104 protein-coding genes and 4 pseudogenes (2 of these 108 running past the window's edge) are annotated in these 110,955 nt (G+C 72.4%); 42 read left to right on the top strand and 66 right to left on the bottom strand.

The window, feature by feature from the left end; all coding sequences use genetic code 11:
* Positions 1–499 carry the 5' portion of a hypothetical protein gene (locus OCT49_RS20405; protein WP_283853294.1) on the bottom strand. The gene continues 44 nt to the left of window position 1, outside the view, so 499 of the gene's 543 nt are visible here — the first part of the coding sequence; it begins with the start codon at positions 497–499; the stop codon falls past the left edge of the window.
* A gap of 159 nt (positions 500–658) precedes the next feature.
* Between OCT49_RS20405 and OCT49_RS20400 the strand changes: the two genes are divergently transcribed.
* A complete protein-coding gene (locus OCT49_RS20400) occupies positions 659–1,102 on the top strand; it encodes a hypothetical protein (RefSeq protein WP_283853293.1) in 444 nt (147 codons plus the stop codon).
* Positions 1,103–1,143: 41 nt separating this feature from the next.
* Here OCT49_RS20400 and afsK read toward each other — a convergent pair.
* Positions 1,144–3,539, bottom strand: a pseudogene (afsK, locus tag OCT49_RS20395) (protein serine/threonine kinase AfsK).
* Positions 3,540–4,209: 670 nt separating this feature from the next.
* Between afsK and OCT49_RS20390 the strand changes: the two are divergent.
* Positions 4,210–4,857: a TetR family transcriptional regulator gene (locus OCT49_RS20390; RefSeq protein ID WP_283853292.1), complete on the top strand. Its 648-nt coding sequence runs from the start codon at positions 4,210–4,212 to the stop codon at positions 4,855–4,857.
* A gap of 322 nt (positions 4,858–5,179) precedes the next feature.
* Here OCT49_RS20390 and OCT49_RS20385 read toward each other — a convergent pair whose 3' ends face one another.
* Positions 5,180–5,722 (bottom strand): nitroreductase family deazaflavin-dependent oxidoreductase, encoded by a 543-nt coding sequence (locus OCT49_RS20385; RefSeq protein WP_283853291.1) that lies wholly within the window; start codon positions 5,720–5,722, stop codon positions 5,180–5,182.
* Positions 5,719–6,987 carry an acyl-CoA dehydrogenase family protein gene (locus tag OCT49_RS20380; protein WP_283853290.1) on the bottom strand — a complete coding sequence of 423 codons (1,269 nt, stop codon included), beginning with the start codon at positions 6,985–6,987 and terminating at the stop codon, positions 5,719–5,721. Before OCT49_RS20380 ends, OCT49_RS20385 begins: the two co-directional genes overlap by 4 nt.
* A gap of 217 nt (positions 6,988–7,204) precedes the next feature.
* Between OCT49_RS20380 and OCT49_RS20375 the strand changes: the two genes are divergently transcribed.
* Entirely contained in the window at positions 7,205–8,374 is a 1,170-nt protein-coding gene (locus OCT49_RS20375) for a thiolase C-terminal domain-containing protein (protein WP_283853289.1), read from the top strand.
* Between the two features lie 33 nt (positions 8,375–8,407).
* Here OCT49_RS20375 and OCT49_RS20370 read toward each other — a convergent pair whose 3' ends face one another.
* Together OCT49_RS20370 and OCT49_RS20365 are read right to left on the bottom strand one after the other, a co-directional pair.
* Positions 8,408–8,812: a PIN domain-containing protein gene (locus tag OCT49_RS20370; RefSeq protein ID WP_283853288.1), complete on the bottom strand. Its 405-nt coding sequence runs from the start codon at positions 8,810–8,812 to the stop codon at positions 8,408–8,410.
* On the bottom strand, positions 8,805–9,083 hold the full coding sequence (locus OCT49_RS20365; RefSeq protein WP_283853287.1) for a type II toxin-antitoxin system Phd/YefM family antitoxin: 279 nt from the start codon (positions 9,081–9,083) through the stop codon (positions 8,805–8,807). Before OCT49_RS20365 ends, OCT49_RS20370 begins: the two co-directional genes overlap by 8 nt.
* Before the next feature lie 84 nt (positions 9,084–9,167).
* Here OCT49_RS20365 and OCT49_RS20360 point away from each other — a divergent pair, with 84 nt between their 5' ends.
* Entirely contained in the window at positions 9,168–9,860 is a 693-nt protein-coding gene (locus OCT49_RS20360) for a pyridoxine/pyridoxamine 5'-phosphate oxidase (protein ID WP_283853286.1), read from the top strand.
* Positions 9,861–9,926: 66 nt separating this feature from the next.
* On the opposite strand, the gene OCT49_RS20355 is transcribed toward OCT49_RS20360, so the two are convergent.
* Both OCT49_RS20355 and OCT49_RS20350 read right to left on the bottom strand, forming a co-directional pair.
* On the bottom strand, positions 9,927–10,115 hold the full coding sequence (locus OCT49_RS20355) for a ferredoxin (protein WP_283853285.1): 189 nt from the start codon (positions 10,113–10,115) through the stop codon (positions 9,927–9,929).
* 86 nt (positions 10,116–10,201) lie between these two features.
* The gene (locus OCT49_RS20350; RefSeq protein WP_283853284.1) at positions 10,202–11,398 is read right to left on the bottom strand and encodes a cytochrome P450; all 1,197 of its coding nucleotides are present in this window, start codon (positions 11,396–11,398) and stop codon (positions 10,202–10,204) included.
* A 251-nt stretch (positions 11,399–11,649) separates the two neighbouring features.
* On the opposite strand from OCT49_RS20350, the gene htpX reads away from it, so the two are divergent.
* The 3 genes from htpX to OCT49_RS20335 all read left to right on the top strand — a co-directional run bounded on the left by htpX (position 11,650) and on the right by OCT49_RS20335 (position 13,892).
* The gene (gene htpX / locus OCT49_RS20345; protein WP_283853283.1) at positions 11,650–12,561 is read left to right on the top strand and encodes a zinc metalloprotease HtpX; all 912 of its coding nucleotides are present in this window, start codon (positions 11,650–11,652) and stop codon (positions 12,559–12,561) included.
* A gap of 65 nt (positions 12,562–12,626) precedes the next feature.
* Positions 12,627–13,211 carry a PspA-associated protein PspAB gene (pspAB, locus tag OCT49_RS20340; RefSeq protein ID WP_283853282.1) on the top strand — a complete coding sequence of 195 codons (585 nt, stop codon included), beginning with the start codon at positions 12,627–12,629 and terminating at the stop codon, positions 13,209–13,211.
* Positions 13,212–13,313: 102 nt separating this feature from the next.
* Positions 13,314–13,892: a DUF1707 SHOCT-like domain-containing protein gene (locus OCT49_RS20335; protein WP_283853281.1), complete on the top strand. Its 579-nt coding sequence runs from the start codon at positions 13,314–13,316 to the stop codon at positions 13,890–13,892.
* A gap of 126 nt (positions 13,893–14,018) precedes the next feature.
* On the opposite strand, the gene OCT49_RS20330 is transcribed toward OCT49_RS20335, so the two are convergent.
* Together OCT49_RS20330 and OCT49_RS20325 are read right to left on the bottom strand one after the other, a co-directional pair.
* A complete protein-coding gene (locus OCT49_RS20330) occupies positions 14,019–14,432 on the bottom strand; it encodes a Zn-ribbon domain-containing OB-fold protein (RefSeq protein ID WP_283853280.1) in 414 nt (137 codons plus the stop codon).
* Positions 14,429–14,881: a DoxX family protein gene (locus tag OCT49_RS20325; protein ID WP_283853279.1), complete on the bottom strand. Its 453-nt coding sequence runs from the start codon at positions 14,879–14,881 to the stop codon at positions 14,429–14,431. Before OCT49_RS20325 ends, OCT49_RS20330 begins: the two co-directional genes overlap by 4 nt.
* Positions 14,882–15,065: 184 nt before the next feature.
* Between OCT49_RS20325 and OCT49_RS20320 the strand changes: the two genes are divergently transcribed.
* Positions 15,066–16,253: a flavin-containing monooxygenase gene (locus OCT49_RS20320; protein ID WP_283853278.1), complete on the top strand. Its 1,188-nt coding sequence runs from the start codon at positions 15,066–15,068 to the stop codon at positions 16,251–16,253.
* An 83-nt stretch (positions 16,254–16,336) separates the two neighbouring features.
* Here OCT49_RS20320 and helR read toward each other — a convergent pair whose 3' ends face one another.
* Positions 16,337–18,505 (bottom strand): RNA polymerase recycling motor ATPase HelR, encoded by a 2,169-nt coding sequence (gene helR / locus OCT49_RS20315; RefSeq protein ID WP_283853277.1) that lies wholly within the window; start codon positions 18,503–18,505, stop codon positions 16,337–16,339.
* A gap of 441 nt (positions 18,506–18,946) precedes the next feature.
* Here helR and OCT49_RS20310 point away from each other — a divergent pair, with 441 nt between their 5' ends.
* Positions 18,947–19,396: a hypothetical protein gene (locus OCT49_RS20310; protein WP_283853276.1), complete on the top strand. Its 450-nt coding sequence runs from the start codon at positions 18,947–18,949 to the stop codon at positions 19,394–19,396.
* Between the two features lie 494 nt (positions 19,397–19,890).
* Positions 19,891–20,112, top strand: coding sequence for a hypothetical protein (locus OCT49_RS20305; RefSeq protein WP_283853275.1), 222 nt, complete (start codon positions 19,891–19,893; stop codon positions 20,110–20,112).
* Positions 20,113–20,338: 226 nt separating this feature from the next.
* Here OCT49_RS20305 and OCT49_RS20300 read toward each other — a convergent pair whose 3' ends face one another.
* Both OCT49_RS20300 and OCT49_RS20295 read right to left on the bottom strand, forming a co-directional pair.
* Complete coding sequence (locus tag OCT49_RS20300) at positions 20,339–20,545, bottom strand: DUF397 domain-containing protein (protein ID WP_283853274.1); 207 nt, start codon at positions 20,543–20,545, stop codon at positions 20,339–20,341.
* Positions 20,546–20,557: 12 nt separating this feature from the next.
* Positions 20,558–21,382: a helix-turn-helix domain-containing protein gene (locus OCT49_RS20295; protein ID WP_283853273.1), complete on the bottom strand. Its 825-nt coding sequence runs from the start codon at positions 21,380–21,382 to the stop codon at positions 20,558–20,560.
* A 106-nt stretch (positions 21,383–21,488) separates the two neighbouring features.
* Between OCT49_RS20295 and OCT49_RS20290 the strand changes: the two genes are divergently transcribed.
* Positions 21,489–21,749, top strand: coding sequence for a hypothetical protein (locus OCT49_RS20290; protein WP_283853272.1), 261 nt, complete (start codon positions 21,489–21,491; stop codon positions 21,747–21,749).
* On the top strand, positions 21,746–22,192 hold the full coding sequence (locus OCT49_RS20285; RefSeq protein ID WP_283853271.1) for a hypothetical protein: 447 nt from the start codon (positions 21,746–21,748) through the stop codon (positions 22,190–22,192). Before OCT49_RS20290 ends, OCT49_RS20285 begins: the two co-directional genes overlap by 4 nt.
* On the opposite strand, the gene OCT49_RS20280 is transcribed toward OCT49_RS20285, so the two are convergent.
* The 4 genes from OCT49_RS20280 to OCT49_RS20265 all read right to left on the bottom strand — a co-directional run bounded on the left by OCT49_RS20280 (position 22,155) and on the right by OCT49_RS20265 (position 26,395).
* Positions 22,155–22,745 carry a GNAT family N-acetyltransferase gene (locus tag OCT49_RS20280; RefSeq protein ID WP_283853270.1) on the bottom strand — a complete coding sequence of 197 codons (591 nt, stop codon included), beginning with the start codon at positions 22,743–22,745 and terminating at the stop codon, positions 22,155–22,157. The genes OCT49_RS20285 and OCT49_RS20280 overlap by 38 nt on opposite strands.
* Before the next feature lie 272 nt (positions 22,746–23,017).
* On the bottom strand, positions 23,018–23,407 hold the full coding sequence (locus OCT49_RS20275) for a VOC family protein (protein ID WP_283853269.1): 390 nt from the start codon (positions 23,405–23,407) through the stop codon (positions 23,018–23,020).
* Between the two features lie 198 nt (positions 23,408–23,605).
* Positions 23,606–25,903, bottom strand: coding sequence for an outer membrane protein assembly factor BamB family protein (locus OCT49_RS20270; protein WP_283853268.1), 2,298 nt, complete (start codon positions 25,901–25,903; stop codon positions 23,606–23,608).
* A gap of 183 nt (positions 25,904–26,086) precedes the next feature.
* A complete protein-coding gene (locus OCT49_RS20265; protein ID WP_502963398.1) occupies positions 26,087–26,395 on the bottom strand; it encodes a DUF7677 family protein in 309 nt (102 codons plus the stop codon).
* Positions 26,396–26,679: 284 nt separating this feature from the next.
* On the opposite strand from OCT49_RS20265, the gene OCT49_RS20260 reads away from it, so the two are divergent.
* The 4 genes from OCT49_RS20260 to OCT49_RS20245 all read left to right on the top strand — a co-directional run bounded on the left by OCT49_RS20260 (position 26,680) and on the right by OCT49_RS20245 (position 29,198).
* Positions 26,680–27,117 (top strand): hypothetical protein, encoded by a 438-nt coding sequence (locus tag OCT49_RS20260; protein ID WP_283853266.1) that lies wholly within the window; start codon positions 26,680–26,682, stop codon positions 27,115–27,117.
* Positions 27,114–27,755, top strand: coding sequence for a hypothetical protein (locus OCT49_RS20255; protein ID WP_283853265.1), 642 nt, complete (start codon positions 27,114–27,116; stop codon positions 27,753–27,755). The genes OCT49_RS20260 and OCT49_RS20255 overlap by 4 nt, the downstream gene beginning before the upstream one ends.
* A 70-nt stretch (positions 27,756–27,825) precedes the next feature.
* A complete protein-coding gene (locus tag OCT49_RS20250) occupies positions 27,826–28,494 on the top strand; it encodes a hypothetical protein (protein WP_283853264.1) in 669 nt (222 codons plus the stop codon).
* A gap of 182 nt (positions 28,495–28,676) precedes the next feature.
* A complete protein-coding gene (locus OCT49_RS20245; RefSeq protein WP_283853263.1) occupies positions 28,677–29,198 on the top strand; it encodes an SMI1/KNR4 family protein in 522 nt (173 codons plus the stop codon).
* 89 nt (positions 29,199–29,287) lie between these two features.
* Here the strand turns inward: OCT49_RS20245 and OCT49_RS20240 are convergent, their stop codons facing one another.
* Entirely contained in the window at positions 29,288–30,646 is a 1,359-nt protein-coding gene (locus OCT49_RS20240; RefSeq protein WP_283853262.1) for a COG1361 family protein, read from the bottom strand.
* 262 nt (positions 30,647–30,908) lie between these two features.
* Here OCT49_RS20240 and OCT49_RS20235 point away from each other — a divergent pair, with 262 nt between their 5' ends.
* Entirely contained in the window at positions 30,909–33,137 is a 2,229-nt protein-coding gene (locus OCT49_RS20235) for an acetate--CoA ligase family protein (RefSeq protein ID WP_283853261.1), read from the top strand.
* Positions 33,138–33,222: 85 nt separating this feature from the next.
* A complete protein-coding gene (locus OCT49_RS20230) occupies positions 33,223–34,068 on the top strand; it encodes an enoyl-CoA hydratase/isomerase family protein (protein WP_283853260.1) in 846 nt (281 codons plus the stop codon).
* Positions 34,069–34,118: 50 nt separating this feature from the next.
* On the opposite strand, the gene OCT49_RS20225 is transcribed toward OCT49_RS20230, so the two are convergent.
* Both OCT49_RS20225 and OCT49_RS20220 read right to left on the bottom strand, forming a co-directional pair.
* Entirely contained in the window at positions 34,119–34,682 is a 564-nt protein-coding gene (locus OCT49_RS20225) for a Uma2 family endonuclease (protein WP_283853259.1), read from the bottom strand.
* A 79-nt stretch (positions 34,683–34,761) separates the two neighbouring features.
* Complete coding sequence (locus tag OCT49_RS20220) at positions 34,762–35,583, bottom strand: SDR family NAD(P)-dependent oxidoreductase (RefSeq protein ID WP_283853258.1); 822 nt, start codon at positions 35,581–35,583, stop codon at positions 34,762–34,764.
* A 200-nt stretch (positions 35,584–35,783) separates the two neighbouring features.
* Here OCT49_RS20220 and OCT49_RS20215 point away from each other — a divergent pair, with 200 nt between their 5' ends.
* Positions 35,784–37,220, top strand: a complete 1,437-nt coding sequence (locus OCT49_RS20215) for a sensor histidine kinase (RefSeq protein WP_349632795.1) — start codon at positions 35,784–35,786, stop codon at positions 37,218–37,220.
* 28 nt (positions 37,221–37,248) lie between these two features.
* Complete coding sequence (locus OCT49_RS20210; RefSeq protein ID WP_283853257.1) at positions 37,249–37,935, top strand: response regulator; 687 nt, start codon at positions 37,249–37,251, stop codon at positions 37,933–37,935.
* On the opposite strand, the pseudogene OCT49_RS20205 reads toward OCT49_RS20210, so the two are convergent.
* A pseudogene (locus tag OCT49_RS20205) lies at positions 37,915–38,646 on the bottom strand (phosphatase PAP2 family protein); the annotation flags it as partial. The gene OCT49_RS20210 and the pseudogene OCT49_RS20205 sit on opposite strands and share 21 nt — an antisense overlap.
* Before the next feature lie 116 nt (positions 38,647–38,762).
* The gene (locus OCT49_RS20200; RefSeq protein ID WP_283853256.1) at positions 38,763–39,647 is read right to left on the bottom strand and encodes a hypothetical protein; all 885 of its coding nucleotides are present in this window, start codon (positions 39,645–39,647) and stop codon (positions 38,763–38,765) included.
* Between the two features lie 319 nt (positions 39,648–39,966).
* On the opposite strand from OCT49_RS20200, the gene OCT49_RS20195 reads away from it, so the two are divergent.
* Positions 39,967–40,605, top strand: a complete 639-nt coding sequence (locus tag OCT49_RS20195) for a flavin reductase family protein (protein WP_283855877.1) — start codon at positions 39,967–39,969, stop codon at positions 40,603–40,605.
* A gap of 84 nt (positions 40,606–40,689) precedes the next feature.
* On the opposite strand, the gene OCT49_RS20190 is transcribed toward OCT49_RS20195, so the two are convergent.
* Positions 40,690–41,577: a LysR family transcriptional regulator gene (locus tag OCT49_RS20190; protein WP_283855876.1), complete on the bottom strand. Its 888-nt coding sequence runs from the start codon at positions 41,575–41,577 to the stop codon at positions 40,690–40,692.
* Between the two features lie 144 nt (positions 41,578–41,721).
* Here OCT49_RS20190 and OCT49_RS20185 point away from each other — a divergent pair, with 144 nt between their 5' ends.
* Positions 41,722–42,501 carry a DUF6585 family protein gene (locus OCT49_RS20185; protein WP_283853255.1) on the top strand — a complete coding sequence of 260 codons (780 nt, stop codon included), beginning with the start codon at positions 41,722–41,724 and terminating at the stop codon, positions 42,499–42,501.
* Positions 42,502–42,549: 48 nt separating this feature from the next.
* On the opposite strand, the gene OCT49_RS20180 is transcribed toward OCT49_RS20185, so the two are convergent.
* Positions 42,550–43,938 (bottom strand): MFS transporter, encoded by a 1,389-nt coding sequence (locus tag OCT49_RS20180; protein ID WP_283853254.1) that lies wholly within the window; start codon positions 43,936–43,938, stop codon positions 42,550–42,552.
* 185 nt (positions 43,939–44,123) lie between these two features.
* Here OCT49_RS20180 and OCT49_RS20175 point away from each other — a divergent pair, with 185 nt between their 5' ends.
* On the top strand, positions 44,124–44,462 hold the full coding sequence (locus OCT49_RS20175; protein ID WP_283853253.1) for a hypothetical protein: 339 nt from the start codon (positions 44,124–44,126) through the stop codon (positions 44,460–44,462).
* On the opposite strand, the gene OCT49_RS20170 is transcribed toward OCT49_RS20175, so the two are convergent.
* Entirely contained in the window at positions 44,410–44,871 is a 462-nt protein-coding gene (locus OCT49_RS20170) for a ribosomal maturation YjgA family protein (protein WP_283853252.1), read from the bottom strand. The two genes, OCT49_RS20175 and OCT49_RS20170, sit on opposite strands and share 53 nt — an antisense overlap.
* A 249-nt stretch (positions 44,872–45,120) precedes the next feature.
* Here OCT49_RS20170 and OCT49_RS20165 point away from each other — a divergent pair, with 249 nt between their 5' ends.
* On the top strand, positions 45,121–46,104 hold the full coding sequence (locus tag OCT49_RS20165; protein ID WP_283855875.1) for a GlxA family transcriptional regulator: 984 nt from the start codon (positions 45,121–45,123) through the stop codon (positions 46,102–46,104).
* A gap of 58 nt (positions 46,105–46,162) precedes the next feature.
* On the opposite strand, the gene OCT49_RS20160 is transcribed toward OCT49_RS20165, so the two are convergent.
* From OCT49_RS20160 to OCT49_RS20150, 3 genes are all read right to left on the bottom strand, one after another.
* Positions 46,163–47,212, bottom strand: a complete 1,050-nt coding sequence (locus tag OCT49_RS20160; protein WP_283853251.1) for a Zn-dependent alcohol dehydrogenase — start codon at positions 47,210–47,212, stop codon at positions 46,163–46,165.
* A complete protein-coding gene (locus OCT49_RS20155) occupies positions 47,209–48,402 on the bottom strand; it encodes an acyl-CoA dehydrogenase family protein (protein ID WP_283853250.1) in 1,194 nt (397 codons plus the stop codon). Before OCT49_RS20155 ends, OCT49_RS20160 begins: the two co-directional genes overlap by 4 nt.
* A gap of 103 nt (positions 48,403–48,505) precedes the next feature.
* Positions 48,506–49,420, bottom strand: coding sequence for an SDR family oxidoreductase (locus OCT49_RS20150; RefSeq protein WP_283853249.1), 915 nt, complete (start codon positions 49,418–49,420; stop codon positions 48,506–48,508).
* Positions 49,421–49,503: 83 nt separating this feature from the next.
* Here OCT49_RS20150 and OCT49_RS20145 point away from each other — a divergent pair, with 83 nt between their 5' ends.
* Positions 49,504–50,430: a cyclase family protein gene (locus OCT49_RS20145; protein ID WP_283853248.1), complete on the top strand. Its 927-nt coding sequence runs from the start codon at positions 49,504–49,506 to the stop codon at positions 50,428–50,430.
* 48 nt (positions 50,431–50,478) lie between these two features.
* On the opposite strand, the gene OCT49_RS20140 is transcribed toward OCT49_RS20145, so the two are convergent.
* From OCT49_RS20140 to OCT49_RS20110, 7 genes are all read right to left on the bottom strand, one after another.
* Positions 50,479–51,138, bottom strand: a complete 660-nt coding sequence (locus OCT49_RS20140; protein WP_283853247.1) for a response regulator — start codon at positions 51,136–51,138, stop codon at positions 50,479–50,481.
* Positions 51,113–52,384 (bottom strand): sensor histidine kinase, encoded by a 1,272-nt coding sequence (locus OCT49_RS20135; protein WP_283853246.1) that lies wholly within the window; start codon positions 52,382–52,384, stop codon positions 51,113–51,115. The genes OCT49_RS20140 and OCT49_RS20135 overlap by 26 nt, the downstream gene beginning before the upstream one ends.
* Positions 52,385–52,450: 66 nt before the next feature.
* Complete coding sequence (locus OCT49_RS20130) at positions 52,451–52,636, bottom strand: DUF5708 family protein (RefSeq protein ID WP_283853245.1); 186 nt, start codon at positions 52,634–52,636, stop codon at positions 52,451–52,453.
* A gap of 538 nt (positions 52,637–53,174) precedes the next feature.
* The gene (locus OCT49_RS20125; RefSeq protein WP_283853244.1) at positions 53,175–53,765 is read right to left on the bottom strand and encodes an ATP-binding protein; all 591 of its coding nucleotides are present in this window, start codon (positions 53,763–53,765) and stop codon (positions 53,175–53,177) included.
* Between the two features lie 507 nt (positions 53,766–54,272).
* A complete protein-coding gene (locus OCT49_RS20120) occupies positions 54,273–55,211 on the bottom strand; it encodes an acyl-CoA dehydrogenase family protein (RefSeq protein WP_283853243.1) in 939 nt (312 codons plus the stop codon).
* 6 nt (positions 55,212–55,217) lie between these two features.
* Positions 55,218–56,369 (bottom strand): acyl-CoA dehydrogenase, encoded by a 1,152-nt coding sequence (locus OCT49_RS20115; RefSeq protein ID WP_283853242.1) that lies wholly within the window; start codon positions 56,367–56,369, stop codon positions 55,218–55,220.
* 6 nt (positions 56,370–56,375) lie between these two features.
* A complete protein-coding gene (locus OCT49_RS20110) occupies positions 56,376–57,569 on the bottom strand; it encodes an amidohydrolase family protein (RefSeq protein WP_283853241.1) in 1,194 nt (397 codons plus the stop codon).
* Positions 57,570–57,716: 147 nt separating this feature from the next.
* Here OCT49_RS20110 and OCT49_RS20105 point away from each other — a divergent pair, with 147 nt between their 5' ends.
* Entirely contained in the window at positions 57,717–59,255 is a 1,539-nt protein-coding gene (locus tag OCT49_RS20105; protein ID WP_502963397.1) for a class I adenylate-forming enzyme family protein, read from the top strand.
* 97 nt (positions 59,256–59,352) lie between these two features.
* Here the strand turns inward: OCT49_RS20105 and OCT49_RS20100 are convergent, their stop codons facing one another.
* Entirely contained in the window at positions 59,353–59,874 is a 522-nt protein-coding gene (locus tag OCT49_RS20100; protein WP_283853240.1) for an EF-hand domain-containing protein, read from the bottom strand.
* Positions 59,875–59,969: 95 nt separating this feature from the next.
* Positions 59,970–60,338, bottom strand: a complete 369-nt coding sequence (locus OCT49_RS20095) for an STAS domain-containing protein (RefSeq protein ID WP_283855873.1) — start codon at positions 60,336–60,338, stop codon at positions 59,970–59,972.
* 368 nt (positions 60,339–60,706) lie between these two features.
* On the opposite strand from OCT49_RS20095, the gene OCT49_RS20090 reads away from it, so the two are divergent.
* A complete protein-coding gene (locus OCT49_RS20090) occupies positions 60,707–61,291 on the top strand; it encodes an RNA polymerase sigma factor (RefSeq protein ID WP_283853239.1) in 585 nt (194 codons plus the stop codon).
* A gap of 43 nt (positions 61,292–61,334) precedes the next feature.
* Positions 61,335–62,633, top strand: coding sequence for a zf-HC2 domain-containing protein (locus OCT49_RS20085; protein ID WP_283855872.1), 1,299 nt, complete (start codon positions 61,335–61,337; stop codon positions 62,631–62,633).
* Positions 62,634–62,783: 150 nt separating this feature from the next.
* On the opposite strand, the pseudogene tnpA reads toward OCT49_RS20085, so the two are convergent.
* Positions 62,784–63,194 (bottom strand): annotated as a pseudogene (tnpA, locus tag OCT49_RS20080) (IS200/IS605 family transposase); the annotation flags it as partial.
* Positions 63,195–63,220: 26 nt separating this feature from the next.
* Between tnpA and OCT49_RS20075 the strand changes: the two are divergent.
* Positions 63,221–64,438, top strand: a complete 1,218-nt coding sequence (locus OCT49_RS20075; RefSeq protein WP_283853237.1) for an RNA-guided endonuclease InsQ/TnpB family protein — start codon at positions 63,221–63,223, stop codon at positions 64,436–64,438.
* Positions 64,439–64,453: 15 nt separating this feature from the next.
* Here OCT49_RS20075 and purU read toward each other — a convergent pair whose 3' ends face one another.
* Together purU and OCT49_RS20065 are read right to left on the bottom strand one after the other, a co-directional pair.
* Complete coding sequence (gene purU / locus OCT49_RS20070; protein ID WP_283853236.1) at positions 64,454–65,332, bottom strand: formyltetrahydrofolate deformylase; 879 nt, start codon at positions 65,330–65,332, stop codon at positions 64,454–64,456.
* A gap of 28 nt (positions 65,333–65,360) precedes the next feature.
* Entirely contained in the window at positions 65,361–65,807 is a 447-nt protein-coding gene (locus OCT49_RS20065) for an SCO4402 family protein (RefSeq protein ID WP_283855871.1), read from the bottom strand.
* A gap of 174 nt (positions 65,808–65,981) precedes the next feature.
* On the opposite strand from OCT49_RS20065, the gene OCT49_RS20060 reads away from it, so the two are divergent.
* Entirely contained in the window at positions 65,982–67,259 is a 1,278-nt protein-coding gene (locus OCT49_RS20060) for an ABC transporter substrate-binding protein (protein ID WP_283853235.1), read from the top strand.
* Between the two features lie 145 nt (positions 67,260–67,404).
* Here the strand turns inward: OCT49_RS20060 and OCT49_RS20055 are convergent, their stop codons facing one another.
* Both OCT49_RS20055 and OCT49_RS20050 read right to left on the bottom strand, forming a co-directional pair.
* Positions 67,405–69,045: a hypothetical protein gene (locus OCT49_RS20055; RefSeq protein ID WP_283853234.1), complete on the bottom strand. Its 1,641-nt coding sequence runs from the start codon at positions 69,043–69,045 to the stop codon at positions 67,405–67,407.
* A 280-nt stretch (positions 69,046–69,325) separates the two neighbouring features.
* Complete coding sequence (locus tag OCT49_RS20050) at positions 69,326–70,708, bottom strand: NsdA family TPR-like regulatory protein (RefSeq protein ID WP_283853233.1); 1,383 nt, start codon at positions 70,706–70,708, stop codon at positions 69,326–69,328.
* 364 nt (positions 70,709–71,072) lie between these two features.
* Between OCT49_RS20050 and OCT49_RS20045 the strand changes: the two genes are divergently transcribed.
* The 3 genes from OCT49_RS20045 to OCT49_RS20035 all read left to right on the top strand — a co-directional run bounded on the left by OCT49_RS20045 (position 71,073) and on the right by OCT49_RS20035 (position 74,323).
* Entirely contained in the window at positions 71,073–71,738 is a 666-nt protein-coding gene (locus tag OCT49_RS20045; RefSeq protein WP_283855870.1) for a bifunctional DNA primase/polymerase, read from the top strand.
* Positions 71,739–71,828: 90 nt separating this feature from the next.
* Entirely contained in the window at positions 71,829–72,686 is an 858-nt protein-coding gene (locus OCT49_RS20040) for an ABC transporter ATP-binding protein (RefSeq protein WP_283853232.1), read from the top strand.
* Complete coding sequence (locus OCT49_RS20035) at positions 72,683–74,323, top strand: transporter (RefSeq protein WP_283853231.1); 1,641 nt, start codon at positions 72,683–72,685, stop codon at positions 74,321–74,323. Before OCT49_RS20040 ends, OCT49_RS20035 begins: the two co-directional genes overlap by 4 nt.
* 141 nt (positions 74,324–74,464) lie before the next feature.
* On the opposite strand, the gene OCT49_RS20030 is transcribed toward OCT49_RS20035, so the two are convergent.
* Both OCT49_RS20030 and OCT49_RS20025 read right to left on the bottom strand, forming a co-directional pair.
* Positions 74,465–75,358, bottom strand: coding sequence for an alpha/beta fold hydrolase (locus OCT49_RS20030; protein ID WP_283853230.1), 894 nt, complete (start codon positions 75,356–75,358; stop codon positions 74,465–74,467).
* Positions 75,359–76,124: 766 nt separating this feature from the next.
* Positions 76,125–76,817 carry an iron-dependent transcriptional repressor DtxR gene (locus OCT49_RS20025; protein ID WP_283853229.1) on the bottom strand — a complete coding sequence of 231 codons (693 nt, stop codon included), beginning with the start codon at positions 76,815–76,817 and terminating at the stop codon, positions 76,125–76,127.
* 216 nt (positions 76,818–77,033) lie between these two features.
* Between OCT49_RS20025 and OCT49_RS20020 the strand changes: the two genes are divergently transcribed.
* On the top strand, positions 77,034–77,789 hold the full coding sequence (locus OCT49_RS20020) for an SIS domain-containing protein (protein ID WP_283855869.1): 756 nt from the start codon (positions 77,034–77,036) through the stop codon (positions 77,787–77,789).
* A 54-nt stretch (positions 77,790–77,843) separates the two neighbouring features.
* Here the strand turns inward: OCT49_RS20020 and OCT49_RS20015 are convergent, their stop codons facing one another.
* A complete protein-coding gene (locus OCT49_RS20015; RefSeq protein ID WP_283853228.1) occupies positions 77,844–79,202 on the bottom strand; it encodes a PAS domain-containing protein in 1,359 nt (452 codons plus the stop codon).
* A gap of 470 nt (positions 79,203–79,672) precedes the next feature.
* Entirely contained in the window at positions 79,673–80,299 is a 627-nt protein-coding gene (gene pdxH, locus OCT49_RS20010; RefSeq protein ID WP_283855868.1) for a pyridoxamine 5'-phosphate oxidase, read from the bottom strand.
* Positions 80,300–80,546: 247 nt separating this feature from the next.
* Here pdxH and OCT49_RS20005 point away from each other — a divergent pair, with 247 nt between their 5' ends.
* Positions 80,547–81,656 carry a citrate synthase 2 gene (locus tag OCT49_RS20005; RefSeq protein ID WP_283853227.1) on the top strand — a complete coding sequence of 370 codons (1,110 nt, stop codon included), beginning with the start codon at positions 80,547–80,549 and terminating at the stop codon, positions 81,654–81,656.
* A 113-nt stretch (positions 81,657–81,769) separates the two neighbouring features.
* Here OCT49_RS20005 and OCT49_RS20000 read toward each other — a convergent pair whose 3' ends face one another.
* The 3 genes from OCT49_RS20000 to OCT49_RS19990 all read right to left on the bottom strand — a co-directional run bounded on the left by OCT49_RS20000 (position 81,770) and on the right by OCT49_RS19990 (position 85,066).
* Positions 81,770–83,362 (bottom strand): alpha/beta hydrolase, encoded by a 1,593-nt coding sequence (locus OCT49_RS20000; RefSeq protein WP_283855867.1) that lies wholly within the window; start codon positions 83,360–83,362, stop codon positions 81,770–81,772.
* 376 nt (positions 83,363–83,738) lie between these two features.
* A complete protein-coding gene (locus OCT49_RS19995) occupies positions 83,739–84,332 on the bottom strand; it encodes a TetR/AcrR family transcriptional regulator (protein WP_283853226.1) in 594 nt (197 codons plus the stop codon).
* Positions 84,320–85,066 (bottom strand): enoyl-CoA hydratase family protein, encoded by a 747-nt coding sequence (locus OCT49_RS19990; RefSeq protein ID WP_283853225.1) that lies wholly within the window; start codon positions 85,064–85,066, stop codon positions 84,320–84,322. The genes OCT49_RS19995 and OCT49_RS19990 overlap by 13 nt, the downstream gene beginning before the upstream one ends.
* 221 nt (positions 85,067–85,287) lie before the next feature.
* Here OCT49_RS19990 and OCT49_RS19985 point away from each other — a divergent pair, with 221 nt between their 5' ends.
* Together OCT49_RS19985 and OCT49_RS19980 are read left to right on the top strand one after the other, a co-directional pair.
* On the top strand, positions 85,288–85,815 hold the full coding sequence (locus tag OCT49_RS19985) for a GNAT family N-acetyltransferase (RefSeq protein WP_283853224.1): 528 nt from the start codon (positions 85,288–85,290) through the stop codon (positions 85,813–85,815).
* A 75-nt stretch (positions 85,816–85,890) separates the two neighbouring features.
* Positions 85,891–86,550 carry a class I SAM-dependent methyltransferase gene (locus tag OCT49_RS19980; RefSeq protein ID WP_283853223.1) on the top strand — a complete coding sequence of 220 codons (660 nt, stop codon included), beginning with the start codon at positions 85,891–85,893 and terminating at the stop codon, positions 86,548–86,550.
* Here OCT49_RS19980 and OCT49_RS40135 read toward each other — a convergent pair.
* Positions 86,465–86,941, bottom strand: a complete 477-nt coding sequence (locus tag OCT49_RS40135) for a DUF4158 domain-containing protein (RefSeq protein WP_502963483.1) — start codon at positions 86,939–86,941, stop codon at positions 86,465–86,467. The genes OCT49_RS19980 and OCT49_RS40135 overlap by 86 nt on opposite strands.
* 67 nt (positions 86,942–87,008) lie before the next feature.
* Here OCT49_RS40135 and OCT49_RS19975 point away from each other — a divergent pair, with 67 nt between their 5' ends.
* Positions 87,009–87,995 carry a phosphotransferase family protein gene (locus OCT49_RS19975; RefSeq protein WP_283853222.1) on the top strand — a complete coding sequence of 329 codons (987 nt, stop codon included), beginning with the start codon at positions 87,009–87,011 and terminating at the stop codon, positions 87,993–87,995.
* Between the two features lie 16 nt (positions 87,996–88,011).
* On the opposite strand, the gene OCT49_RS19970 is transcribed toward OCT49_RS19975, so the two are convergent.
* The 6 genes from OCT49_RS19970 to OCT49_RS19945 form a co-directional block, all read right to left on the bottom strand.
* Positions 88,012–89,016 (bottom strand): hypothetical protein, encoded by a 1,005-nt coding sequence (locus tag OCT49_RS19970; RefSeq protein WP_283853221.1) that lies wholly within the window; start codon positions 89,014–89,016, stop codon positions 88,012–88,014.
* Positions 89,013–90,305 carry an ATP-grasp domain-containing protein gene (locus OCT49_RS19965; protein WP_283853220.1) on the bottom strand — a complete coding sequence of 431 codons (1,293 nt, stop codon included), beginning with the start codon at positions 90,303–90,305 and terminating at the stop codon, positions 89,013–89,015. The genes OCT49_RS19970 and OCT49_RS19965 overlap by 4 nt, the downstream gene beginning before the upstream one ends.
* Positions 90,302–91,453, bottom strand: a complete 1,152-nt coding sequence (locus OCT49_RS19960; RefSeq protein WP_283853219.1) for a glycine amidinotransferase — start codon at positions 91,451–91,453, stop codon at positions 90,302–90,304. Before OCT49_RS19960 ends, OCT49_RS19965 begins: the two co-directional genes overlap by 4 nt.
* Before the next feature lie 31 nt (positions 91,454–91,484).
* Positions 91,485–92,459 (bottom strand): aspartyl/asparaginyl beta-hydroxylase domain-containing protein, encoded by a 975-nt coding sequence (locus tag OCT49_RS19955; protein WP_283853218.1) that lies wholly within the window; start codon positions 92,457–92,459, stop codon positions 91,485–91,487.
* A gap of 15 nt (positions 92,460–92,474) precedes the next feature.
* Entirely contained in the window at positions 92,475–93,881 is a 1,407-nt protein-coding gene (locus OCT49_RS19950) for a preATP grasp domain-containing protein (RefSeq protein ID WP_283853217.1), read from the bottom strand.
* 65 nt (positions 93,882–93,946) lie between these two features.
* Positions 93,947–95,116 (bottom strand): cytochrome P450, encoded by a 1,170-nt coding sequence (locus OCT49_RS19945; protein WP_283853216.1) that lies wholly within the window; start codon positions 95,114–95,116, stop codon positions 93,947–93,949.
* Between the two features lie 369 nt (positions 95,117–95,485).
* On the opposite strand from OCT49_RS19945, the gene OCT49_RS19940 reads away from it, so the two are divergent.
* From OCT49_RS19940 to OCT49_RS19935, 3 genes and pseudogenes are all read left to right on the top strand, one after another.
* On the top strand, positions 95,486–96,805 hold the full coding sequence (locus OCT49_RS19940; protein ID WP_283853215.1) for a helix-turn-helix transcriptional regulator: 1,320 nt from the start codon (positions 95,486–95,488) through the stop codon (positions 96,803–96,805).
* 327 nt (positions 96,806–97,132) lie between these two features.
* Positions 97,133–97,255, top strand: a pseudogene (locus tag OCT49_RS40130) (zinc finger domain-containing protein); the annotation flags it as partial.
* A gap of 72 nt (positions 97,256–97,327) precedes the next feature.
* Positions 97,328–97,867: a CYTH domain-containing protein gene (locus tag OCT49_RS19935; RefSeq protein WP_283853214.1), complete on the top strand. Its 540-nt coding sequence runs from the start codon at positions 97,328–97,330 to the stop codon at positions 97,865–97,867.
* 40 nt (positions 97,868–97,907) lie between these two features.
* Here OCT49_RS19935 and OCT49_RS19930 read toward each other — a convergent pair whose 3' ends face one another.
* The 6 genes from OCT49_RS19930 to OCT49_RS19905 all read right to left on the bottom strand — a co-directional run bounded on the left by OCT49_RS19930 (position 97,908) and on the right by OCT49_RS19905 (position 107,187).
* A complete protein-coding gene (locus OCT49_RS19930) occupies positions 97,908–99,476 on the bottom strand; it encodes a 4-coumarate--CoA ligase family protein (protein ID WP_283853213.1) in 1,569 nt (522 codons plus the stop codon).
* Positions 99,477–99,593: 117 nt separating this feature from the next.
* Complete coding sequence (locus OCT49_RS19925) at positions 99,594–100,784, bottom strand: acyl-CoA dehydrogenase family protein (RefSeq protein ID WP_283853212.1); 1,191 nt, start codon at positions 100,782–100,784, stop codon at positions 99,594–99,596.
* On the bottom strand, positions 100,781–102,850 hold the full coding sequence (locus tag OCT49_RS19920) for an ATP-binding protein (protein WP_283855866.1): 2,070 nt from the start codon (positions 102,848–102,850) through the stop codon (positions 100,781–100,783). The genes OCT49_RS19925 and OCT49_RS19920 overlap by 4 nt, the downstream gene beginning before the upstream one ends.
* A 17-nt stretch (positions 102,851–102,867) precedes the next feature.
* Complete coding sequence (locus OCT49_RS19915; protein ID WP_283853211.1) at positions 102,868–104,466, bottom strand: acyl-CoA carboxylase subunit beta; 1,599 nt, start codon at positions 104,464–104,466, stop codon at positions 102,868–102,870.
* Positions 104,467–104,527: 61 nt separating this feature from the next.
* Complete coding sequence (locus OCT49_RS19910; protein WP_283855865.1) at positions 104,528–106,231, bottom strand: acyclic terpene utilization AtuA family protein; 1,704 nt, start codon at positions 106,229–106,231, stop codon at positions 104,528–104,530.
* 128 nt (positions 106,232–106,359) lie between these two features.
* Entirely contained in the window at positions 106,360–107,187 is an 828-nt protein-coding gene (locus tag OCT49_RS19905) for a TIGR03084 family metal-binding protein (protein WP_283853210.1), read from the bottom strand.
* A gap of 202 nt (positions 107,188–107,389) precedes the next feature.
* Between OCT49_RS19905 and OCT49_RS19900 the strand changes: the two genes are divergently transcribed.
* On the top strand, positions 107,390–107,917 hold the full coding sequence (locus OCT49_RS19900; protein WP_283853209.1) for a hypothetical protein: 528 nt from the start codon (positions 107,390–107,392) through the stop codon (positions 107,915–107,917).
* A 70-nt stretch (positions 107,918–107,987) separates the two neighbouring features.
* Here the strand turns inward: OCT49_RS19900 and OCT49_RS19895 are convergent, their stop codons facing one another.
* The 4 genes from OCT49_RS19895 to OCT49_RS19880 all read right to left on the bottom strand — a co-directional run.
* Positions 107,988–108,422, bottom strand: coding sequence for a DUF3592 domain-containing protein (locus OCT49_RS19895; protein ID WP_283853208.1), 435 nt, complete (start codon positions 108,420–108,422; stop codon positions 107,988–107,990).
* A gap of 198 nt (positions 108,423–108,620) precedes the next feature.
* Entirely contained in the window at positions 108,621–109,283 is a 663-nt protein-coding gene (locus tag OCT49_RS19890) for a response regulator transcription factor (protein ID WP_283853207.1), read from the bottom strand.
* 13 nt (positions 109,284–109,296) lie between these two features.
* Positions 109,297–110,418, bottom strand: coding sequence for a sensor histidine kinase (locus tag OCT49_RS19885; protein ID WP_283853206.1), 1,122 nt, complete (start codon positions 110,416–110,418; stop codon positions 109,297–109,299).
* Positions 110,419–110,546: 128 nt separating this feature from the next.
* On the bottom strand, positions 110,547–110,955 hold the 3' portion of the coding sequence (locus OCT49_RS19880; RefSeq protein WP_283853205.1) for a DUF998 domain-containing protein. The gene runs 275 nt beyond the window's last position; the window shows 409 of its 684 coding nt (coding positions 276–684); its start codon lies off the right edge, out of view — the gene reads right to left on this strand; its stop codon occupies positions 110,547–110,549.

Here is a 110,955-nt window from a genome sequence, read left to right as displayed (position 1 = left end):
AGACCTTGCGCGGGTTGTCCATCCGCACGCTGACGGTCTCGGTCTCGCCGCCCTCGGCGGTCACGCTCGCCTCACCGGTGTCGACGGTGTCGCCCCGCGCGTCGAGGAAGGTGACGTCGACCTCGTAGGTGTGCGAGCCGGTGGCGTTGGCCGTGAGCCGGACGGTGGAGGTGGTGACGGCCTTGCGCTTGCCCTTGCGGGGCTGGGCGCAGCGGAGGACGTAAGCCTGGGGCTCGTCCGAGGCGGTGGGGGTGGGGGTGACGTAGTCGGTGCCGCCGGAGGAGGAAGAGGAGCTCGACGAGTCGTCGTAGACGTAGTCGTCGTTGTCGTAGTCGCTGCTGCTGCCGTTGCTCTTCTTGGAGTTGGAGCAGCCCCCGCCGCTGCTGCTCGATCCCTTGCTCTTGCCGCTGCGACCGCCGGAGGAGGAGGTGGAGAAACCGGTGAGGGCGAGTACCACCACGACCAGTACCGCGGAAAGCTTGATGTGCTGCCGCATCATCGATGCAGCCCCCCTTGTGTTGTTGTCCGTTTCTTCTGTTCTCGAACGACCGCGCGACACGCTAGCGCACGGTGGCGGGGGTGCGGGGGCGGGCGTAGCGTCGGGGCCGAGAGCGGTGCAGAGCTGTGACACCTGCCCGTACCCCGCAGGAGGCCGGTGATGATCCGCAACGTCCTCGGCCCGGTCCTCGGCTCGGTCCTCGCTCTCGCCGGAGCGACAGCCGTCGTGCTGAGTCCCTTCCGTGCCTGGTACGACGGCCGTCCCGGCCTGGGGTGGGGCGTGGCCCAGGCGGTCGCGGGCGGGGTGCTGCTGCTGGCGGGCCTGGTGGTGATGTCGGGGTGGCCCGGCCGCAGGACGCGTGAGCGGCCGTACGCGGCACCCGGTTCGGAACATCCGGACACCTGGCCGCCGACGCAGGAGCCGGGGCCGTCCGTCCAGACGAGCACGCTGCCGGAGCCCGAACCGGAGCTGTACACGGGGCCGCCCCCGGAGCATCGCCCGGCACACCACGAGAAAGCGGCCGAGGACGAAGACGGGGGCGAGGGCAGGGACGAAGACGGTAACGAGGGGCCGGGCACCGGTCGCCCGCCGCCGCGCCGCTGAGGCCCGCGTGCGGGTGCACGGGCCCCGGGGCGCGGGCGCGGTCACGCCCGGGCCCGGCCGCCTCCCGTGCCCGTGCCCTTCAGCGCGTCCAGCGCGTACACGCAGCGGTCCTTGCTGCACGCGTACACGACGCCGCCCTGCGCCACCGGCGAGCCCGTGATCTCGCCACCCGTCGCCAGCTTCCAGCGGAGCTGCCCGCCCGCCGCGTCCAGGGTGTACAGGACGTGGTCGGCGGAGCCGAAGTGGACCCGCCCGTCGGCCACCACCGGCGAACCCACCACCTCGCCGCCGGCCGCGAACCGCCACTTCGGGGTGCCGGTGACCGCGTCGAGCGTGTACAGGGCGCTGCCGCTGCCGACGTGCACGTTCCCGCCCGTGACCAGGACCGGTTCGATCGACTGACGGGCCTCCGTGGCGATGCGCCAGCGGTCCTTGCCGGTCGAGGCGTCGATCGCGTAGACCGTGCCGAGGTAGTCGGCGAGGTACACGCCGCCGCCGGTGACGGCGGGGCCCGGGGCGAAGGCGGGCGGGGAGAGGAAGACCGAGGGCGACTCGAAGTGCCAGCGGACGTGGCCGGACATGGCCTCGACGGCCAGGACCCGGGCCCCCGCGCTGACGTAGACGTAGCCGTCCGGGGCGGCCGTCACCCGGACCGGCACACCGCCGCAGGAGGCCGCGTCGCCGATGGGGTAGGACCAGCGCTCGATGCCGGTGCGGGCGTCCACGGCGCGCAGCCGGGCGTCCTGCCAGAGGTAGACCGTGCCGTCGTGGATCACGGGCCCGGCCTCGGCCGTCTCGAAGTCGGTCTGCAGGCCGCTGCTCTCCCACAGCTTCTCGCCCGAGGACGCCTCCCACGCCTGGACGCCGCCGCCCCGGGTGCCGGTGACGACGGTGCCGCGCCCGGCCTTGAGGGAGTACACCCAGGCGTCCGTCTGCAGCCGCCACTGATCGGCGCCGGTCGCCGCGTCCAGGGCGTAGAGGGACGGGCCGTCGGAGGCGTGGATCCTGCCGCCCTCGACGGCCATCACCCAAGCCACGTCGCGGGTCTTGAACTGGCGCCGCCCGTTGCCGACGTCCAGGGCGTGCACCTCGAACGACGTGACGTAGAGCAGGTCCCCGGCGACGACGGGCGTCCCCCAGACGTCGTTGGACATCCGGAACCGCCAGGGCCGCCAGCGGTCCGGCTCGGGCGGGGGGTCGGCGGGCTGCGCGGGGCCGGGCACGGGGGCAGAGGCGGGGGCGGGGGTGGTGCGGGTGGAGCCGCCCACCCCGGCGGGCGGGCGCACCCAGCCGGTCGCGGGGCCCGCGTCCGCGGCGGCCGGGACGGCCGAGCGCACGTCCTGGGCCCGCGGGCCGGGGCCGATCGGCACCTTCGCCCCGGGCAGCCGCACCGGGCCCCCGGGTCGGGGGCGGGCGCCGTCAGGGAGGCCGAGGAGCGCGGATCGGGGCCGGCGTGCCGTCCGCCGTCGGGGCCGCCGGGCGGCGGCCCGGGCGGCGGGGGCGGCGGGGGCGGCGGGGTGACCGGCGGGGCGGGCGCGGGCCGCCGGCCGCCGCGGCGCTGCTCGATCATCGTGGTGGCGGAGGCCGGCAGCCACGCCGAGGCCGTACCGCTGTCGTCGCCGCCGGAGGCGAACAGGTGCGGGGCGAGCTGGGCCTGGAGGTCGGCGGGGGTGGGCCGCAGCGCGGCGTCCATCTGCATGCAGGACTCGATCAGCGGGCGCAGCTCGCCGGGCAGGCCCTCCAGGTCCGGTCCCTCGCGCAGCAGCATGAAGACGGTCTCGACGGGGTTGGCGCCGTGGAACGGGGCGTGGCCGGTGGCGGCGAAGACCAGGGTGGAGCCGAGCGAGAAGATGTCGCTGGCGCCGGTGACGCTGCGCGAGTCCCTGGCCTGCTCGGGCGACATGTAGGCGGGGGTGCCGACGGCGACGTTCGTCATGGTCAGCCGGGTGTTGGAGACCCCGGACGCGATGCCGAAGTCGATCACCCGGGGGCCGTCCTCGACGACGAGCACGTTCGACGGCTTCATGTCGCGGTGGACGAGCCCGGCGCCGTGGATGGACTGCAGCGCCTCGGCGATCCCGGCGGCCAGCCAGCGCACCGCCTGGACGGGCATGGGCCCGCACTCGGTCACTATCTCTTCCAGCGAGGGGGCCGGTACGTAGGCGGTGGCCAGCCACGGCACGGCCGCCCGCGGGTCGGCGTCCACCACCGCGGCGGTGTAGAAGCCGCTGACGGCCCTGGCCGCCTCCACCTCGCGCGTGAAGCGGACCCGGAACAGCTGATCCTCGGCGAGCTCCGTGCGCACGGTCTTGATCGCCACCCGCCGGCCCGAAGCCGAACGGGCGAGGTAGACGAGCCCCATGCCGCCGGCACCGAGCCGGCCCAGCACCTCGAACGGGCCGATCCGCCTCGGGTCGTGCTGCGTCAGCTGCTCCACCACTTGCCCTGCCACCTCCCCGTACGGGCCTCAGGAACAGAAGCCCGCGAAAACCCGCCCTGTACGGCGTCTCACCACTGGGCACCACCCGGCGGTGCGCACCCCCGATTCTTCCTGGCTGAGGCCCCGGTTGCGAACCCGGGGGCGGATCGGGGTGTCACAGCTCACTCCATCCCCATCCCGGACACAGGGGGACGGAACGCATCGAACGCGACGCCGCGACCGCCCCGCCGGAGCGGCCTCCCGACCGTCGCACCAGGGTTCGCAATAGCACTTTTGCCGCACTCCCGCCGCATCCCGGACACGAAACGATCGCGCCATGTCCGCACTCCGACCGCGACCGCCCACCACCGCACCGGAAACGGCACACATCCCGCCCACCCGCGACCCACAACCCATTTCGGTGACGCTCCTCACAGTCGGGGCGGCAACGGGGCGCCCGGGACACCCGGCAACCCAACAAAAGCGAACAAATTTTCGACGGAAAAGTTCCATACTCACAGCGTCACGGAAAGTTATCCACGGAAGTTATCCACAGGCTGTTGATACGACTTACCGCCGAGCGGTGCGCATCCGTCGAAATCCGGCCACTCCCCCCACCGTTCCTGCGGGGCTCCCCATTTGCACTCGGCCGAATCGCGCTCCGATCACCCCTCGGTAAGCTGACGGCATGACAGGACAAGTACGCACCGTCGACGGCCGCGTGGCCGGTCGACGCGGACAGGCGACGCGGCAGAAGCTGCTCGACTGCCTCAGCGAGATGCTCAGCTCCTCGCCGTACCGGGACGTCAAAGTCATCGACGTCGCCCGGAAGGCGGGGACTTCCCCCGCGACCTTCTACCAATACTTCCCCGACGTCGAGGGCGCCGTCCTCGAAATCGCCGAGGAAATGGCGAAGGAGGGCGCCGGATTGACCGAACTGGCCGCCGGCCGCTCCTGGGTCGGCAAGGCCGGCTGGCAGACGGCCGAGGAGCTCGTCGAGGGCTTCCTCGACTTCTGGCGGCACCACGACGCGATCCTGCGCGTGGTCGACCTCGGTGCGGCAGAGGGCGACAAACGCTTCTACAAGATCCGTATGAAGATCCTGAACTCGGTCACCAACTCCCTCACCGATTCGGTGAAGGAGCTCCAGGCCAGGGGCAAGGTCGACAAGGACGTCAGTGCCGCCGCGATGGCGGGCTCGCTGGTCGCGATGCTGGCCGCAGTCGCCTCGCACCAGAAGGGCTTCACGACCTGGGGCGTGAAACAGGCCGAACTCAAGCCGAACCTCGCCCTGTTGGTACATCTGGGCATCACCGGCAGGAAACCGACGAAGTAGCACCGGCGCCAACGCCCCATCCCCCACTGGGCATCGCGCGGCAGTTCCGGGCGCCCCAGGTCCTGTCTCACGGACGGCGGACCACTCAGGTGGTCCGCCGTCGGTGTACCCGGACCGTTTTCACGCACATGGCGCACATTCCCGTGCGCGTCCACGTGCCCCCGGGCACGTCCGCACACCCCGTACGAGTCGATGCACTCCCGTACGCGTCCGCACGCCGCCGCGCGCCCCGTACACCCTCACGCGCCCCGCACGCCCCGAGCGCTCCCGTATGCCCGAGTGCCCCCGCGTCCGCGTCCGGGGCCTCGCGTTCGCGTCCGGCTCAGGACGTCGGGTCGTCCCGCCGTTCCAGCCTGAACAGCCTGATCTCCCGCTCGACCCGCGCCTGGTAGGCCGCGTACGGCGGCCAGAACTCCAGCGCCCTGCGCCACACCGCCTCCCGTTCCGCCCCCTCCAGCAGCACGGCCCGTACCGGAACGTCCCGGCCCCTGCGGTTGACGACGGCCTTGTCGGGGCCGGCCAGCAGGTTCGCGGTCCAGGCCGGATGCCCCGGACGGCCGAAGTTGCTGCCGATCAGGATCCAGCCCGTCTCCGCCCCGCCCCCGCCTCTGTTCCCGCCCTTGCTCCCGTTCTTGCCGCCGTCCTCGTACTCCGGCATGCAGGCCAGCGGGGTGACCCTGGGCCGCCCGCTCCGTGCCCCCGGCACCGTCAGGACCAGCCCCGGCAACATCTGCGCGCTGAGCAGCACCCTGCCGCGCGTGAGCCGGTGCACCGTACGGTCCATGGCGGGGACGACGTGCGGGGCGATCCGCGCGAACGTGCGGGTGGCGGAGACCTTCCGGACCAGCCGGACGCCGGGGGTCATCGGACCGTCACCCGTTCGGCCGCTCCCGGACCGGCGGCCTGGGAGCCGGCGCCGGGTGGGTCGAACAGTGCGGCCTGCCGGGCCGCGTGGTCGCGGAGCGCGTGCACCGGGCCGAGGAGCAGTTCGGCGGCCGCGGCCCGCTTGAAGTACAGGTGCGCCTCGTGTTCCCAGGTGAAGCCGATCCCGCCGTGCAGCTGGACGGCCTCGGCGGCGGTCAGCCGCAGCGCCTCCAGGGCCTGGGCGAGGGCGAGCCCGCCGGACGCCGGGTCCCAGGCCGCGTAGTACGCGGCGGAACGGGCCGCCCGCACCTGTACGTACAGGTCCGCCAGGCGGTGCTTCACGGCCTGGAACGAGCCGATCGGCCGACCGAACTGTTCGCGCGTCTTCACGTGTTCGACGGTACGTTCCAGGGCGCCCGCCGCCGACCCCACCGCCTCTGCGGCGAACAACGCGGCGGCCGGTCCGCCCACCTCGGCGAGTGCGGCGGTGACGTCCTTCGTGTCGTCGGCGCCGAGGAGTTCGGCCCCGGTGTCGCGGAGTTCGACGCGGGCCGAGGGGCGGGTGCCGTCCAGGGTGGTGTGCCGGCTGCGGACGAGACCGTTCGCGGTATCGGGGCGGACCAGGAAGAGGAGCGTACGGCTGCGCGGGAAGCCGCCGGTGTGGGCCGCGACCAGGAGGAGGTCCGCGCTGTGCCCGTCGAGGACCTGGTCCACCTCCCCGTACAGCCGCCGCACCGTCGGGCCGGTGAGGGCCGTGGTGCCGGTGGTGACCGTCGTGCCGGTGGGGGCCGAGGCCGCCTGCACGCCGCCCGCCCGGCCGCCGCCCGCCCAGGTGCCGCCGGTGGAATCGGCGACGAGGCCGAGCGCGGCGGTGAGCGCACCGCCGGGGACGGCCAGGGTCGCGGTCAGTTCACCGGCCGCGATGCGCGGCAGCAGGTCGGCGCGCTGGGCGTCGGTGCCGAGCGCGGCGATCAGGGGTGCGGCGAGGGCGGCGGTGGCGATCAGCGGGGAGGGCAGCAGGGCCCGGCCGGTCTCCTCGCAGGCGACGGCCAGCTCGGCGAGGCCGCAGCCGACGCCCCCGTACTCCTCCGGCAGGGCGAGTCCGGGCAGCCCCAGGTCGCGGGCGAGCCGCCGCCACAGGGAGGTGTCGTACCCGTCGGCGGTCAGCGCGGCGCCCCTGACGTCGTCGGGCGTGCCGTGCCTGGTCAGCAGTGTGCGCAGGGTGCGTCGGATCTCGTCCTGTTCCGCGCTGAAGGCGGCGTCCATCGGCGGGCTCCTTCCCCCGGGGCTTCCGTTTTCCCCGCGGGGGCCTTCCGCCCCCGATCTGACGGGGCGTCATGTTAGGGGTGAATCCGCGAGATGCCCAGAGCCGCGCACCACCCCGCCCTCACCACCGGCACACCCCTCGCACCCACCCCGGCGCCCGAAGCGCCACCCCGCCGGGGAGGTTCCCCCGACCCATATCTGATGTACCGTCAGATCCATGCCTTCTTCCCACCGCAAGGTCGCTGTCGTCGGCATATCCCTCGCCGACTGCGGGCGCGCCGGGACGGCCACGCCGTACACCCTGCACGCCCGGGCCGCCCGCCGGGCACTGGCCGATTCGGGACTGGACCGGTCCGTGGTCGACGGTTTCGCCTCCGCCGGACTCGGCACGCTCGCCCCGGTCGAGGTCGCCGAGTACCTGGGGTTGAAACCCACCTGGGTGGACTCCACCTCGGTCGGCGGCTCGACCTGGGAGGTGATGGCGGCCCACGCGGCGGACGCCGTCGCTGCGGGCCACGCCAATGCCGTACTGCTGGTGTACGGGTCGACGGCCCGCTCGGACGTGAAGGCGGGCCGCCGCACCTCCAACCTCTCCTTCGGCGCGCGCGGCCCGCTCCAGTTCGAGGTGCCGTACGGGCACTCGCTGATCGCCAAGTACGCGATGGCCGCCCGCCGTCACATGCACGAGTACGGGACGACCCCGGAGCAGCTCGCCGAGGTGGCGGTCCGGGCGCGGGCGAACGCGGCGGCCAACCCGGACGCCATGTTCCGGGACCCGATCACCGTGGACGACGTGCTGTCGGGGCCGATGATCGCGGACCCGTTCACCAAGCTGCACTGCTGCATCCGCAGCGACGGCGGCTGCGCGGTGCTGCTGGCCGCCGAGGAGTACGTGGCCGACACCGCGAAGGCCCCGGTGTGGGTGCTCGGCACGGGGGAGCACGTCTCGCACTCCGCCATGTCCGAGTGGGCGGACTTCACGGTCTCCCCGGCGGCGGTCTCGGGCCGCCTGGCGTTCGAACGGGCCGGGGTGCGGCCCGCGGACGTCGACCTCGCCGAGATCTACGACGCGTTCACCTACATGACGCTGGTGACGCTGGAGGACCTGGGTTTCTGCGCGAAGGGCGAGGGCGGCCCGTTCGTGGAGAAGGGCCGGACGGGGCTGACCGGCGAGCTGCCGGTGAACACCGACGGCGGCGGCCTGTCCGCCTGCCACCCCGGGATGCGCGGGCTGTTCCTGCTGGTGGAGGCGGTACGGCAACTGCGCGGCGAGGCGGGCGACCGCCAGGTGCGCCGGCCCGGCGGGCGGCTGCCGGAACTGGCGGTGGCCTCGGGCACGGGCGGCTGGTTCTGCTCGTCGGGCACGGTGGTGCTGGGGCGGGGGTGAGGAACGGGCGGCGGCCCGCGCCCGGCCGGCCGGTCACACCGGGACGACGGTGAGTGCCCCCTCCAGTCCCTTGAAGTCGTCCGCGTTGCGCGTGTAGAGCGGCAGGCCCCTGACCGATGCGATGGCCGCGATCATCAGGTCCATGCGGCGGGGCCGGGGATCGCGCCGGGCGGCGATCACCAGGGCCACCAGGGTCCCGTAACGGGCGGCGGCGTCCGTATCGAAGGGCAGCGGCTCGAAGTCGGCCACGGCCGCACCGAGCTTCTCCATCCGGGCCGCCCGCACACCGGGGTCCTTGGCCATCGCCACTCCCTGCTGGAGCTCGGCCATCGTCACGGCCGTGAGCACCGGGAGGACCGGCAGGTCCTCCGCCCCCAGCAGATCGAGGTCGATGTATGCGCAGGTGTCGAGCACCCCCGCCTCATGCCGCTCAGCCACGCCCGCGCTCCCACGGGTCGTCGTCCCCGACCCGGTCCTCGGCTCCGAAGAATTCGTCGGCCTCGCGGCGCATCTGCGCGCCGTCCACACGGGGCAGCCGACGGTGCCTGGCCACCAGCTCCTCCGCGCTCAACCGCCTCTTCCGGGCGAGCGGGCGCAGTTCGGCGACCTCTATGCCGTTGCGGGTGATGTGAAAGACCTCGCCCGCCTCCACGGCGTTCATGACTTCGGCAGAGTTGTTCCGGAACTCGCGCTGGGTGATGGTCTTCATGCGGACAAGCGTAGCTCCACGTGTCCCGCAGTGCTACGGCAGTTGTCCCGCCCGCCTCTTTCCCCATGCGCTGCAATTGGGGGCATGAGCGACGTACAGAAGAAGACCGACGCACACCGGGAGTTCCTGGAGCTGCTGCACGCCCAGCGGGTCTGGGACGTCGGGCTTCCCGCCTTCGATCCGGCCGCCGCGCCCGCCGCCCCGTTGTCCCTGTTCCACGCCTGGTTCGCCGAGGCCGTGGCCGCCGGGCAGGTCGAGCCGCACACGATGTCGCTGGCCACCGCGGACGGGGCGGGCCGGCCCGACGTGCGGACGGTGATGCTGCACGACGCGGACGAGCGCGGCTGGCACTTCGCCACGCACCGCACCAGCGCGAAGGGCCGCCAGCTCACCGCCCGGCCGTACGCGGCGCTCGGCTTCTACTGGCCCGCGCAGGGGCGGCAGGTGCGGGTACGGGGCCGGGTCACGCCCTGCACACCCGCCGAGAGCAGCGCCGACCTGCACGCCCGCTCGACCGGGGCACTGGCGTCGGCGCTGGTCGGACGGCAGAGCGAGGTGCTCGGCTCGTACGAGGAGCTGGGCCGCGCCTCGGACGCGGCCTGGCAGCGGGCGCAGGAGGAACCGGACGCGGAGGTCGCGAGCTGGACCAGGTACGTGGTCGAGCCGCAGGAGGTCGAGTTCTTCCAGGGCGACGCCGCACGCCGGCACGTCCGGCTGCGCTACCGCCGAGGGACGGAGGGTGCGGGCGGCTGGGAGCGGGAGTTGCTCTGGCCCTGACGGAGCGGGGCGCGCCGGGCCGATGCCGTCCCGGCGCGCCCCGTCCCATCGATGCCCCGCTCCCCGTCAGTCGACGGTGATCGCCTGTACGGGGCAGGCGCGGGCCGCCTCCTTGACGAGGGGGCCTTCGAGGGCGTCCTCGTAATCGGGCAGCAGCTCGCTGAATCCGTCGTCGTCCTGGGTGAACACCTTCGGTGCGGTGAGCGCGCACTGCCCCGCGCCGATGCACCGGTCCCTGTCGATGCCGATACGCATCCCGGTAATCCTTTCCGATCCGGTTCCGGTCACCGCGGTCATCGTTTCCACCGCTTCCGCCGTTTCCACCGCGTGACGGGAATTGTTCACCACGTCACAGGCATTTCGATCAGCCCCTGAATGGTGTCCCCGGGTTTGAACGGGACTTCCTCCGCCGGCACCGCGAGCCGCAGCCCCGGAAGGCGCCGGCAGAGCGTGCGCAGCGCGATCTCCATCTCGGCGCGGGCCAGGTTCTGGCCCAGGCACTGGTGGATCCCGAAGCCGAAGGCGACGTGGTTCCGGGCGTTCCGGCCGAGGTCCAGCTCGTCCGGCGACTCGTACGCGGTCTCGTCCCGGTTGATCGCCGACGTGGACAGGATGACGCCGTCGCCCTTCCTGATGGTCACGCCGCCCGTCTCGATGTCCTCGACGGCCACCCGGGAGATCCCGTCGGCGATGGACAGGAAGCGCAGCAGCTCCTCCACCGCGGAGGGCATCAGGTCGTCCGATTCCCGCATCCGGGCCAGCTGGTCGGGGTGCTGGAGCAGCGTGAACGTGCCGAGCGAGATCATGTTCGCGGTGGTCTCGTGGCCGGCCACGAGCAGGATCTCCGCCAGCCGCACGAGCTGCTCGCGGTCCACGGCCCCGGTCTCCAGCTGCTTCTCGACGAGTTCGTCGAGCAGTCCCTCGCCGGGGGCGGCCCGCTTCCGTTCGATCAGTACCCGGAAGTAGTCGTCCAGGGCCTCCCGCGCGGCCTCGACGTCGGCGGCGGCCGGGCCGCGGAGCAGCTTGCGCGACTGCGCCTCGAAGAACTCGTGGTCGGCGTAGGGCACCCCGAGGAGCGCGCAGATGACCATGGAGGGCACCGGCAGCGCGAAGGCGCCGACCAGGTCGACCGGCGGCCCCTGCTCGATCATCCGGTCCAGCAGCTCGTCCACCGTCCGCTGGATCTGCGGACGCAGGGCCGCGGTCCGCTTCACCGTGAAGCTCGGGATCAGCATCCGGCGCTGGACGTTGTGCTCGGGGTCGTCCACGCCGAGCAGTTCCACGCGCCGCAGGCTCGACGCGGCCACCCGTTCGGCGAACAGCGGGAAGTCCGGGTTCTCCCGGTCGGACGACAGCCTGGGGTCCACCAGGAGGGAGCGCGCCTCGGCGTGTCCGGTGACCAGCCACACCACGCGGCCGTCGTAGAGCCGGGCGGACGACACCGGCCGCCGGTCGCCGGGAGTGCCCCGGTACTGCGCCGGCGGGTGGTAGGGGCAGGTGCGGTTCTGCGGGAACGGGATGGTGTCGGCGTCTGTCATGTCGGAGCCTCGCAATGGGGGAGGAAGTCCTACCGATCTCCGCCCACTAGATGCCTGAGGCACCTAACGGGTCCAGGTGATGTTCGGCCAAATATCCTTCGGCGTCCGATCGGGCACCTCCCTGATCCTTTTCACCTCTGTGTGCCATATTCCCGCAGCATCTCCGGGCACGCTTTCGAGCCAGCTCCAAAAATCCGATTTCCCCTGCGAAAGGGGCAATATGGAAGGCACCGGGAGGACTGGAGGCGACAATGAGCCGAACCCGTTCCCGCTACGCCCCGGACCGCGGGCTGAGCACGCGCATGGTCGGCACCATGTTCCTGATCGGCCTGCTGTACGTGGTCCTGGTCGGAGTGCTGCTCGCCGTGCTGCGGGGTGCCTGGCCGATCATCCTGCTCCTCGTCGGCGGCATGTTCGTCGCGCAGTTCTGGTTCAGCGACCGCATCGCCGCGTTCGGCATGGGGGCCCGCGAGGTCACTCCGGAGGAGGCCCCCGAGCTGCACGGCGCCGTCGACCGGATCTGCGCTCTTGCCGACATGCCGAAACCGCGCGTGGCGATCGCGCGGAGCGACGTGCCGAACGCCTTCGCGACCGGCCGGAACGAGCGGACCGCCCTCGTCTGCGCCACCACCGGGCTGCTGCGCAGACTGGATCCCCCGGAGCTGGAGGGGGTGCTCGCGCACGAGATGTCGCACGTCGCCCACCGCGACGTGGCCGTCATGACGATCGCCTCGTTCCTCGGTGTGCTCGCCGGCATCATGACCCGGGTCGCGCTGTGGGGCGGGCTCTCCCGCAACAGCCGCGGCAACGACCCCGTGGGCATCGCGATCCTGCTGATCCCGCTGGTCAGCGCGGTCGTGTACGTCCTGGGCTTCCTGCTGACCCGGCTGCTCTCGCGCTACCGCGAACTCTCCGCCGACCGCGCCGCCGCCCTGCTCACCGGCCGCCCCTCCGCGCTCGCCTCCGCCCTCACGAAGGTGAGCGGCCAGATGGCCCGCATCCCGACCGAGGACCTGCGCAAGGCGGAGCCGTACAACGCCTTCTACTTCGTCCCCGCGTTCTCGTCCAAGGAGAGCCTGGGCCGGCTGCTCTCCTCGCACCCGACCCTCGAACAGCGCCTCGACCAGCTGGCCCGCATCTCCGCCGACCTCGCCCGCCCGTGAAGCCCGCGCGTGAACCGGCGCCCTTGAACCCGGCAAGCCCCTTCCCCCCGTCCGGAGGTACGTCCATGGGCCTTCTCGACACCATCCTCGGCCGCAGCAAGCCGGTCCGCCCCGACCTCGACCAGCTCTTCGCCGTGCCGTCGGCGGCCCTCACCCTCGAAGCGGGCGCCGGGTTCGCCCCGACCGGCCTCGGGTCGGTCTGTTTCGCGGGCGTCGAGGGCGGCGCCTTCCTCCGCCTCCAGCAGGACGTACGCGAACTGCTCGACGCCGACACCGGCCGCGGCGGCGTCCCCGTGCGGTTCGGCCAGGACGGCTACGGCTACACCTGGCTGCTGGCCGAGCACTCCCCCGACGACACGGCCGGCCTGGTCAACGACCTGCACGCGGTCAACACCCTGCTCCAGGACGGCGGGTTCGGCCCGCATCTGCTCTGCTCGCTGGTCGGCTTCCGGGACGAGCGGGGCCGTTCGCTGGCCCTGGTCTACCTCTACAAGCGCGGCACGTTCTACCCGTTCGCTCCCCTGCCCGGCGGGACGGAGCGGCGCGACAACCAGCTGGAGCTGGAGGTCAGAGCGGTGCTCGGGGACGACCTCCGCATCGAACGGGACCTGGCCCGGTGGTTCCCGGTGTGGGGTGCGCCGGGGCTGTGACCCGAAGGCGCCGTGCGGGCTCCGTACGGGAGCCGTGCGAGCGCCGTACGGGGCCTTCGGTGCGGCGCGTGCGGCGCGCACATATCTACGTATCATCGCCCCATGACTGCCGATCCCTCGCGTTCCGCCGGCCGTATGCGCGCTTCCGACGCCGATCGGGAGGCGGTGGTCGAGCAGCTGCGGGAGGCGGCGGCCGACGGCCGCATCGACATGGAGGAGCTGGACACCCGGCTCGGGCAGGCCCTGTCCGCCAGGACCCATGGGGAGCTGGCGCCCCTCACCGAGGACCTCGGCCCCGTCGTACCGGCCGAACCGCTGGTTCTCAAGGGGGGCATGCACGGGGCGACCCGTTCGGGCCGCTGGAAGGTGCCCCCGGTGATCCGCGCCCACGCGGGGATGGGGAGCGTCAAGCTCGACTTCACCCTCGCCGAGTGCCGGCTGCGCGAGGTCGAGCTGGAGGTGCACGGCGACATGGGCGGGATCTCGATCGTGGTGCCGCAGGGCTGGACCGTGCGGGCCGACGAGCTGGAGACCGCCATGGGCGGCCTGAAGAACCGGACCGAGGGCCCGGGCACCCCCGGCTCCCCGGTGCTCCGGCTGACGGGCTCCTGCGGCATGGGCGGCGTCGTCGTCCGCCACCCCAACTTCCGCGAACGCCGCAAGCTGCGCGACGCCGAGTAGCGCGCCGGGAGCCCCGCCTCGCGCACCGGGGCCCCTCGTCGTGCACCGGGCCCCGCCTCGTACACCGGGCCCCACGTCGCGCACCAGGGCCCCGCCTCGTACGCCGTCCACCGCATCGGCCCCCGCTCAGGGCCGGAAGACCGGTACGGCCTCCTGCCCCTCCTCCCGTCTGAAGGTCACCCGCAGCGCCATGCCGATGGCGAGGGCGGACTCCGGGCACTCCACGATCTCCGTCATCATCCGCGGCCCCTCGGCCAGATCGACCACGGCGGCGACGTACGGGACCCGGGAACCGAACGGCGGCAGATCGTTGCGGTGGACGACGGACCAGGTGTAGAGCATGGCCCGCCCGCTCGCCGGCTGCCAGACGACGTCCTCGCTCCAGCAGTGCGGGCAGAACTCGCGGGGGTAGTGGTGGTTCCGCCCGCAGGTGCGGCAGCGGCGCAGCAGCAACTGCCCCCGGGCCGCGGCGTCCCAGTAGGGCCGGGTGAAGGCGTCGGGCTCGGGCAGGTCGAAACGGGCCGCCGCCGCCCCGGTCACCGGAAGAGTCCGATCGCCGCGTCGAGGGACCAGGTCTGCCAGGCCATCGCGAACAGCGCGACGAGCGAGATCAGCGCCATCATCGCGTTCTGCCCCTGTTCCGCCCAGTCGTGGATCATCAGCACCAGGTAGAGCAGGTTGAGCAGCAGCCCGGCGACCAGGGCGACGGGGGTCAGGAATCCCGTCACCAGGCCCAGCCCCAGGGCGAGTTCGGCGTACACGACGACATGGGCCATGACCTTGGGGCGCGGCGCGACGACCCGGTCGAAGCCCTTCCGCACCACCGGCCACCGGTGTTTGCCCGCCACGTCGGCGGCCCAGGCGATGCCCGTACCGCGTTCGAACCAGCCCTTCTTGTCCTTGTGCCGCCAGCTCTCCAGCCACCACAGGCCGAGCCCCACCCGGAGGACGGCCAGCCATTCCGCTCCGCTGAGCCAGATCGTCTGCACGGTGCCTCCACCTCAAGAAATCTGACGATACGTCAGATAACCCGATGAAGGCCGTCGTGCGCAAGAGGCGTGCCACGTACGGGTATTGGGCGGTCCGGGGCCGGGCTGCAGGCGTGACCAATTCGCAATCGATTCCGGTCTTGACCGAGACCCATCAACCGGGTGCGCGATTACGCTCCGGTTCATGTCCGACAGCGCGCGTACCGCCGGTGGTTCCGTCCCGGCCCTCCTCGGTCTCACCGAGGACCGGCCCGTCTACGTCGTCGGCGGCGGTCCGGGCGGTCTCGCCGTCGCCGCGTCCCTGCGCGAGCGGGGCGTACGGGCGGTGGTGCTGGAGAAGTCCGGGGACGTGGGCGCCTCCTGGCGCCGCCACTACGACCGGCTGCACCTGCACACCATCCGCCGCTGGTCCGCGCTGCCGGGCCTGGCGATGCCGCGCCGGTTCGGGCGCTGGGTGGCCAGGGACGACATGGTGCGCTACCTGGAGAAGTACGCCGAGCACCACGAGCTGGAGGTGGTGACGGGCGTCGAGGTGTCCCGGATCGACCGCGCCCCCGACGGCACGGGCTGGCAGCTGACCGCGAGCGGCGGCCGGGTGCTGACCGGCCGGGCCGTCGTCGTCGCCACCGGCTTCAACCACACCCCGCGCCTGCCCGACTGGTCCGGCCGCGACGGCTTCACCGGCGATCTGGTGCACGCCGCCGAGTACCGCGACGCCGCCCCCTACGCGGGCAGGGACGTCCTCGTCGTCGGCATCGGCAACACGGGGGCGGAGATCGCCGTCGACCTGGTGGAGGGCGGGGCGTCCCGGGTACGGATCGCGGTGCGCACCGCGCCGCACATCGTGCGCCGTTCGACGGCGGGCTGGCCCGCCCAGGCGAACGGCGTCCTGGCCCGCCGGCTGCCGGTCCGGCTGGTGGACCGGGCCGCGGGCGCCATGACCCGGTTCGCCGTGCCCGACCTCACCGCGCACGGTCTGCCGCGCCCGGACACCGGCCTGTACACCCGGGCCGGGCAGGGCGCCATCCCGGTGCAGGACGTGGGCCTGATCGACGCGGTGAAGCGCGGCCGGGTGGTGCCGGTCGCGGCCGTCGAGTCGTTCGACGGGGACGCGGTGGTGCTGGCCGACGGGGAACGGATCACCCCGGACGCGGTGATCGCGGCGACCGGCTACCGGCAGGCCCTGGAGGGGCTGGTCGGCCACCTCGACGTACTGGACGCCCGGGGCCGCCCGGTGGTGCACGGCGCCCGCACCCCCCGGCAGGCCCCCGGCCTGTACTTCACCGGCTTCACCAACCCGATCAGCGGCATGCTGCGCGAACTGGCCCTGGACGCCGGGAAGATAGCGAAGAAGCTGGCACGCACGGGCTGAGACGCCCCGAGCCGAGGGGCCCCCGAGCCGAGGGGCCCCGGCCCGACCGGAAGCCCTCGGGGGCCGGGCCTGCCCGGGGCTCCTCAGGAGCTCGTGAGGACGACGAGCTGCCGGGTCGCGCGGGTCATCGCCACGTAGCGGTCGACCGCCCCTTCGATGCCCTTGCCGCCCTTGCCGAACGACTCCGGGTCGACGAGGACGACCAGGTCGAATTCGAGCCCCTTGGAAAGCTCCGGGGTCAGCGACCGGACCCGGGGCGTCGCCCGGAACGTCGCCCGGAACGCGGCATCGCCGATGACGCAGGCGGTGCCCTCGTCGTGGGCGGCGAGCCAGGCGTCGAGGACCGGGCCCAGCTCCGAAACCGGTCCGTACGCGACGGGAATGCCACTGGCGCGGATGGAGGTCGGCACATTGGCGTCCGGGAGCGCGGCCCGGATCACCGGCTCGGCCTCCGTCATGATCTCCTCCGGCGTCCGGTAGTTGATGCTCAGGGAGGCCAGGTCGATCCGGTCGATCCCGACCCGCTCCAGCCGCTCCTGCCACGACTCCGTGAACCCGTGCCGGGCCTGGGCGCGGTCCCCGACGACGGTGAAGCTCCGGGACGGGCAGCGCAGCAGCAGCATCTGCCACTCCGCGTCGGTCAGTTCCTGGGCCTCGTCCACGACGACGTGCGCGAACGGTCCGGCGAGCAGGTCCGGTTCGGTTCCGGACACCTCGCTCCCGTCGACCAGGGTGTCCTTCATGTCCTGGCCGTGCAGCATCGTCATCACGCCCTCCCCGTCCGGGTCGGCCGCGATCAGGGAATCGACGACCTTGGCCATCTGCTCGCGCTCGGCGGCCACGGACGCCTTGTGCCGCCGCTTGCGCCGGGCCGCCTCCGGGTCGCCGATCCGCTGTCGCGCCGCGTCCAGGAACGGCAGGTCGGACACCGTCCAGGCCCGCACGTCCGCCCGCTGCAGCAGCCGTACCTCGTCGGGGCCGAGCCAGGGCGCGCACCTGCGCAGATACGCGGGGACCGTCCACAGGTCCCCGACGACGTCGGCCGCCTCCAGCAGCGGCCACGCGCGGTTGAAGGCCGTGAGCAGTTCCCGGTTCCGCGTCAGCGACCTGCGCAGCAGCTGGTCCGGGGCGTCGCCGTCGTGCTTGTCCCTCAGGATCGTGAGCAGTTCCTCCCAGACCTGCTCGCGCGCCTCGTTGTGCGGAGTGCCGGGGTCCGCCGCCTCGAAGGCCACGGCCCAGTCCTCGGCGGTCAGCTCGATGTCGGACCAGTGGGTGGTGACCGTCATGCCCCGGGCGGGCGGCTCCTCGTAGAACCGGACGGCCGCCTCGACCGCCCGCACCAGCCGCGCGGACGACTTCAGCCGGGCCACGTCCGGGTCGGTCTCGGCCGTCGCCGCGGCCCCCTCGGCGACGAGGTCCCGCAGGGTGCAGGTCTGTACGCCCTCCTCGCCGAGGCTGGGCAGGACGTCGGCGACGTACCCCAGGTAGGGCTCGTGCGGGCCGACGAACAGCACCCCGCCCCGCCGGTGCCCGAGGCGGGGGTCGGAGTGCAGGAGGTAGGCGGAACGGTGCAGGGCGACGACGGTCTTGCCCGTACCCGGCCCGCCGTCGACGACGAGGGCCCTGCGGGACCCCGCCCGGATGATGGCGTCCTGGTCGGCCTGGATGGTGCCGAGCACGTCCCGCATCCGCTCCGAACGATTGCCGCCGAGACTGGCGATGAAGGCGGACTGGTCGTCGAGCGCGGCGTGCCCGGCGAACGCGTCCGGGGTGAACACCTCGTCCCAGTAGTCGCTGATCCTGCCCCGGGTCCAGCGGTACCTGCGGCGGCTCGCCAGGCCCATCGGGTTGGCGTGGGTGGCCCCGAAGAACGGCTCGGCGGCGGGGGAACGCCAGTCGATCAGCAGCCGGCGCCCCGTGCTGTCGGTGAGGCCGAGCCGCCCCACGTACAGGGGCTCGGAACCGTCCGCGCCGACCATGTGCCCCAGGCACAGGTCCAGGCCGAAACGGCGCAGCGCGCGCAGCCGGGAGGACAGCCGGTGGATCTCCGTGTCCCGGTCCATCGCCTGCCGCCCCGCACCGCCGGGCGCCCGGCGCTCGGCGTCGAGCCGGTCGGACAGCTCGGCGATCGTCTCGTCGAGACACCGCGCGATGGCCGCGAAGTGTTCCTCGTCGCGGGCGGTCAGCGCCGGGTCGGCCTTGGCCGCGAGACGCTCGGGAAGGTCGAAAGCACTGGTGGCGAGGGGGTTCACGAGGTCGTCTCCGATTCCGGGTCCACTGCGGGACCGCTTGAGAACGGAGATTCTGCGCCATCCCGGGGGCCTTGCCGCAAGCCCCCCGGTGCGCTATAGCTTGAGAGTGGCGGGGAGTGGGTTCTCCTCCCGCCCTTCTCCGGCAACAGGTCCCGGACCGCAGCCCACCCCGTACTCCCGCTCCACCGGCACGCCCCGGACTGGTACGAGGGCGACCCCCGCCTTGCGGTACCAGCCGCGCAGGGACTCGGAGCCGATGCCGGGCTCCCGGGCGACGCCGTGACCGTCCTGCCCGAGGACCCGGCGCGGGCGGCACCTCCCGAACCGCCGGAGAAGTGCTGCTCCTCGTCATCGACAGAGCCAATCCGCCCGTGCGGCGCCATGCTCTACGGTTTCCTATTGCACCAGCACCGATCAGTTCAGCAACGGGGAAGTACGCACATGCGCAAGACAGCAACCCTCACCATCAGTCTGCTCGCGGCGGCGGTCCTGGTGACCGGATGCGGCAGTGAGAAGAAGGACACCGGCCCGGCCAGGACGAGCGAGACCTCGGCAAGCGGCGAGGCGAAGGGCTCGTCCTCGGGGAAGAAGGGTGTTCCGCATCAGGTGGTCTTCGAGGTGGGCGGCACGGGCGCGACCCAGGTCATGTGGAACGGGAGCAGCAACCACTTCGAACAGGTGACGCTGCCCTGGACCAAGACGGAGTCCATGCAACTGGAGGACGCCGAGCTGAAGGTCGGCGTCACGGTGTCGGTGGTGCCCGGCTCGGTCAAGGGCCCGGACGGGATGCTCAAGCCGGCCCCGTGCACGATCAAGGTCGACGGCAAGCAGGTCGCCGACAATCAGGACGGCAAGTCGGCCAAGCCCTGCGAATACAAGCTCAAGGACTGACGGCCGGCGCGCACTTCGTCTCGTTCCGGCGAGGCGTCCACGTATGCTCCGGCGCACCGCGTGAGGTTCAGCAGGCCCCCTTTCGCAGCCGGCCTGGGCGGCGGCCTCCAGCCGGGATCGGCCCGGGACGATTCAGGGGCCGAGACGACCACCGCGAAGACCTCGTGCCCGGCAGTATCAGTGCCCGGCCGCACGCCGGGCGCCCCCGGCGCCCTCTGCCGGCGAAGCTTCCCGAACCGGGATCCGATTCACCGCAATGATCCTTCCACGGCGAAGACGTGGTTGTAACGTCAGCCGCGAGCCCTCGCAGGAAGGGCCGTCAAAGTAGGGGGAGGACCGTGCCAGACATTTCCCGGCGAGCACTCCTGGGTGCCACCGGCACAGTTGCCGCATCGACACTTCTCACGGCAACCGGAACAGCCCAGGCCGCCGATACCGCGGGTGGCAAGGACGGACACACACCGCACAGCACCTCGAAGGAGGCCGAGGCAACCATGGCCAGTGGCAGTCAGACCCTCAAGTACGTGGCATACATCTCGAGTCCCGACATGGAGGTGCTGAACGACGCGACGTTCGGCGTCGGTGCAGACCCCGCCGACATGTGGGCGTATCTCGACGATGCCACGGCACGTCTTCGGGAGAGACATCCCTCGTATTCCTTCACCCCCCGTCTCGTCCGGTACGACCAGGTCACCACCGAGATACCGCGCCCGTAACGCCCACTGCGCCGGCCCCGTCCCCCAGCTGGGCCGGCACATTCGCGGAGTTGTCGAGCCACGTTCCGAGCTCGACCCCCACGCCCCCTCGGCGCCGTCCTGACGGCCACCCGGGCCATCCTCCGTCTACCGGCGCGGGCCCCGGTCCACGGCAACAAGAAGCCCCGCCATGCGCTCGAACTCGCACAGCGGGGCCCTGGGATCACACGCGCTGAACCTGCCGGTGTCAGACGACGCCGAACTCTCCGGCCTTGACGCCTGCCACGAAGGACGCGAACGAAGCGGCAGAAGTGTTCAGCACCGGACCGTTCGGATTCTTCGAGTCACGGACCGGAACCACGCCGAACGGGGCGACGAGATTGGCAGCGGCCTCGACGCAGTCGCCGCCGTTGGAGCTGTACGAAGACTTGAACCAGCGGGGCTCATTAGTCACGGGGCTTCCCTTTCATACCTGCTTGATCATCGCCACGGATGCCGCTTGGGACAGCGATTCGGCCTGTAGTTGATGGTAGGCCGTCAGCAGGGGCAGAACGGAAGTGCTCTCACGGTCCACATGCCCCTGCGAGTGGGATTCGGCGTACGAGACCATGGACCGGTCCGGAAGCGTGAGCAAGTTGACCGGCAGGTTGAAGGGGCGACGCTCCCCTATGTCGAAAGGTGCCACCTGGAGAACGGTGTTGGGGAGCGCAGCGAACTCGATCAGCTTTTGGATCTGGGCGTTCATGACTGCGGGGCCGCCGACCGGGCGGCGGATACAGCTCTCGTCCATCACAACGATCACCATCGGCGGCCGGGCTCGCGCCAACTCAACCTGTCGCTGGGCCAGGAACGAGACGCGCTCATCTGCCTGTTCGGGCGTAATCGAGCCGCGCCACACATCGCCGTTCGCCAACGCCCTTGCGTAATCCAAGGTCTGCAACAGCCCGGGAATGATCCCGATCTGGAACAGCCTGATCTCCACCGCTCGCCCCTCGTACCCGACGTACTCCGGGAAGCCCTCCAACAGCACCCCGTGCCGAATCTCGCGCCATTCCCGCTCGAACGAGTCAGCAGAACCAGAAGTGCCGAAGGCGACATCGAGCTTGGACGAGAACGGAAGGGTTGGTGACTTCCGAGCAGTTTCAACGGCCGAAATATGCTGGCTGGAACAGCCCACCCGTCCGGACAGGCCCTCCTGGCTCCAGCCACGACCTTCCCTCAACCTGCGCATACGAGCCCCGTAGGCCGCTTCCGGGCTTGCTTCGGGGTCCAACTGCTTGCGATTGACCATGCCCCCCACACGTCCCTTCCTTCAGTTTTGGTTACTTGAAGGGTCCCTGACTCCAGGCCACGCTGATTCCCCTTGGTAGCGAAACAGCTACGGAGAGGAGTCGACGATGCCCGAAGAGGATACCGCCGCGAGTCAGCAGGAACCCTCACAAGTACCGCTTCTCGGGACGCTGTTGGTGGATACCGGCCATCGGAACCGGGTGGGTGAGTTCCGTGGGGTGTCCGGTCCGTACTGGTCGTTGCGGCCGGTCTGCGGCGGGACGGAGTGGGAGGCCGAGCCGGCGCACGTACGGCTCCCGGAGCCCATGGAGCGGCTGCGGGCCGAGACCGCCCGGTGCAACGCCCGGAGCGCGGGGCGGATCCTGTGAACGCGACCTGGCAGCCCGGCAGTTACGGGTGCGAGGCCGTCGCCGAGGGGCTCGTGTACGGCACTGGCCAGACCGCGCGGTACGTCCTCGGCACCTTCCGGACCGTCTCCCCCGTCCTCGCCCTGCGCTGGCTCGGCGGACAGGCGCTGTGGATCGTGAACCGGCTCGATCCCGACCCCGAACGCTCCCCCTGGGTCCAGCCCTCCATGCGCCTCCCCGGCACCCCCGGCCCCGACCACCCCACCGAGCTGCGTGCCTGGTACCAGGACCGCCACGGCCGGCGCGCCGCCCACGCCCACCTCAAGAACGGCAACCCGCTCCTCGTCGTCGTCCCCGACGGCAACTGCACCTACACCCTCTCCGTACGGCCCGAACGGAGACGCAACGAACAGCTCCGGTCGCCTTTTACAGCTGCGACGGAGCTTCCTGCGCACGGGACTTGAGCCACTCGCGCGCGAGGAGGCCGTGGATGACGTCGTCGTCGCGTTCTCCGTTGGGGAAGATCACCGCTTCGCGCAGCAAGCCCTCCTCGGTGAATCCCAGGCGGCGGGCCACGCTGCGGCTGCGCACGTTGTCGGTGCCGGTCCGCAGTTCGACACGGTCCAGGCCCATGGGGCCGAACGCCTGGTCCAGGACCTCCGTGGCGGATCTGGTGACCAGTCCCCGGCCTTCGAACGCGGCGTCGATCCAATAGCCGATCTCGCCGGTCTTCATGGCCAGGTCGCAGTTCAGGGTGACCGCCCCGACCAGTTGCCAGTCCCGGCCCGCCCGCACCGCGATGTCGAGGGGGAGCTGCGTTCCCTCCACCCATGCACGGCCTTGGCGCTCCAGGCGCGAGCGCGTCTCTTCGAGCGTCGTCGGGTTCTCGATGTCGAAGTCCGGGTCCCCCTGCGCGAGGCGCTCGTAGTTGGCCATCAACAGGGCCTGGTGGGCCTCCGCGATCGCGGCCGTTCGCGGAATCAGCGCCGCGTCGTCGCCGAGCGGACACGTGAACATGGCAGAGACAACCGTCGACACTCGTTCTCCCGGGCTGCTGGTGGTGACGCACAAGCCTCGACAGCCGTCTCGGGCCGGTCAACCGGTTTTCGAATCAGGGTGGTTACCCGTCTGCCGCTTGTGCTCGCCATCGTCCGGCGGATGAGGACGTCGCCGGATGCGTCCATGTGCCGGGGCCGGTACCGCAGGGCGTCGGGCGGCGATCACATGGGGCGCGAACAGCGGTCGAGGGCCGCACTCCATGCTGGGAGTGCGGCCCTCGGTGCATGTGGTTACGAGGGCCGGCCACCGTACGGAACGGTGATGAGTTCCATGGCGTGGCCCGCCGGATCCATGAAGTACACGCCGCGACCACCGTCGTTGTGGTTGATCGCGCCGGGCTGCTTCCGATGGGGGTCGGCGTAGTGCTCGATGCCGCGTCGGCCGATCTGCTCGTACGCCGCGTCGAACTCCTCCTCGGAGACCAGGAAGGCGTAGTGCTGGGGGGTGATGGTGTCCACGGAGACAGTGGCGAAGTCCAGTGTGACGCCATTGCTCAGGTCGACCGCGATGAACGGACCCCACTCCGCGGTGATCTCAAGGCTGAGCAGATTCGCGAAGAATTCTGCGGACTCCCGGTTGTTCCGGGCGTGGACGATCGTGTGGTTCAACTCAACTGACAAGGAATGCCTCCGACGGCATGTCCCGACACCTCCATGTCTCACCCAGCCGGTGACCGACACGCGATGCTGCCGTGGAACCTACCATGGGGAACCACCCAGCTCCACGCGTCCCGCCCCATGAACGGTCCAACGAGCAATCAACGCACAGGACTTCGCCCAGGACCGCCCACAGATTCCAGCCGGCAGGGGCTGGTGGCGTCATGTCCGGACGGCGTACAGAGTGCGGTCCTTGCTGCCGACGTAGACCACATCGCCCACCACTGTCGGGGAAGCCCCCAGGCCGGCGCCTGTGTGGAAGGCCCAGCGCTTCTTCCCTGTCCGCGCGTCCACCGCGTACAGGTTGCCGTCCTCGCTGCCCACGTAGACCACCCCGTCCGCCACAGCCGCGGCGTGGAAGACACTGTTCTCGGTTTCGAAAGCCCAGCGCTTCTTGCCTGTCGCGGCGTCCAGCGCGAACAGGTACTCGATGCTGTCGCCGGCGTACACCACGCCGTCGGCCACAGTCGGCGCCGAGAAAGAACGGTGGCCGGCCAGCATCTTGTATTTGATGCCGGTGCGGGACCATCGCTGCTTCCCCGTTGCGGCATTCACCGCGTACAGGCGGCTGCTGGAGATGTGGACCAGGCCGTTGGCCACGACCGGGGCGGAGTTCACGCCGTCGAGCATGGGGAAGGCCCAACGTCGTTTTCCCGTCCCGGCGTCCAGCGCGTAGAGATGGTTGTCGTCGCTGCCGAAGTACACGACACCGTTCGCCACGACCGGCTGCTCCGTCACCGAGCCGTTCTTGCGACAGCGAAAGCTCCATATCTTTTTGCCCGTCACCGCGTCCACCGCGTAGAAGTGCTCGTCACCGCTTCCGACGTAGACGACGCCGTCGACCACGACCGGTGACGCACATTCCGATCCGCCGGGGGCGAAGACCCAGCGTTTCTTGCCGGTTTCGGCGTCCACCGCGTACAAGCCGTTGTCGTAAGTGCCCACATAGACAAGATCGCCCACGACGACGGACGTCGAGTAGAGCACGCTGCCGGTGTCGAGAGACCAGCGCTCCTTGCCCGTGGCAGCGTCCAGCGCGTACAGGTTACGGTCGTTGCTGCCGAAGTAGACGACGCCGTTCGCAACGGTCGGCTTCGTCTTCACCTCGTCGCCGACGTAGCAGGCCCAGATTTTCTGGCCCGGCTTGCGGGGAGCCGGTGGAGCGGTGGTACGGGTGGGCTTTCGCGCGGATGGCTGGAGGGCGGAGGGGGAGCCGGTGGCCCCGGAATCCCTGTCGGAGGTCTTCCAGACCGCGACGGCGAGTCCGGCGGCGGCTGCCGTACCCGTCACGGCGAGCAGGACGCCGCGCCGGGAGAGGGGCGGAGCCGGGTCGCCGGGGCTTTGCGCGGCATGGTCGGCGCTCTGGGTGAGGGCATCGTGCAGGGCCGGGGCGGCGGCCGGGGAAGTGTCGGTTGCGGCGGGTGTCGCGGGCGCGGCAGGCGTCCGCACCGGTTCGGGCGTGGCTCCGTGCAGTGCGGCGGGCGCGTCCGGCGCGGTCGGGGTCGGTACTGCGGCGGGCGTCGGCGTCGGCGTAGACGTCGGGGCAGGGTTGCGGGGCAGCGGGGTGGCGGCCTTCGCCCGTACCAGCCGGTCGACCTCGTCGGGCATCCAGCCGGGCTCCGTGAGCAGGGGCGCCGCTTCGGCCGTATCCTCCTCGCCCGAGGTGGTCAGCCGGTGCAGCAGGTCGGCCACGGTCGGCCGCCGATCGGGCTCCTTGGCCAGGCAGGCCGCCACGATCCGGCGCAGTTTCGGCGGAAGAGCATCGAGGTCGGGCTCCTCGTACACGGCGCGGAAGTGCAGGGCGTGAGGGGTGCCGGTGCCGAACGGGCCGATGCCGACAGCGGTGTGGGCGAGTACCGCGCCGAGTGCGAAGACGTCGCTGGCGGGCCCGACGGACCGGCCGGTGAGTTGTTCCGGGGACATGAAGCCGGGCGTGCCGATCGTCATGCCGGTGTGGGTCAGCGCGCTGGCCTCGCTCGCTGTCGAAATGCCGAAGTCGATCACTCGGGGACCGTCGGGGGCCAGCAGGACGTTGGAGGGTTTCAGATCGCGGTGCACGACGCCGGCGGCGTGGATCGCCTCCAGGGCCTCCGCCAGACCGGCACCGAGTGCCAGCACGTGCTCGGCCCGCCACGGCCCGTGCCGGGCAACCGCCTCGCCCAGCGGCACACCGGATACGTAGACGGTTGCCAGCCAGGCCGGTGAACCGTCGGGTTCGGCGTCGACGACCCCGGCGGTGAAAGCCCCGTTCACCCTGCGGGCCGCCGTCACTTCGCGAACGAAGCGGCGCCGGAAATCCAGGTCCCGGGCCAGCTCCGGACGCACCACCTTCAGCGCGACCGGACGGCCACCGGGCGAACGCCCCAGATACACCTGCCCCATGCCGCCCGCGCCGATCCGCGCCACGATCCGGTACCGCCCCACCTGCCGCGGGTCCTCCGGCTCCAGCCCGTCGAACACGGCCCCTCCTCTGCGAACGGCACAGCCCTCCCAGGCACTGACAGCGCATCATGCCAGAACGGGTCGGGGCGGGAGAGCGAAGCATCAACGGGGCCCATGGGACTCAACTGCCCAGTCGGTGTCCCGGCGTTGGGCCGTCCGGGCCCGGCGGATCGGGCCGTGCACGGCGCCGCACGGCAGCAGTCAATGAAGCCGGCACTCCCAGGGCTCGATGTCCGGCTCCCCCGGAGGCAGCTCCCCGGTGCAGTACCGATGGAGCCAGACCGCGGCCCGGCGCTCCGCATGCTTCTCATTGACCGGTTCACCCCACTCGTCCAGTTCGAGGACGTTGGCGAAGATCGCGAAGCAGATCTCCATCTGGGAGGGCGACTCGCGCAGCTCTTCCCAGTAATCGATCCCTTTCAGCATCGGATGGCCCACCGACCCTCGGGCAAGCCATCCGGCGAAGCGTCGCAGAGCCCCCGAAGCGTCATGACTGAGGTGCGAAGACATGCGAAGAATCCAGTCCCGGCCTTCCCGGATCGTTCCTTGGCCTCCCGCCCCGGGAGGGGCGCCGAGCTCCAGGACCGACGGCCTGTCCACGCCGCACGCGGCCGGCCTTCCGGTCGGCCCGTTCCGGGAGGGCCGCCAAGGTGCCCCCGCCCACGCGAAACCTGGCGGATCGCCCGTGACGAGTACGCCCGGCCGGGCCTTCACGCACACATCCGAGTCATCCGTCCGGGGACTCCGACAGCGAAAAGACTGCATACCAGGGCAAGATATGACACGTTCCGTTCATGAAACTGATCAGCGCCATCGTGGTAACAGCCGCGGGTGCCGCACTCGTGGCCGGGCCGGTGCCGGACGCGTCGGCACAGCGGTACTGGAACAAGAAGGTGCGGTGCGAGCAGACCGATCCCGACGGACGGGTGATCCCCACGCGGTACGGGAATGGCGAACTCGGCTGGAACCACTTCTCCGGCAAGCACAACATCAAGAGGTGCCGGGTCGTCGAGGCGGCTCTGGCCGGGAAGGTGGACAAGAAGAACGGGGGACGCCTGGAGTACCACGGGGTCGCCCGCAACGGCACCCGACTGGTCAATATCGTGGTCATCGTGCAGTACGCCCGCCGTACGGCCGACGGCGAATACGACGCGGGCAAGGGCAAGAAGATCGGCGTGATCACGGCCTACTGCAAAGGCGTCAACAAATGCCCTGCCTGGATCAACCAGTGAACGGACCGTACGGAGAGACGGTCGAACAGCAGGCGTATCTCACGCAGTTCCTCCTGGACCACACGGCGGTGCCTCTTGTCGGCGGGACCTTCCTGCGCGGGGTGCTGCCGACACGGGATGCGGTCCGGGTCGTGACCGGCACCGACCTCAGCACCGACGCCGTGGAACCGGATGCACCGGTCGTCTACGAGGTGCCGCTGGTGGACGACGACGACGAGGCGGTCACCGCCCCACTGGTGCTGGGGTGGGTGCGGACACTCGTGGCCGACGGCCCCCCGCGTCCGGATGCGTCCGTGATGGGCATGGGTCTGGTCCGGGTGGACGCCTCCGCCGTCGAACCCGCTCCGCCGACGCGCACGGACCGCGTGCTGCGCCTGCTCCGAACCCTGACCCGGCCGTTCGCCGAGACACCGCCGGACCCCCCGCTGTGCGGCTTCCTGATCACCGGACAGGACAGGATGCGGCTCTACCTCGCGGTCGAGGAGGCCAACGGCCCGGTCGCGGTCGATGTGCGCCTCACCGGTGCGCTGACCGCGCTGCTCGCCGCGCTCCCCGCCCTCGTGCGCGAGGAGGAGCGCTGGACGACCGACGAAACCGATCCGCACTGCGTCCGCGCGGTCGACCTCACCGCCTGGTGAGAAGAGGTGCCCGGCGGCGTGGCCCCGCCGCCTGCGGATCCGGCCCCGGGCAGTCCCTGGAGTGACCGGCATGCCGATACCCGTACACGCCCTCGCCCACAGCACGTTGACCGCCGACGCCCTCGACGAGTTCCTCGCGCTGCCGACCGCGCCGCACGTCCCCGACAACTTCGACGCCCTCGACCTGGAGGTCCGGAGGCGTGGATGGGCCTGGGAGGACCTGGTGCAGGACTCCTTCCGCACCGGGTACGGGCATGTGCTGTGCACCGACGGCCTCACCCCGTTCGGGGTCCCGGACGCCCGGAGCTTCCTGGTCTTCGGCGAGGTGTATCCCGTCGACCCGGAGGACGAGGAGATGGACAACGGGACGTGGCTGTACGGCGTCGTGGACGACTGGCAGAAACTGCCCGGCTGGAGCGGTCGCAGGCCGTGCACCGACCAGGACTGCGAGGCGGTCCTCGAACAGGCGGCGCGGACCATGACCGATCGCCTCGGCCGGGGGCCCGAGCGGACGGCGCCGTCGTCCGCGGCCGTCGTCACCGGGCCCGCGCCGACCCACCGCGTCTGGCGCACCCCCACCCACGCCCTGGTCCTCGGCCCGGCGTCCGACAACGGCCCCTACGGCTACCTCACCCATCTGCAACTGTCGTGCACGCCCCTGAGCTGCGCCCCCGACCTGCCGCCCGCGGACGACGCCGACGGCCTGGACCGGTGGATCAACGCCCACGTCGACTGGTGATCCGGGAGCACGGACGACGGTGCCCGGGTGGCCCGGGAGCACGGCCGGCGGCATCCGGGGACTGTCGGTGCCACGGGCGAGGATGACCATGTACGGCCCCGGCGGTCGAGGAGGCTGCCCCTCCCGTACCGCGCCCGGCCCCAGGATGGGCATCGCCCCGACGTCCCCGAAGGAAACCCGTGATGGCAACGCTTCCGGAGATCACCGCCCTGCTGGGCGAGCCCCGCTTCAACTGGACCGACCCGGCCCCGTGGACCGCGCTGGAGCAGGAACTCGGGGCCACGTTCCCTGCGGACTTCCGCGAGATCGTGGACGCCTACGGTTCGGTCCAGGTCAACGACCAGCTGTATCTGGCGCACCCCGCCGGTCATCTCCTGCACAGCCTGGGGAAGAACATCAGGGACGACCTGGAGCTCTGGCGCGACGAGGACATGGTGGAGTTCCTGCCGAGTCCGGTGGGGTCAAAGCCCGGGGAGCTGATACCGGTGGCGACGGCCACGACCGGCGAGGCGGTCTTCCTCCGGATTCCCGACGGGCCCTCGGCACCCTGGCGCGTGGTGGTCCAGGAGTTCGACAGCCCGGCCTGGACCCGCTACGAGATGACGTTCGGCGAGTGGCTGCTGGCCTACCTCAAGGGCCGGGACGTGACGCTGTGTTCCCGCAACTTCGCGCCCGACGGGCCGTTCTACGAGTTCCTGCCCTGAGTCACGGGGGCGGGGAGCCGGTACGGCGCACGGCGCGGGGCGCGGCCGGGAGGTCCGGGCGCGCCCCGCTTCGGGTCAGGGAGAGGGGATCAGGCGGTGGGCGTGGCGTTCACCACGAGCTGTGCGGTGTTGTTGCCGCTCTGCGGGTCGAACGGGAAGGTCGCGGGGTTGGAGCCGCCGGTGGTGAGCATGACCCGGCCGGTCGCGTCGGGGATCACCTGGTCGATGCGCAGCTTGAAGGGAAGGGCCCGCGTGGTGTCGGGCAGTGCCCAGTACGGCATCTCGCAGCTGTAGCGCGGGGCGCCGGTCGCCTGCGGGTGGTAGCCGCCGCTCAGGGTGCGCGGTTCGCAGCCCTCGGGGGCGGAGGTGACGGTGACGCCACTGGGGACGGTGAAGTCGACGGACGCGACCGAGTCGCCGGAGCCGAGGTTGCCGATCCAGGCCGGGCCGTTGTTGCGGAAGCCGAGTTCGGCGGTGACGGTCTCGCCCGCGGCGCCGGCGACGTTCGCGCCCCGGGCCTCGAAGTCCGCCGTGTTGGCCGCGGTGAAGCGGGCCATGCCGTAGTTGTCCTCGTCCGAGAGGTCCGTGGCGCCGTTGCCGGGCTCGACGGTGATGTCCATCCGCTCGACGTACGCGTGCGCGGAAAGGGCCATCTGGAGCGGGGCGGGCAGCGCGAAGGAGCCGCCCGGCTCGATCACCTGGTCGAAGGAGCAGGTGGCCTCGGTCATCGGGACGTATTCGGCGTCGCCGATCGTCGCGTACGTGCACTCGGCGTACTGGTTGAGGAACTCCAGGCCGTACGAGGCGGTGAACCTGGCGGTGAGGCCCTCGGAGCGCTCGCCGCCCTTGTTCGTCACCGCGAACGGAACGGTCCGGACGTCGCCCGGCTGGAGTCCGCTCACCGGGCTGATCGGCCCGAGGGACAGGTCGGGGCCCGAGCCGACCGTGATCGTGGTGTCGAACGAGTCGAGCGGGGCCTCCAGCGTGCCGTCGGGGCCGCCGGTGGCCGTGGCGGCGTAGGTGATCCGGCCCTGGGCGCCGAGTTCGGCACCGTCGGCGGCGCTGACCGTGAGGTGGACCTGCGGGCTGTAGGTGTCGCCGATGACGGGCACCTCGGGGACGGTGCACACGGCCGTGGTCCCGGTCGGCGCGCAGTTGTCGGGCCAGGTCACCTCGGCGACTCCGGCGACACCGGAGATGTCGACCGTGAGCAGGCCGTCGGTGACGGTGAAGTTGTCGTTGTCGTGGTACAGCCCGATGTCCAGCGGGCTGCCCTGCGAGGGGTCACTGACGGAGGTCACCTTCTGCTCGCCGGGCGCCTGTATCCAGAGCTGGTCGGACTGTTCCTCCGCGAACGCGGGAGCCGCGAGCCCTGCGGTCAGAAGTCCGGCGGCTGCGGCGGCACAGAAGCCGAGACGCAGGGTGCGTCGGGTGGAGACGGGTCTCATCTTTCTCCCCATGAGGATGCGCCACGGGTGGCGGACGACGGCCGGTGAGTCCGGCCCGTTCATTGGACAACCAAGATCACCGCGAGGTTGTACCGATCCGGCCAACCGACTTCGGCCACTCCGGCTCCACCCGCCCTTCCTCCAGCCTTTGCCTGCACACCCATTCCTGACGAGGCGTCAGTTCAGTAACCTGACAGAGTGTCAGCTATGGGCCGGCCGGACACGGTCACCCGACGGACCCCGAGCAGAAGTGGGCGGAACGATGCTTGGATCGACTCACGGCACCCTCACCACCGACTTCCGCGCCCGGGTGGTGGCCTGTGGCGAGGAACCACATGCTGCTGTCCACAGCACGACGGCCGCCGCCGCGGAGGGCGTCCTCGACGTCAGCGGCCGGCCGTTGCACGCGGCCGTGCCGGACCTGGACCGGTTCTTCCGGCCCGGGTCCGTGGCCGTCGTCGGCGCGTCCGACGCCGAGGGGCGGCCCAACACCGGAATCACCCGGCAGCTGATCGGCTGGGCCGAGCGGGTCGGGGCGCGGCTGTATCCCGTGCACCCCACGCGGGAGTCCGTGTTCGGGCGGCCCTGTTCTCCTTCCGTCGCGAAGCTGCCGGAACGGGTCGATCTGGCGGTGCTGCTGGTCGGTGACCCGCTCCCGGTGATCGAGGAACTCGCGCAGGCCGAGGTGCGGTTCGCCGTCGCCTTCGCCTCCGGGTTCGCCGAGACCGGCGAGGAGGGCGCCGCCGCCCAGGAGCGGCTGGCCGAGGCGGTGGCCCGGTCCGGGCTGCGGCTGCTCGGGCCGAACACCAACCTCAACGCCTTCGAGCGGTTCCGGGACGACCTCGACGGACCGGCGATCGCACTGATCACCCAGTCCGGCCACCAGGGCCGCCCCGTCTTCACCCTCCAGGAGCTGGGCGTGCGGCTCTCGCACTGGGCGCCCACGGGCAACGAGGCGGATCTGGAGACCGCCGACTTCATCTCGTACTTCTCGCAGCGCCCCGAGGTCGGGGCCATCGCCTGTTACGTGGAGGGGCTCAAGGACGGGCGCTCCTTCCTGCTGGCCGCGGACCGGGCGGCACGGGCCGGGGTCCCGGTCGTGGCGGTCAAGGTGGGGCGTACGGAGGCGGGGGCCAGGACCGCCGCGTCACACACCGGCAAGCTGACCGGCGCCGACCAGGTGGTGGACGCGGCGATGCGGCAGTTCGGCGTGATCCGGGTGGACGGGCTCGACGAGCTCCAGGACACCTCGGCCCTGCTCGCCCGGGCGCGCAGGCCGCAGGCCGAGGGGGTCGTGGTGTATTCGATCTCGGGCGGCACGGGCGCGCACTTCGCGGACCTGGCGACCGGGGCCGGGCTGAGCCTGCCCACCCTGTCCGAGGCCAAGCAGCGCGAGCTGCACGAGTGGATCCCCGGCTACCTGAACGTGGCGAACCCGGTCGACAACGGCGGCCACCCGGTGGGCGACTGGCGCGGCCGGAAGATCATCGACGCGATCCTCGCCGACCCCGATGTCGGGGTGCTGATCTGTCCGATCACCGGCCCCTTCCCGCCGATGAGCGACCGGCTCGCGCAGGACCTGGTGGATGCCGCGGAGAGCACGGACAAACTCGTGTGCGTGGTGTGGGGGTCGCCCGTCGGCACGGAGGAGGCGTACCGCACGACGCTGCTCGGCTCCTCCCGCGTCGCCACCTTCCGCACCTTCGGCAACTGCATCACCGCCGTGCGGGCCTATCTGGAGCACCACCGCTTCGTAACCTCCTACCGGTCCCCCTTCGACGAGGCGCCCCGCACGCCCTCGCCCTCGTTCCGCAAGGCGCAGGCGCTGATGCGGCCGGGCCGCCAGCTGAGCGAGCACGCGGCGAAGCAGCTGTTGCGGGCGTACGGGATACGGGTGCCGCGCGAGCAGTTGGTGACCAGCGCCGCGGCGTCCGTCCGGGCCGCGGCACTGGTCGGCTACCCGGTCGTCATGAAGGCGTCCGGCGCCCGGCTCGCCCACAAGACCGAGCTGGGCCTGGTCAAGGTCGGGCTCACCTCCGCGAGCCAGGTCCGCGACGCGTACCGCGAACTGACCGACATCGCGCGCTTCGAGAACATCGAGCTGGACGGAATCCTGGTCTGCCAGATGGTCGAGCGGGGCGTCGAGATGATGGTCGGCGTCACGCACGACGCGCTCTTCGGGCCGACGGTGACGGTCGGGCTCGGCGGCGTACTGGTCGAGGTGCTGCACGACACGGCGGTGCGGGTGCCGCCGTTCGGCGAGGACCAGGCGCGGTCGATGCCGGCCGAACTGCGCGGCCGGGCCCTGCTGGAGGGCGTGCGCGGCGGACCCCCGGCGGATGTGGACGCGCTCGTCGAGGTCGTGCTGCGGGTGCAGCGGATGGCGCTGGAGCTGGGCGACGACCTCGCCGAGCTGGACATCAACCCGCTGATGGTGCTGGGGCGCGGTCAGGGCGCGGTGGCGCTGGACGCGCTCGCCGTCTGCCGCTGAGCGGCCCCACCGCCGGCCCCGCCACGGGCCATGCCGTCCGAAACCGTCCCGCCGTCCGTCCCGTCGTCCGTCCAGGAGTTGCCCCATGCCGTCCTCCCCCGAAGACACCACCGAGTCCGCCGGATCCCCCGACCCGCTTGACTCATTGGTACTCCACGCCACTGACAACGGCGTCCTCCTGATCACGCTCAACCGCCCCGAAGCGATGAACGCCCTCACCCGTGACCAGCGGGAACGCGTCATCTCGCTGCTTTCCGAGGCGTCCGCCGACCCGGCGGTCCGGGCCGTCGTCCTCACCGCCACCGGCCGCGGCTTCTGCGCGGGCGCCGACCTGCGCGGCACCGCGCCGACCGGGAACCGGGACCGGGTGCCGGGCGACGTGGCCCGTACGATCCGGCTCGGCGCGCAGCGGCTGATCGCGGCGGTGCTGGACTGCGAGAAGCCGGTCGTCGCGGCCGTCAACGGCACCGCGGCCGGGCTCGGCGCCCATCTCGCGTTCGCCTGCGACCTGGTGCTGGCCGCCGAGTCGGCGAGGTTCATCGAGGTGTTCGTGCGCCGCGGCCTGGTACCGGACGCCGGCGGCGCGTATCTGCTGCCCCGGCTGATCGGCCCGCAGCGCGCCAAGGAGCTGATGTTCTTCGGCGATTCGCTGCCGGCGGCGGAGGCGGAACGGCTGGGCCTGGTCAACCGGGTCGTACCGGACGGGGAGTTGGCGAAGACCGCCCGGGCGTGGGCCCGGCGGCTGGCCGACGGCCCGACCCGGGCCATCGCCCTCACCAAGCAGCTCGTCAACGCCTCCCTGGACGCCGACCGCGCGACGGCGTTCGCCGCCGAGGCCGCGGCCCAGGAGATCAACATGACGACCCGGGACGCCAACGAGGGCGTGGCGGCCTTCGTGGAGCGCCGGGTTCCGGAGTACGGGGGGCTCTGAGGCGTACGGGGCGACGGGGCGTACGGGGCGTGTTCGCGGCGTCCCGCGGCTCACCCGGGCGACAGCCCGCCGGTGTCCAGGTCCAGGTCGAACGGCTCCGGCAGCCGCAGGACCGTACCGAACGGGTGTGGGCCGTCCACCCGGGTGTAACCGAGGTGACCGGGCTCGGAGAACAGGGTCGTACTGCCCTCGATCCGGTCGACGAGCAGGTACAGCGGCGCCCGGTACTCGGCGTAGCGGCGGCGCTTCACGACCCGGTCGGTCTCCGCGTTCGACTCCGACGTGACCTCGACGACGAGGAGCGTCTGGTCGGGGAGCAGCGCCCCGCCGCCCCTGGCGAGCTCCTCGGGCACGACGGCGATGTCGGGGACGTACCAGTTCGACGAGCCGGGCAGGTCCAGGTTGCCCGAGCCCTCGACACAGCCGAGTTCGTCGACCCGGTCCTCGATCTGCCGGCGGACGACCCGGGCCGCCCGTTCGTGGTCCCAGGTCGGTGTCACGGGCTCGATGATCCCCTCGATGATCTGGGCCCGGTCCCCGCGGATCCGCTGCACCGCGAACTTCAGAGCGCGTTCGGAGTCGATACCCCGGCTGTAGTCGGGCGCACTGGTCATCCGGTGCCTCCTCCCGCCTGGTTGGGTCGTACGACCCAAGTTAGCAGTGCACGTCGGGGCGCGTTCGCGGCGTGCGTGCTCAGCCCGGGGCCGTGCGGCTGAGGGTTTCCCAGGCGAGGTACTGCTCGGTGCGGGCCCGGTCCATCTCCTGGACCATGTCGAAGGACCGGCTGCCGAGGATCAGGCGGAGCGGCGGGTCCGGCAGGGCGGCCAGTTCCAGGAGGGCGGGGGCCGCCCTGCTCGGGTCCGGGCCGGCGTCGTCGCCCCACATCTCCGCCAGGCGGGTGCGCAGTTCCTCGTAGGCGGGGTCGGGTTCGGTCGTCGTGGTGCCCGTCGTGAAGAGCCCCGTGGCGTAGCCGCCCATCTGGACGACGGTGACCTTGATGCCGAACTGCTCGACCTCCATCGCCAGCGCCTCGCTGACCGAGCCGAGCGCCGCCTTGCCGGCGCCGTAGAACCCGACGGAGGCCATGCCGCCGCCGCTGCCCATCGACGTGATCTGCAGGAGGCGGCCGGAGCCCCGGGCGCGCAGGTGCGGGACCACGGCCTGGGCGACCCAGACCGCGCCGAAGAAGTTGACGTCGAGGTGGTCCCGGATCTGCTGCTCGGTGGCCTCCTCCACCATGCCGTACAGCATTCCGCCGGCGTTGTTGACCACCACGTCGAGGCCGCCGAAGGCCGCCGCCGCGCGGTCCACGGTCTCGAACACGGCCCGGCGGTCGGAGACGTCGAGGGGCAGCGCGAGGAAGTCGTCCGGGTGCTTCTCCGCGAGGCCGGCGAGCGGGCCGATGTCGCGCGCGGCGGCCACGACCCGGTCCCCGGCGGACAGGGCGGCCTCGGTGAAGGCGCGCCCCAGGCCGCGGGAGGCGCCGGTGATGAACCACGTCCTGGTGTTCGGCACGGGGCCGCTCCTTCGTCTGTGACCGGCACCGCGGTCCGCGGCGTCCGGCCTTGAGCATGAGCGAGACGGAACGTTCCGTCTCGTCGGGGACCTTAACCCATCCCCGCGCCCCGCGCCAGCCCCTCCAAGACCGCGACCGGCCCGGGAACCGTGACTTTCGGCAGTGCCGGGACGTCCCCGGTCTGCGTACCGTCGTCCGGGTGGACAGAGCGACGATCATCGACGCGGCCGGGCGGGCCGCCACCCGGGGCGGTCTGCTGACCGTCGCGGCGGCGGCGTGTGTCGGGCTGAGCGCCGTCAGCCCGTGGTGGGCGCTGCCCGCCGCCGCGACCGCCTTCCTCGCCGGGCGGGAACCGGGCAGGACCGGGCCCGCGCTCCTCGCGCTGGTCGCGCTGCTCGCGGGCGGGGTGGTGGCGGTGGCCCTGGTGCCCTCCTGGCTGCTGATGGCGGGGCGGTTCGTCGCCGTGGTGGCGGTGGCCGCGGTGCTGCCGTGGTTCGTGGGGCGCTTCTGGCGCCAGTACCAGGAACTCGTCCGGGCGGGCTGGGAGCGGGCCGCCCGGCTGGAGCGCGAGCAGCGACTGGTCGCCGAGCAGGCGCGGTCCCGGGAACGGGCCCGGATCGCCCGGGACATGCACGATGTCCTCGGGCACGACCTCAGCCTCATCGCGCTGTCGGCCGGTGCCCTCAAACTGGCCCCCGGGCTCGACGACGCCCACCGGGCGGCGGTCGGGGAGATCCGGGCCCGCGCCGCCGCGTCGGTGGAGCGGCTCGGCGAGGTGATCGGACTGCTGCGCGAGGAGGCCGACGAGGAACCGCCGGGCCCGCCCGGCACCGGCATCCCCCGGCTGGTCGAGGAGGCCGCGGCGGCCGGTCTCGCGGTGGACCTGCGAGTGGAGGGGGACGCGGACGCCGCGCCCCCGGCCGCCGCGCGGGCCGCCCACCGGGTCGTCCAGGAGGCCCTGACCAACGCGGCCAAGCACGCGCCGGGGGCCCGGGTGGAGGTGCGGGTGGCGCACACCGCCGGGGGGACGACGGTCCGGGTGGAGAACGGGCCCCCGCCCGCCCCGGTCCGCCCCGGGGACGCCCCCGGCACCGGGCTGGGACTGATCGGGCTCGACGAGCGGGTGCGGCTGGCGGGCGGCACGTTCGAGCACGGCCCGTACGGCGGTGGCTTCGCGGTCACCGCACGGATGCCGCACACCCCGCCCGCCCACCGGCCGCCCGCCGCCTCCCCGGCCCTGTCATCGGCCGCTCCCCCGCCCCTGCCGCCGGAGCACCGGCACGCCCGCAGCCGGGTCCGCCGGGCGCTGGTCCTGGCGGTCGTGCTGCCCCTGGTGATGTGGGCGCTGCTGAGCGCCGCGCTGATGGCCTGGGACATCCACTCCGCCCGGCAGTCCGTGCTGGACCCGGGGGACTACGCCCGGCTGCGGGTGGGACAGGATCGGGAGGCGGTCCGGCGGCTGCTGCCCGACCGCGAGACCAGGCAGCGGCCGGTGGCCGGGGAACCGAGGGGAAAGGGCATCACATGCGCGTACTACGCGATGACGGCGGACCGTTTCGACGACCGGTCGGGGGACTCCTACCGGCTCTGCTTCCGGGACGGCCGGCTGATGTCCAAGGAGGCCCTGGCCCCATGAGTCCGACTCGCGTTCCCGGGAGCGGCCGGTGATCCGGGTACTGATCGCCGACGACGAGCCGATGATCCGCGCCGGGGTGCGCGCCGTGCTGTCCACCGACCCCGGCATCGAGGTCGTCGCCGAGGCCGCCGACGGGCGGGAGGCCGTGGAACTGGTGCACGCCCACCGCCCGGCCGTGGCCGTGCTCGACATCCGGATGCCCCGGACGAACGGCATCGAGGCCGCGGCCGAGATCCGGCGCACCGCTCCCGGGACGGGGGTCGTGATGCTCACGACGTTCGGCGAGGACGACTACATCCTCCGGGCGCTGGGGGGCGGCGCCGCCGGCTTCCTGATCAAGTCGGGCGAGCCCGAGGAACTGATCGCGGGGGTGCGCGCGGTGGCCGACGGCGCCGCCTATCTGTCACCGAAGGTCGCGGCGCGGGTCGTCGCCCATCTCTCGGCCACCGGTGCGGGCGCCCTGGCCGGCCGCCGCACCGCCGCCCGGAAACGGGTCGCCGCGCTCACCGCCCGGGAACGCGACGTACTGGCCTTCCTCGGCAGCGGGCTGTCCAACGGGCAGATCGCCCGGCGGCTCCACGTGGTGGAGGGGACGGTCAAGGCGCATGTGAGTTCCATCCTGGCCCGGCTGGGCGTGGACAACCGGGCCGCCGCTGCGGTCGTCGCCCACGAGGCCGGAATCGTCGCGCCCGCGCAGCCGCCGGTCGAGCGCTGAGGCCGCCGTCCGGGCGAGCGGCAGGAACGCGAGCAGCACGGCCGCGACCACCGACGCCCCGAGGACCGCGCCGGCCAGCACGTCGTGCGGGTAGTGCGCCCCGACCATGACCCGCAGCAGCGCCGCCGCCGCGCCCACCGGCAGGGTGACGGCGGCCAGGCGCGGCCGCAGCACGGCCAGGCCCACCGCGAGGCCGACGGCCAGGGTGGCGTGGTTGCTCGGGAAGGACCAGTCGCCGGGCGGCGGGCACTCGGCGGCCGTCTCCGCGATGCCGTCGAGGGCCCGGCAGGGGCGTTCCTCGTCCACCACCAGTTTCACGGCCTCGCTGACGGCGTACGCCAGCACGGTGCCGATGCCGGTGAGGACCGTACCGGCGGACAGCCGGTCGTCCCGCCGTCGCACGGCGCTCCACCAGACCCACACCAGCAGCAGCCCGAGGACCACCAGGGTGCCCTCGGTGGCCGCCTCCAGCACCGGTCCCGTCCAGGACGGGGCGTCGGCCACCGCCCCGGTCACCGAGCGGTACGCGGACGCCGACGCACCGCCCGTCACCTCCACGGCGCGGTCCGTGCCCAGGCCACCGGGGGCGAGGCCCACGACGGCCGCCGCGCCCGCGCCCAGGACGGCACAGGCGAGCAGGGGCCGGGCGGTGCTGCTTCCGGCCCTGTTCCTGGCCCTGTTTCCGGTTCCGTTTCCGGTTTCTCGTCTCACTCGTCTCATGGGACGCGAACCTAGGAGCGGCGGGCGCGGGGCACCCGGGCCGAACGGCAGGCCGGACCCCTGACGAACGTCGGGGGTCCGACCGGGAACCGGCCGCCGGGAGCCGGTCACCGCCGGGTGAGCGCGTACCAGTCCGGCGCGTCCGGTTCGCCGTATTCACTGCCGAGTTCGAGCCGGTCCGGCGTACCGCCGATCCGCCACCCGTAGGGCTCGCCCAAGCCGTGGCAGTCCTTGATCCGGATACGGACGCGCTGGGCCCACGTCGTTGAATCGCCTGCCTCGTAGCTCCAGGTGCCCCGCCCCGAGCAGCGGTACTTCGCGGCGGTGGGCTCCGCGTCGTCCTTGTACGCCTCGGCATGGTCCGTCAGCCCCTCGGCGTGCGCCGTGCCGTCGGCGGCCAGCCGCAACGTACCGCCCTCGCCGTCGGTCCAGCTCCCGGACAGCACCGCCGCGTCGACCCTCGGCGGCCGGTACTCCGGGACCAGTCCGGTGGCGAAGACTCCCGTACCGATCGCGAACACGGCCACCGCGGCCACCGCACCCCAGCCGAGGACGTGCCGGACCCTGCCCCCGCGCAGTGCGGTGCGGCGGGCCACGAGGGCGGCGGCCGTGAGCAGCGTCGCGCCCGTCAGCCAGACCAGGGCCGACGGGCCGGGACCGGGGCGCCAGGCCGCGCCGAGGGCCGCGGTGCCCGCCGCGGCCACGACCGACGCGATCACCGGCACCCACCACCACGCGTCACGGCCGGTGAACCGGGTCCCCGCCCAACGCGCCGCCGAGACGGTGGGAAGCACCAGGAGCAGGCTCGCCACCAAGGCGAACGGGCCCCCGAAGCAGACCAGGAACGGCGTGATCAACAGCACCGCCCCGGGGCCGTCCGGCGAACCGAAGGCCGGGGCGGCGAGCTCCACGAACCCGTTGATCTCCACACCGAGCACGGCCGCCATGTACAGCGTGCACGCCGCCGCCAGGATCGGCCGCGCGGCCCACACCGTCGGATCGGCATCCTCCGCCGACCCCGTGTTTCCCTCCGGTCCCGTGCTTCTCTCCGGTCCCGTGCTTCTCTCCGGTCCCGTGGTACCTCTCGGCCCGGCGGCCTCCGCCTCGGGCATCGGCATGCGCCTTCCCCCGTCCCTCGCCCCGGCCCCGGCCCCCGGCCCCGGCCCCCGGCCCCCGGCCCCCGGCTTTCGGCCTTCGGCCTTCGGCCTTCGGGGCGAGGATAGCCACGCCCCCGCGCCCGGCATCCGCCGCCACCCCCTTCCAATCTGACGAGCCGTCAGCTCTAATCGAGGGATGATGGGACACGCAGGCATGGCCGCCACCGCCCTCCGGTACCTCAGGTCCGTCGGTGCCGCCACCGGTACGGGACCGGCGCCCGTCGATCCGCTGCCGCGCCCGGAGCTGCGGGCGGTCGCCGACGACGAGCGTCCTCCCGTCGACCCGGCCGAATTCCGCCGCGTGCTGGGCCACTTCGCCAGCGGGGTCACCGTCGTCACCGCGCCCGCCCCGGACGGCGAGGGGGGTCCGGCGGGCTTCGCCTGCCAGTCCTTCGCGTCGCTCTCCCTCGATCCGCCGCTGGTCGCCTTCATGGTCGCCCGCACCTCGACGACCTGGCCGCGCATCGCCCGCGCCGGGCTCTTCTGCGTCAACGTCCTCGGCGCGGACCAGGGCGCGTTGTGCCGGGGCTTCGCGGTGAGCGGGGCCGACAAGTTCGCGGGGGTGGCGTACGGGGCGGCGCCGGTGACCGGGTCACCGCTGCTGGATTCCGTACCGGCCTGGATCGACTGCCGCATCCACGCCGTCCACACCGGGGGCGACCACCTGATCGTCGTCGGCCGGGTGGAGGCGCTGGGAGCGGCGGGGGCGGCGGACGGGACGGGGCCGGAGGGGGCCGGGCCGCTGCTGTTCCACCGGGGGACGTTCGGACGGTTCGGGCCGCTCGACGGCTGAACGCCGCCCACCCCCGGCCGACAGCCGCTCGGCCCGCCTCCGCGGCCCCGAGGGCCGCCTCCGCAGCCCCCGGCGGACGGTCGTTCAGCCGACGGCCTCGCGCAGCAGCTCCCGCAGTCCCAGCGCCGCCGGAAGCGGGGCGGCGGCGGGCAGCGCGACGTGCACGGTGCGGCGCGGCGCGAGGTCGCCGAGTCGGCAGACGGAGAGTTCGGCGGGGACCGCCCAGGCGGCCAGCGAGGGGACCAGCGCGACTCCCAGTCCGGCAGCCGCAAAGCCGAACTTTCCGGTCCATTCGGCGATCCTGATCGTCCGCCTCGGCCTGAAACCGGCTCGGGCGCACACCTCGGCGAGCAGCGTGGGCCGGTCGGCGGACACGTCCTGGAGCCAGGTCTCGTCGCGCAGTTCGCGCAGGTCGACCGTTCCGGCCCCGGCCAGGCGGTGCGTGCGGGAGAGCACGACGAACAGTTCGTCCTCCAGCAGGACCTCGGTCGTGACGGTGTCGAAGGACGGCGGGCAGGCCGGGTAGTCGCTCACCACGGCCAGGTCGAGCGCCCCCTCCGCGAGGCCCCGCATCAGCGCCCCGCTCCGGCCCTCGGTCGCGATGACCTCGACGTCCGGCGCGGACCGCGAGAACGCCCGCAACGCACCGGGGACCAAGGAGATGTTGGCCGTGGCGAACGCCCCCACCCGCAGCGTCCCGCCCCGCCCCGCGTGGATCGCGGCCATCTCGTGTTCCGCCCTCGACAGGCGGTCGAGCACCTCCACGGCATGCCGGTGCAGCGCGTGCCCGGCCGGGGTCAACCGCACGCCCCGGGCAAGCCGTTCGAAGAGCGGGCCGCCCGCGCGTTTCTCCAGCGAGGCGATGCGCCGGGACACCGCGGACTGGGTATAGGCGAGTTGGGACGCGGCCTTCGTGAAGGACCCGGACTCGGCCACGGTCACCAGCAGACGCAGTGCGTCGATCTCGAACACATTCCATCCAAGCATGGCTCGCATGCGATCCAGTCGCTGGTGGGATGCCCGGTGCCGCCCTAGCGTCGGGGAACGGGATCGGACGCCGCCGCCGGCCCCGCTCCGCCGACATCCGACGCCCCTGCGCACCCGAGGAAGAAATTCATGGCAGCAGCACCGAAACCCCTGTCGCCCGAGGCCGTCGAACTGGCCTCGACCCACCGACTCGGCGCCCTGGAAGGCACGTTCGTCCCCAAGCGCTTGAACAGACTGATCTTCGCCCTCTACATCTTCATGACGATCCACCTCCTGGTGATGTTCGTGATACCCGGTCTGCTGTTTCTCTGGTGGCTGCGCCGGACGCCGGACTTCAGCCGGAAGCAGGCCGCCAAGCGTCTCCACCTGTTCGAGAACGGGCTGATCGTGAACCCGCAGTCCGGCGACGGCACGGTCGTCATCCGCTGGGATTCCGTGCGGCTCTACCAGGACATCACCCAGAAGATCATCAACGGCATTCCCGGGCCCACCGAGTACGTCTACTCCGCCGTGGGGCCGGGCCGCGACAGCGCGGGCATCACCCACTTCTACGAAGGCCCCGAGATCTGGGGACCCCACATGCAGCAGTGCGTCCTGCGCGCCCAGGGCCCGACGGCCCTGCGGTCGGCCCGGGAGGGCGGGACGGTCGACTTCGGGTACTTCTCGCTCTCCCGTACCGGCATCACCGCCAGGACGATGGGGCGCCTCCCCTGGTCGGACGTCCGGGAGATCCGGATCGCGGCGGGCAGGGTCCTCGTCACGAGGACCGGCGGCCCAGGTGGACCTACCGGATCCGGTGGACCCGGCGGATCCGGTGTCTGGTGCAACGCCGCGGTCAGCGACGTCGTGAACCTCCACGTCTTCCTGGCCGTCGCCGGGGAACTCTCCGCCGACGGCCGGGCGGCCTGAGGCACGGACCGCCCCGCCCGCCGTTCGGTCCGCCGCCCCGCCCGCCGTTCAGCCCGTGGTCACGACCGCGTCCTCGTCCTCCGGTTCGCGGACCCGCCGGATCACCAGGGCCATCAGCGCCGCCGTCGCGCACAGCGCCCCCGACGCGTACCAGACCACGTCGTACGAGCCGAACGCGTCCCGCGCGACCCCGCCGAGGAACGCCACCAGCGCCGCGCCCACCTGGTGGGAGGCGAGGACCCAGCCGAAGACGATGGCGCTGTCCTTGCCGTACTGCTCCCGGCACAGGGCCAGCGTCGGCGGGACGGTGGCGACCCAGTCCAGGCCGTAGAAAACGATGAAGAACACCATCGGCGGCTGGACCGTCGGCGCCATCAGCATCGGCAGGAAGAGCAGCGAGATCCCGCGCAGCGCGTAGTAGACGGCGAGCAGCCGGCGGGCGTCGAAGCGGTCGGTGAGCCAGCCGGAGAAGATCGTGCCGATGACGTCGAAGATCCCGATGACGGCGAGCAGCGAGGCCGCGGCGGTGATCGGCATGCCGTGGTCGTGGGCCGAGGGAACGAAGTGCGTACGGATCAGGCCGTTGGTGGAGGCGCCGCAGATCGCGAACGTCCCCGCCAGCAGCCAGAACGGCCCGGTGCGCGCCGCCTCGATCAGGACCCGCACGGCCCGTCCCGCCGCGCCCCGTTCGGGCGCGGGCTTCTCCACGTACGTACCGCCGTACGGGGCGAGGCCCACGTCGGCCGGGTGGTCGTGCAGCAGGAGCCATACGAACGGGACGACGACCAGGGCCGCGAGCCCCACGGTCACCGAGGCCGGGCGCCAGCCGTGCTCGGAGACGATCCAGGCGCACAGCGGCAGGAAGACCAGCTGGCCGGAGGCGCCCGCGGCGGTGAGGATGCCGGTGACCAGGCCGCGCCGGGCCACGAACCAGCGGTTGGTGACGGTGGCGGAGAACGCCAGCGCCATGGAGCCGGTGCCGAGGCCGACGAGCAGGCCCCAGTAGATCATCAGCTGCCAGGAGGCGGTCATCCAGACACTGGCCAGCGCCCCGGCCGCCACCGCGCCGAGCGCGACGACGACCACCCTGCGGATGCCGAAGCGGTCCATCAGCGCGGCGGCGAACGGCGCGGTCAGCCCGTACAGCGCCATGTCGATGGAGACCGCGAGCCCGATCTCCCCCCGCGACCAGCCGAATTCCGTGTGGAGCGGGTCGATGAGGAGGCCGGGCAGGGAGTTGAAGGCGGCGCCGCCGATGATCGTCACGAAGGTGACGACGGCGACGATCCAGGCGCGGTGGACGCGTCGTCGGGCGGGGCGGCGGGGGGCCTCGGAGGCCGTCCGCCGGTCGCCGTTCCGGTCGTCGCCGCGTCCTTCGTGCCGGGTGCCGTCCCGGTCGGCGGGGCTTTGGGTCGTCTGGGTCACGTCACCCAGCATCCGGTCGGGCGCGTACCGCCACGAGTGGCCGGAGGGACACGGTTCGCAGGAATCGGGCCACGGGGATCGCCGCCCTCCCCGTCGGAGGGGCGGGCCGAAGAGGGGTTCCGTGGGCGCGTACGATCGCCAGTCGGCCGACGAGCCGGGCCCGCCGGCCCCGTCGCGCGCCGATCCTGGGGGATTCCATGCAGTGGACGGCACGTCAGCACTTCCACCACCGCTCCGCGCTGATGCAGACCTGGGGCGCCGTACTGCTGCTCATCGCCTGCGTCCTGTGGGTCTGGCTGGGCTTCCTGCTGGCGGACCCGGAGGACACGTACTACTACGGGGGCACGTCGGTGTACAAGGTGGAGAGCGGCGTACCGAAGCAGCTGACCCTCCTGGGGATCTCCGTGCCCCTGTCCGTCCTCGGTACGGGGCTGCTGGTCGCCGGCAGTGTGCGCAGGCAGACCAGCGCCCACGTCTTCGAGGTCATCGAGATGCAGAAGTCCGAGGAGCGCAGCCGGGAGAAGAAGGGGAAGTGACCAGGGCCGCCACCGCCCAGGCGAACCCCGCCCCCACCGCGTACCAGAACAGGTCGGGCGCGTTGAACGTCGAGCCGAGCACCAGCCGTGCCACCGCGCTGCGGCCGGCGAGGTCCGCCGGTATCCCGGTCAGTTGCAGCAGTTCCACCGCCCAGCTGAACGACAGCGCCGCCCCGGCCGCGACGGCCGGGCGCGCGCCGGGCGCGATCACGGCGACCAGGGCGCAGATCAGCACGGTGTAGAGCGCGTCCCCGGCGTACTTGGCGAAGTCGCCGTCCGCGAACGCCCTGACCCCGAGCCCGGCGAGGACGGTCAGCACCGCGCCCCCGGCCGCGACCGCGCGGGCGCGCCGAGTCGTGCGTGCGCGCCGGACCGTGCGGGACTCCCCCGCCACCGTTTCCTCGTGCATCTCCCCGTTCCCCTTCCGTCCCACCTGCCGCGGTGTTCCCTCGACCGATCCCGGTGCCCATGTTTCCGGTTCCGCCCCCGGGAGGCGTGACGGGGGCACGACGGGGCGTGCGGGAACGCCGGGCCGGGAATGCGTGGGGGCACCGTCGGCCTTGTCCTCCTCGTGCGATGACGCACGACGGCTTGTGGTCTATACCAACTAGGTCTATACCAGCTAGGACGAGGTGAAGGGAGTCCGCCCATGCCGCCCATGCCGCACCGGATCGCCGTCCTGGCCCTCGACGGGCTGCTCCCCTTCGAGTTGGGCATTCCGCAGAGGATCTTCGGCCGCTCGTTCGGCGTCGAGGCCCACGACAGGGGCCGCAGCCTGTACGAGGTCGTGACCTGCTCCGTCCGCGCCCCGGGGCCGATCCGTACCGACGCGGACTTCACGATCACCGTCGAGCACGGCCCGGAGGCCCTGGCCACCGCCGACACGGTCGTGATCCCCGCCAGTTACGAACTCGGCCCCGTCCACACGGAGGGCCGGCTCACCGACGAGCTCGCCGCCGCGCTCGCGCACGTCCGGGCGGGCACCCGGATGGTCTCCATCTGCACGGGCAGCTACGTGCTGGCCGCCGCCGGGTACCTGGACGGGCGGCCCGCCACCACCCACTGGTGGCATGCCGACCACTTCCAGCAGCTCTTCCCGAAGGTACGGGTCGATCCGGACGTCCTGTTCATCGACGACGGGGACGTCCTGACCTCCGCCGGGGTCGCCGCCGGGATCGACCTCTGCCTGCACATCGTGCGCCGCGACCACGGCACCGCCGTCGCCAACGACGTCGCCCGCCGCACGGTCGTGCCCCCGCACCGGGACGGCGGGCAGGCGCAGTACATCCGGCGCCCCGTGCCCGACGACCGGTTCGCGACCACGACCACCGCCCGCACCTGGGCGCTCGGGCGGCTGGAGCGGCCGATCCAGCTGCGCGACATGGCGCAGCAGGAGTCGATGAGCGTGCGGACGTTCACCCGCCGGTTCCGGGAGGAGGTCGGGGTCAGCCCCGTCCAGTGGCTGACCCGGCAGCGGGTCGAACGGGCCCGGCAGCTGCTGGAGTCGACGGACCTGTCGATCGACCAGGTGGCGAGGGACGCGGGCTTCGGCACGTCCACGTCGCTGCGGCAGCACCTCCAGGCGGCGCTGGGGGTGTCCCCGACGGTGTACCGGCGCACGTTCCGGTCCGGGCGGGTCTGAGGCCCCGCACGTTCCGGGCCGAGCAGGTCCGAGACCCCGCACGTTCCGGGCCGGGCGGTCAGAACACCAGCACGCCCCGGGCCACCCGGCCGTGGCGCGCGTCGTCCGCCGCCCCGGCGAAGTCCTCCACCGGGTAGGTGCGGGTGACGAGTTCGTCCAGGAGCAGCCGGCCCTCCCGGTACAGGTCCGCGTAGAGCGCGATGTCCCGTTGCGGGCGCGAGGAGCCGTACCGGCAGCCCAGGATCGACTTGTCCAGGTACATCGACGAGACGAGGAACGAGGCCTCGGCCGTCGCGGCCGGGACGCCCAGCAGGACCGCCTGGCCGTGCCGGTCCAGCAGGTCGACGGCGGCCCGGACCAGCTCCGTGCGGCCGACGCATTCGAAGGCGTGGTCGGCGCCGTGGGGCAGGATCTCCCGCACCCCGTCGGCCGAGGTCAGGAAGTGGGTGGCGCCGAACCCCCGGGCGGCCTCCTCCTTCTCCGGGTTGCTGTCGACGGCGACGATCGTCAGGGCGCCCGCGATCCGGGCGCCCTGGATCACGTTGAGCCCGATGCCGCCGGTGCCGATCACCACGACCGTGTCGCCCCGGTCCACCTTCGCCCGGTTGAGCACGGCGCCGACGCCCGTCAGCACCCCGCAGCCGATCAGGGCCGCGGAGGCCAGCGGCAGGTCCTTCGGGATCCTCACCGCCTGCACGGCCCTGACCAGGGTCCGTTCGGCGAAGGCCGAGTTGGAGGCGAACTGGTACAGCGGCTTCCCCTGCCGGGAGAACGGCTGCCCCGGCATCCCGATCGCCTTGCGGCACATGGTCGGCCTGCCCCGGTCGCACTGGGCGCAGGCCCCGCAGTTGGCGAGCGTGGACAGGGACACGTGGTCGCCGGGCGCCACATGGGAGACGCCCGCGCCGACCGCCTCGACCACGCCCGCGCCCTCGTGCCCGAGCACCACCGGCGCCGGGAACGGGATCGTCCCGTCGATCACGGACAGATCGCTGTGGCACAGTCCGGCCGCGGCCACCGCCACCAGCACCTCGCCGGGGCCAGGCTCGCGCACCTCCAGGTCGTCGACGACCTCGGTCCGGATGCCGTCGAAGACGACGCCTCTCATCCCGTCTCCCTCGGTAGGCCGAGCACCCGCTCGGCGATGATGTTCCGCTGGATCTCGTCCGAGCCGCCGTAGATGGTGTCGGACCGGCTGAACAGGAACAGCCGCTGTGCCTCGTCGAGTTCGTACGGTGCCTCCGCCGACCAGGCGGCCGGGCCGACGGCGCCCGCCGCGCCCCTGACCGCCACGGCCAGTTCGCCCAGGCGCCTGTGCCAGCCGCCCCACAGCAGCTTCGCCACGCTGGGCGCGCCGGGGTCGTCCGCGCCGCCCAGGGTGCACAGGGCGTTCCAGCGCATGGTCTTGAGCTCCGCCCACTGGCGGACGAGGCGGTCGCGCAGCACCGGATCGGTGACGGCGCCACTCCCGACGGCGGCCCGGACCACCCGGTCGAGCTCGGCGGCGAACCCGATCTGCTGGACGAGCGTGGAGACGCCGCGCTCCCGGGCGAGCAGCCCCATGGCGACCTGCCAGCCGTTGCCCTCGCCGCCGACGCACTCCTCGGCGTGCGCCCCGTCGAAGAAGACCTCGTTGAACTCGCTGGTCCCGGACATCTGCCGGATCGGCCGCACCTCGATCCGGCCCGGCTGGTCCATCGGCACGAGCAGGAACGACAGGCCGTGGTGGCGCCGCGAGCCGGGGGTGGTGCGGGCCAGCACGAAGCACCAGTCGGCCTCCCGGGCCAGTGACGTCCAGATCTTCTGCCCGGTGACGCGGTGGCCGCCGGCGGCGTCGGGCACCGCGACGGTCCGCACCGCGGCGAGGTCCGAGCCGGCGCCCGGTTCGCTGTATCCCTGGCACCAGAGCTGTTCGCCCCGGGCGACGGCGGGCAGGAAGCGGCGCCGCTGCTCCGGGCTGCCGTGCGCGATCAGGGTCGGGGCGAGGAGGTTCTCGCCGATGTGGCCGACCCGGGCGGGGGCGGCGGCCCGGGCGTACTCCTCGGCCCAGACGACCTGCTGGGTGAGGGTGGCGTGCCGGTTGCCGTGGCCGGCTCCGCGGTCGTCCCAGCCGAGGCCGATCCAGCCGGCCCGGCCCAGCTCGCGCTCCCAGGCCCGGCGGACCGCGAAGCCCTCGTGCTCGCTGCCGGGGCCGCCGGTGCCGGCCGCCGCCGCGTACTCGCCGACCAGGTGCGCCGCCAGCCAGCCGCGGGCCTCCTCGCGGAACGCGGTGTCGTCGGGGCCGAAGTCGAAGTCCACGGTGCCTCCCTGCTGTTGCCGCTGCCACCGTCGTGGCCGGGGCCGCTGCCGTTCGAAAAGCGAGTCCGGGCCCGGGGCCGGTGCCGTTCGGGAAAGGGGCCCGTCAGGCGTTCGGCCTCGTCCCGGCCTTCGCCGCGGCGGCCATCTCCTCCAGCCGTGCCAGCATCGGCATCGGGTCCGTGCCCACCGTCCCCGGCAGGAAGTCCGCGATCCGTTCCGGGGTCCACGCCCCCTCCACGTAACCCGCCCGCAGCTCCCTCGGCTGGGCCCAGACCGCGATCTTCGGGCCCGCGACCGTGTACACCTGGCCGGTGATGCCCTCCTTGCGGGCCCGGTCGCCGAGCAGGTAGACGACGAACGCGGCCACGTCCTCCGGCTCGCCGATCTCCTTGAGCTCCATGGGCACGCCGGCGGACATCCGGGTCCGGGCGACCGGGGCCACGGCGTTGGCCGTGACGCCGTACTTGTGCAGGCCGAGCGCCGCGCTGCGCACCAGCGAGATGATCCCGCCCTTCGCGGCGCTGTAGTTCGCCTGGGCGACGCTGCCCTGGTGGTTGCCGCTGGTGAAGCCGATCAGCGTGCCGCCGCCGTCCTGCCTCCGCATCACCGCCGAGGCGGCCCGGAAGACGGTGAAGGTGCCCTTGAGGTGGGTGGCGACCACCGGGTCCCACTCCTCCTCGGACATGTTGAACAGCATCCGCTCCCGCAGGATGCCGGCCACGCACACGACCCCGTCGACCCGCCCGTACCGGGTGAGCGCCGTGTCCACGACCCGCTGCCCGCCCGCCATCGTGGAGATGTCGTCGGCCACGGCCACCGCCTCGCCGCCCGCCGCCACGATCTCCTCGACGACGGACTCGGCCACCTCGCTGCTCGGCTCGCCGCCCCCGACGGACACCCCGTAGTCGTTGACGACGACCCGCGCCCCCTCGGCCGCCGCCGCGAGTGCGACCGCCCGCCCGATGCCGCGCCCGGCCCCCGTCACGGCGACCACCTTGCCTGCCAAGAAGTTCCCCACGCCCGGCCCCTTCCCGCGGTTTCTGACGGACCGTTAGATTTTATGGGCCATCAGGTCCACGAGCACAAGCCCCGGGAGGCACCGTGTCACTGCCGGCCGAGTTCCACGAGATCGCCGAGCGGGTCAACAACTGGGGCCGCTGGGGCGCCGACGACGAGACCGGGACGCTCAACCTGATCACCGACGCCGTCGTGCGCGAGGCGGCGGCCACCGTGCGCAGCGGGCTGCGGGTCCCGCTCGCCCTCCCCCTCGGGCCGGACGGCGTGCAGAGCGGACTGGTCCCCGGGCGGATCAACCCGGTGCACACCATGGTCCAGATCAACCAGGAGCTCTTCGGCCCCGGCACCGTCGCCACCAGCGACGACATGGCGGTCCTGAGCCTGCAGACGGCCACCCACTGGGACGCCCTGAGCCATGTCTCGCACTCGGGGAGGCTCTACAACGGCCGCCCGGCCGACACGATCACCCCGCACGAGGGCGCCCGGTTCGGCGGGATCGACAAGGTGGCGCACGTCGTCTCGCGCGGGGTGCTGCTCGACGTGGCCCGCGCGCACAACACGGACCGGCTGCCCGGCGGCCACGCCGTCACCCCGGAGGACCTGGAGGCGGCGGAGGAGCTGGCGGGCGTCCGGGTCCGGGCGGGCGACATCGTGCTCGTACGGACCGGGCAGATGCGGGTCCTCCTGGCGGGCGACCGGAACGCGTACGCCCACCCGTCGCCCGGCCTCTCGGTCCGGACGCCCGAGTGGTTCCGCGCACGCGATGTCGCGGCCGTCGCCAACGACACCCTGACCTTCGAGATCTTCCCGCCGGAGATCGACGACCTGTGGCTGGGGGTGCACGCGCTGGACCTGGTCGAGATGGGCATGCTCCAGGGCCAGAACTGGAACCTGGAGGAGCTGTCCACGGTCTGTGCGCAGGAGCGGCGGTACGCCTTCCTGCTCTCCGCGACGCCGGAGCCGTTCACGGGTGCGACCGGCGCCCCGGTCGCACCCGTCGCCGTCCTCTGAACGGCACGCCCCCCACGCGGCCGCCCACCGGCCCGCCCGGAAGGGCTCTCACCGCGCGGGCTGCTCGCCCCCGAGACCGCGCTCCTGGACGAGGATCGCGGCCTGCACCCGGGAGCGCAGCCCCAACTTGGCCAGGATGTGCGAGACATGGGACTTCACGGTCGTCTCGCTGATGTAGAGCCGCCGGGCGATCTGCTGGTTGGACAACCCCTCGCCCAGGCACTCGAATACGTCCCGCTCGCGGTCGGTGAGCTGCGCCGGCCCCTCGGGGCGGGGCCGGACGGGGGCGACGGAACCGGCGAACTTCGAGATCACCCGCCGGGTGATCTGCGGCGCCAGCACGCCGTCGCCCTGTGCCACCAGCCGTACCGCCTCCACCAGTTGCCGGGCCTCCACGGACTTGATCAGGAAGCCCGCGGCCCCGGCCCGCAGCGCGGCGTAGACGTACTCGTCGAGGTCGAAGGTGGTCAGGACGAGCACCTGGCAGACGCCCTCCGAGACCAGGACGCGGGTGGCCTCGATGCCGCCGCCCGGCATGCGGATGTCCATCAGCACCACGTCGGGCCGCAGCTCCCGCGCCATCCGCACCGCGCTGTTGCCGTCGGCGGCCTCGCCGACCACCTCGATGCCGTCGGCCCGGCCCAGTATGAGCACCAGCCCCGACCGCACCGCCGCGTGGTCGTCAGCGACCAGAACCTTCATGCGCATGCTCCCTCTCTCCTCCCAGCGGGAGTACGGCGTGAACCCGCCAGCGATCGCCGACCGGCTCTGCTGAAATCGTTCCCCCGATCGCCACCGCGCGCTCGTGCATGTTGAGCAGGCCGATGCCGGCGCCGGGCAGGACGGACATCTCCTCGCCGGCCAGCTCGTTGACGACCTCCACGTACAGGTCGCCGCCCTCGGGGCGCACGGTGACCCAGGTGCGCGCCCCCCTTGCGTGCTTGACGGCGTTGGTCAGCGCCTCCTGCACGATCCGGTAGGCGGCGAGGTCGACGGAGGCGGGCAGCCCGTGCAGCGGGCCGTCCGCCGGACCACCCGCCGGGTCGTCCGCCGCCCCGACGGTCACGGTGACGTCCAGCCCGGCGGCGCGCGCCGATTCGAGCAGGGCGTCCAGTTCGGCCAGGCGAGCGGGCGCGGTGCAGGAGACCTGCTCCCCCTCGGTGTTCTGGCCCCGGAGCAGCTCGATCATGGCGCGCATCTCGCGCAGCGCGTCCACACTGTTCTTCCGGATGGTGCGGAGCACCTCGTCGACGGCCGCCCGATCCTCGCTCATCGACCCCACGGCGTCCGACTGGATGGCGATGGCGGAGAGGTGACCGGCGATCACGTCGTGCAGCTCCCGCGCCATCCGGGCCCGTTCCTCCGCCACGGCCGTGCGCCGGTCGAGCTCGGCGATGGTGGCCTGCTGCTCCGCCCGGGAGCGCTCCGCCTCCGCCACGTCCCGTTCCTGGCGCACCGTCATGGCCCACCAGACCGGGACGAACACGATGGTGAGCATCAGCATGACCAGCAGCACGATGGCCTGCCAGTCGCGCATCACCGACAGCAGGACCGCCGCGCCCACCGCCATCAGCGCGATGACGGTGCGCACGAGCATCCGGCCGGCGTACCGGGAGGCGTGCAGGGTGGCGCTGTAGAGCAGCTCCGACAGCACCAGCAGCATGGAGATGCTGAAGCCCATCAGCACGTCGACCGCACCGAAGAACAGACCGGCGCCGAGTGCGGACATCGGCAGCCGCCTGCGGACCAGCACGGCCGCGCAGGCACCGCCGAGGGGGATCAGCCGCCAGCCGATGGACACGTTCCACGGCGCGAAGGCGTGCACGTCACGGAAGAACGGATACCAGCCGACGACGTAGAGGGCGGCGCCCACCACGAACAGCCCGGCGGCGGGCAGGACGTCCTTCCGCTCGAAGCGGGAGATCCTGTTCCATAAAACGCCGAGAGCTGTCACACGGTCATGAAATCACAATGAGCAGTGGGGGTTCGGGCCGGAAATGAACGGATGACGGGACGGCCCTCATCCCCGGACAACTCCCTTGTACAGCCCGTACAACACCTCCAGCACACCCAGCGCCATTAATACGACACCGAGTTTGGTCAGGGTGACGACGGGCGTTTCCACGTCCCCGGTGAACTGCCAGAGCACCAGCCCGACGACGAAGGTGACACCGCCGCCGACCAGTGCCTTGATGGTGGGATTCATCTCATGCCCTTCTGACCCTTGACGGTCGGCTTTCCTTTTTCGCACCTCGACCTCGAACACGGCGGAAAGCGAGAACCCAACCGCTCCGGGACGCACGGTCGTCTCCGCCCCCGGCGGGCAGGAAACATCTTTTCTTTCTTCCTTCACCCCGATTTCCTCGGCGTGAATTCCTGCCGGTCCCGCCGCAGGGGACCGGCAGGGCGACGTTGCAGGAAACAGCCGAGTGGCACCGGGAGCGCGCGGGCCGACGCCGCCGCGGCGGCGTCCTCGGCCGCCGGTCTCGATCGACGATCCGATCCTGCCAGCAGCGGACGCGCAGGACACCCTACGAAAGTAGGAGACCCCTCCCACCAGGCAGAACGCGCGTCGGAGCGGGGGGCACGGCCGTTCTCCACAGGCCGGGCCAGGCCGGGCCGGGGCCGCGGCCCCGGCGCGGCTCCGTGCCGCAGCCGCCGCGACCCCGTGGGCCGGGTTCCCGCAGCGGCGTCCGCCGTTCGACAACGGCGCGCGACCCCGCCCCGGGAGACTGCTTTAACCTTTATGCACCTCGGGTGACGGTGCGCGGGGGCCGATACGCCGCGCGGTCCCCGCCGCCCGGTTCCTGCACCCCGTGCGCGCTCCGCGCGCCGTGGCCGGCCGGCACGTCATGGACGCTTGGCACATCGTGGACACCCGGCACGTCATGAACGCATGGCACGTCATGGACCCCCGGCACGCCCTGGATCACCGGAGCGCCACGGTCCACCTCGCACCAGATGCGCTTGCCCGCGCCCTCCGGCTGCCAGCCCCAGCGGTCGGCGAGGCCGTCGACCAGCTCCAGGCCCCGGCCGTTGGTGTCCTCGCCCTCGGCGTGCCGCTGCTGCGGCGGGCGGCAACTGGCGTCGGCCACCTCGACCCGCACGGTCCCGGACCCGCCCGCCGAACCGAACAGCATGCGCAGCACGGCCGGACATCCGGTGTGGACCACCGCGTTGGTGACCAGTTCCGAGATCAGCAGGATGAGCGTCTCCGCCAGCGGCTCGTCGTCCCGTATCCCGGACCCGATCAGCCTCGACCGCGCCCATCTACGGGCCCGTCCCACCTCCGCGGGATCCGGCCCGACTTCCAGCTGAACCTGAAGCACCTGCACCGCTCACACCATCCGAACCGGCGGACACATCGCCTCGCGCCTCCTCGGGGTCACGGAACGTGACTCCCCTATGAGACAGCATGGTTGACGTACAGTCACCGCAACAAGCGCTTCGGGCATATTCCAGCGCGAAGGAGTACGCGTGGTGCATACTGTGCGACGCACATTGCGGGGAATCGAACTGAGGCCCGATCGGGGTGCCGGAATCGCTTTCCGGGCAGGCCCCGAGCCTCTGTGCGATATACGAGCAGCGCGCCGGAGCCGGACCGGGGCCGCCGTACGGGCCACCCCCGGAGCATCTGATTCCAGTTGCTGTCGCACCCCACGGAGCGTACCCGAGCACGGAGCCGACTCCGTCCCGTGACGAATCATGGAAGGGGCACGCATCCGGGTCCGCGCCCGCCGGCTGCGCTGCGTGACTCCGCAGCGTGAAGCTCGCACCCCGGCCTGCCGTGCGGGAACCGCCCCCGCCCACCCGCGCACGAGCCGCGCGGAAACCGCCCGGCCTCAGCACAGGTCCGTCGCGAGAACCTCCTCGGCCGCCTCCGCCGTCATCCACCACCCGGCCCGCAACCAGGCCCGTTTGAGGTGGAGATGGACGTCGGACTCCCAGGTGAAGCCCATGCCGCCGTGCACCTGGAGGCAGTCGCGGGCGTTGCGGACCGCGGCCTCGTCGGCGAGCAGCTTGGCGCCCGCGATCTCCACCGGGTCCGCCGTCACGGCCGCCGCGTACACCGCGGAGCGGGCCAGCTCGGCGCGGACCAGCATCTCCGCGCACAGGTGTTTGACCGCCTGGAAGGACCCGATCGGCGAACCGAACTGCTCGCGCGCACCGGCGTGTTGAACGGCCATGTCGGTCGTGCGCGCGGCGCTTCCGAGTTGTTCGGCAGCAGTCAGGAGCGCCCCCTCCGTCCGTAACCGCCCCCCGTCCGACACCTGTTCCCCCACCTCGGGAGGATTCGTCACCCGCCACAGCGGTGTGAACGGATCGAGCGACCGTACGGGTACGGCGGACTCCCGCGCCCGGCCGGCGTCCCGCAGCACGGCCGCCCCCTCGCTCCCCGGTACGAGCAGCGCGTCGGCCCCGTCCAGGTGTGCCACCGGCCGGCCCGGTTCCCAGGCCGTCACCACCGCCTCGCCCTCCGCCGCGCCCTTCACCGCACCGGCCGCGAGCTGGGTGGCGACCAGGGGCCCCGGCAGCAGCGCGGCCCCCGCCTCCTCGAAGAGGAGGACCGCTTCCGGCAGTCCGAGTCCGACACCCCCCTCCGCCTCCGGCAGCCGCAGCGCGAAGAACCCCGCCCGCGCGAGCTCCCGCCACAGCGTCCGGTCGAGTCCCGCACCGGCGTCGAGGTCGGCCCGCATCCGGTCCCTGCCGAAGCGTCCGGCGAGCAGTTCCCGCACCCCCGCCCGCAGGGCCCGCTGGTCGTCCGAGAGCTGGAAGTCCATGCCGCGTCAGCGCCCCTTCGGCAGGCCGAGCAGCCGCTCGGCGACGATGTTCCGCTGGATCTGCGAGGTGCCCGCGGCGATGGTGTACGAGAGCGAGGACAGCCGGTCCAGGACCCATTCCCGGTCCAGGTCCGCGCTGTCCGCGCCGAGCACCTCGGCGGCCGCCTCGTACAGTTCCTGGCGGGCCTGCGAGTAGCGCAGCTTGAAGACCGAACCGCCGGTGCCCACGACGCCGCCCCGCCCGGCCTCGCCCACGTTCCACTGGGTGAGCCGCCACAGCGCCCGGAACTCGGCGTTCAGCCGGCCCAGCCGGCGGCGCAGCACCGGGTCGTCCCAGCGGCCGTCGGCCCGTGCTTCGGCGGCCAGGGCGTCCAGGGTGCGGCGGCAGGCGACCACCTCGCCGACGAACGCCGTGCCGCGCTCGAAGGAGAGCGTGACCATGGTGACCCGCCAGCCGTCGTTCTCCGCACCGACCCGGTTGGCGACCGGCACCCGCACCTCGTCGAGGAACATCTCGGCGAACTCGGTGGAGCCGGCGAGGGTGCGCAGCGGGCGGACGGTGACGCCGGGGGTGTCCATCTCCATGGCGAGCCAGCTGATCCCGCGGTGCCGGGGCGCCGCCGGGTCCGTGCGGACCAGGAGTTCGCACCAGTCGGCGACCTCCGCGTGCGAGGTCCAGATCTTGCTGCCGCTCACCACGTAGTGGTCGCCGTCGCGCACCGCCCGGGTCCGCAGCGCGGCGAGGTCCGAACCGGCGTCGGGCTCGCTGAACCCCTGGCACCAGATCTCGTCGCCGCGCAGCACCGGGGGCAGCCAGCGGGCCCGTTGCTCCGCCGTGCCCTCGGCGGCGATCGTCGGGCCGGCGTGCAGCAGCCCGACGAAGTTCGCGCCGACGTACGGGGCCCCGGCCCGTTCCGTCTCCTCCAGGAAGATCAGGTGCTGGGCCGGGGTGGCGCCCCGGCCGCCCGCGTCGACGGGCCAGTGCAGACCGGCGTACCCGGCGTCGTACAGCATCCGCTGCCAGGCGGTGTCGTACGCGCGGCGCCCCGGCCAGTCGTCGGGGTGGGGCCGCGCCGCCAGCGAGGGGAGCACGGCGGCCAGCCACGCGCGCAGCCGGGCCCGGAACTCCTCCTCCTGCGGCGTGTACGAGAGGTCCATGCCCGCCTACTTGTCCAGGTCCAGGTCGAGCATCCGGATCGCGTTCCCGCGCATCAGCTTGTAGACGGTCTCGTCGTCCAGGCCGCCGACGTGGTCCAGGGCTACCTGCTTGGTGTGCGGGAAGGTCGAGTCGACGTGCGGGTAGTCGGTCTCGAAGGTGGCGTTGTCGCGTCCGACGACGTCGAGCGAGGCGACGCCGTGCTTGTCGCGGAAGAAGCAGCAGAAGATCTGCCGGTAGTAGTACGTGGACGGCGGCTCGGGGATCAGATCGCGCACCCCGCCCCAGGCCCGGTGCTCCTCCCAGACGTCGTCGGCGCGTTCCAGGGCGTACGGGATCCAGCCCATCTGCCCTTCGCTGTAGGCGAGCTTGAGCCGGGGGAAGCGCACCAGGACCCCGCTGAACAGGAAGTCCATCATCGAGGCCATGGCGTTGTTGAAGGAGAGGCCGGCCTGCACGGCGGGCGGGGCGTCCGGCGAGGCGGCGGGCATCTGCGAGCTGGACCCGATGTGCATGTTGACGACCGTGCCGGTCTCCTCGCAGACGGCGAAGAAGGGGTCCCAGTAACCGGTGTGGATCGAGGGCAGCCCGAGGTGGGTGGGGATCTCGGAGAAGGTCACCGCCCGCACCCCGCGCGCCGCGTTGCGCCGGATCTCGGCGACGGCCAGATCGATGTCCCAGAGCGGGATGAGGCAGAGCGGGATGAGCCGGCCGCCGCTGTCGCCGCACCACTCCTCGACCATCCAGTCGTTGTAGGCGCGCACGCAGGCGAGCGCCACCTCCTTGTCGTGGGCCTCGGCGAAGGTCTGGCCGCAGAAGCGCGGGAAGGTCGGGAAGCAGAGGCTGGCCTCGACGTGGTTGAGGTCCATGTCCTTCAGCCGTTCGGCCGGGTCCCAGCAGCCGGGGCGCATCTCCGCCCGGGTGATCCCCTCCAGCGTCATGTCGTCGCGGTCGAAGCCGACGGCGGCGATGTTGCGCTTGTACGGGAACTTCAGGTCCTCGTAGATCCACCAGTCGGTGGGCGGACCGTCCGGGTCCATCGTGATGACGTACTTGCCGCCGGTGTACGCCAGCTCGCCGATGCCCGCGGTGAGCGGCTGCGGACCGCGCTCGCGGTACTTGGCGGGCAGCCAGGTCGAGAAGAGGTGCGGCGGCTCGATCACATGGTCGTCGACGCTGACGATCCGAGGCAGTTCCGTCATGGTGTCCCCTTCGGCGAACGCATTTCTGATGACCCGTCAGATCGATGTCGCCCTCAGGCTAGCCCCGCACCCCTGGACCGACAAGGCGCGGCGCTCTACGCTCTCCGCACTATCTGACTATCCGTCAGCATTCGAGAGGGGTCGGCCGTGACCGGGACCGCACACGCCCTGAGCACCTCGGGCACCTTCTGGGAACTCGTCGAGCACCGGGCCGCCCTGACCCCGGACCGCGCCTTCCTGATCCAGGGCGACCGCACGCTGACCTTCGGCGGGCTGCGCGAGCGCGGCGAACGGGTCGCGGCCGGGCTGTGGGAACTGGGCGTGCGCCCCGGCCGGGTGGTGGCCTGGCAGCTGCCGACCCGGATCGAGACGGTGCTGCTGTCCTTCGCGCTGGCCCGGATCGGGGCGGTGCAGTCGCCCGTCATCCCCTTCTACCGGGACCGCGAGGTGGGGTTCGCGCTGCGCGAGTCGAAGGCGGAGTTCTTCGCCGTACCGGGCACCTGGCGCGGCTTCGACCACACGGCGATGGCCGCCCGCCTGGCGACGGGGGGACGGCCGGTGGTGTTCGAGGCGTACGACGCGCTGCCGGACGGCGATCCGTCGGTGCTCCCGCCGCCGCCCGACGACGGCACGGCGGTGCGCTGGATCTACTGGACCTCGGGCACCACCTCCGATCCGAAGGGCGTGCTGCACACCGACCGCAGCCTGATCGCGGGCGGTTCCTGCCTGGCCCACGCGCTGCGGCTGACGGGGGACGACGTCGGCTCGATGGCCTTCCCGTTCGCCCATGTCGCCGGGCCGGACTACTCGGTGATGCTGCTGCTGTACGGGTTCCCCGCAGTGCTTTTCGAGCACTTCGCCCTGCCGGACGCCCTGCCGGAGTACCGGCGGCACGGGGTGACGGTCGCGGGCGGGTCCACCGCGTTCTACTCGATGTTCCTGGCCGAGCAGCGCAAGGACCCGGCCGGGAAGCCCGTCCCCACCCTGCGGCTGCTGGCGGGCGGCGGCGCCCCCAAGCCGCCGGAGATCTACCACGCGGCGGTGCGCGAGATGGGCGTCCAGCTCACCCACGGCTACGGCATGACCGAGGTCCCCATGATCACGATGGGCGACCCGGAGGACACCGCCGAACACCTCGCCGGAACGGAGGGCCGCCCGCCGGCCGGCATGGAGATCCGGATCACCGACGAGCACGGCACCCCGCTGCCGCCCGGCACGGACGGCGAGGTACGGCTGCGCGGGGAAGCCGTCTGCCGGGGCTACCTGGACCCGGAGGCGTCCGCCGCGGCGTTCGACGCGGAGGGCTTCCTGATCACCGGCGACGTCGGCCACCTCCGGGAGAGCGGCCACCTGGTGCTCACCGGCCGGCTGAAGGACATCATCATCCGCAAGGGCGAGAACATCTCCGCCAAGGAGATAGAGGACCTGCTGCACCAGCACCCCGCCGTCGGCGACGCCGCGGTGATCGGCCTGCCCGACCCGGCCCGCGGCGAACTCGTCTGCGCGGTGGTCGAACAGCCCCCCGGCACCCCGCCGCTGACCCTGCCCGAACTCACCGAGCACCTGCGGGCGGCCGGCCTCGCCGTGCACAAACTGCCCGAACGCCTGGAGGTGGTGGCGCAGCTGCCGCGGAACGAGACCCTGCGCAAGGTGCTGAAGTACCGCCTGCGGGAACGGTTCGCCTGAGAGCCGACGGGCCAACAGGCCGACAACACGGGCGGGAACGACGGCGGGTACGGAGCCGGGCGCGGCGCCCGGCTCCGTACCCGGAAGGACGAGGGGGCTACGCGTCCGGGGCGATCACCGTGAAGTACGTGGCGAGGGCCGCCACCGCGTCCTGCTCCGCGATCCTGCCGTCCCCGTCCGCGTCCAGGCCCCGGGCCGCGAGCCCTGCCGTGGCGTCGTCCGCGCCCAGCACCACGAGCGCCCGCTCCACGGCGGACACGGACGCGGAACCCGCGCCCTCCCCGTCCGCCACGGCGATGGCGGCGCGCAGGAACGGGCGGGCGATCTCCGCGAAGCGCTCCGGGTTGTCGCGCAGCCGCTTCACGGCCCCGCCCACGAACTCCTCGCGGGTGACCCGCTGATCCCCGTCCACGTCGGCGATGCCCGCCATGCCCTGCCAGAACGCCTCGGCCCCCGTGTAGAGCGCCTGCCCCTTGTCGCAACGGGCCGTCGTGCCGAACTCGGCGAGCAGCCGGGCCGCGGCGGCGTTGAAATCGGCCCGATCGATGTACCCGTTGCCGTCCTGGTCGAAGGCGGCGAAGCGGTGAGCGATCTTGCGCTCGTACTCTGCGCTGTCCATGCGTGGAGCGTACGGGGTCGGCGGACGTCACGTGTCACCTGTGCGCCTCGTGGTTGTCACGACCCGGTCATCAGGCGCGGTCGCCCGGCGGGAACTCAGGCCGAGAGCGGCCGGGCCCGGCCGTCGACGGCGGCGTCCGGGTCGGGGTAGACGTCGAAGAGCCGGCGCACGCCCAGCGCGGCGAGCACCCGGTTGAGGTGGGAGCCCTCCTCCGCGCCCCGGTCCGGCAGGATCAGCCGCAGCCGGCCGCCGCAGGAGCGCATCAGTCGGCGGGAGGCGATCAGCACGCCGACGCCGCTGGAGTCGCAGAACAGGACCTCGGAGAGGTCGAGCACCACGTCGTGGCGGCCGACGGCGACCGCGTCGTGGACGGACTGCCGCACGACGGGCGACGACACCAGGTCCAGTTCGCCGCGCACCCGCAGCACGGTCCACCCGTCCCGCTCGGTCCCGACGACCTCCAGCGGCTCCCGTGAGTGCTCCTGGGCGGGCCGGGCGGCGTGGGCGACCACCGGCGCCGGGCGGTTTCCGGTAAGGCGGGGACTCCTCACGTGACGGGGCCTCTCGTTCCGGGGAATTCCGGCGATCCGGAAGTTTCCGTTCCTTCTCGCGCGTGCCCCGGTCGTACACCGGTGAAACACCGGGGCGCGTCACGGGGCGCAACCGCATCCAAACAGAAATGATCGTTCCGGGTCGGGTTCCGGCACCGCCGGGCGGCGCATTCCTTATCATCCCGGGCCTCTCCGGGGGCGTACTTGCCGCAAAAAGACGTGCTCGATCGGCGTGTCCGACTACATTCGGTGTGACGAGGGGAACAGGGCCGGGAGTTCGCATGGCGAAAAACGCACCACCCCGCTGGGACCGCAAGATGCAGCAGCGGCTGGCACGCGGTGAGGCGGCGGCCCTCGGCGAGCTCTACGACCGGTTCGCCCCGCTCGTGCACAGCCAGGCCCACTGGATGCTCGACGACGAGACCGCCGCCGACCTGGTGACCCGCGAGGTCTTCGGCTACGTCTGGGAGCACCCGGACGCGTACGACCCGAAGCAGGGCTCGATGCGCTCCTGGGTGGCCCGGCTCACGCACCGCCAGTCCGTGCGGCGGCTGCGCGAGGAGGCCGACCTCCGGGACGGCACGGACGAGGAGATCGAGAAGGAGCTGGAGGAGCGGGTGCGGCTGGCCACGGCCGCGGCCCGCGCCGACTACATCGTCTCCTCCATGCCCGCCCCGCTGCGGGCCGCGCTGGAACTCGCCCACATCCAGCGCAGGGACTACCGGCAGACCGCGTCCGACCTCGGGGTCAGCGAGGACGAGGCCCGCCGCCGGCTGCGGCTGGGACTGCAGCTGCTCTCCACCGCCCGCTCCCGTCCGCTGGAGGGGATGTCGCCGCCCGGATACGGACAGCCCCTTGAACAGTGACGACGCCGCCGGCCGCGCGGACGACGGCCGGCGCGACGACGAGATGCGGGGCGGCCGGCGCGTTCCGGGCCCGCGGGGCGCCGCGGACGACCTCGCCCTCGACGCCGTCCCTCCGCCGCAGCCCGTGCCCGGGGCCGCGTGGCCGACGCCCCGGCCGACGACACCGGAGCCGGAAACCACCGGGGCACCACCGGACCGGCCGGACCCGCCCGCCCCGGTGCCGACGCTTTCGCACCACGTCCTCAAGGCCCTCCTCGGCGCCTGGGCCCTGACCGCCTGCTCGGCCGAGGAGACCGATGCCGTCGAGGCGCACCTGACCGAGTGCGCCGCCTGCGCGGACGAGGCCCTGCGGCTGCGCGACGCGGTCGGCCTGCTGCACACCGACCGCAGCCTGGACCTCGATCCGGCCCTGCGCAACCGGGTGATCGACTCCTGTCTGACCCGCCGCCCGCCCGGCATCCCGGTGCCGGACTGGGCCGCCCCGTACGACGCGGAGACCGCGCGGCTGGACGCGCTGCTCCGCGACATCGGCGCCCCGGAGTGGCACGCACCGGTGCGCCTGAAGTGGTTCGAGGAGGAGCAGCAGGCCCGGCGCCGGACGACGGTCGCGGGCGTCATCGGCCACCTCATGACCGTCGACGGGCTGGTCGCCACCGCCCTCGGCCTCGACGTCCCCCTCGGCGACGGGGTCACCGGCCGGGCCGACGACTGGCCGCTGTCACCCGCCCCGCGCACCGAGAAGTACTGGTCCGCCGCCCGGCTGCCGCCCACCCGCGCCGTCCGCGAACCGTGGCGCGCCCAGAGCCACACCCTCATCCGCACGGTGTCCTTCGCCGGTCGCGGGGTCTCCGAACTGTCCGTCTCCTACGGCGACTTCGCCCTGCCGATGCACGACGCCCTGCTGGACCGGGCCTTCGAGTGCTGGGTGCACGGCGGCGACATCGCGGACGCGGTGGACTATCCGTACGAGGCGCCGTCCGCCGCCCACCTCAACCGGATGATCGACCTGGCGGCCCGGATGATCCCGGCCGCGCTCGCCGGGCGGCGCAGGTCCGGGCTGGCCGGACCGGCCCGCCATCTGGTGACCGCCGGTTCGCCGGGCCGTTCGCTGCATCTGGAGATCGAGGGCTCGGGCGGCGGCGACTGGTACATCCCGCTGGACTCCCCGGCCGCGCTCGGCTCGCCCGATCACACGGTGGCGCAGGTCGCGCTGGACGGGGTGGAGTTCTGCCGGCTGGTCGCCGGGCACGTGCCGCCGGTGGAGGCGGCGGCCGGACAGCAGGGGGACCGCGAGGCGATCCGCGACGTGCTGTTCGCCGCGGCCTCGCTGAGCCGGCTGTAGTACCCGGCCCCGCAACCGGCCGACCGGCTGCGGGGCCCGGCCCTGCGGTCGGCCGGGCGCCGGCGGGTGCTACCGGGACTAATCGCAGTGCTCCCCGTTTACGGGGGAGGTGAAGCGATTCTGAGCGCTGCTCTGACCCGCAGGCTGGAGCGGACGGTTCTGCTGCTCGATGTACTGACGGACGATCGACAGCGGCGCGCCGCCGGCTGATCCGGCGAAGTAGGAACCGGACCAGAGCCGCTGAGCCCGCCAGTAGTGCCGGACGAGGTCGGGAAACTCCTGGCGGAGCCTGCGGGAGCTGACGCCTTTCAGCGAGTTGACCAGCTTGGACAGGGCCACCTTCGGCGGGAAGTTCACCAGCAGGTGCACGTGGTTGTTCTCGCCGTTGAACTCCACCAGCTCGCACTCGAAGTCCTCGCACACGGCGCGCATGATCTCCTCCATGCGCGTCAGGTGCGTGCCCTTGAAGACCTTGTGCCGGTACTTCGTCACGAAAACCAAGTGGGCGTGGAGGACGAAAGCACAGTGACGACCAGTTCGAATGTTCTGATGCTCGGCCATAAACCAACCGTAGTACGCTGATCGGTGTGCAGTTGAGGTACGGCTTCCGCCTGTACCCGAACGGTCCTCAGCGCTCCGCGCTGGCCCAGGCGTTCGGGTGCGCCCGCGTCGTGTTCAACGACGCGTTGCGCGCTCGCGAGACCGCCCGTGCCGCAGGCGGGGCGTTCCCCAGGACCGGGGACCTGTCCAGGCTGCTGATCACCGAGGCGAAGAAGACCGACGAGCGCGCCTGGCTCGGCGAGGTGTCCGCCGTGGTGCTGCAACAGTCCCTGAGGGACCTGGACACGGCGTACCGGAACTTCTTCGACGGGCTGAAGGGCAAGCGCCCGCGCATGGGCGCACCCCGCTTCAAGTCCCGCAAGGACAACCGGCAGGCCGTACGGTTCACCGCCAACGCCCGCTGGAAGATCACCACCGGCGGGGACCTGTCATTGCCGAAGATCGGCGACGTGCGGGTGAAGTGGTCCCGCAGCCTGCCCTCGGTCCCGTCCGCAGTGACCGTGATCAGGGATGCGGCCGGCAGGTACTTCGCGTCCTTCGTCGTCGAGACCGAACCCGAGACGCTGCCCGACGTGGAGCCGGTCGTCGGCATCGACCTCGGTCTCGGGCACTTCGCCGTCCTTTCCGACGGCACGAAGACCGACGCCCCGCGCTTCCTGCGCCGGGCCGAGAAGAAGCTCAAGCGCGAACAGAAGCGCCTGAGCCGCAAGGCCAGGGGAAGCAACAACAGGACCAAGGCCCGCGTCAAGGTCGCCCGTGCTCACGCGCAGGTCGCCGACGCACGGCGCGAGTTCCACCACCAGCTCTCCACACGGATCATTCGCGAGAACCAAGCGATTGCCGTGGAGGACCTGGCGGTCAAGGGACTCGCCCGTACACGCCTGGCCAAGTCCGTCCACGACGCCGGATGGTCCGCGTTCGTCGCGATGCTGGAGTACAAGGCCGCGAAGTTCGGCCGGTCCTTCCACCGCATCGGGCGGTTCGAGCCGACCTCACAGGTCTGCTGCGTGTGCGGCGTCAAGGACGGGCCCAAGCCCCTCCACGTCCGCACCTGGGAGTGCGGGGCGTGCGGGTCCGTCCTCGATCGCGACATCAACGCGGCGGTCAACGTCGCCAAGGCCGCCGGACTGGCGGTGTCAGCCTGTCGAGCGCAGGTAGGACCGGTACCCGTACCGGCACAGCGCGGTGAAGCAGGAACCCACCGAGACGGTCAGCCGACCGTGGTAGGAATCCCCGCCTTTTAGGGCGGGGAGCGGAAGTCAAGAGAAGACCACCGTGCGCCGGCCGTTGAGCAGGATGCGGCGCTCCGCGTGCCACTTCACCGCCCGTGCCAGCGCCTGGCACTCCACGTCGCGCCCGATGGCCACCAGCTGGTCCGGCGTGACCCCGTGGTCCACCCGCTCGACCTCCTGCTCGATGATCGGGCCCTCGTCGAGGTCGGCGGTCACGTAGTGCGCGGTGGCGCCGATCAGCTTCACGCCGCGGGCGTGCGCCTGGTGGTACGGCTTCGCGCCCTTGAAGCTCGGCAGGAAGGAGTGGTGGATGTTGATGATCCGGCCGCTCAGCTGCTTGCAGAGGTCGTCCGAGAGCACCTGCATGTAGCGGGCGAGGACGACCAGCTCGACGTTCTCCTCGCGGACCAGCTCCAGCAGCTGCGCCTCCGCGGCGGCCTTGGTCTCCCTGGTCACCGGGATGTGCCGGAAGGGGATGTCGTACGAAGCGACGAGCTCCGCGAAGTCCGTGTGGTTGGAGACGACGGCCACGATGTCGATCGGCAGCGCGCCGATCCGGGACCGGAACAGCAGGTCGTTGAGGCAGTGCCCGAACTTGCTGACCATCAGCACGACCCGCATCCGCTCCGAGGAGCGGTGGATCTGCCACTCCATCCGGAAGGAGTCGCCGATCGCCGCGAAGCTCGCCCGCAGCTTCTCCACGGTCACCGGGCTCTCCGCCGAGAAGTGGACCCGCATGAAGAACAGGCCCGTGTCGTGGTCGCCGAACTGCTGGCTGTCCTCGATGTTGCAGCCGGTCATGAAGAGGTAGCTCGACACGGCGTGCACGATGCCCTGCTTGTCGGGGCAGGAAAGGGTGAGGACGTACTGGTCCGGAGCGGTGGCGGCGGGCGTGGACTCGGTCATTCCCGTAGCGTGCCACATCGGTCCGGGATCAGGCCGATCTGGTCAGAATGCGGAGCACGTCCAGGGAGCGCGGGGGCGTGTCGGGGTCCTCGCCGTCGTTGCCGGCGAGCAGCACGTGGGCCTCGCGGGCGGCCCGTACCGCCTCCGGCCAGCCGTGGTGCTCCAGGTACGCCGAGACCGGCGCGTCCGCTCCGACCTGGTGCATGATGCGCAGCACCCGGAGCACGGCGACGTCGACGAGGGCGGCCTCGCCGGCGTCGCGGAATATCGTCCCGACGTACTTCTCGGCGGACCAGTTGTCCAGCCAGGTGTCCTCGACCAGGCGGTACACGGCGTCGGTGACGTCGCCGTACCCCTCCCGGCCGGCCAGCCAGCACTCGTGGTGGAAGACCGGGTCGGAGAGCATGTGCAGCGCCGAGCGCACGTTGCTGCGCCAGCGCCACCAAGGCATGTCATTCAGCGGCATGCCGCCCATGGTGGAGGAGCGACGGCCGCGACGTGAAGTGTTCTCCGAACCTTGCTGCACGGTCATCGATCGTACGTTCCCTTTTCCGCCTCCCCCGCGGACCCCCGCAATTCACCCGGACGTCACCGAGCGTTGACCGGCACACACTGCGGCGTTACCCCGCGGCGGGAATCGTTCGTATCCATGACCGGACGGCGACGCCCCACCTCCCCCCGCCCCTGCACGTTCCTCACGAGTACGGCGGCGGTCGGGGCGTTGCTGGTCACCGGCTGCGGCGTACTCCCTGGGGCCACGGGGGGCTCCAGGGAGCCCGTCACCGTCATGACCTGGGCGCCGTCCGGGGACGGGCCGGGCACGCCCGACATGGGGGGCGTGACCGCCATGGCCCGTACCTACGCCGACTGGGCCAACGAGAACGGCGGGCTGGACGGCCACGAGCTGCGGGTCCTCACCTGCGACGAGAAGGACACCTCGATCGGCGCGGCCAACTGCGCCCGGAAGGCCATCGAGGAGGGGGTCGTGGCGGTCGTCGGCTCGTACAGCCGGCACGGGACGGCCTTCATGGCGCCGCTGGAGACCGCCCAGATCCCCTACATCGGCGGTTACGGCGCCTCCGACGAGGAGTTCAGCAGCTACAACTCGTACCCCGTCAACGGCGGCCAGTCGGCCCTGCTCGCGGGCAACGCCCGTCAGCTGGGCCGCGACTGCGAGCGGGTGGCCGTGGTGCGGCCCGACACCCTGGCCGGCGACGGCCAGGCGTGGCTGCTCAGGACCGGCCTCACCGAGGCCGGCCGGTCCGCGCCCACCGACGTCAAGGCGCTGGAGTCGGCCACCTCCTACGACGGGGCCGCCGAGTCGGCGCTCCGGGCGGCGGGGACGTCCGGCGGCTGCGTCACGGCCGTGCTCGGGAAGAGCACGGAGACCTTCTTCGACTCCTTCCGGCGGCTGGAACCCTCGTACGGGAAGGTCCGGATCTCCTCCGTGCTCGGCAGCGTCGACCAGCCGCTGATCGACAGCACCGGCGGCCGGAACAGCCCGTTCGAGGGGGCCTACGTCACCGGCTGGTACCCGGACTCGGGCGACGAGCGCTGGGACGGGATGCGGAAGGTGATCCGCGAGCACGCCTTCGGCGACAACCGGATCGACCCGGACGACACGGGCGTCCAGACCACCTGGATCGCGTACACGGTGCTGAACGAGATCGTGAAGGCGGCCGACTCCTCCAAGATCACCTCCTGGAAGCTCTCCTCCACCCTCGACCGGGGCACCCCGGTCGGGACCGACGGCCTCACCCCGGCGCTGCGCTGGAACATGGAGGACATGCTGGGCTCGTCCGCGTACCCGCGGATCGTCAACACCAAGGTGTCGTTCCAGGTGGTGCGCGACGGGCGGCTCGTCGCGGACAAGCAGGGCTTCGTGGACGTCGCGAAGACGCTGTCGGACGCGAGCGCCAGGAACTGACCCCGGGCCCGGGTTGCCCGCCGGGCGGGCCGTCTGCCGGGCGGGCCATCCTGCTTCTGTCTCGTCCCGGCCTGTTCCGGACCGCCCGCCCCCGCTTTCCGTTCCGTCGGGGCCGTGCCCCGGAGCCGCGCTCCGGGGCCGCGCCTCAGAGCTGCGTCGCCGTCCGCCGGGTCAGCCCGTACTTCGACGCGATCGAGTTCCACAGCCCGGCCGCCTGTTGCTTGGCCCGGCTCGCTTCGCCGCTCTGCACGGTGGCCTTCTGCGTCTCGGCCGTCGTGCGCGCCTTCCCGTGCTTGCACACCTTCTTGCCGTGCTTGGCCTGCGCGGCCCACGCGGCGTAGTGGTCGTCGGCTGAGGCGGACGCCTGCCACGCCTTGGTGAGGGAGGCGGTCAGCTGGGCGTTGTTCGGCAGCTTGTCGATGCTCAGCTCCTGGAGCCGGGTCACCAGATCGCGGCGCTGCTGGGCGGCGTCCTTGAGATCGGCCACGGCCTGGTCCAGATCCGTGCACTTCTTGGTCTTCTCGACCGCCCCGATGACCGCGGCACGGCTGTTGTTGCTGTCGGCCAGCAGCTTGTCGAGCGCCTCGGCCTGCGGCTTCGCCGGATCGACCTCGGCCTCGGGCGAGGCGGACTGCTCGACGGCGGGCGTGCTCGCCGAGCCGACCGGCTCCTTGCCCTCGTCGCCCTTGTCGCCGCCGCTCAGCAGCGCGCCCGCGCCGAGACCGACGACGGCGCAACCGGCCACGACCGCCGCGATGAGCGTGACGTGCGCCCGCCTCTTGCGCGGCTGCGGCTCGTACGGGTCCTCGGCCACGGGCCGGTTCGGGGGCTGCCGGTCCCCCGCGTACTGGTGGTGCTGAGGTTGCTGGTGATGCTGAGGCTGCCGCGCGGGGTCGGGCAGGGGCATCTGCTGGGTGGAGCCGGCCGGTTCGTCGTTGCGGAACAGGTTGTCGAACTCGGCGGGCGGCTGCCGGTCGCCCGGGGCCCCGGGCCTGATGCCGTACGGGGTGCCCCCGGGGACCGGCGGGATGTACTGGGTCGCCTCGGCGTCGGAACCCTGGCCGGGCTGTTGTTGCTGTTGCTGGTACTGCTGCTGCGGAGGCTGCTGCGGCGGCAGCCCGCCCGGGGCGGGCCCTGCGGGAACCGGCGCGATGTACTGCGTGGCCGCCTCGTCCCCGCCCGGAACACCACCGGGTCCACCGGGTCCACCGGGCACGGCCTCCGGCGGCAGCGGCTGCGCGAACGACTGCGGCTGCTGCGGCTGCTGCTGGGACGGCTGGGACTGCATGGGCGGCAGCGGCTGGGACTGCTGCGGCTGCGGCGCCTGGGCGTGCGGAGGTTGTACGTGCGGCGGCTGCGGTGCGTGGGGCTGGGCCGGCGCCTGGGAGTGGGGCTGGGCCTGGGGCATCTGCCCGTACTGCTGTGCGGGCTGCGGCTGCTGTACGGGCTGCTGCTGCCCGTAGCCCGGGGGCGGCTGCTGCCCCGCTCCGTACTGCGCCTGCCCGTACGCCCCCTGCCCCTGCCCATGCGCCTGCTGCTGAGGCTGCTGATGGGGCTGGGGCTGGTAGGGCTGGGACTGCTGCTGAGGCTGCTGGGACGAGGCGTCCGGGTGCGCCGCCTGCGGCCCCCAGGGCTGCCCCCACGGCTGGCCGCCCGCCGGGGCCGCCTGGTCCGCCGGCCCCCCTGGTATCCAGGGCTCTCCGCCACCCGCGGGCAGCACGACACCTTCGTGCGCGGGCCGTACAGCAGGGAGCTGCTGCTCGTCACCCTGTCCGCTCTGCGTCACCGGGACTCCTACGTGTGAACCTACGGAACCGTCGGCTCACGCTATCGGGTGGCTGCCGCCGTTCGCCAAGCGCATGAGGTCACTCACCACCCCTTCACAGGAGGTGTAACACCCGGCGCTCCCCGGACGCAGTTAAGGGGACGGCCCCGTATTCCCCGGTGACGGGCCCGAGCCCGGACTCCGTACCGGCTTCCCGCCCGGCGCCCGTACCGGAGGGAGACCTACCGGAGGAATACGTACCGGAACCCCGGCCGGTACCGTCGTCCCCGGCCGGGCCCCGTCACGCCGCCTGGAGTTCCAGCCGCGCCCCGAACTCCCGTACCGCCGACTCGTCCCCGTACGGGATCAACCGCTGCTGGAGGTCGTCCAGATACTCCGCTCCCCGGCTGGAGCGCAACGAACCCAGCAGCTCCATCGCCCGGGTGCCCGTGTGGCACGCCTGCTCCACCTCGCGCATCTGGACCTGGGCCGTGGCCAGCAGCACCAGGCCGATGCCCCGGCGGCGGGCCCGGGACTCCGGGAGGCCGTCCAGGCACTCCTTCGCCCGGCGCGCCGCCGCCTCCGCCTGGCCGAGGTCGCGGTGACAGTGCGCCAACTCGTCGGCGAGATAGGCGTGGTCGAAGTGGGCGATCCAGTCGGGGTCGTCGCCCGAGTCCGGTTCGGCGTGCTCCAGGGCCGTCACCGCCCGGCCCATCACCGCCTGGCAGGTGCGGACGTCGCCGAGCAGGGCGTGCCCGCGCGCCTCCGCCGCGTGGAACATCGCCTCCGCCCTCGGCGTCACCCGCCCGCGCGCGCCCTCCTGCGCGGCCCGCGCCAGCTGGGCGATCTCCCTCGGGTTGCCGAGCTGCGCGGCGAGGTGGCTCATCGACGCGGCCAGCACGTAGCCGCCGTACGCCCGGTCGCCCGCCGCCTGGGCCAGGCGCAGCGCCTGGATGTAGTAGCGCTGGGCGAGCCCCGGCTGACCCGTGTCGACCGCCATGTACCCGGCGAGTTCGGTGAGCCGCGCGACGGCGGCGAACAGCTGCCGGCCGACCGATTCGCGGTACGCCCCGGAGAGCAGCCCGGACACGACGCTGTTCAGGTAGTGCACCAGGACCGGCCGCACGTGCCCGCTGCCGAACCGGTGGTCCAGGTCGACCAGCGCGGCCGTCATCGCCCGCACCGCCTCCACGTCCGGCATCCCGACCCGGGCACCGGCCGCCCGGGCCACCTGCGGGTCGGCGCCGGTGATCAGCCAGTCCCGGCTGGGTTCGACGAGCGCGGAGGAGGCGACCGCCGAACCGGACAGGAAGTCGCGGCGGCCGACGTCGCTGCGCCACAGCTCGCAGACCTGCTCGATCGCGCCGATCACGGTCGGGGCGAACTGCAGACCGACGCCGGACGCCAGGTTCTTGCCGTTGGCCATGCCGATCTCGTCGATCGTGACCGTCCGGCCGAGCTTGCGGCCGAGCGCCTCGGCGATGATTCCCGGCGCCCTGCCGCGTGGTTGCTGCCCCCGCAGCCAACGGGCCACGGAGGTCTTGTCGTACCGCAGGTCGAGCCCGCGTTCCGCACCGACCATGTTGACGCGCCGGGCGAGACCGGCGTTGGAGCATCCGGCTTCCTGAATGAGCGCCTGGAGCCGTTCGTTCGGCTGGCGTGCGACGAGAGGCCTGGCTGCCATGTTTCCCCCTGAGGCCGCAGTGATCATGGGCGGATCACTGCCCGGCGGATACCCGGAAAATGCGCACATTCATCGTGATCGTCGGGTGTGTTGCGTTCCTTGCCATTCATGTCGGCATATGACAAAGGCCGACCGTTCCGGAGGCGTTCGCCGACTGTCCGGCGGTCGCCCGTATGTGGCTACCCACCCGGCCGGTCCCCGCCCGGCACGCGCCCCCGCCCATGCCTCCATGCGCCCCGCACCGGGGGCCGGTACGCCGGGGACGCGCCCGCCGCGCCCGTAACCCCGGGCGCTGGCCACAGTTGTGCTGTGCGTGGATGATCCCCTCGCAGTCGAAGAACCCCCCGCCGCGGCCACGCAGGACGTGAAAGCCGCGGGAACCGTGAAAGTGCCCGGCCAGCGGGGCGAGCAACTGCTCGACGCCGCAGTGCGGTACGCGGAGGAGCGGCACTGGGACGTGTGCCCGGGCACCTGGCTGGAGGCGCACGGAGGGACCGAGCGGTGCTCCTGCGGCGACGCCGACTGCGCCTCCCCCGGCGCGCACCCCGCCGGAGCCGACTGGGCCGGCCGGGCGACCGGGAGCGGCGCCGCCGCCCGCCGGATGTGGTCCCGGCACCCGAGGGCGTCGATCCTGCTGCCCACCGGACGCGCCTTCGACACGATCGACGTACCGGAGTCCGCCGGTTTCCTCGCCCTGGCCCGGATGGAGCGGATGGAGCTGCCGCTCGGCCCCGTCACCTGCACCCCCGACCGGCGGATGCACTTCTTCGTGCTGCCGGGCACGGCGGCCAAGTCGGACGGGCTCGTAAGGAAGTTGGGCTGGCGGGCCGCCGTCGTCGACCTGGCCGGCCACGGCGACGGCCACTACGTGACGGCCCCGCCGACCCGGGTCGGCGGGCGCGGCGCGGTGCAGTGGGTCCGTCGCCCCACCCCCGCCAACCGGTGGCTGCCGGACGCGGAGGAACTCATCAGTCCGCTCGCCTACGCCTGCGCACGGGAGGCGGCCGACGCCCGCACCCGCCGCCCGTAGGGCGCGTTTTTGCTGATCCGCCCTCTTTTCCCCAGAACACCCTTTCGTAGGCTTATCCGGAACACGGGGAAACCGAAAGGGCAGGACATTATGCGTGACCACGCCGAGACCGGCGGAACGACGGGGACGAGCGGGGCGAACGGCACGGGCGGTACGGACGGTACGGGCGAGGCCGGTGCGGCTCCGCCCGCCGTTCGCGTACGGGGGCTGTGGAAGCGGTTCGGGGAACAGACCGCGGTCGCCGGAATCGATCTGGAGCTGCCCGCAGGCAAGTTCATCGGCCTGGTCGGCCCCAACGGCGCGGGCAAGACGACCACCCTGTCGATGATCACCGGGCTGCTCCGGCCCGACGAGGGAACCATCGAGATCGGCGGCCACGACGTGTGGCGCGACCCGGTCGAGGTGAAGGCCAGGATCGGCGTCCTCCCGGAGGGGCTGCGGCTCTTCGAACGCCTCTCGGGCCGCGAACTCCTCGCGTACACCGGGCGACTGCGCGGACTTCCGGGCGCCGAGGTGGACAAGCGGGCCACCCAGCTGCTCGACGTGCTCGGCCTGGCGGGCTCCCAGCACAAGCTGGTCGTCGACTACTCGACCGGCATGCGGAAGAAGATCGGGCTCGCGGCGGCACTGCTGCACAACCCCGAAGTGCTCTTCCTGGACGAGCCGTTCGAGGGCGTGGACCCGGTGTCGGCGCAGACCATCCGCGAAGTGCTGGTGCGCTACACCCACTCGGGGGCGACCGTCGTCTTCTCCAGCCATGTGATGGAGCTCGTCGAGTCGCTCTGCGACTGGGTGGCCGTCATGGCGGCCGGCCGCATCCGGGCCCAGGGCACCCTGGCCGAGGTGCGCGGCGAGGCGTCCTCGTTGCAGAACGCCTTCCTGGAACTCGTCGGCGCCGGCTCCCGCGCCGCCGACGACTCCCTCGACTGGCTGGGCGGCGACCGATGAGCGTGCTCGACGCCCCCGTGGGCACCCCGCCCCGCCGGGACGCGGGCAAGGGCCTCGTCCCCGTCTTCGTCCGGCTCAAGCTGTCCCTGCTGCGCAACGGGCTGCGGCAGTCGGCCGGCCGGCGGGCCGCGTACATCGCATCCGTCGTCTTCGCCCTGCTGGTCGCCGCGAGCCAGCTGCTCGGCCTGATCATGCTGCGCGGACACGACCACGTCGCCTCCGTCGTCGTCCTGACGGCCGGGCTGCTGGCGGTCGGCTGGGCCGTGATGCCGCTGTTCTTCCCCAGCGGCGACGAGACCCTCGACCCGAGTCGTCTGGTGATGCTGCCGCTGCGCCCGCGCCCGCTGGTCTCGGCGCTGCTGGTGGCCTCGCTGGTCGGGATCGGACCGCTGTTCACGCTCTGCCTGGTGGCCGGTTCGGTCTTCGCGGTGGCGTACGGGGCGGTCGGGGCCGCGTTCGCCGTGGTCGGCGCGCCGCTCGCGCTGCTGCTGTGCGTGACGCTGGCCCGGACGGTCGCCACGACCAACAGCCGGCTGCTGTCCTCGCGCAAGGGCCGCGACCTGGCGGTGCTCAGCGGTCTGGTGATCGCCGTGGGCTTCCAGGTCGTCAACTTCGGTGCGCAGCAGCTCGGCCGGACGGGCGGCCTGGCCGCGCTCGACCCGGTCGCCGACGTGGTGCGCTGGCTGCCGCCCGCCTCCGCGATCGGGGCGGTGGACTCGGCGTCGCGGGGCTCGTACGGGCAGGCCGTCGGGCAGTTGCTGCTGTCGGTGGCGGCGCTGCTCGTACTGCTGTGGCTGTGGCAGCGGAGCCTGACGAAGCTGATGACGGCCCCGGACGGCTCGACCCTGGCCGCCGCCGACACCGCCCGCGAGAAGGCCGGCAAGGAGGGCTCCCGGCTCTCCGCGCTGCTCCCCGCGGGGCGCACGGGGACGGTGATGGAGCGCAGCCTGCGGTACATCGCACGCGATCCGAAGACGAAGGCCGCCTGGATCACGTCGCTGGCGGTCGGGCTGATCGTCCCGCTGTTCAACGCGCTCCAGGGCACCGGCTCGGTCTACATCGCCTGTTTCGCCGCCGGGATGCTCGGCATCCAGATGTACAACCAGTTCGGCCAGGACACCTCCGCGTTCTGGATGGTGCTGCTGACGATCTCCTCCACCCGGGACGCCTACCTCGAACTGCGGGCGCGGGCGCTGGCGTTGCTGCTGATCACCCTGCCGTACACGGTCGTGGTGATGCTGCTGACCGCGGCGCTGCTCGGCGAGTGGAACGCCCTGCCGGAGGCCATGGGTCTCTCGATCGCCCTGCTCGGCGGGATGCTGGCGACGGGCGCGGTGGCGTCGGCGGTCTTCCCGTACTCGGTCCCGCAGGAGGGGTTCAAGAGCGCGGCGCCGGGTCAGGGCGGCCTCGCCTGGATCTCCGTCTTCGGCGGCATGCTCTCGGCAACGCTGCTCTGCGCACCCCTGATCGGGGCGCTGATCTGGCTGCACGTCGCGGACCTCCAGCAGTGGCTGTGGGTGCTGCTGCCCGTGGGCGCCGCGTACGGGGCGCTGATCTCCTGGGCGGGGCTGCGGATCGCCGCTCCGCGCACGGCGGAACGGCTCCCGGAGATCCTGACGGCGGTCAGCAAGGGCTGAGGACCCGCGTTCCGGGACCGTGCCGGACCGCCGCCGACCTGCGACGGTCCGGCACGCTGTGGCATCCCGTCACGGGATGGCCTCTTGCCTCGTGACGGGGCACCTGCCACGGACTGGCACCCCGTCACGAGGCGGCGCCCGTCACGAAATGGCGGGCTCCCGGTCGCAGCGAGGGCCCTCGGCGAACTGCTCCAGGAAGGGCTCGACCGCCGCGCGCCAGCCCTCGGGCTGGTCGTAGTGGACGAGATGACCGGCGTCCGCCACCTCCGCGTACTGCCCGCGCGGCAGTACGCGGACCATCTCCTGGGCCTCCGCCCGGCCCAGCTCGCCGTCGAGGCCGCGGAGCACCAGGGTCGGGCACCGCACCTGGGCCAGCTCCTCCCAGTGCGCGTCGAACACCCACGTCGCGCGGGACTGGAGCATCTGGCGGCGGGAGAAGACGGGCCGCCAGCCGTCCGCCCGCTCGGCCATCACCTCGGCGAAGAACTCGCCCCGGGCCGGATTGGGCCGCTCCACCCGGGGATCGTCCTCGCCGAACCACTTCCGTACGTCGGAGAGCGTCGCGAACGGCACCGGCCAGGACCGGAACCAGTCCTCCCACTCCCGCTGCGAGGCCGCGCCGAGCGCGGAGGCCCGCATGTCGCAGATGACCAGGGCCCGGACGAGGTCGGGGCGCTTCGCGGCGAGCTGCCAGGCCGTCAACGCCCCCATCGAATGCCCGATGAGGGTCACGGGGGCGAGATCGAGCTGTTCGATCGCGGCCTCGGCGTCGGCGACGTACGCCTCCCGGGTGTACGGGCCGTCGGCCGGCTTCTCGCTGCGGCCGTGGCCGCGCTGGTCGAGCCCGACGGCCCGGTGCCGCTCGGCGAGCCAGCGGGCGGTCGAGGCCCAGTGCGCGGCCCGGCCCATCAAGCCGTGGAGCAATAAGACCCCGGGAACGCGCTCGCCCTCCGCGCGCTCCTTGGGCGGATCGGCGAACTCCCAGGCCGCGAGGCGTACGCCGTCGGTCCCGGTCACATCGATGCGCCGCACCATATGTCCTGGCACCTCCTTCAGGTCCTCGATCACCGCTTGATCACTGCTCGATCGCCACTCGATCGCCGCGTGGTCGCGCCACGCCAGACTATCGAACTTGTATTCGAAAACCGGGGTCCGGCCCCCAACACCCCTCGTTCGAGTGACCGGCTCCAAGGATTGACGCCCTCGACGGAGGGGAGATCTTCTCCGGGAGGCGGGCCACTCGGGGATGAGGGCCCGTAGGGACCGACCTCGAGAGCTCGGGGCTCCAGGTCGAAGCAGGGGAGGACAGGCCCCGGCGCCGCGCGGCGCCGGGGCCCTCTGCCGTCGGGAGGCCGCCGGCAACGGCGCTCACGGCGCACGAACTCCGAAGGCGAACTCCCGGCTCGTGAACGCCCGGCTCATGGACGGCCGACTCATGGACGGCCGGTTCCGGGGCGCCCGGCCCGGGAACGGCACGGAGCGGGACGACCACCTTGCGATACGCGTGCCGGACATGCCGGACACACCGGTACGACGGGCGCATGCACCTGCTCCCTCCCCGACCGCGCGGCCCATCGGCCGACACTCTCAGGTATGCCTCAGCCACAGCCTGGCACGTGATCCGTCCAGGCGCTGCTGTTCCGCACGGAAAAAGAAAGCGGATACCGTCCCTCGGCGCCACGGCCGTGCTCCGGCCGCGGCGCCTCGTCGACGGACTGTACGGAAGGTACGCGAAGCACCGGAGGAACCGGGAGACCCCGGAGGTCCCGGAAGTACAGGTGCGGGAAGTACGGGCCGGCGGTCAGCGCTTGGCCACGAACACGTGCGAGGCGATCTCCGCGTCCAGCTCCGCCGCCTCGCCGCTGCTGCCGACCAGCACACCGCCCGGCGACGGGGTCACGCTGACCACGGAACCGGGCTGCACGCCCGCCCGCCGCAGCGTGTACATCAGCTGGGCGTCCGTCTGGATCGGCTCACCGATCCGGCGCACGACCACCGTCTTGCCGTCGCTGCCCGGGTCCAGCTCCGACAGGCTCACCATGCTCTCGTCGAGGAACGGGTCGGCCTCCGCCTTCTCGCCCAGCTCCTCCAGGCCCGGGATCGGGTTCCCGTACGGGGACTCCGTGGGGTGCCGCAGCAGCTCCAGCACCCGCCGCTCCACCGCCTCGCTCATCACGTGCTCCCAACGGCACGCCTCGGCGTGGACCTGCTCCCACTCCAGGCCGATCACGTCGACGAGGAGGCACTCGGCGAGCCGGTGCTTGCGCATGACACGGGTCGCGAGGCGCCGGCCCTCGCCGGTCAGCTCCAGGTGCCGGTCGCCCGCGACCTGCACCAGGCCGTCGCGCTCCATGCGCGCCACCGTCTGGCTGACCGTCGGACCGCTCTGGTCCAGCCGTTCCGCGATCCGGGCGCGCATGGGGACCACGCCTTCCTCTTCGAGTTCGAGGATGGTGCGGAGATACATCTCCGTGGTGTCGATCAGTCCGGACATACGTGCCCCTCGATGCTGTGACATGAAAACGTCATAAGCGCTGTGCGCTGGCCCTCCTCCAATTCTGACGCATACCGCCGACAACCGTGCCCGCCCGTCGAGGACCGCCGCCGCGGGGCGGGGCGGACGGTATTGACAGGTCACTGGTCCAGACCGCAACGTGATCCGCGACATGGACACCCCATGAACGTCTCCCTGCCGGAAAGGGCCTCCTCGATGAGCGACAGCAAGCTGGCCGGTCAGTTCTTCGACGCAGCGATCGGCCTGCTCGAGCGGGTGCGCGACGAGGAGTCCGGCAACATCGCGGCCGCCGGTGCCGCGATCGCCGACACCGTCGAGGCGGGCGGCCGGCTCTTCGCCTTCGGCGCCGGGCACTCCTCGCTCGCCGCCCAGGACGTCGTCTACCGGGCGGGCGGGCTCGCCCTGATGAACCTGCTGGCCGTGCCCGGGACGGTCGGCGTCGATGTCATGCCCGCCACCCTCGGCTCCGCGCTGGAGCGGGTCGACGGACTGGCGAGCGCCGTGCTGGACTCCAGCCCCGCCGAGGCCGGCGACGTCCTCGTGATCATCTCGCTCTCCGGACGCAACGCGCTCCCGGTGGAGATGGCGATGAACGCCCGCGCGCTCGGCCTCAAGGTCATCGGCGTCACGTCCGTGGCGTACGCGGACGGCACCCGCTCCCGGCACGCCTCGGGCGGCTTCCTGCGGGACCACTGCGACATCGTGCTCGACAGCAAGATCTCGATCGGCGACGCGGAGCTGACCCTCGACGGGATCGAGGCCCCGTTCGCCCCCGCATCGACGGTGGTCACCAGTGCGGTGATGCAGGCGATGATGGCCGCCGCCGCGGAGCAGCTCGTGCAGCGGGGCGTCGAACCGCCGCTGCTGCGGTCGGGCAACGTGGACGGCGGCCACGAGTGGAACGGCCGCGTCATGACGGAGTACCGGGACCGCATCTTCTACCACCAGTGACCCCGGCCCGGGTCCGCCGACCGACACGGCGGGCCCGGCGGGCCCGGCACGCCCTCATCCCCCCGGCTTCAGCACCTGCGCCAGGTCCACCGCCGCCGCGACCCGTACCGCCACGCTCTCCGCGTACGCCGCGTCGGGGCGTTCGAAGGCCGCCCGGTGGCCGGACCGCAGGAACGTCACCACCCCCAGGGTGCGCCCCCGGCTCCGCAGCACCGTGCACAGCGCGTGCGCGGCGTCCCCCGGCCACTGCCGCTCGGCCGCCCACTCCCCGGCCCCCGCCCCGCTCCCCGCGCTGGCCCGCACCGACCCCGTGCGGTCCACCGCCCGGAGGGCCGGGTGCCCCGTCGCGTACCGCAGCGGAAGGGAACCGGCCGCCACCGGCAGGCACGGGCCCGGCTCGCCGGACGGGGTCGCCGCCACCCGCACCAGCCGCTCCCCCGCCATCAGGTCGACCAGCGCATGGTCCGCGAAGCCCGCGAGCGCGTAGTCCAGGTAGGAGGTGGCCGCCTCCATCGGGTCCTCGCACTCGGACGCGGAGCGCGAGGCCCGGTGCAACTGGTTCGACCGGAACCGCAACCGGTCCGCCTCCTGCGCCGCCAGCCGCTCCGCCGTCACGTCCTGGAACAACCAGCCGACCCCCAGCGGGACCGGCTCCTCGGCCAGCGGCGACGTCAGCCGGAGGAAACCACTGCGCCAGCAGCGCCGCCGCTCCCCCTCCGCCGTCCGCAGCGTCACCCACAACTCGGCGGGCGCCGGTGGTGCGCCTTCGGCCAGCACGTGCTGCAACGCGCCCTCCACCTCCTCCACGCCCCGCACCACGACCTCCCCGAGCGGACGCCCCAGCAGCGCCGTACGGCCGACGCCCAGGGCCCGCGCCGCGTGCGCGTTGACGACCGCGGGACGCAGGTCGGCGTCGACGAGGACCACGCCCCAGGACGCGTCCTCCAGCAGCGCCTCGCTCAGCGCGATCGACCGCTCCAGATCGATCTGCGCGTGCACCTCGCTGAACGCGCAGTACACCCCGGCCGGCCGTCCGTCGGCGCCCCGCACCCCGGCCGACTGGGTCCGCACGAGCACCCGGCCGCCGCCCTTGCGCAACAGCGCGAACTCGTGGACCCGGCGGCCCGGCCCGTGCATGGCCGCCATCAGCCGCCCCTGCACCTCCGCCGCGTCCGCCCGCCGCACCGCCCATCCGGCAAACCCGGGACGCCCCACGGCCTCCGCCGCGGACCAGCCGAGAATCCGCTCGGCCTCGCGGTTCCAGTGGGTGATGGTGCCGTCCGCGTCGAACGCGCAGAGCGCGGCGTCCATCCCGTCCAGCAACGCCGCGAGCAACTCGGCGCCGGGTTCGCCCCCCGGCCCCTCGTCAGGCCCCAGCGCCTCGGCCGTTCCACTGCTCGTGGACGCACTCACCCCGTACCCCCCGCAGGACGCATTCGGCATTTCCGCACGTCAGACCATTGAACTCGAAGGTGAACCGGTGCACACCGACTTCCCGGAAAACAACCCCGTCATTAATTCGGTTGTGCAGTGCCGAAGGCGTTCCTAGGCTGCTGCCACACGTGAAAGGAGGTGTTCCGGAAGTGATTTCTTCTCGGACTCGTGAGGTGGCTGCGGGCTGACGCCCGTTGTCGCGCTCTTCGCAGTGCAGGCCGGTCGTCGGCCAATCCCAAGCAGTCACCGACCCGCAGGCTCGCCGGTAAGTCCGGCCGGCTCCTCCGCAAGGAGGGACCAGAGCCTGCGGGTTTCTGCGTGTCCGGGGCCTTTTGCGGCCCGCATTGCGTGGCCGATGGTTGCGTGGCCGAGCGGTTTCCGGCGAGCCGAGCGGTTCCCGGCGGGCCAGGGTTCCCGACAGGCCAGGGTTTTCCGGCGGGCCGGGGCTCTTACGGGCACAGGCGCTCGACGCGCCAGTCCTTGCCCTCGCGCACGTACCGCAGCCGGTCGTGGAGCCGGTTCGGGTGGCCCTGCCAGAACTCGATCGTGTCGGGGACGACGCGGTAGCCGCCCCAGTGCGGGGGCACGGGGACGTGCTCGCCCTCCGGGTAGCGGGCGGCCAGTTCCTCGTAGCGGGCGATGAGCTCCTCGCGGGTGCCGATCACCGTCGACTGGGCGCTCGCCCAGGCGCCGAGCTGGGAGCCGTGCGGGCGGGTGCGGAAGTAGGCGACCGTCTCCTCGCGGCCGACGCGTTCCGCCCTGCCGTTGACGATGACCTGGCGGGCCATCGGGTGCCAGGGGAAGAGCAGCGAGACGTACGGGTTGGCGGCCAGTTCGCGGCCCTTGCGGGATTCGTAGTTGGTGAAGAAGACAAAGCCGCGCTCGTCGTACTTCTTCAGCAGCACCGTGCGGGAGGACGGCCGGCCCTGGGGGGTGGCGGTGGAGACGACCATGGCGTTGGGCTCGTGGAGCATCCCGCCCACGGCCACCTGCCGGAACCAGTGGGCGAACTGCCGCATCGGGTCGTCGGCCAGCATGTCCTCGGTGAAGGCCTCGGAGCGGTATTGCTCGCGCATCGCGGCCGGATCGGTGGTGGAATCGGAGGAAGAGTCTGCGGTGGGCACGGGATCATCCTGCCGCAGCGCCCGTTCCCGCCCGGCACCGGAGGGGTATGCAGGTGGACAGGAACGAGGAGCCGCCCCCTGCGGGGAGGGGCTCCTCCTGTGCCGGATGTCACGCTTCCCCCGGGTCGGGGAAAGCCGCCAATATCTTGGGGCAGGCCGCCGCAGGGCCGCCGCAGAGCCGTCGACCGAGGGAGCCGCCATGTCCGACTTCGTACCGGGACTAGAGGGAGTCGTCGCGTTCGAGACGGAGATCGCCGAACCGGACAAGGAAGGCGGCTCGCTCCGTTACCGGGGCGTCGACATCGAGGATCTCGTCGGCCACGTGTCGTTCGGGAACGTCTGGGGCCTGCTGGTCGACGGGGCGTTCAACCCCGGGCTGCCGCCGGCCGAGCCGTTCCCGATCCCGGTGCACTCCGGTGACATCCGGGTCGACGTGCAGTCCGCGCTGGCGATGCTGGCCCCGGTGTGGGGGCTGCGGCCGCTGCTCGACATCGACGAGGAGACCGCGCGCAACGACCTGGCGCGGGCCGCCGTGATGGCGCTGTCGTACGTCGCCCAGTCGGCGCGCGGGCAGGGGCGGCCGATGGTTCCGCAGAGCGAGATCGACAAGGCCGGTTCCGTGGTCGAGCGGTTCATGATCCGCTGGCGCGGCGAGCCGGACCCCAAGCACGTGAAGGCCGTCGACGCGTACTGGACCTCGGCCGCCGAGCACGGCATGAACGCCTCCACGTTCACCGCCCGGGTCATCGCGTCGACCGGCGCCGACGTGGCGGCCGCGCTGTCGGGTGCGGTGGGCGCGATGTCGGGGCCGTTGCACGGCGGTGCGCCGTCCCGGGTGCTCGGCATGATCGAGGAGATCGAGCGGACCGGCGACGCCACCGCGTACGTGAGGAAGGCCCTGGACAGGGGCGAGCGGCTGATGGGCTTCGGGCACCGGGTGTACCGGGCGGAGGACCCGCGGGCGCGGGTGCTGCGGCGCACCGCCGAGGAGCTGGGCGCGCCGCGGTTCGAGGTGGCGCAGGCGCTGGAGAAGGCCGCGCTGGAGGAGCTGCACGCGCGGCGCCCGGACCGGGTGCTGGCGACGAACGTGGAGTTCTGGGCGGCGATCATGCTGGACTTCGCGGAGGTTCCGGCGCACATGTTCACGTCGATGTTCACGTGTGCGCGGACGGCGGGCTGGTCGGCGCACATCCTGGAACAGAAGCGGACGGGGCGGCTGGTGCGGCCCTCGGCGCGGTACGTCGGTCCGGGCTCGCGCGACCCCCGGGAGATCCCGGGCTACGACCAGCTCGCGAACCTGGGGAACTGAGGACCTGAGGAGCCGGGGAGCCGAGGAACCGGGGAACCAGCGAACTGGGGGACTGCGGGAGGACGGGCGTCCGGTCCCGGGGTGTCCCGGGGCCGGACGCCCGTCCGTTCCTGTCACTTGGCGCAGGTCAGGTCCTTGGTGGGCAGCTTCCCGGTGGCCAGGTAGCGGATGACCCGGTTGTCGACGCAGGTGTTGCCGTAGTCGCCGAAGATGCCGTGCCGGTTGGCGCCCTCGAGGGTGATCAGCCTGGAGCTCGGCAGCTCGCCGTGCAGCTTGAGGGAGCTGCGGTACGTGGTGCGCGGGTCGCCGGTGGCGGCCACGATCAGCGCCGGTATGTCGTGGCGCACCTGGGTGGGCTTCTCACGGGGCCGGTCCCAGAAGGCGCAGGGTGTGATGTTCTCCGTCAGGGGGCCGAACCGCGGGTGGGCGGCGCGGCTGCGTTCGATGTTCCGCCAGTAGCTCTCGGGGTTGCGGGGTGCGGCCCGGTCCCCGCAGAGGATCGCGGCCTGCACGCTGCCGGTCGGCGAGTTGTCGCCGGTCAGGGCGTGCCGCAGGTTCGCGGTGAGTGCCGGGGACGGCCGGGTGGGCTTCCCCTTCGCCGCCTCGGACAGCACGGAGACCGTCGTGGCGAGTTCGGCCCGCGAGGCGTCGCCGTCGTCCGAGAGCATCATGAAGAGGAGAAGCGGTACGTGGGAGGCGTCGACCCGGTACGTGTCGCTGCCGGTGCCGAGGGTCAGCGGCCGGCGGGAGGCCGCCTCGATGACGCGGTCGACGGTGGCGAGGACCTGGTCGCGGGTGCGGCCGAAGTGGTAGGTGGAGTTCCGGGAGGCGGCCCAGGCGGCCCAGTCCGCGAGCGCCTTCTCGTTCTCGGCCACCGCGTCGCGCAGCAGCCCGGGGCCGTAGTCCTGGGGGGAGATCGCCCCGTCGAGCACCGTCCGGTCGTAGCGGCCGGGGAACATCTGGCCGTAGACGGCGCCCAGGTAGGTGCCGTACGAGTAGCCCAGGTAGGAGATCTTCCGTTCGCCGAGCGCGCCCCGGATGACGTCCATGTCGCGGGCGGTGTTGCGGGTGGTGACGTGCGGCAGCACGGAGGCGTTGGTGGCCCGGCACTTGTCGGCGAGGCTTTTCTGGAAGGCGACCTGGCGGTCGAAGCCCGCCCGGTCGGGCCCGGCCGAGCGGAAGAGGACGCCGGTGGGCCAACCGCAGTCGAGCGGGGTGCTGCGGCCGATGAAGCGCGGGTCGAAGCCGATGATGTCGTAGCGTGCGCCGACGTTCTTCAGCGCCTTCCGGACGAGCGGCGGGGCATCGACGGCCGGGCCGCCGGGGCCGCCGAAGTTGAGCAGCATCGTGCCTATGCGGTGGCGGGTGTCGGTGGCCTTCAGCCGGGACATGGCCACGGTGATCGTGCGGCCGGTGGGCTCGGCGTAGTCGAGCGGTACGGTCACGTCCGTGCACTGGGCCCCGGCCTTGTCCAGCTCACGGCCCGCCGTGTCGTCCGGGCCGGTGACACAGCTTCCCCAGGCGAGGTTCTGCCGGTAGTAACGGTCGAGGGCGGCGCTGGTGGCGGTACTGGTGACGGTGGCCGTGGTCGCGGGGGCGGAGTTCGTCCCGCGGCCGGTGGTCGGGGACGCGGCGGCCGTGGCCGGCACGGAGAACGCGGTGGCGCAGGCGGCCAGGGCGAGGCCGGCGGCGGAGGCCCGGCGCATGGCCCTGGTCGAACTCGTCGAGCTGGTCGAGCCGGTCAAGCGGCTGTTCGGGGCGGTCACTCTGTCTCCCTGGGCTGGTCGGTGCTGCTCATGGGAGAGACACGGCATTTCGGGGTCGGCGAGCCCGTGTGCGGCCACCGGGCGCCTGCCGAACAGCCCGGTGACAGGCGTGGCGTTCGGGATGCGCTTGCCGGTGTACGGGGGCGGCGGCCGGCAGTACCGGGACCGCGGCCGGGACGACCGGGCGGGCGGAAGGGCTGTTCGCTCCGCCTGCTCTGTCCGTGTCTCACGCGGATCGACGCTAGTCGCGCGGCACCCCGGGGATCACTGCGGCTTTCCCCCCAACGCCCCTGGTGCCAGCCCTACTTGCCGCGGCTCAGTCCAGTGCCCGTTCCAGCAGGACCGTCCACTGCGCCACGACTCCCCGGCGGCGGGCCGTGTCGTCGGTGAGGACGTTGGCCAGGCCCAGGCCGCGGGCCATGTCGAGGAGGCCCTGGACGGTTTCGCGCACGCCGGGCCTCGTCTCGTCGGCGGCGAGGAGTTCGACGGCGATGCGGTGGGTCTCGCGGCCGACGCGGGCTTCGAGTTCGGTGACGCGGGGGCGGAGCTGCGGTTCGTTGGACGCGGCGACCCAGAGCTGGAGCGCGGCGCGGAAGAGCGGCCCGGTGTACAGGTCGACGAGTGCGGCGACGACCTCCGTGCGGCCCTGGACGGGCAGGGCGCGCAGGGCGGCGGAGCGTTCCTCGGCGACGTACTCGACGGCCGCGGTGAACAGGTCCTCGCGGGTCGGGAAGTGGTGCTGGGCCGCGCCCCGCGAGACGCCCGCGCGTTCGGCGACGGCGGAGACCGTGGAGCCCGCCCAGCCGTGTTCGGCCAGGCAGGAGACGGCGGCTTCGAGGAGCCTGCGGCGGGTGGCGCGGCTGCGGTCCTGCTTGGGGGTCCGGTCGGTGGGGGGCATCACAACGCCCATGCGGGGTCCCGTCGTTCGAGGAAAGCCGTCATTCCTTCCCGGGCTTCGGCGGAGGCGAAGAGTGCCGCCGAGCGGGCGATGAGGTCTTCGGCGTGCTGGTCGAAGCTTTCCAGCACAGTAGCCGTGACCAGCTCCTTCGATGCCCTCAGCCCCTGCGGGGAGGCTTTGCGCAGGCCGTCCAGCACGGGGGCGAGTGCCTGGTCGATGTCCTCGCCCGGTCCGACGGCGAGCGTGATCAGGCCGATGCGGGCGGCCTCGGCCGCGTCGAAGCGTTCGCCGGTGAGGTAGTAGCGGGTGGCGGCGCGCGGGTCGGTACGGGGCAGCAGCGGCAGGGAGATGACGGCGGGGGCGAGGCCGAGCCGGGACTCGGTGAGGGCGAACGAGGCGCCGGGTCCGGCCGCCGAGACGTCGCAGGCCCCGAGCAGCCCGAGGCCGCCCGCCCGGACGTGTCCGGTGACCCGGGCGACGACGGGTTTGGGCAGGGCGACGATCCGCCGCATCAGGGCGACGAGGGCGTGCGGGTCGGGCGGTGCGGTGAGGTCGGCGCCGGCGCAGAAGGTGTTGCCGGTGTGGGTGAGGACGACGGCCCGTACGGCGTCGTCGGCCGCGCACGCGTCCAGGGCGGTGCCGAGCTCGTCGACCAGGGCCGCGGAGAGCGCGTTGCGGTTGGCCGGTGAGTCGAGGGCGAGGGTGGTGATGCCCCGGTCGTGGACGGGGGCGGCGAGCCGGCTCATCGGGCACTCTCCATTGCTGCGGGGACGTCGCGTCGAGCGTGGCAGCGGGAGCAGGAACAATCAAGCACGCTTGCATGATTTCCGGCGCCACGCTTTCCGCTGGCGCGCTTTCCTCTGCCAAGCTTCCGGCGCCACACTTCCGACGCCACGCTTCCGGCGCTTCTCGGCCGCGCCGCCGGAATTTGATGGTGCGAAGCGGCTTCGGCGTCGAGGATTGCCGGATGCACGAGGTGAGACTGTCCGACGGGACCATCACTCTGTCGCCGCTGCGCCCGGAGGATGCGGCGGCGCATCTCGCGGGGGAGGACGAACTGCTGGTCCGCTGGCTCAACGGCGGCCCCGGCACGCGGGAGGGCGTCGAAGCGTACTTCCGGCACTGCCGGGAGCAGTGGGACACCGGCGGGCCGCTCCGCGCCTTCGGCATCCGGGTGGGCTCCGACGAGACGCTCGCGGGGACGGTCGACCTGCGGTTCGCGGAGGAGGGCCTGGCCCCCGGCCAGGTGAACGTCGCCTACGGCCTCTACCCCGCCTGGCGGGGGCGGGGCCTGGCCACCCGCGCGGTCCTGCTGGCGTCGCACTACGCGGCCACCGAGGGCGGCGAGGAGGCGGTGATCCAGGTCGACCCGGAGAATCGCGCATCCGTCGCGGTCGCGCGGCGGGCGGGGTTCAGCCCCGGCGAGCAGCCGCCCGGCAACGACGACACCCGGTTCGACTGGTACGTACGGGACCTGCGCGACGCTCCGCAGTGACGGCCGGCGGTCGCGGGACGGCCCCGGCCGGCGCCCCGAAGTCGGTTGCTGGGGGCCTTCGTTACAGTCGCCCGCATGCCTGACGTCTCCCACCTCGCCGCCGTCCGGAAGTCGTACGACATCGTCGCCTCCGCCTACTTCGAGCGGGTCAGGTCCCCGGCGGAGCTGGACCCGCTGTCGCGGGGGATGCTGGACGTCTTCGCGGAGACGGTGCGGACGTCCGGCCTCGGGCCCGTCGCCGACCTGGGGTGCGGGCCGGGCAAGGTCACGGCCCACCTCGCCGAACGGAACGTGCCCGTGTTCGGCATGGACCTGTCGCCCGCCATGATCGAGCTGGCCCGCGACACCCACCCCGGCCTGCTCTTCGCCGTCGGCTCGATGACCGCGCTCCCGCTCGCGGACGACGCCCTCGGAGGCGTCCTCGCGTACTACTCCACCCACCACACGCCGCCGGAGCTGCTGCCGGTGGTGTTCGGCGAGTTCCACCGGACCCTCGCGCCCGGGGGCTGCCTGATGCTGGCCGGGCACGTGGGGGACGGCCAACATCTGCGTCCCACGCAGGCGTACGGCGGCCTCCCGGTGTCCTACGAGTCCTACCTGCTGCCGCCCGACCGGCTCGCCGAGCTCCTGAAGCAGGCCGGGCTCGCCCTCACCGCCCGGCTGGTGGAGGAACCCGCCGAGGGGGCCGAGAGAACCTTCGCCACCTTCCTCGCCCGCAAGCCCGAGCGGCCTTGAGACCCGGGCGGCCATGAGATCCGGGCGGCTCTGGGGTACGCCTCCGCACGGCCGTACTTCGGCTGTACGGAGGCGCGCTTGCGTTTCGCGAAGCCGTTGCCCCGTCCTCATCGCCACGGGCAGGTCTTACAACACGCCCTCGGCCACGCTTCCGAAGCAGCTCGGCCCGCACCTGCTCCTCACGGCGCTCGTCGGGCCAGCCCACGTCCACCAGGTGCGAGACAAGCTTGACCAGATCGGTCTTCGTGCACTCGTGCCAGCCCGTCAGATCCCGCAGCTCGCTGCGGTGCCGTTTCGCGGCACGCGAGGTGAAGTCGCAGAACCCCAGTTCGGACGCGGCCACACCGACCTGCTTGGCGACGTGCTCGACCGCGTCGGGCGGCAGCTCCATGCGCATCCGGGGAAGCTGTACGCGGTGGATGTGACGAGCGGCTGTCGAGCGGGGCATCCTGAGCGATGTGGATTTTCAGCCGGTTGAGCGCGCCTCGGATGCGTTCCAGCAGTCACTGACCGCCCAGGAGATTGCGGAGATCTGCCGCCGTGCCTTCGGCACTGCGGCTGTGCCTGCCTCCGCGATCGAGCTGGGCACGGGGATGTACAACAACGTCTACCGTGTGAGCCTGGCCGGGCGGGCGGAACCGGTGATCCTGCGGGTAGCACCGGAGGAGAGCCGCCAGTTCCGCAGCGAGCGCCACCTGATGCGGAACGAGTACGCGGCCCAGCCCTGGCTGGCGGTGATCGCGCCGCTGATGCCGCGGGTGCTCGCCGCGGACTGGTCGCACGAGGTGATCGGCCGGGACTGGATGATCCAGACCTGCCTGGACGGCGTCCCGGCCCCGGAGCGGTTGGGGGCGTATCCGCGTGCGCAGTGGTCGGCGTTCTTCGGGCAGATGGGTGCCATCGCCCGTTCCGTGCACGATGTACGCGGTCCGCACTTCGGGCCCGTCGGCGGTCCGGGGCACGGGACGTGGAGCGAGGCGGTGATCGCTTCGCTGGAGGAGATCGCTGCGGACCTGGACGGTGCCGGTCTGGACGCGGGCGACGTACGAAAAGTTGCGGCGGTGGCCACGCACGGCCGGGCCGCCCTCGACGAGGTCACCGGGCCGAGGCTGCTGACCGGAGATCTATGGACCGTCAACGCCCTGTTGGACCCGAAGGCCCCCAAGCCGGTGATCACCGGGGTGCTGGACTTCGACCGTGCGTGGTTCGGTGACCCGGCGGCCGACTGGACCATCCGCATGGCGACGGCCAAGGAGGACGAGCGGACCGCGTTCTGGGAGTCCTATGGTGCCTTGGACCGCTCGTCCGCCGCTGTGTGGCGCGCGAGAATCTACGAGGCCCGGCACCTGGGCGCGATCCGGCTTGAACGGCACCGGCTGGGCAGGGCGGACGCGGTCCGCGAGAGTTACGACACGCTGGCAGGAGTGCTTGCCGGTCTGGCCTGACTGGCCGGTGGGCAGATCAGATCCACCATCCGACGGAGGTTGTGTCGATGCCCTGGGCGGCCCGTAGTTCGGTGGTGAACAGATCGTGTGTCTGGGCGTAGGCGCGCAGGTCGATGTCGTGCGGTAGCACGGGCGGTCTGGACAGCAGGAGGGTGCCCGCTGCGACGAGGAAGGTGCGGATCGTCGCGTCGGCCCCTCGCTTTCTGCGGGGGGCCTGGTAGAGGAGGTAGGCCGCCTGAAGCCATGCGGTCAGCACGTCGGCCGGGGTGGTGTGGTCGCGGGCGAGCAGGGTCATGGCGTGGTGGAAGACCGCGTGGCGTTCTGCTTCTGGTGCGCTGGCGGTATAGATCAGATGTCCGCTGGTGGTGATGCGGGACGTGTCCCCGCCTCGCACCGAGATCCGGGCGGTCATTTCGGCTGCGGCCTGGTGGGCGGCGGCGCCGCGCAGGAGCCGCGTCCCGTCCGCGCTGCAGCCGTCGGGCAGGGAGACGCTGTTGCACACGACGTCAACGCGTGGCGACGGGGGAAATCTGGCGGCTGCGAGCGCCTCGAACCGTCGCATCGTCCGGCTGGCCGGGGTGTCGGTGCCGCCCTGGTAGGTGCGGGTCGCTGGATCCCATGTTGCGCCATCCCGGAAGCGGGTGTGGTCGCCGATGCGGAAGAGGTTGGGGTTGTCGTCAGTGATGGGAGTCCGGAACCGGTCTGCCCAGATGGGGCTGTATCGGCCGGTGCTGTGAGGGCTGGAGGCCGCTGCCCTGTACCGCCAGTTCTCCGTCGCCTCGAACGCGGCGATGAATACCGCGACCCGGGCCCGCATGTCGGGGGCCGAGCGGAGAGCTGCGGCCAGGGACCGGGCCAGAAAGCGCGCCGCCTCGGCCTGCTGGCCGGCGAAGGCCCGGACCGTCCGCTGGGCGACCGGATCGTTGGTGCGCAGGAGAAGGGCAGGGGCGGGGAAGCAGGCCGCTGTGATCGCCGCATCGGACCCGGATTCGTGAGCCTCCCGTGTGACGGGCCCGCTCATCGGTCGGTCCTGGCCGAGCGGTCGGGGGCCGGTCCCGGTTCGCCGTGGTGGTGTGGTTCGACTTCGATGCGGATCCTCCGCAGTTGCGCGTCGGCCCGCTCCTCGACCTCGGCAGCGTCCAGGCCGGTGACCACGAACGATCCGAGCCGGTGGCCGTTGGCTCCCGGTTCGTGGACGGTGCTCCCGATCGCCGCCCGCAGGCGGGCGAACGGCACGCCCGGCCCCGTCGTCGGGAATCCGGAGAGCGAGGTCAGCCGTCCGGCGCGCGGGCTGGTCACGAACCGCACAGTCGCATACCCGCGGGCGGTGGGGGCGAGCGCGGCCGGGCGGCCGAGGGCGACGTCGAGCAGAGCCGCCCACACGTCGATGCCCAGGGCGTGCTGGATCAGGACGCCGATCTGCCCGGCGGCGAGGCGGGCGCCGATCTCAATGACCGTGCACCGCCCGTCCTCGCCGACGATGACCTCGGTGTGCGAGGCACCATGCCGGATACCGGACGCCCGGAGGGCCGCCTCCACCTCCCGGTACACGGCCGCCTCGACGGCCGGGGGCAGGCGGACGGGAAGGCTGTGCCCCGTCTCGACCCTCTTCGGGTCGCCGGTCACCCACTTCCGGGTCACGGCGAGGTGTGTCGTGGTGCTGTCTTGTGTAAGGGACTCGATGCTGTACTCCGTCCCCGCGGCGTATGCCTGGACCAGGATGGGCGGGTCGCCACCGCTTTTGTGCATGCCGACCGCCGCGCGGGCGGTGTCGGCGGCCTCGACCGCGCCGCCCGGGCCGCTCACCACCGTGACGCCGGCGGAGCCCGCCGCGGACAGCGGCTTGATGACGCACGGGAAGCCGACCCGTGGGTCTGCCAGCGCGGCCCGCAGCCCGGCGCCGTCTTGGACGAGGACCGTGTACGGGGTGCGCACCCCGGCCGCTGCGAACACCTCGGCCATGACGGCCTTGTCCCGGGCCGCCCGCGAGGCGGCGGGGTCGTTGCCGGGCACCCCCAGTTCGGCGCAGAGGTGCGCGGCGAGACTGGTCAGGTATTCGTTGACGGTGAGCACGGCGCCGACACCGTGGCGGCGGGCGTACACGGCGATCTCGTCGAGGGCCCGGCCGGGCCGGGCGAAGTCGGTGACGACCCGCCCGGCCAGAAGACCCCTCAGCTCCGGCCCGTAGCCCGCGTACGCCGCGGCGGTGGTCGCGGCGTGGACCTGGTGCCCGCGGACGGCGGCCGCCGTGGCGAGGAAACCTGCCTCGGGGCCGGCCGCGTCCAGTAACAGCACGCCCGGGAGGGTCACGACAGGTAGTCCTCGAAGCCGCCAGTGCGATGGGTGTCCAGAGTGAAGCAGTGGAACCCACCCCCGAACAACCGCCGATGCCGGTGCCGTACGGGCACCACGTCGAAACCCTCGACCTCCAGCAGCTTGGCCAGACCGGTGCACTCCTGGTTGACCAGCACCGTGCGCTCGTCGACGGAGAGCACGTTGAGATCGATGTAGGGGCTGGTGAGGACCAGGTCCTCGTAGTCGTCGTAGACCGGGAACGCGCCCTCATCCGGTTCCGGAGGCACGATGTAGCGCCACGAGCGCAGCGGCTCGGGCATCAGGTCCCGGATGCCCTCGTGCCGGGCCAGGAACACCCCCGGCTTCAGGGCGAGGATCATGCTGTCGATGTGGTTGTCCGCCATCCTCCACACCCGGTGGACGCGATACTCGTGGCCGAGGTGCCTCTGAAGCCACTCGGCGCCCCGGGCGTGGTTCTCCTGGGCGACGTTGACGACCAGGTCCCGGCCCAGCCTCAGCACCTGCGCGCCGTCCAGCATCATCTCCACGCCGACGTCGTACGGGCTCGGCCGGGGGTCGTCGATGGCCTCGGTCGGCCCGCCCAGGGTGGTCGTGGTGTCCCGCGCGTAGGACAGGTCGAAGCTGTTGTCGGTGAGGGTGGGGCGGGGCATCGTCGTCCACCGCGCGCCGGCCTCCCAGTAGCGGGTGAAGACGGGGGCGAGCAGGCGGGTCTCCAGGTAGCGGGAGCGGATCGCGGGCGGCGTCTCGATGATCTCGCTTCCGAGGATCAGCGTGTTGTCGCGGATGTTCAGGGCCGGGGTCGGGGCGGCCTCCCAGCCCAGGCCCGCGATGACCTTCGCGTCGGAAGGCAGGGGCAGCGGACGGTGCACGGCGACCCCGAGTCCGGCGAGCACGGCGGCCAGGGCCTCCACGTCCTCGTGCAGTTCCTCGGCGTACCGCTTCTTGATGGCCCAGCTCTCCCGGTGGCCGGCCGTCGTCCGGGTCAGGCGCGGATAGGCCCAGTCCGACCGGAAGCCTTTCAGGTTCTCGTGGTGGAACAGCTCGAACGAGACGTCGCGGTCGTGTCCCACGTAGTTGGCGGCGGACCCGACGATGACCTCCTTGAGCGGGGTGAAGTCGTCGTGACTGTTCAGGGGGGTCATGGGCATTCCTCTTCTCTCGGGGTGTGCGGGGTCAGGAGGCGCGGGACGCGGCGGTCACGTGCCGGTCGGCAAGCGCGTGGCCACGACGGATCCGCAGGGTCAGACCGCCGCTGTCCGGCTGGAGGGTGCGCTGCTCGCTCCAGCCGGAGAAGCGGAACTCTCCGGCGCCGTCGGCCGGGACGAGTGCGAAGGTGCGCCCGGCGACCGTCAGGGCGAGGACGTCGTCGGCGTCACGGTCGATGCGGGCGGGGATGAGGGAGCCGTCCAGCGGGGCGGGTGAGTCAAAGTCCGCGAACCCGGACGGCAGCAGCGCCTCGTAGGGCAGCCCGTCGGGCCAGGCGGGAACCTCGGCCGGGCCGGTGCGGTTGAGCAGGACCTCGCCGTGGGCGAGGAGGTGCTGCCAGGCGTCCGGGAACCAGGCTGCGAGATCAGCGGTGAGGAGGGCATCGATCACGGCGTGGACCCGGGTCACCGCCTGGCTGGTGTTGCGCACCAGGTGCTCGCGGGAGAAGTCGCCGTACCAGAGGGTGCCTGGCTGCCAACAGTGTTCGATGCCGTCCAGGACGAGCACGGCGCCCGGGTCGGTGACGACGGGGATGTGCAGGCGCACGATGCCCCGGTCCAGCCGGTACTTGGGGTCGCGGTGCGGGTCCGAGACGGCTCCGGGCCCCAGCGCCATCAGCCGTACCGCGTTCAGCGGGGCCGGTACCGAGTCCAGGATCTGTGCGAGGTAGGGCAGTTGGTCGAGCCAGTGCGTGGGTGCGAATGGCTGTGGCCCGGGGCCACCCGGGCCGGTGCGTTCCGGATCGCCGCCGAGACTGCGCAGGGGCAGGACCCGCCAGTCGATCGCGGCAGGCCGGCCGACCTGCCCGCCGTAGGTGTGGGTGCGCTGCACGTTCCAGGTGTGGGCGGTAACGGCCTTGAGCTCGGCGGCCAGTCGGTCGGAGTCGAAGACGGGGGAGAGCCGGACAGCCTCTGTGGCCGCGGTGAGCGAGGTGGTGGTCATGGGCGAGGCTCCCGGTCAGGAGGAGAAGGACACGGCGCCGGTGCCGATGTGCTGGCTGGCGTCGTAGGTGCCGGCGGGCACGGCCGCGAACCGTGCGTCGAGCCGGTCGAACGCGGCCGTGTGGCCTTCGGCGGGGTCGTAGGCGAGACAGAACACGAACTGCACCGGCTCCCCGGCGGCGAGGGGGATGGCGGGCATCGACACGATCACCCCGGTCCGGGTGGCCGGGTCGTACGCCAGGCCCAGCTCGTCGAGCGCGACCAGGAACGAGGAGAAGGAGGGCACCGCCCAGGTGGGCGGGACGTGGTACTCGACCACCTGCCGGGCCGGTTCAGCGGCGACGTCGACGATGCCGTGGGCGATCGACTGGTAGATGTGCAACGACCCGGAGACCTGCGCGTTCACCTCGGTGAACACCACAGACCCGCCGGGCAGGACCAGGGCGTCCGCGCTCAGGTGCCCGCGGTAGCCGAACGCCCGGTACGCCTCGGCCAGCCGGGTGCCGCCGTCCAGCAACGCCACCCGTACCGGCTCGGTGACGCCGTCCAGCGGCACGACCTGGTGGCTCAGGCGCCGCCCGACATACAGCAGGCGGCCCGTCTCGGTGGCCCGCGTGCCCTCGTCCGCGGCGTAGTGCTCGGAGTACACCGCGTCGGCGCCGGGCGCGAACTCCTCGACGACGACCGGCCACCGGTCGTTCCCGCTCGCCCACGGCCACCGCTCGGCCCAGTACTCGGCGATGCCGTCCGGGCCTGGGACCAGATGGTGCAGATGCCGGGCCCCGACGTGGTCCACCGCCATCCCCGGGTCGCGTACGAGCAGCTGGTTGCCGACCCCGGCGCCGTTGTGGGCCTGTTTGACCACGACGGCACCCGACGCGGAGCGTTCCAGCAGCACGCCGGTCGCTTCGGTCGCTTCGGCACGGCTGCGGCAGACCCGGCCCGGCAGGATCGGCACCCCGGCCGCCGCCGCCAGGGCCCGGAAGTTCGCCTTGTTGTTCCCGATCTCCCCGCCGCCTTGCCCGAAGAAGGCCGCGCCCGGGAAGCGGTCGGCCACACCCAGACCCTCGGCGAGCCGCGCCACGGCGGCCGACGGCCACAGCGCGAACACCTCGCTCACCGCGCCGGCCCCGGCCGGACCGAGCTCGGCCCGCACCTGCTCCACGAACGCGGGCACCGTCAGGGAGGCGGGATCGAGCAGCCTCTCGCCCCACGCTCCGACCGGTGCGGCCAGCACGGTCAGCTCCTCGCGCTTCACGCCGGTGTGGGCCAGGGCGTAGTCGACGAATGCCGGGTCCGGCTCGCAGCACAGGATGAGCAGGTCACCGGGGCGGGCGAACCACAGCAGGCGCTGCGCCCAGGCCCGCATGTCGCCGCGTTCGCGGATGGACGGATCGATGTGATTGCCGATGAGGATGCGCATAGCGGACTCCTGAAGACATGAGCGGACGAGCAGCGCGTGCCGATCGTCGCGGTGTGGGGGCGTGCTCAGAGGAGGAGAGCAGCGGGCAGCGTGTCGAAGGCCCGCATGGTCGCCGTCCGGCGCCGTACGCCGTCGCCTGCGGCGGCCAGTCGGGCCGGGTGGTTGCTCAGGGCCGCGACCAGGGCGCGCAGCCCGGCTTGGGCGACGGTCGTCCCGATGCAGGAGTGCGGTCCCCATCCGTAGCCGAGGTGGCGGTTCGGGGTGCGCTCCAGCATCAGCTCGTCCGCCCGCGTGAAGGCGGACGGATCATGGTTGGCCGCCGCGAACAGCGGAACAACCTTCTGCTCCGGCGCGATGTCGACGCCGCCGATCCGGCAGGAGCGCACCGCCGTGCGCGTGGTGCCCTGCACCGGCCCGTCGAAGCGCACCAGCTCATCCACACCCGTGGCCAGCAGCGCCCCGTCCCGCATCCGGTCAAGGGTTCCCAGGTGAGTGAGCAGGGTGTGGACGGCGTTGCCGATGGCAGCCGCCATCGTGCTGTAGCCACCCTGGAACATCACCCGCGCCGTGTTCTTCACGTACAGCCGGGTCGACACGTCGGAGTCGGGCGCCGTGGCCTGCCGTACCCGGGCCAAGAGGCCGGGGCGGGCCGAGGCTTCGAACCATGAGTCAACCAGGTCGCTCAGCCGCTGGCGGGCAACTCGGCCCGGCTCGACGAGCGCAGGGTTGAGGCCGCCGTCCATGCTCCGCATGATCGCGTCCGACATCGCGGCGAACTCCCCGTACGACGGGGGTTCGACGCCCAGCAGATCCGTGACAACCGCCACGGACAGCGGCACCGCGATCTCGGCCATCACGTCGAACGGGCCACCGCCGGCCAGCCGGTCGAGCCGCTCGCCCACCAGGAAGCGGGCACGGTCCTCGACCCCGGTCAGGTCCTGGGCGCGCAGCGCGGTCATGAACAGGGAGCGCACCGCGTTCTGCTGGGGAGGATCGAGCGTCTGCACGCTCAAGGACGGCTCCGGCACCCCGCCCCCGGTACGCCGCGGGTCACGGGCGAACGTCTCATGGTCGCGCAGCACCCGCACGCTGTCCGCGTACCGGGTCAGCACCCACGAATCCATGCCCACGTGCCAGAACACCGGCTCACGCTCACGCAGTTCGGCCAGTACCGGGTAGGGGTCGTGCAGGATCTCCGCGTCCAAAGGGTCGTAGCGGTCGGTCACAGACTGCATCACGGGTCCTTCCGGGGTGGAAAGGGCGGGCCCGCCTCATCGAGCGGGCCCGCCCCGGACTTCTCGGGCTCAGTGGTCGTACGACATGGCAGCCCCTCCCTGTGCGTCGGTGACGGCGGGCGTACGGCGACGGCGAAGGCCTCCGGCCGGCCCTCGCCCGATGGACGGGACAGACACAGTCCGGCGGGCGGACAAGGCCAGAGGGGACAGTCGTTGCCGCACTCCACCCGGTCACACGGGGTGCCGGGCAGAACACGACGAGTACAGCGGCCCCCGGCCGCGGTGCACAGAGGAAATCTCTATCCCCGCCCTATCCCCGGTCTCCTCGAACAGCTCCCTCGGCCGGGGAGTGGGTGATGCAATGGGCGGGTGAACGACGAAATCCGCCACCCCCTCGCGCACGCCAGGACCGAGCGCGGGTGGTCGCAGGAGGAGCTGGCCCGCCGTATCCGGCAGGCCGCAGCGCGTCGTGGACTGCGCTCGGGTACCCGGGGGTCACGGGTCTCCAAGTGGGAGACCGGCCGCGCCGACCCCGACGAAGACGAGTCCCAGCCGCTCATCGCCGAGGTCCTCGGCATCGACTACACGGCCGTCGCCCATCTCGGCTGGCCCCACTGGCTCCCGGGCCAGGACAGACCGCTGCCGCTGGGCCCGCTCAGCGCCGTCCCCTCACTTCGAGATGCCTTGATGACCTCCCTGGACCGCCGGTCGTTCATCGCCTACACCAGCGGCTCACTGGCCCTCCTCGCCCATCAGTGGGCCGTCACCGAGCCCGGCCGGTTCGCACGGATCGCCCCACCCGGCGAAGTCGACGCCGAGATGCTCGACTGGCTCGAGACCACCGGGGCAGAGCTGATCAGCCTCGCCACCGAACGCAGACACCGCACCCGCCATCTGCTCGACGCACACCTCACCACCGTCACCGAATTCATCGGCGAATCCCGCTACACCCCCGCCGCCGGCCAGAGGCTGCACGCCCTGGCCGCCTCCCTCTCCCAAGCCATCGCCTGGCAGCACTTCGACGAACGCCGCCACGCCTCCGCCGGACGCTTCTGGCACGCCGCCCTCCACAACGCCCACACCGCCCACCAGCGCGACCTCGGCGCCGGCATCCTCTCCGACCTCGCGTACCAACTGCTGTGGCTCAAGGACGCCCGCGCCGCAGCCGACATCCTCGAACACGCCATCCCCCGCGCCCAGCACCCCACCGCGCGGTCGCTCCTCCACCTGCGACACGGCCGCGCTCTTGCCGCCCTCGATGAGGGCGGCCTGTGCCGTCGGGCCCTCACTGCCGCGGAGAAAGCTCTGGATACTCCGTCGTACGATCCGGCCCCCGCCTGGTGTTCGTGGATGTCCACGGCGGACCTCGCAGCAGACGGCGGCCGTTGTCTCGCGGATCTCGGCCAGCGGCACCAGGCCCACCAGTTGATGGACGAAGGCATCGCTCTGCTCGCCGCCACCCGTTCCAAAACCAAATCCGTGTTCCTGACCTACCAGGCCGAGACCTACCTCCGGGACGGCGAACCGGAAATCGCCGCAGCGACCGCCACCCGTTCCCTCGACCTGGCCGGTCGGATCAACGCGCCCAGGTGCATGACGATGGTGCGCGACCTCGAACCGGAACTGTCGCGATACGCACACACGGCCGACGTCAGCGAACTCCTCGAACGGCTCCGGTCCGTCGGCTGAAACCCTGTCACCGGCCGCCCCTGCTTACGAAGCTCGAACAGACGGGCCACCAACACACCTGCCGCACGCTGGCGATTTTCACCGAAGGAAGTGAGGACCGGAGGTTCGCGCACGGTTACTCTCACAAACGTTCCTTTGCGCGAGCAAGATCAATCACGGGCCACCGGGCCCCGTCGGACCCGGATTCGTTCGCAGAACCCGTTCTCACCCAAAAGCGGAACGAACCCTCTTCTGTGACTTGCGTTGTGCGAAAATCCGGGCCCATGACGGTCCCTCGGCAGCCTTCCCCGACCGTCCGACCGGTCGGACACGGACGATGTCGAACAGCACGCCTGTCCGAAGTGTGACGCACAGCCCGCCTCGCCCTGCCGCTCGCGCGGCGGTGCGGTCGCCTCCGCCTACCGCGCCCGCCGCTTCACCCTGGTACCCCGGCTGAAAAAGGTGCCGTGGGTCCCGACCCCGGCCGGGCGCGGCACGGGCCGGCCGTGGCGGCCGGGCACCCCGGCACAAGGAGTCAGCCCTGTGACAGACATCGAGTACGAGGCGAAGGTCCTCGGCATCGACCCCGCGGACATCGCCCGACGGATCCTCGCCGCCGGAGGGGCCGAGGCGGCCCCGGCGCGCGTCATGCGACGGTACGTGTACGACACCGTGCCGCCCGTTCCCGGCCGGTGGGTGCGCCTGCGCGACACGGGAGACGCGGTCACCCTGTGCGTCAAGGAGATCAGCACCGACGCCGTCGACGGAACCCGCGAGACCGAGGTCGCGGTCGACGACTTCACCGAGGCCGCCGCCCTGCTCCGCCTCGCCGGTCTGATCCCGCGCGGCTACCAGGAGAACCGTCGGACCTCCTACAAGCTCGGGGCGGTCCGCCTGGAGGTCGACGAGTGGCCGCGCATCCCGCCCTATCTGGAGATCGAGGCCGACGACGAAGCACAGGTGTGGGAATCGGCCGCCGCCCTCGGTCTCGCCCGGGACGAGCTCACCTCGATCAACACCACGAAGGTCTACGGCTTGTACGGCATCGACCTCGAAAGCATCGCCGACCTGCGGTTCGAGTAGGCCGGAACCCGCCCCCGCACCCGCCCACCGGGGCGTCCGGTCAATGCTTCCGTTCCCGGTCGCGGAGTTCGCGGCGGAGGATCTTGCCCGAGGTGGCGCGTGGTATCGCGTCGATGAACTCGGCCCGCCGGATCTTCTTGTACGGGGCGACGCGCTCGGCGGCGTATGCCATGACGTCGTCCGTCGTGAGGTCGGGGGCGGAGGGCCGGCGGACGACGTATGCCTTGGGGACCTCGTTGCCCTCGTCGTCGGTCACGCCGATGACGGCGGCGTCGGCGACGGAGGGGTGGGTCAGGAGGAGGGCTTCGAGTTCGGCGGGGGCGACCTGGTAGCCCTTGTACTTGATGAGTTCCTTCACCCGGTCGACGACGAACAGCCAGCCGTCCTCGTCGACGTGTCCGATGTCGCCGGTGTGCACCCAGCCGTCGGCGTCGATCATGTCGGCGGTGGCCTCGGGGCGGCCGAGGTAGCCCTTCATCACCTGCGGGCCGCGGATGAGGATCTCGCCGTGCCCGGACGAGGAGTCGGAGAGCGGCTCGATGCGCATCTCGGTGCCGGGCAGCAGCTTGCCGACCGTGCCGGGCGGCGGGTTCTCGGCGTCGAGCGGGACGACGTGGGTGCCCGGGGAGAGTTCCGTCATGCCGTACGCCTGGCGCACCGGCGGCAGGCCGAGCCGTTTCGAGCAGGCGGCGGCGAGTTCGGCGTCGAGCGGGGCGGCGGCGCTGACGACGTACTCCAGGGAGGAGAGGTCGTAGTGGTCGACCGCGGGGTGCTTGGCGAGGGCGAGGACGATCGGCGGGGCCACGTACAGGCCGGTGATGCGGTGCTTCTCGATCGCGGCGAGGAACTGGTCGAGGTCGAAGCGGGGCAGTACGACGACGGTGGCGCCCAGGCGCAGCGGGGCGTTCATCAGGGCGGTGAGGCCGTAGATGTGGAAGAAGGGGAGGACGGCCAGGATGCGGGCGCCGGGGCCCATGGGGATGAAGGGGCGCAGCTGCTCCAGGTTGGTGCCCATGGAGCGGTGGGTGAGCATGACGCCCTTGGGGGTTCCGGTGGTGCCGGAGGAGTACGGGAGGGCGGCGACGTCCTCGGCGGGGTCGATGGTGACGCGGGGTTCGGGGGCGGTGGTGGCGAGCAGGTCGAGTACGGAGGGGTGTCCCTCGGCCCGGTCGCAGACGTAAATCCGCTCGATGCCTCCGGCGAGTTCCGCGGCGGCGAGTGCGGTGGGCAGGAGCGGGGAGACGGTGACGATCCAGCGGGCGGCGGAGTCGCGGAGCTGCTTGGCGAACTCCTCCGCCGTGGCGAGGGGATGGACGGTGGTGACGGTGGCACCGGCCCGGGTCGCGCCGAAGAACACCGCCGGGTAGGCGAGGGTGTTGGGGCTGTGCAGGGCCAGGACGTCGCCCTTGCGGAGTCCGGCCTCGGCGAGTCCGGCGGCGATGCGGCGGTGGAAGGTGTCGAGCTGCCGGTAGGTGAGGACGGAGGTGTCGTCCGTGCCGTCGATCAGCGCGACCGTGTCGCCGTACGCGGCGGCGTCGCCGAGGACCGCGTCGTGGATTGGTGTGTCGAGGATCGGTACGGCGGGGTGGTCGCTGTGGAACACGTGCATCCTGGCGGGTCCCTTCGGAGCAACGGGTGCGGCGAGCCGTGGAAGGGCGGTGGTGCGGCGGTGCCGGGGGCCGCGCCACCGCCGCGTCCACGGTGTGGAGGGACAGGATGGGCCCTGTCAGTAGGACTTGGGGAGACCCAGGGACTGGTGGGACACGTAGTTGAGGATCATTTCCCGGCTGACGGGGGCGATCCGGGCGACGCGGGCCGCGGTGATCAGGGACGCGAGGCCGTACTCGCGGGTGAGGCCGTTGCCGCCGAGGGTGTGCACGGCCTGGTCGACGGCCCGGACGCAGGCCTCGCCGGCCGCGTACTTCGCCATGTTGGCGGCCTCGCCCGCGCCGATGTCGTCGCCGATGTCGTAGAGCCTGGCGGCCTTCTGCATCATCAGCCGGGCCAGTTCCAGTTCGATGTGGGCCTGGGCGAGGGGGTGGGCGATGGCCTGGTGGGAGCCGATGGGTTCCTTCCAGACCTGCCGGGTCTTCGCGTAGTCGACGGCGCGGTCGAGTGCGTAACGGCCCATGCCGATGCCGAAGGCGGCGGTCATGATGCGTTCGGGGTTGAGTCCGGCGAAGAGTTGGAGGAGTCCGGCGTCCTCCTCGCCGACCAGGGCGTCGGCGGGCAGCCGTACGTCGTCCAGGACGAGTTCGAACTGCTTCTCCGGGGCCTGGAGTTCCATGTCGATCTGCGAGCGGCCGAAGCCGGGGGCGTCGCGCGGGACGATGAAGAGGCAGGGCTTGAGCTTGCCGGTCCTGGCGTCCTCGGTGCGGCCGACGACGAGGGTGGCGTCGGCGATGTCGACGCCGGAGACGAAGACCTTGCGGCCGGTGAGCAGCCAGTCGGCGTCCGGCCCGGAGCCGTCCCTGCGGGCGGTGGTGGTGATGCGGTGGGAGTTGGAGCCGGCGTCGGGTTCGGTGATGCCGAAGGCCATGGTGAGGCTGCCGTCGGCGAGGCCGGGCAGCCAGGTGCGCTTCTGTTCCTCGGTGCCGAAGCGGGCGATGACGGTGCCGCAGATCGCCGGGGAGACGACCATCATCAGCAGCGGACTGCCGGCCGCACCCAACTCTTCCAGGACGATGGAGAGTTCGGCCATTCCGCCGCCCCCGCCGCCGTACTCCTCGGGGAGGTTCACGCCGAGGTAGCCGAGCTTGGCGGCCTCGGCCCACAGTTCGCGCGGGTGGGCCCCGTCGCGGATCACGGAGGTCATGTAGTCCCGCCCGTAGCGCCTTCCCAGGGCGGCGACGGCGGCGCGCAGGGCCTGGTGCTCCTCGGTTTCGAGGACGGTGCCGGCGGTGCTGACGGTGCTCATGCTTTCTCCTCGGCGTCTACGTCTACGTCTGTGTCTACGTCTGTGTCTATGTCTGCATCTGCGTCTACATCTACGGATTCGGCGTGCGCGGTCTCGGCGAGCACGGCGAGCAGGGCGCCGACCTCCACCTGGCGGCCGGGTGCGGCGTGGAGTGCGGTGAGGGTGCCGGAGGCGGGGGCGAGGATGCGGTGTTCCATCTTCATCGCCTCCAGCCAGATCAGCGGCTGTCCGGCGGTGACGGCGGCCCCGGTGGCGAGGCCGTCCGCGACCCGGACGACGGTGCCGGGCATGGGGGCGAGCAGCGAGCCGGGTTCGGTGCGGTCGGTGGGGTCGGTGAAGCGGGGCAGGGCGGTGAGGGTGTGCGAACCGGTGGCGGTGTCCACGTACGTCCGGTCGCCGTGGACGGCGATGCGGAAGTGGCGGGTGAGGCCGTCGGGGGTTTCGAGGGTGACGTGGTCGGGGGCGGTGGCGACGACGCGTTCGCCGGTTTCGGGGACGGGGCCGGTGCGGGTGGTGCGGTAGGCGGCCTCGTACTCGGTGCCGTCGGGTTCGGCGCGGTAGCGCTTGGTCCGGGGCTGCGAGGGGAGGTTGCGCCAGGCGCCGAGGCGGGCCGGTACGGGGCCGGGGGCCTGCCGGCGGGCGGCGGCGTCGGCGAGGGCGGCGGCCAGGACGGCGAGGTGCCGGTCCGCCCCGCCCGGCCCGCCCGGCCCATCCGCCCCATCCGGCCCATCCGCCCCGTCCGGGCCGGGGGTGAGGGAGGTGAGGTGGCGGTCGTAGAAGCCGGTGTCGAGGCGGGCGGCGCGGAAGTCGGGGTGGCGCAGGGACCGTACGAGCAGGTCGCGGTTGGTGACGGGGCCGTGGATCCGGGCGCGTTCCAGGGTGCGGGCGAGCAGGCGTACGGCTTCGGCGCGGGTGGGGGCGTGGGCGATGACCTTGGCGAGCATCGGGTCGTAGTGCACGCCGATGGTGTCGTCGTCGGTGTAGCCGGTGTCGAGGCGGATTCCGGGGGCGGCGGGCACGTCCAGGGTGTGCAGGGTGCCGGTCTGCGGCTGCCAGTCGTGGGCGGGGTCCTCGGCGTAGAGGCGGGCCTCGACGGCGTGGCCGTGCGGCTTCGGGGGTGCGGGGGCGGGCAGTGGTTCGCCCTCGGCGATGCGCAGTTGCAGGGCGACGAGGTCGAGTCCGAAGACCGCTTCGGTGACGGGGTGTTCGACCTGGAGGCGGGTGTTCATCTCCAGGAAGTACGGCCGTCCGTCGGCGGAGAGGAGGAATTCGACGGTGCCCGCGCCCCGGTAGCCGACCGCGTGTGCGGCGGCCGTGGCGGCGTCGTGCAGCCGGGTGCGCAGCGCGTCGTCGAGACCGGGTGCGGGGGCCTCCTCGACGACCTTCTGGTGGCGGCGCTGGAGCGAGCAGTCGCGGGTGCCGAGCGCCCAGACCCCGCCGTGCGCGTCGGCCATGATCTGGACCTCGACGTGCCGGCCGCGTTCCACGTAGGGCTCGGCGAAGACCTCGCCGTCCCCGAACGCGGCGGCGGCCTCGGCGCCCGCGGCCGTCAACTCGGATTCCAGAGAAGCGAGTTCGCGCACGACGCGCATGCCGCGTCCGCCGCCGCCCGCCGCGGCCTTGAGGAGCAGCGGCAGGTCGTCGGCGGTGGCCCGGGCCGGGTCGACGGGGGCGAGCAGCGGCACCCCGGCGGCGGCCATCAGTCCCTTGGCGCGGGTCTTGGACGCCATCAGCTCGATGGCCTTGACCGGCGGCCCCACCCAGACGAGTCCGGCGTCCTGGACGGCGCGGGCGAAGCCGGCGTTCTCGGAGAGGAAGCCGTAGCCGGGGTGGACGGCGTCGGCGCCGGCCGCGAGCGCGGCGGCGACGACGAGGTCGCCGCGCAGGTAGGTGTCGGCGGGGGCGGCGCCCGGCAGCCGTACGGCGGTGTCGGCCTCCCGCACGTGGAGGGCGTCGGCGTCCGCGTCGGAGTACACGGCGACGGTGGCGATGCCGAGGGCCCGGCAGGTCCGGAAGATCCGGCAGGCGATCTCGCCCCGGTTGGCCACGAGCAGTGTGGAGATCATCTCGGTCATCCCTCGCCTCACATCCGGAAGATTCCGAAGCCGCCGCGGGCGCCTTCGACCGGGGCGGTGTGGATCGCGGACAGGCACATCCCGAGGACGGTCCTGGTGTCGCGCGGGTCGATGACCCCGTCGTCGTACAGCCGCCCGGACAGGAACATGGGCAGCGACTCGGACTCGATCTGTTGCTCGACCATGGCGCGCAGTCCGGCGTCGGCCTCGTCGTCGTAGGGCCGGCCCTTGGCGGCGGCGGAGGCGCGGGCGACGATGGACAGCACCCCGGCGAGCTGCTGCGGTCCCATGACGGCGGACTTGCTGCTCGGCCAGGCGAAGAGGAAGCGCGGGTCGTACGCCCGGCCGCACATGCCGTAGTGCCCGGCCCCGTACGAGGCGCCCATCAGGACGGACAGGTGGGGGACCTTCGAGTTCGACACCGCGTTGATCATCATGGCGCCGTGCTTGATGATGCCGCCCTGCTCGTACTCCTTGCCGACCATGTAGCCGGTGGTGTTGTGCAGGAACACCAGGGGGATGTCGCGCTGGTTGGCGAGCTGGATGAACTGCGCGGCCTTCTGCGACTCCTCGCTGAACAGCACGCCCTGCGCGTTGGCGAGGATGCCGACGGGGTAGCCGTGCAGAGTGGCCCAGCCGGTGACCAGGCTGGTCCCGTAGAGCGGTTTGAACGCGTCGAAGTCGGAGCCGTCGACGAGCCGGGCGATGACCTCGCGCGGGTCGAAGGGCACCTTGAGGTCGCCGGGGACGATGCCGATCAGCTCGTCCTCGTCGTACTTGGGCGGCTCGGCGGGGCCCGGATCGGCGTGCGCCTTGCGCCAGTTGAGGCGGGCGACGATCCGGCGGGCCTGCCGCAGCGCGTCCTGCTCGTCCACGGCGAAGTGGTCGGCGAGGCCGGAGGTGCGGGCGTGCATCTCGGCGCCGCCGAGCGATTCGTCGTCGCTCTCCTCGCCGGTCGCCATCTTCACCAGGGGCGGTCCGCCGAGGAAGACCTTGGACCGTTCCTTGATCATGACGGTGTGGTCGGACATGCCGGGGACGTACGCGCCGCCGGCGGTGGAGTTGCCGAAGACGACGGCGACGGTGGGGATGCCGGCGGCGGAGAGCCGGGTGAGGTCGCGGAAGAGGGCCCCGCCCGGGATGAAGATCTCCTTCTGGGAGGGGAGGTCGGCGCCGCCGGACTCGACGAGGCTGACGCAGGGCAGCCGGTTGGCGAAGGCGATCTCGTTGGCCCGCAGGGCCTTCTTCAGCGTCCAGGGGTTGGAAGCGCCGCCGCGCACGGTCGGGTCGTTGGCGGTGATCAGGCACTCCACGCCCTCGATCACCCCGATGCCGGTGACGAGCGAGGCGCCGACGGTGTACTCGCTGCCCCAGGCGGCGAGCGGCGACAGTTCGAGGAACGGGGTGTCCTCGTCGATCAGCAGCTCGATCCGTTCCCGGGCCAGGAGCTTGCCGCGGGCGCGGTGCCGGGCCACGTACTTCTCGCCGCCGCCGGCCTGCGCCCTGGTGTGTTCGGCGGCCAGTTCGTCGAGTTTCGCGAGCATGGCCGCGCGGTTCGCGGCGTACTCGGGCGCCGCGGTGTCGAGCGCGGTGGGCAGGACGGTCATGCGTGCGCCTCCGGTGGTACGTGGGCGGTCATGCGGTCGCCTCGGGCTGCTACGGGGCCGGTCATGCGGTCGCCTCCGGTGGTACGGGGGCGGTCTCCAGCAGGGATACGGGGATGGGCAGGTGGCGGGAGCGCAGCCACTCCCCCACCGCCTTGGCCTGCGGGTCGAACCGGTGCTGGGCGGCGACGCCCTCGCCGAGCAGTCCGTGGACGATGAAGTTCAGGGCGCGCAGGTTCGGCAGGACGTGGCGTACGACGGTGAGGCCGGCGGTCTCCGGGAGGAGTTCCCGGAACCGCTCGACGGTCAGTTCGTGGGCCAGCCACCGCCAGGCCGCGTCGTCGCGGACCCAGACCCCGACGTTGGCGTCCCCGCCCTTGTCGCCGCTGCGGGCTCCGGCCACGAGCCCGAGGGGCGCGCGACGGGTGGGCCCGGATTCCAACGGCCGCGGCAGGGACGGCGGTTCGGCGTCCTCCAGGGCCCGGGTCCGGGCGGGCGGCTCCAGCACCTCGCGCCGCCCGTCGGGCAGTACGGCGACGTGCGCGACCTCGCCGGCCGGTACGTACCGGGCCTCGAACACCCCGTACGGGGCGCCCTTCCCGGGCGGGGCGGTGACGTGGAAGCCGGGGTAGCTGCCGAGCGCCAGCTCGATCGCGGCGCCGGAGACCGCGCGCCCGACGATCTCCTGGTCCCGGTCGCGCACGACGAGCCGCAGCAGCGCGCTCGCGGTCTCCTCGGTGGCGGCGTCGGCCCGGTCGGTGCGGGCCAGCTCCCACCGCACCTCGTCCGGGGCGGTGCCGGAGCGGGCGAGGGCGTCGGCGAACTGTTCCCGCACCAGCTCCGCCTTGGCCTCGATGTCGAGGCCGGTGAGCACGAAGACGACCTCGTTGCGCCAGCCGCCGAGCCGGTTCAGCCCGACCTTGAGGGCGGGCGGCGGGGCCTCGCCGCGCACCCCGGAGATCCGGACCCGGTCGGGGCCGTCCTGGGTCAGTCGTACGGTGTCGAGCCGGGCGGTGACGTCCGGTCCGGCGTACCGGGCGCCGCCCGTCTCGTACAGCAGTTGGGCGGTGACGGTGCCGAGGTCGACGACGCCGCCGGTGCCGTCGTGCTTGGTGATGACGGACGAGCCGTCGGCGTGGATCTCGGCGACGGGGAAGCCGGGGCGGCGCAGGTCGTGGCCGCGGAAGAAGGCGTAGTTGCCGCCGGTGGCCTGGGTGCCGCACTCCAGGACGTGCCCGGCGACGACGGCCCCGGCGAGGGCGTCCAGGTCGTCGGGCCCCCAGCCGAAGCGGGCGGCGGCGGGGCCGGTGACGAGGGCGGCGTCGGTGACCCGTCCGGTGACGACGACGTCCGCGCCGGCGGTGAGGCAGGCGGCGATCCCGGCGCCGCCGAGGTAGGCGTTGGCGGTGAGGAACCCCTCGGGCACGGGCAGGCTGTCGCCCTCCACATGGGCGACCCGCACCGGGACGCCGACCTTGTCCGCCAACTCCCGTACGGCGTCGGCCAGTCCGGCGGGGTTGAGGCCGCCCGCGTTGGCGACGATCCTCACCCCGCGCTCGTGGGCGAGCCCGAGGCCCTCCTCCAGCTGGCGCAGGAAGGTGGTGGCGTAGCCGCGTGCGGGGTCCTTGAGCATGCTCCGGCCGAGGATGAGCATGGTCAGCTCGGCCAGGTAGTCGCCGGTGAGGACGTCGAGGGGGCCGCCGGTGAGCATCTCGCGCATGGCGTCGAAGCGGTCGCCGTAGAACCCGGAGGCGTTGCCGATGCGCAGTACGTCGGTGGGGTGCTGTCCCCGTGCGTCGGGCGCGTGCCGTCCCTGTGCGTCGGGCGCGTACCGTCCTTGTGCGTCGGGCGCGTGCCGCCCCTGCGCGTCGGGCGCGTGCCGCCCTTGTGCGTCGGTCACTTGGCGTCCCCCCGTTCGCCGTCCCCCCGCTTCGGCGCGCGGCCCGGTCCGGCGGGTCCGGCGAACGCCTGGGCAATGTCGAGCCAGCGGTCGGCGTCGGGGCCGACCGCCCGGACGGCGAGGTCGTCGCGGTGCGCGCGCTGCGTGACGAGCAGGCAGAAGTCGAGGAGCGGCCCGGTGACGCGTTGCGGCGCGTCCTCGGGTCCGAAGGCGACCGTCCCGCCGTCGGGGGTGTCGAGCTCGACCCGGAACTCCTCCTCGGGCGCCCGCATCCCCCGTACCAGGTAGGCGTAGCCGCGGGCCCGCACCCCGATCCGGGCGACGTGCCGCAGCCGGGCGGTGGGGGTCCTGGTGACGCCGAGGGCGTCGGCGACGTCCTGGCCGTGCGCCCAGGTCTCCATGAGCCGTGCGGTCGCCATCGACGCGACGCTCATCGGCGGCCCGTACCAGGGGAACTTCACGCCCGGCGGGGCCGCGCCCAGGGCCGCGCCCAGCCGGTCCCGGCCCTCGCGCCACCGGGTGAGCAGTTCCTCGGGCGGCAGCAGCGCGACGAGTTCCCCGGCGGCCTCGTCGACGAACGTCCCGGGGTTCGCGAGCGCCTTCTCGACCTCGGCGGCGAAGGCGTCCGGCTCGGTGACGGCGATCAGGGCGACCCGGTCGGTCCAGTGCAGGTGCGCGATCTGGTGGGCGACGGTCCAGCCCTCGGCCGGGGTCGGCGCCGCCCAGCGGGCCGCGTCCGCCCCGGCGACCAGCAGGCCGAGTTCCTCGCTCTCCTGGCGCAGGTCGTCGAGTACGGCGGCGGTCACGGCCGATGCGTCGGACACGGTGCACTCCCTCGGGGCGTGGCGGTGTGCCCAGGAGCATGGCAGCGGACCAATAAACAATCAAGCATGCTTGCATTATTTTCCGCCGGACCGGTTCTTCCTCCGACGGTTCGGCCCTCTCCGGACTCCAGCGCCCTCGCCGGGGTTACGCTCGCGGCCGACGACGGAACCGACAGCACATCGCACGGCGGGGGACACGGGCATGGAGCGTTCGAGGGGGCCGAGCCGTCGCGCCTGGCTGGCGCTGGGCATCGGCGTCGCGGCGGCAGCAGCGGTCGGGGGGACGGTGGCGGTGTACGCGTCGACCGACGACGAACCCGTGCCGGACCGCGAGCGGGTACGGACGGATCTCGCCCCGCTGCAACGCAGGTTCGGCGAGGCGGGGCGGCTGCGCGGGGCGCACTGGCTTGCGTACGACCAGGACGCGGAGGGCCGTTCGTACCTGCCGAGCCCGGACCCCCGCTACCGGGTGGTGGGCGTGGCCCGGCTGCCCGCCGGGGCCGCGGCCCGGACCGCGGCGGACCCGGCGCACGCCTTCGGACCGGCCGGGCCGACCGGGGTGCCGGAGGTGCTGGCCGCGTTCCTGCCCGCGCACGCCCGGTGGCTGACCAGCGCCTCCTACGACGCGCTGCTCCTGGGGCCCGGCCCGGTGGACGGCGTGACGCGGGGGCGGTTCTTCCTCGACGCGGCGACGGACACCCTGTACTTCGACACCGTCAACCCGGAGTGAGGGCGACCGGGGCCTGGACCAGGACCGGGGCCGGCCCCGGTCCAGGCGGCGGATCAGGGGCTTCGAGAAGTCAGAGGACCAGGGCCAGGACGACCGCCGTGATCAGGGCGAAGACACTGCCCACCCCGGTGATCACGGCCCTGGCGTGGAGCACGAAGAAGGACGGGGTCCGGGTGGTCGCGTTCCCCTCCGGGTCGGCTGCGCCGTAGTGGACGGTCACGAACTCGCCCACGGCCGGTTCGATACGTGACTGACGCTCCTCGAAGACGACGGTGCGCCCGTCAGCCGTGCGGAACTCCAGGGTGGGGTACTTGTGCACGACGAAGCCGCCCTCGGCGTCCTGGGCCTCCTCGGCGCGCACGGCGGTGCAGCGGGCCTCGGCGGTGAGCCCCTCGGCCCAGAGGGCCCGGAGCCGGGGGCCCTGGAGGAGACGGTCCGTGCTCTTTCCGAACATCACGGCCGCGCCCACGGCGAGGACGAAGTAGACGGCGGCGAGGACGGCCATGGACTCCCCCGGTGTGATCCCTGCTCGGCTCCGGTCACCACGGTCCCCGGCGGCCGAACTCCCGTATGTCCGCACGCTCGGATGCCCTTGTGCCCGGATGCGTACGACCTGCCATGATCCCCCGCGCGCGGCCGGTCGACAAGGGCTGGCGTCGGCCGCGGGCCCGATCCCCCGCCGAGGGGGAACGGGCCTCGGGGATCACCCGTTCCCGCGCGGGGCGACGCCGCCGACCAGGCCCTCCTCGTAGGCGAGGATGACGAGTTGCACACGATCGCGCACGCCCAGCTTGGTGATCGCCCGGGAGATGTGGGTCTTCACGGTCAGCGGACTGATCACCAGCGCGGCGGCGATCTCGTCGTTGGACAGCCCCTCCGCCACCAGCCGGACCACATCGCTCTCGCGCGGTGTCAGCGCGGCCAGGGTCGCGGCGGCGCGGGGGCGGTGCGCGAAGCGTTCGACGACGCGGCGGGTGACGCCCGGCGACAGCAGGGAGTCGCCCGCCGCGACGACCTCGACCGCCCGCCGCAGTTCGGCCGGTTCGACCTCCTTGGTGAGGAACCCGCTCGCGCCCGCCCGCAGCGCCTCGAAGACGTGCTCGTCGGTGTCGAACGTCGTCAGGATGATCACCCGGGTCGCCGGCAGCTCGGCCAGGATGCGGCGGGTGGCCTCGATGCCGTCCGTTCCCGGCATCCTGATGTCCATCAGCACGACGTCCGGCCGGTGCAGGGCCGCCTGCCGTACCGCCTCCTCCCCCGAGGCGGCCTCCGCCACGACGGCCAGTGTCCTGGCCCGGCCGAGCAGGCTGCGGAATCCCGCCCGTACCAGCGCCTGGTCGTCGACGAGCAGCACTTTTGTGGTCATGGGGGCCAGCCTGTCATGCAGTCGTCAGGGGCAGAACGGCCTTCACGACGAAACCCGCGTCGGTACCGGCTTCCGCATCGGCGTTGGCGCCGACGCCGATGCGCAGCGTTCCCCCCAGCACCGTGACGCGCTCGCGCATCCCGGTCAGGCCGTGCCCCTCGGAGAACGTCACTGCCCGCCCGTCGTCGGTGACCGTCACCTCCAACTCCCGTGAACGGACCCGTACTCGAATGGTGAGGCGTCCCGCCTCGGAGTGGCGCAGGGTGTTGACCACGGCCTCCTGGACGACGCGGTAGGCGGTGAGCGCCTGGGCCGCGGGGACCGCGCCGCTGTCGCCCTCCAGGTCGTGGCGCACCTCCAGCCCGGCGGTCCGGGCCTGCTCGACCAGATCGACGACGGACTCCAGGCCCTGGTGCGGCGCCTCCCGGAGCTCACCGACGAACGCCTTCAGCTCACTCATGGCCTGCGTGCGCGCGGCAATCGCGGTGCGCAGCGCGGCGCGCGCCTCCTCCGGCGAATCGTCCAGGGCCTCGACGGCGACGTTCAGGTGGACACCTACGACGGCCAGGGTGTGGGCGACCACGTCGTGCACCTCCCGGGAGATGCGCAGGCGCTGCTCGGCCAGCCGGGTCTGCTCCAGCTGCACGAGACGGGCCCGGTGCTCGGCACGCCAACGACCGTACTGGCGCCAGGCGTTCGCCGCGGCCAGCACCAGGGCCAGCCAGAGCAGTTCGACGCCGCCCCGGGCGAGGGTCTCCGGACCGCCCGGCCCCTGCGGGGTCAGGCCGTACGTCAGGACGAGGGCCCCGACACCGGCGGACCGGCCGGGGTGGCCGATCGCGGCGGTGAACAGGGCGGCGGTCAGCGGCCAGATCCACCCGCCCTCAAACAGACCGGCACTCTGCCAGCCGATGAGCACGGCGGCGGACAGGACGAGCACGAGCAGGGGGTGACGCCTGCGGGCCAACAGCAGTCCGCCCAGGGCCGCCCCGAGATTGAACGTGCCGTTCCACGACAGCGGCGCGCCCATCGCGGCGGGGCCCGCGCCGACGGCCACGGCGGTCAGCAGCGCCAGCGTCACGTCCACCAGCCGCGCCCGCCGACTGCTGCCACTGCTCCACGAAAGCGAAGCCACGCATGCGCTCGCGTACGCACTCGCGCGTGCGCTCACGCGCGAGGCCGTCCGCCCGCCCGCCCCTGCACTCATCCATGCCCCCGCCCATGCGCTCGCCCGTGTACGCGTCCGTGCACTCCTGCGTGAACTCACTTGGTGAGGCCCGGCGTCATGCGGCTCATGGTGCCCGACGCGGCGGGCCGGGGAGCGGCCGAGGTGGTGGCGGCGGCCAGCGCGAGCCAGGCCAGGTCCACCGCGATGACGACGCGCTCGGCCAGCCCCAGCGGGGCGGTGTGGGTGAGGGCGGCCCGGTCCACCATCGCCGCGGCGAACAGTACGAACGCCACCGACGACGCCCACGCGAGCATGGTCAGCCCACGCGCCCCGGACGCCCGCGCCGGCTCGCGCCGCCACCTCACGGTCAACCGTACGATCGCCACCGCCAGCGCGAGGAACCCCGCCCAGGCCGCGACCCCGTGCACGGTGTCGGCGGTCGAGGGACGGTCCCAGCCGCCCGGCGGGTCGGCCGGGAAGACCGCGGCGACCAGTACGCACCCC

This window comes from Streptomyces sp. ML-6 (assembly GCF_030116705.1).
Classification (GTDB): Bacteria; Actinomycetota; Actinomycetes; order Streptomycetales; family Streptomycetaceae; genus Streptomyces.
The sequence above is the reverse complement of the archived record's forward strand: the minus strand, read 5'-3'. Positions and strand labels throughout refer to the sequence as shown.

What these genes read in the sequence shown, in the direction of transcription:
- OCT49_RS20350 (WP_283853284.1), bottom strand. Translation starts at nt 11,398, where the DNA reads ATGACAGACGCCGACACCATCCCGTTCCCGCAGAACCGCACCTGCCCC.
- OCT49_RS19900 (WP_283853209.1), top strand. Translation starts at nt 107,390, where the DNA reads ATGGAGCGTTCGAGGGGGCCGAGCCGTCGCGCCTGGCTGGCGCTGGGC.
- OCT49_RS20035 (WP_283853231.1), top strand. Translation starts at nt 72,683, where the DNA reads ATGAGCGTGCTCGACGCCCCCGTGGGCACCCCGCCCCGCCGGGACGCG.
- OCT49_RS20240 (WP_283853262.1), bottom strand. Translation starts at nt 30,646, where the DNA reads ATGAGACCCGTCTCCACCCGACGCACCCTGCGTCTCGGCTTCTGTGCC.
- OCT49_RS20160 (WP_283853251.1), bottom strand. Translation starts at nt 47,212, where the DNA reads ATGAGAGGCGTCGTCTTCGACGGCATCCGGACCGAGGTCGTCGACGAC.
- OCT49_RS20360 (WP_283853286.1), top strand. Translation starts at nt 9,168, where the DNA reads ATGAGCGACGTACAGAAGAAGACCGACGCACACCGGGAGTTCCTGGAG.
- OCT49_RS20225 (WP_283853259.1), bottom strand. Translation starts at nt 34,682, where the DNA reads ATGACCAGTGCGCCCGACTACAGCCGGGGTATCGACTCCGAACGCGCT.
- OCT49_RS20385 (WP_283853291.1), bottom strand. Translation starts at nt 5,722, where the DNA reads ATGACCCCCGGCGTCCGGCTGGTCCGGAAGGTCTCCGCCACCCGCACG.
- OCT49_RS20335 (WP_283853281.1), top strand. Translation starts at nt 13,314, where the DNA reads ATGACTGCCGATCCCTCGCGTTCCGCCGGCCGTATGCGCGCTTCCGAC.
- OCT49_RS20195 (WP_283855877.1), top strand. Translation starts at nt 39,967, where the DNA reads ATGGCCGCCACCGCCCTCCGGTACCTCAGGTCCGTCGGTGCCGCCACC.
- OCT49_RS19990 (WP_283853225.1), bottom strand. Translation starts at nt 85,066, where the DNA reads ATGAGCCGGCTCGCCGCCCCCGTCCACGACCGGGGCATCACCACCCTC.
- OCT49_RS19950 (WP_283853217.1), bottom strand. Translation starts at nt 93,881, where the DNA reads ATGCGCATCCTCATCGGCAATCACATCGATCCGTCCATCCGCGAACGC.
- OCT49_RS20130 (WP_283853245.1), bottom strand. Translation starts at nt 52,636, where the DNA reads ATGAATCCCACCATCAAGGCACTGGTCGGCGGCGGTGTCACCTTCGTC.
- OCT49_RS19915 (WP_283853211.1), bottom strand. Translation starts at nt 104,466, where the DNA reads ATGACCGTCCTGCCCACCGCGCTCGACACCGCGGCGCCCGAGTACGCC.
- OCT49_RS20060 (WP_283853235.1), top strand. Translation starts at nt 65,982, where the DNA reads ATGACCGGACGGCGACGCCCCACCTCCCCCCGCCCCTGCACGTTCCTC.
- OCT49_RS20235 (WP_283853261.1), top strand. Translation starts at nt 30,909, where the DNA reads ATGCTTGGATCGACTCACGGCACCCTCACCACCGACTTCCGCGCCCGG.
- OCT49_RS19895 (WP_283853208.1), bottom strand. Translation starts at nt 108,422, where the DNA reads ATGGCCGTCCTCGCCGCCGTCTACTTCGTCCTCGCCGTGGGCGCGGCC.
- OCT49_RS20390 (WP_283853292.1), top strand. Translation starts at nt 4,210, where the DNA reads ATGACAGGACAAGTACGCACCGTCGACGGCCGCGTGGCCGGTCGACGC.
- OCT49_RS20250 (WP_283853264.1), top strand. Translation starts at nt 27,826, where the DNA reads ATGCCGATACCCGTACACGCCCTCGCCCACAGCACGTTGACCGCCGAC.
- OCT49_RS19930 (WP_283853213.1), bottom strand. Translation starts at nt 99,476, where the DNA reads ATGCACGTGTTCCACAGCGACCACCCCGCCGTACCGATCCTCGACACA.
- OCT49_RS20030 (WP_283853230.1), bottom strand. Translation starts at nt 75,358, where the DNA reads ATGGTGCGGCGCATCGATGTGACCGGGACCGACGGCGTACGCCTCGCG.
- OCT49_RS19960 (WP_283853219.1), bottom strand. Translation starts at nt 91,453, where the DNA reads ATGACCCCCCTGAACAGTCACGACGACTTCACCCCGCTCAAGGAGGTC.
- OCT49_RS40135 (WP_502963483.1), bottom strand. Translation starts at nt 86,941, where the DNA reads ATGGAGCTGCCGCCCGACGCGGTCGAGCACGTCGCCAAGCAGGTCGGT.
- OCT49_RS19945 (WP_283853216.1), bottom strand. Translation starts at nt 95,116, where the DNA reads ATGCAGTCTGTGACCGACCGCTACGACCCTTTGGACGCGGAGATCCTG.
- OCT49_RS20170 (WP_283853252.1), bottom strand. Translation starts at nt 44,871, where the DNA reads ATGCACGAGGAAACGGTGGCGGGGGAGTCCCGCACGGTCCGGCGCGCA.
- OCT49_RS20365 (WP_283853287.1), bottom strand. Translation starts at nt 9,083, where the DNA reads ATGAAGACCATCACCCAGCGCGAGTTCCGGAACAACTCTGCCGAAGTC.
- OCT49_RS20380 (WP_283853290.1), bottom strand. Translation starts at nt 6,987, where the DNA reads ATGGACGCCGCCTTCAGCGCGGAACAGGACGAGATCCGACGCACCCTG.
- htpX (WP_283853283.1), top strand. Translation starts at nt 11,650, where the DNA reads ATGAGCCGAACCCGTTCCCGCTACGCCCCGGACCGCGGGCTGAGCACG.
- OCT49_RS20120 (WP_283853243.1), bottom strand. Translation starts at nt 55,211, where the DNA reads ATGGACTTCCAGCTCTCGGACGACCAGCGGGCCCTGCGGGCGGGGGTG.
- OCT49_RS19970 (WP_283853221.1), bottom strand. Translation starts at nt 89,016, where the DNA reads ATGAGCGGGCCCGTCACACGGGAGGCTCACGAATCCGGGTCCGATGCG.
- OCT49_RS20175 (WP_283853253.1), top strand. Translation starts at nt 44,124, where the DNA reads ATGCAGTGGACGGCACGTCAGCACTTCCACCACCGCTCCGCGCTGATG.
- pdxH (WP_283855868.1), bottom strand. Translation starts at nt 80,299, where the DNA reads ATGCGCGAGCAATACCGCTCCGAGGCCTTCACCGAGGACATGCTGGCC.
- OCT49_RS19920 (WP_283855866.1), bottom strand. Translation starts at nt 102,850, where the DNA reads ATGATCTCCACACTGCTCGTGGCCAACCGGGGCGAGATCGCCTGCCGG.
- OCT49_RS20355 (WP_283853285.1), bottom strand. Translation starts at nt 10,115, where the DNA reads ATGCGTATCGGCATCGACAGGGACCGGTGCATCGGCGCGGGGCAGTGC.
- OCT49_RS20280 (WP_283853270.1), bottom strand. Translation starts at nt 22,745, where the DNA reads ATGTTCACGTGTCCGCTCGGCGACGACGCGGCGCTGATTCCGCGAACG.
- OCT49_RS20265 (WP_502963398.1), bottom strand. Translation starts at nt 26,395, where the DNA reads ATGTCTTCGCACCTCAGTCATGACGCTTCGGGGGCTCTGCGACGCTTC.
- OCT49_RS20085 (WP_283855872.1), top strand. Translation starts at nt 61,335, where the DNA reads ATGCGGGGCGGCCGGCGCGTTCCGGGCCCGCGGGGCGCCGCGGACGAC.
- OCT49_RS20185 (WP_283853255.1), top strand. Translation starts at nt 41,722, where the DNA reads ATGGCAGCAGCACCGAAACCCCTGTCGCCCGAGGCCGTCGAACTGGCC.
- OCT49_RS20005 (WP_283853227.1), top strand. Translation starts at nt 80,547, where the DNA reads ATGTCCGACTTCGTACCGGGACTAGAGGGAGTCGTCGCGTTCGAGACG.
- OCT49_RS20400 (WP_283853293.1), top strand. Translation starts at nt 659, where the DNA reads ATGATCCGCAACGTCCTCGGCCCGGTCCTCGGCTCGGTCCTCGCTCTC.
- OCT49_RS20000 (WP_283855867.1), bottom strand. Translation starts at nt 83,362, where the DNA reads ATGCGCCGGGCCTCCGCCGCCGGCCTCGCCCTGGCCGCCTGCGCCACC.
- OCT49_RS20040 (WP_283853232.1), top strand. Translation starts at nt 71,829, where the DNA reads ATGCGTGACCACGCCGAGACCGGCGGAACGACGGGGACGAGCGGGGCG.
- OCT49_RS19925 (WP_283853212.1), bottom strand. Translation starts at nt 100,784, where the DNA reads ATGAGCACCGTCAGCACCGCCGGCACCGTCCTCGAAACCGAGGAGCAC.
- OCT49_RS19985 (WP_283853224.1), top strand. Translation starts at nt 85,288, where the DNA reads ATGCACGAGGTGAGACTGTCCGACGGGACCATCACTCTGTCGCCGCTG.
- OCT49_RS19955 (WP_283853218.1), bottom strand. Translation starts at nt 92,459, where the DNA reads ATGACCACCACCTCGCTCACCGCGGCCACAGAGGCTGTCCGGCTCTCC.
- OCT49_RS20020 (WP_283855869.1), top strand. Translation starts at nt 77,034, where the DNA reads ATGAGCGACAGCAAGCTGGCCGGTCAGTTCTTCGACGCAGCGATCGGC.
- OCT49_RS20180 (WP_283853254.1), bottom strand. Translation starts at nt 43,938, where the DNA reads ATGCTGGGTGACGTGACCCAGACGACCCAAAGCCCCGCCGACCGGGAC.
- OCT49_RS20100 (WP_283853240.1), bottom strand. Translation starts at nt 59,874, where the DNA reads ATGGACAGCGCAGAGTACGAGCGCAAGATCGCTCACCGCTTCGCCGCC.
- OCT49_RS20305 (WP_283853275.1), top strand. Translation starts at nt 19,891, where the DNA reads ATGGCCAGTGGCAGTCAGACCCTCAAGTACGTGGCATACATCTCGAGT.
- OCT49_RS19995 (WP_283853226.1), bottom strand. Translation starts at nt 84,332, where the DNA reads ATGGGCGTTGTGATGCCCCCCACCGACCGGACCCCCAAGCAGGACCGC.
- OCT49_RS20375 (WP_283853289.1), top strand. Translation starts at nt 7,205, where the DNA reads ATGCCTTCTTCCCACCGCAAGGTCGCTGTCGTCGGCATATCCCTCGCC.
- pspAB (WP_283853282.1), top strand. Translation starts at nt 12,627, where the DNA reads ATGGGCCTTCTCGACACCATCCTCGGCCGCAGCAAGCCGGTCCGCCCC.
- OCT49_RS19980 (WP_283853223.1), top strand. Translation starts at nt 85,891, where the DNA reads ATGCCTGACGTCTCCCACCTCGCCGCCGTCCGGAAGTCGTACGACATC.
- OCT49_RS20050 (WP_283853233.1), bottom strand. Translation starts at nt 70,708, where the DNA reads ATGGCAGCCAGGCCTCTCGTCGCACGCCAGCCGAACGAACGGCTCCAG.
- purU (WP_283853236.1), bottom strand. Translation starts at nt 65,332, where the DNA reads ATGACCGAGTCCACGCCCGCCGCCACCGCTCCGGACCAGTACGTCCTC.
- OCT49_RS20260 (WP_283853266.1), top strand. Translation starts at nt 26,680, where the DNA reads ATGAAACTGATCAGCGCCATCGTGGTAACAGCCGCGGGTGCCGCACTC.
- OCT49_RS20310 (WP_283853276.1), top strand. Translation starts at nt 18,947, where the DNA reads ATGCGCAAGACAGCAACCCTCACCATCAGTCTGCTCGCGGCGGCGGTC.
- OCT49_RS20025 (WP_283853229.1), bottom strand. Translation starts at nt 76,817, where the DNA reads ATGTCCGGACTGATCGACACCACGGAGATGTATCTCCGCACCATCCTC.
- OCT49_RS20245 (WP_283853263.1), top strand. Translation starts at nt 28,677, where the DNA reads ATGGCAACGCTTCCGGAGATCACCGCCCTGCTGGGCGAGCCCCGCTTC.
- OCT49_RS20115 (WP_283853242.1), bottom strand. Translation starts at nt 56,369, where the DNA reads ATGGACCTCTCGTACACGCCGCAGGAGGAGGAGTTCCGGGCCCGGCTG.
- OCT49_RS20290 (WP_283853272.1), top strand. Translation starts at nt 21,489, where the DNA reads ATGCCCGAAGAGGATACCGCCGCGAGTCAGCAGGAACCCTCACAAGTA.
- OCT49_RS20090 (WP_283853239.1), top strand. Translation starts at nt 60,707, where the DNA reads ATGGCGAAAAACGCACCACCCCGCTGGGACCGCAAGATGCAGCAGCGG.
- OCT49_RS20065 (WP_283855871.1), bottom strand. Translation starts at nt 65,807, where the DNA reads ATGGGCGGCATGCCGCTGAATGACATGCCTTGGTGGCGCTGGCGCAGC.
- OCT49_RS20140 (WP_283853247.1), bottom strand. Translation starts at nt 51,138, where the DNA reads ATGCGCATGAAGGTTCTGGTCGCTGACGACCACGCGGCGGTGCGGTCG.
- OCT49_RS20110 (WP_283853241.1), bottom strand. Translation starts at nt 57,569, where the DNA reads ATGACGGAACTGCCTCGGATCGTCAGCGTCGACGACCATGTGATCGAG.
- OCT49_RS20295 (WP_283853273.1), bottom strand. Translation starts at nt 21,382, where the DNA reads ATGGTCAATCGCAAGCAGTTGGACCCCGAAGCAAGCCCGGAAGCGGCC.
- OCT49_RS20320 (WP_283853278.1), top strand. Translation starts at nt 15,066, where the DNA reads ATGTCCGACAGCGCGCGTACCGCCGGTGGTTCCGTCCCGGCCCTCCTC.
- OCT49_RS20230 (WP_283853260.1), top strand. Translation starts at nt 33,223, where the DNA reads ATGCCGTCCTCCCCCGAAGACACCACCGAGTCCGCCGGATCCCCCGAC.
- OCT49_RS20165 (WP_283855875.1), top strand. Translation starts at nt 45,121, where the DNA reads ATGCCGCACCGGATCGCCGTCCTGGCCCTCGACGGGCTGCTCCCCTTC.
- OCT49_RS19890 (WP_283853207.1), bottom strand. Translation starts at nt 109,283, where the DNA reads ATGACCACAAAAGTGCTGCTCGTCGACGACCAGGCGCTGGTACGGGCG.